The sequence below is a fragment of the Methylobacterium aquaticum genome (genome assembly GCF_016804325.1).
GTDB classification, from domain to species: Bacteria; Pseudomonadota; Alphaproteobacteria; order Rhizobiales; family Beijerinckiaceae; genus Methylobacterium; species Methylobacterium aquaticum_C.
Genome location: NZ_CP043627.1, coordinates 2,809,228 through 2,920,801, shown reverse-complemented (window position 1 = coordinate 2,920,801; position 111,574 = coordinate 2,809,228). Strand labels below are relative to the sequence as shown.

The following is a 111,574-nucleotide window of genomic DNA, read 5'->3' as shown; positions in this document are numbered from 1 at the left end:
TCTGTTTCAGCATATGTGGATATCAAGACGGTTTTTGAATCGGCATCTGTTGATCCAGCGCTTCTCGCGAAAGCGGCTGGCGAGAACGCAGCGCTCAGCCAAGACGCGATTAGGCAGCTATTGCTGTTTAAATCATTTATGCGCAGTGTTTTATCCGAGATAAAAGCAGAATTGAGGAAACAAATTGAACATTCTTTTTTAAACAAGTTGCGAGATAAAATGGGTCGAGGACCAGTTCAAATATTTGAGCGATTGGATGAACTAATTGATACATCTCTCAGTGTGCAGGTAACTGATATCACCGCATTGCAACATCACGGCCAAAAAGAAAAGCAAAATGCTAAGGCTTCAGGTGCGACAAAGCTTAGCTCTTCGGGAAAAGTCTCGGCCAGCGAAAGCGCTATCAGTGCAGAATTGACCGGGAGCTTTAATGTAGAGAATGCATCCAGCGCTGAGCAAGAGTCGGAAAACAGCTACTCGCGCCTGCTTATGCGCACGTTAAATATTACAGGCATAATCGAAGAATTGCAAGAAATTTTGCACGTAATCGAAGTGAGAAATCTGTTTATATTCATCGATGATTTTTCAGAGTTGCCTGAAGATGCAATGCGTGTTTTCGTTGATGCGATACTAAGTCCTCTAAATAACTGGTCGAACGAACTCATCAAATTTAAAATTGCGGCATATCCTGGAAGAATTTACTACGGCAAGATAGATCCGTTGAAGATGGATGAGATTTATCTCGATCTTTTTAAACTTTATGGATCAAATGATGTTATTACAATGGAAGAAAAAGGGGTGGATTTCACAGCCAGACTACTAGACAACAGAATCAAATATTTTTGCAAAATTCCGTTCGAAGATCTTTGTAGATCAAATTATGAGGAGATAATAAAAAATCTTTTTTTCGCAAGCATGGGAAATCCGAGGACGCTGGGACATATTTTATATAATTTACAGGAGTCACACATTGCATATACGAGATTGGTGACAAATCGGGCCGTGAGAGATGCGTCAGTCAAATATTACGATGAGAAAATTGAGCCGTTTTTCGGTATCCAGAAATTTCGTCAAGAAACCTTTTCCGAAAGATCCTCGGCGTTCAGCTTAAAAGAACTTCTAGAGGATATAGTGACACGATCACGCGAACTAAGAAATTATCGTGGGTCCGCTGTTACTAAGGATATCCACGGGCAACCCCCAACAAGTCATTTCCATGTCGTTAGCGAACTTGACGACCTCCTTTCGACGTTAGAACTTAATTTTTTTATGACGAAATATTTTGAGATGAAGGATAGGGACGGTCGAAAAGTCTCCGTATACGCACTCAATTTTGGAATGTGTAACAAATATAGCATCGAATTTGGGCGCCCTGTTGGACGTCGAGAGTTTCGCCTCTATTTTGTTGAGAGGTTTTTTGATTTTACCAATATACTCAGGCGATACTTGGAGCACAATCAGGAAATTAAGTGCGGCAACTGCGGTGAGGTTTATGGCGTAGATAAACTGTCGAGTTTGGCTCTTTTTGATATGCTTTGCCCAAAATGCAAAAGTGGAAAATGTGAAGTAACCAATCTGTCCCAACGCTACGGTGAGGTGATTAACAATATACGCCCCGAATTATTACTGCCTGAAATCGAATTAGGCATGCTTGAGACTTTGCACACAGAGAATCGGGATCTCTACGCTCGGGAAATCGCTGAAGAGTTAGATTGTTCTTACCAACTTATCGGGCGACGTGGCAAGATAATGGAAGAGAGAGGATTGCTTGACCGAATTAGGAAGGAAAATTCTCGGCGTGTGTATCGGCTTAGACCGGAAGCCGCGAAAGAATATTTTGATAGAAATCAGGACAGATATCTCAATATACGCGAAGATGATTGAATAAAATACTAAAATAAATGATTATACATTCGGACAATACAAGGGTTGGATAGCACAAATGTTTGGCCGATCAGCCGAAGATGACCAACGAAATAGAAACAATACTCATCTTGAGCAGATATCGGCACATATTATGGCGTCGCCTGTTTTGTTTTTCCTGAAAAACAGGCGACGATGACGTCTGAATAAATTTTCATCCTCGCATTAGCGGCAGTCAAAGCATGAACCAGTGCGGGCGTGCCGTGGCGCTGTCACGATCTCCGCCACCGGTTCGCCTCGGTCTTCCTGATGAAAACCGGCGACCTTGCCGCTCTTCAGGCGATCCTCGGCCATCGAACCGTGACCATGACGATGCGCTACTCGCATCTCGTGACCGATCACCTCCACCGCGCAATGGCAAAGCTCGGCACAAGCCTGGGCACAGACACGGCGGAGTCCGACGAAGTTCGCGTCGGTCAATCTCACCTAAGTCATTGAAATTTCTGGCGGAAGGGGTGGGATTCGAACCCACGGTGGAGTTGCCCCCACGGCGGTTTTCAAGGTCGATCTGCTCGGTGCCCGGAGGAGGTCTTGAAGGCAATTCGTTATTGTTCGTAGTGGCTTAATCCCAGAGCGTGCGCGGGCGGCTTGTGACGGCCGCGCACGCGGAGTCGGCACAGCGTTGGTGGATGGTCTCGGGGATCACCGCCCCGGCGGCGATCGCGCCCACCGTGCCCACCAACGTCCTGCCGAGCGCACTGCGCGCTACCTTCGACGTTCTCCGCGACGGTCCCGGCAGGCCCTATGGCGACCGAGCCAGGGTTCGGGGCACCTCCCGGGTGACGATGATGCCGACGATCTCGCAAGGCCCCCCCGATGATCGTCGCCCCGAGCGGTCGGCGCTAATCACTGGCTCCATAATCGGCGTGGCGCTCGACGTCTACGATCAGCCAGCTACGCGCGGACGGCTGGATCGGCGGCCACAGCGCGCATCGTAGGGCAGGACGATCCGAGGAGCCTCACCACGATCGTGGCCGAAGCGATCGAAGCGATCGAAGCAAGGCGCGTGAGATCGCCACCGCAACGATCTATGCGGATTACCCCTCCGCGATACGACCGGGATTGGTTCGATCAGGGATACGACGTAGCCGTCATTCCAGCAGGTAGTACCGTGGTTGACAACCGCTTGGCAGGACCGAACGATCCTGTTACGAGCCTGTCCGTGTTAATCGGTAGTACCAGGGAGTAGGACGTGGTGGAGATGAAGCGGAAGGGTCGGGCCAAGGCTGTTCCGAAGGACGACCGGCAGCGGCACATCTCGCTTCTGCTCAAAGGCAAAGACCACCTCTATGCCGCGTTGAAGGACGTGCGGTGCGAGAAGCGGGTCGACCGAGAGGGACTCTCCCGGGCCGAGCGCATCGACATGATCTGTGAGCGCTACCGGTTCATGGTCGAGGACGAGATGCCCCTCCTCACCGCCTCAGAATGGCTCGGGGTCATGGACGCGTGCAATCCGCGTATGGACTTCAGAAGGGTTTCACGCCTACCTGACGGCGTAGTCGACATGATGCAGGCCGCTCACGAGGAAGGTGTTGCTGCCCGCCATGGCTATGAGCCCGACGCATTACTTGCAAAGATCTCGAACAGAACTCCCTACATCGTCCCGATCGCGGAGGTCGCTGATCGATTTTGGGGTTCTGATTTCGAGGACGGACGCTCGCACGAAGACCGCCTGCGCGACGCCGGAGCGCGGATCGACCAGCGAGCGGGAAAGTAGGACCCAGTGTACTACCGCCTTGGCCTCGAACGGTTGGTGACGGGAAGAACGCTCATCACGGGATACACAGGTCGCCGACGCGGCCTTAATGATGATGTGCGGTGCCTCGGCATAAACAGTCGGCCACTACTTCTGGCTAACCGCCCCGAAACGTCTCCTTGAACGTTCAATGACGGACACGAAAAAGCTCTTCAACCAACTGTACCAACCGGACCAATTGAAGGAATTTTGGGGCGGCAGGCTATTGTAGGCGAAGACTTGTGCATGCCGCACCAAGAAGGACCAACCAACCGGAGGGTTCCGGTTGGTTGGTCCCATGATCGATCGGCCTACTGTACCGGGCGATCGTTTGGGCGCCGGTGTTACGCCGCCTTTGCTCGGTAAATCTCGTCCAGAAGGTCGACGACCCGTTCAAGCATCGCATCACCCCGCTTGTCGCGGTAGCCGCGAGATCGTCGAGCATGATGGTAGCCACCCTGGCCGACACCGCCACCGAGCTTCTTCTCACCGGCGAATACGACCTCGCCGGAGTCGTCCTCGTTGACGTGGAGCAAGATCAGGTCACCCCGCTGCTGAGAGCGACCACCGAGCTATCCGTCGAGCTTCAGCAGGTGATCGTCGCCCTTGCTGCGGCGGGCATTCATCGCGCTCAGCGCGTCCTGTCGGCCTACGTGGCGGTCAGATGCATCCTTGAGGATCCACCGCCGAGAGCGAAGATGAAGAGCATGGCCCGGGTCCTATCCCGCCTTATCCGGTTCGAAGAAGTGGCAGCGCGCGAGCCCGATCTTGACCGAGTCCTGGCGCAAGCGCGAGGGACGGCCAGAGGGGTTAAGGCCCGCAAGCTGGCTATCGACTGGAGCTTGTCGAAGCCTATCGCCCGATAGCTTCATGCCGTCGCGGGACCCAGACCGAGCGGGTGCTATGTAGTTTCTACGCGCTCGGAAATCGTTGCGGAAATTTGGAATTGTATCACGCTGGTTCAAGCGGAACATCCACGGAGCTACGCTTGAACCCGACAGGCGCACGTAAGTTTGGGCCTCGCCCCTTTGGCGAGACCTACCTTCAAATCGCCGTGGAACTTGACGCGGTGTATCCTGGACACCTTGGGCTGGCTCTTCACGGATCCGATCTGGCCCGCCAGACGAGGTTCCTGGCGTATGCGGAGATTGCGACCGGGGGTGCCGCGGCACTCGCAAACCGCCTTGGCAGTGCCGAGGTATCGTCCGCCATCAGGAACGCCGACTCCGATCAGGCGGTGATCGGCAGGGCCCTTGCGGTCTTCAAGCCTCGCGAGATCGTCGAGGCCATCTTCAAGGTCGTCCCGAACGCCTTCCTCGGCACTCTCAAGCGCCTCGGCCCCGGTCCGCTACCCAACCCCGCTCTGTATCGAGAGCTTTACCAACTCTTCGCGTCTCGCATTCCCGCCGACCGCGCCCGAGTTCGCGTTCTACGGCAGTTGCCGGGCACCATCTCGCCGATGCAGATCGCGATCGTGATGGTCATCGACCCCGTCCTCCTGCATCCCCGCTTCGTGATGAAGATCGAGACGGTCGAGGAGGCTCGCGACCTCAGCGACGCCTTTGCTTACATTCGCGCCCACTGCTCAGCCGCCACCAACGAGGCGATCTGGCAGTCAGTTTCGTCCTTCCCCGAGCAGAAGATCGTCGAAGCATTAGTGCGGCGGTGGGCGAAACGGTTTGACCAATTGCCATTTCTACTCGAACTTGCCGACCCGTCCCTGGTGGTGTTGAACACGGGGGCTGCGCTACTCGACGCCGGGCGCCGCTACGATAACTGCCTCTCGACTAAAATCCCTGACGTGCTGGTAGGGCGCAATCTGTATGTTGAGGTCAAAACTGGCCGCAGCCGCGGTCTGATTGCCGAACTGAGACGAACCTCTCGATGCTGGGTCCTTCACATGCTCCATCAACGCGGCAATGGGCGAGTTCCCCGAGATCTTGCTGCGGCTGCTCGTAGCAAACTCGCGGCCCACGGTATCGCAATCTACGACCGCCCCGCGAACGGCATCGCTGGCGTAAATGCGGCAGCCAAGCTGCTTGACATCTACGATTGGAATATCGCGGACGTCAATGAATTTGACACCCCGGAGCCACTCAGTCTCGCAGAGATCGAGGAAGAACTCGACAGCCTTGTTCGGGAATTTGGAGTGGCGGCATCGGCAGCCGAGTTTGCATGATGAAGGCATGGCCGCCGTTCGGCTTGAAGGTCTTTGAGAGAGCGGAAGTTGTTCGAACAAGGCTTCAGCGTCCAGAAGACCATACGACGGTCATGCGGCACAACCTCGAAGTTCTTCGGGGTCTGGTGGATGTTCTTCGAGCACGCGCCAGCACACAGATAGAACTGGAAGCGCTACGCGTCGAGGTCCTTGAAGCGGAGGCGACGATCGCCTCTCTTGTCACTGATCTGGAGCACGAACGTGCATACGCCTCCCACCTAGAAAAGCGGCTTGCCGAATTCGAGGACGCCGCCGAGGCTGCTCAAAGATCACGCCCGCCACTGAGGATCGTGACTTTCAAGAAGGAGCCGAAGGACACCTAAGTTTTCGACCAAGCCGCAAGTCGGATCAACGGTACGAGCGACGACCCAGGAGATTGGCCACACGCATATCCCTGACGATCGCCACGTCGATCTTCTCGATCTCGGAGGCGAGATCTGGGCGAAGGGAAGCCGCCTCGGCCAACCGTGATCTGACAGCCAGCATCGTTTGGGGTGAGACACGCGCCGTCGCACCGCCGCGCCGTTTGAAGTCGCGAAGGTAGCTGCGATCCCTCGCGCAGAAGTTCAGAGAGAACGACTGATGCGAGTGGGTCAGGCCGAGGGCGATCACGGCGTTGGCGGTCGCGATGATTTGGTGTCCGTAGAGCATAGCCGGGATTGAGCAAGTGGGATAAATATATCTGTCAAGTTATTTAGGTTGATCATGAAGCCAAATTTCAGCATGAACTCTGTTGCCGATACCGCCATCGGTAGTTTCACGTTTACGGGCCCAAGCGACCAGATACTCCTTGATCGGACGCGCGAGTGGTGTGTGCATTTCATCGACAACGACTGGCGATACAGGGTCTACATGGAGACTGGAACGATCGCGTTCGACTTCGCCGTCCAGGGTGACGCTGATCTTTTCAGGAAGATCACGAAGAGGGCGCCGACCTTGATCACCTGCGTTTGAGTGGGAGTAGTTGCTGTCACCCTCCGAACACACATGCCCTGTAAAGCGAATCGCGACATTGACGACGCGCCGGTTGATCGGCTTCCCTGGACAGGACGGTTCCTCCCCGGAGGATCAAAAGGGAACACGGTGAGGGCGGAGAGCCCGATGCCGCGGCTGTACCCGCAACTGTGAGCGGCGAGCCTTCCACCACCGAAGTCACTGGGTGCCTCACCCGGGAAGACGGTGGCAGGCGCTGACCCGCGAGCCAGGAGACCTGCCGTCAGCCGTGGTCACACGCGAAACACGTCGGGCGGGATTTCCTGATGGGTGTCGAAGCGGATGCGCCTGCCTCCGCCTGAGACCTCGTTCGCGGTGACGTGCCACTGCCGTCCACCGAGGCTCCGTGAACCCGCCCCGTCTCCATTCGTCGCTGCGGCGCTGCGCTGTCGCCGCCTGCGCGATCACGCCCGTGATCACCGTCATCCCGAGCTACGCCCAGCCCGCAAGTCCCGCCGCGGCGGCTGACGCCACCATCCCGCTCGACCCGATCTCGGTCGAAGGCACCTTCACGGCGACGCCCAGCTATCGCGTCGAGGAACTCTACAGCGGCACGAAGACCATCACGCCGCGGCGCGACCTGCCCCAGCAGGTCGACGTCGTGCCCCGGGAGGTGCTGCGCGACACCGCCGCTACCCGCGTGGAGCGCGCTCTCGACTACGTCCCGGGGGTCGGCAAGCAGAACGACTTCGGCGCCCAGAACCTTGCCCTCTACTCCGTGCGGGGCTTCGCCACCCAGGACATCTTCCAGAACGGCTTCAACATCGCCCGCGGCTACAACGGCGCGCCCGATACCCAGAACGTCCAGTCGATCGAGGTGCTGAAGGGTCCGAGCGGGGCGCTCTACGGGCGCAGCGACCCGGGCGGCACCGTCAATATCCTTACCAAGCAGCCCGTGGCGTTGCCCTTCGTCGAGATGGGCACCCTGTTCGGCAGCTTCGGCACGGCGCGCACCACCGTCGATGCGGGCGGACCCCTGAACGAGGACGGCACTGTCCTCTACCGCTTCAACGGCGCGCTCGCCCGCCAGGACAGCTTTCGCGATTACGTCGACGGTGACCGCGTGCTGGCGGCGCCCGTGGTGAGTTGGCAGATCAGCCCCGACACCAAGCTCACCGTCGAGACGCAGTACCTGCGTAACCGCCAGACCTTCGACCGCGGCACCGTCGCGGTGAACGACCGCCTCGGCCTCGTCCCGCGCTCGCGGTTCTTCGGCGAACCGGGTGACAACTCGGTGTCGGAGAGCGGGATCGTGCAGGTGCGGCTGGAGCACGCCTTCAGCCCCGACTGGAACCTGCGGGTCGCGGGCCACTTCAACACCGGCAGCCTGACTGGTCTCCAGACGGGCGCTACCGGGCTGCTCGATGATGGGCGAACCCTGCTCCGCGAGTTCCGCCGCCACGACTTCACCTGGGGTGTGGCCATCGGCCAAGCCGAACTCGTCGGGCGCTTCGACACCGGGCCGTTCGCCCACACCCTGCTGCTCGGCCTGGAGCACGAGCGCTACAACAGCACCGAGAACCTGCTGCGCTCAACGCCGCGCATCGACCCGTTCGCGCTCGACCTGTTCAACCCGGTGTACGGCCAGCCCAAGCCGCCCTTCACGCGCCGCTACAGCGCCAGCGAGAACGTCGGCAACACCGCCGTCTACGCGCAGGACCAGATCGCCCTGAGCCCGGAGTGGAAGCTCCTGCTCGGCAACCGCACCGATTTCTACAACCAGACCTTCCGCGACAAGGTCGGTGGGGAACGCACCGAGCAGGACCGCACTGGCTTCTCGCCACGTGCCGGGCTCGTCTATCAGCCGCTGTCCTTCCTCTCGCTCTACGGCAACGTGGCGGCCTCCTTCCGTCCGAACACCGGCTTCGACAGTGCGACACGCCCCTTCGCCCCGGAGACGGGCTTCGGTTACGAGGTCGGGGCCAAGCTCGACCTCTTCACGGGCCTGAGCGTGACGGCCGCGGCCTTCCACATTGAGAAGGAGAACGTCCTCACCACCGATCCCAAGGACTTCTTCTTCCAGATCGCCGCGGGGGCCGTGCGCAGCCAGGGCTTCGACCTGAGCTTCGTCGGGCAGGTGACGCCCGAGTTCCGGGTGATCGGCGGCTACGCCTTCATCGACGCGGCGGTGACGCACGACGAGGTTCTGCGGATCGGCTCGCCGCTCCTCAACATCCCGCGCCACTCGGGCAGTCTGCTCGGCGTGTATGAGGTCCAGGGCGGCGACTGGAAGGGCTTCGGGATCGGCGGCGGCGTCCGGGCAGTCGGCTCGCGCCTGGGCGACAGCGGCAACGAGCGGTTCCGGCTGCCGGGCTACGTGCTCGCCGACGCCCTGGTCTACTACCGGTACGAGAACCTGCGCTTCGGGCTGAACGTCGACAACATCTTCGACGCAACCTACTACGAGCGCTCCTACAACTCGTTCTGGGTCGGCGTCGGCGAGCCTCGGCGCGTGACCGTCAGCATGACGGCTCGCTTCTGATGGGCGTGCATCGAGGGACGCTTCCGGCGTCGACAGGTGCACCGCTCACCTCTGAACGCATCGGCTCCGTCGATGCGCTCCGCGGGCTGGTGATGGTGCTGATGCTCCTCGATCACCTGCGCGAGACGTGGTTCCTGCACGTGCCCGTCGCCGATCCGATCGACGCCAGGACTGCCCTGCCAGCCCTGTATCTGGCCCGCCTCGCGGTCAGCCTGTGCGCGCCCGTCTTCGTCGCGCTGACGGGCGTGGCCGCATTCCTCTTCAGCACCCGGCACACACGGGCAGAGACACGCGCCTATCTGGTGAAGCGCGGTCTCGTGCTGATGGCCCTGGAAATCCTCTACCTCTCCGAACTGTACTGGGGGGTGGCCAGCCCGACCCTCTGGCTTCAGGTGATCTGGTGCATCGGCGTGTGCATGATCGTCCTCGCGGCACTGATCGGCCTGCCGCGCTCGGTCCTCCTCGCGATCGGGCTCCTGATCGTCTGCGGTCACAACCTTCTCGACCCAATCCAACTCCAGCCCGATCAGGCGCTGTTCCCCGTCTGGGCCATGCTGCACCAGCGCGACACGATCGCGCTGCCGTTCGGACTGGTTGCGAAGACGACCTATCCGGTGCTGGCGTGGATCGGCGTCATCGTACTCGGCTTCGCAATCGGTCCGTGGTTCCTGCCCGGGGTCGGGACGCGCACGCGCGAGCGGCGTCTCGTGGGGCTCGGCTGCACGATGCTGGTCGCCTTCGGGCTGCTGCGCCTCGCGAACAGCTACGGCGACAAGCCCTGGTTCGTTGTCGACGGCAGCGCCCTGCGGACGGCGATGAGCTTCTTCGCGCTGACGAAGTACCCAACCTCGCTGCTGTTCCTGCTGCTGACGCTCGGGATCGGTGCGCTTCTCCTCGTTGCGCTGGAGCGGAGGCGCGATGCTCCAGTCGTCACGGCGTTGGCGGTGTTCGGCGGTGCCCCGATGTTCTTCTACCTGCTCCACCTGACGGTGCTGCGGGTGCTGTACCACGCCGCCTACGCGATCTGGGGCTCGACGCAGGGCTCTCTGTTCGTCGTCGCCAACTACGGCTGGGTGTTGGTGTGGTATGTCGGGTTGATCGTACCCCTCTACCTGCCGACAGCTTGGTTCTCGCGCTTCAAGGCGTCGCGGCGCGACATCGCTTGGCTGAAGTATCTCTAGGATCGAACTCAACCAGCTTGACCGTGTCGAGGATGCTCGCGACTGTCGTAACCCTCGCACGATCAAGATGGCTGCGATTGGCCAATGCTAGAATTTAAAATAGGCCAATCTCAAAGAAATTTAGACCAATTCAAAACTAGCTCATGCAAATTATTTGTTGCTTCGCAAACATCAAACCCTAGAAAGAGCAGATGGCCCGTCGTGTGAGCTGCCAGATCTTCGACATGCCGGACGGCCGATTTTCCGTCACGGTGACCATTGACCCGAACAAAACGATGGTCCGCACTGGCTTTGCGACCCAGGCCGATGCCAGTGCCTGGGTTGAGGGGCTGCGGGACATCATGACGGCCCTGGGTGCACCTGTAAGCCTCGCTTTCCCCGAATACCCAGGATCACTACCCCTGAACGAAGTGCTGGCCTTCATCCGCAAGGCACCCACCGAAGCCCACTGACGACGACCACGCAGCGCGTGTGCAGCATGCATGCTTTCAACCGTAAGCATACGGTTCATACCGGCAGCGAGGAAATTGTGCATTCCAAGCTTCGAAGTGCCGTTAGGTGATGCTACAGGTGGTTAATCCCGCCAGTTTAAGCCCTGCCAGCATTTGGCCTCAGCGAGGCTACGTGATGGTGAGACGGCGCATGTTGGACAATCAGCGCGAGGCGCTTCGCCAAGAAGCGTTGGCCGAGATCGCCCTCCTCGACACGCCGCCCGAGCGCGAGTTCGATGTGCTGGCGAAGCTCGCGCAACGTATGCTCGGCACCGGCATGTCCTCCATCACCCTGATCGCCCCGGAGCGCCAGTGGTTCAAGGCACGCTGCGGGCCCCTGGCACCGGAGACCGTGCGGGCTCAGGCGTTTTGCCCCGTCGTGGTCGAGACCGAAGCGCCGCTCACGGTGGCCGACGCCCGCCTCGACCCCCGCTTCGCCGAAAGCCCGTTCGTCACAGGAGCACCGCACATCCGCTACTACGCGGGTGTGCCGGTGCGGGCTCGGCGGCCTGCTGGTGATGTGGTGACGATCGGCACGCTCTGCGTGCTCGACGAACGGCCGCGCGAGCCGACGCCGACCGACCTGGAAGTTCTGGAGGAACTGGCCTGCCTCGCCGAGGCTCTGATCGAGGCGCGGGCCGTCGCCCTTCGCGCGGCCGAGACCGCCGAAGAGCATCGTCTTACTGCTGAGCGGCTTGAGCGCGAGCGCCGCCAGTTCAAGCAGGCCGAGCGTATGGCCGACATGGGATCGTACCGGTACGACATCGAGAAGCAGTCCACCACTTGGTCGGACGGCGTCTTCGCCATCCACGAGCGGCCCGTCAGCGGCGGCGTACCCGGCGACGAGATCATGAACCACTTTCCCGAGCCCGACCGCAGCACATTTGTCGCCTCGGTGATGCGCACGCTGGACACGGGCGAGCCATTCGAGATGGAAGCCGACTTCGTGACTGCCAAAGGCAACGTGCGGCGCGTGCGATGTTCCTGCGAGATCGAGTTGGCTAAAGGCAGATCTGTCGCTCTCATCGGCCTGATCCAGGACATCACCGAACGGCACAACCTGGAACAGCGTCTGCGCCACCAAGCCCGCACCGACGACCTGACCGAACTGGCCAACCGAGCCGAGTTTCACCGCGTTCTCGATGCGCGGCTGCGCGAGGCACGCAGCGTGGACGGTGACGTAGCGGTGCTTCTGATCGACCTCGACGGCTTCAAAGACGTCAACGACACCCTCGGCCATGCCGCGGGCGACGCAGTATTGCGAAAGGTCGCGGATCGGCTGCGCGCCTCATGCGACGGTCGATCCTTTCCAGCACGGCTAGGCGGCGACGAGTTCGCGGTCGTGTTATCGGCCGATCTCGATCGCGTAGGAGTCGACCGGAAGGTACGGCGGCTCCTGCACGACCTTGAGATCGTCATGGACGGACAGGGTCACATCGCCCGAGTGACGGGGACGATCGGCATCGCGTGGTCGAGTGTGGCTGGGCAGGACCGCGATATGCTCCTGCGTCAGGCCGATGCGGCGCTCTACGCCGCCAAACGCTCGCGGAAGGGAACGGCGCAGACCTACCGGGTTGATGCGAACCACCGGCAGGTAGGTTGAACGTGTCCGTAGATGAAAGCCTCGATGCCAGTCGTAGCTGGGACCACTACCCGCGATCCAGGCTGAACCAGCGAACCTACTGGCGTTCATAGGGGGCGCAGCCAAGGATCCGCTTCCTCCATTGCGGATGTCGGCCATCCAACACCATGCTCTCAACGAGCGGGTTCGAGCCGATCGTACCCCTTGGCGCGGTAGACGATGATCGAGGCGATCCACGCCACCACGAAGATGCCGACGACGGCGAAGCCTGCCTCGCCGAGGTTATCGTTGAGCGTGCCTACTACCCGCCACACGCCGCCCTCAAGCCCGAGCTTGTCGCCAATCAGGCCCAGAGCTTCCAGGCCGCCAATGAACAGCGCGATCGTCGCGGAGGCCGCTGTGATTGTCAGGTTGTACCAGAGCTTGCGGATCGGGTTGTCGAGCGCCCAGCCGTAGGCGCCGGTCATCAGTACGCTGTCGGTGGTGTCCATGAGCGTCATCCCCGCCGTGAATAACGCCGGGAAGATCAGGATTGACCAGAACGACAGGCCCTGCGTGGCCTGCGTCGCGGACATGCCGAGCAGGGCGACCTCGGTCGCGGTGTCGAAGCCCAGCCCGAAGAGGAAGCCGATCAGGTACATGTGCCACGAGCGCGAGACCACGCCGAAGATCCGGCGGAACACGCGTGCCAGCAGCCCGCGCCCGGCAAGAAGCGCATCCAGATCCTCGTCCACGATCTTGCCGCCCCGGCGCACGCGGCTGAACGCGGTCCAGACACCACGCAGGATAAACAGGTTGGCGATGCCGACGACGAGCAGGAAGGTCGCCGAGACCGCCGTGCCGATCAAGCCGCCAATGCCGTGGAACTGGTCGAGGCTGTCCTTCATCGCTCCAGCCGTGACGGCGATCAGGCCCGAGGCCAGGATGACGATCGTCGAGTGGCCGAGGGAGAAGAAGAAGCCGACCGCGTGGGGCTTCTTGCCCTCCTGCATGAGCTTGCGCACCACGTTGTCGATGGCCGCGATGTGGTCGGCGTCGAAGGCGTGGCGCAGGCCGAAGCTGTAGGCCAGGAAAGCGGTCGAGAGCAGGACGGGCTGGTGGGCGAAGGTCGTGAAGGCCGCGGCCCAGGCCGCGATGTTGGCGGCGATCAGGACGGCGTAGACGAGCCCGACCTTTACCCTCAGACGGGCAGGCTGATCGTCGAAGGGATTGGGCAGCAAGGGTCCGCTCCGGATGGTAGGGCTCGTCTCAGTCAGGGAATGCCCGTCAGAACCGCCCCGCGAGGGTCAGGCGTACCGCAGTCGGTTCGACGGGGTGAAAGTGCCGATCGGCGACGGCTGCGGCCTCTCCGGGCAGGCGGGACTCGTAGTAGTAGGTGATCTGGTCGGCCTTGGCGTTCGTCAGGTTGAGCACGTCGAGGGCGAGGCTCACGCCATTGTCGAAGGTGTAGCCGATCCTACCGTTGAGCAGCGCGGTCGGCTTCGAGCGCACCGAGTTGTCCTCGATCAACGGCCGGGGGCCGAAGTACCGGAAGCGCAAGCTGCCGAACCAGCCCTGGCCTTCGCCGAAGGTGACGCCCGCCGACGCGATGGTGGTCGGCGCCTCCGGCACGCGCTGGCCGACAGGATCGCGGTCGGAGAAGCGCGCGTTGGTGATCGTCAGATCGCCCTCCAGCCGCAGCCAGGGCGTGATCGCGTAGTGGTTGCTCCATTCGATGCCGAAGCGCCGCGTCGGGCGGCTCGGCTCGGTAGTGCCGGTGTCGCCCTGGAAGAGGTTCTCGGAGGCGAAGTCGAGTCGGAACAGGGCGAGGCTGGTCTCCAACCCGGCGATCGAGCGGTTGCGGATCCCGACCTCGTAGCCCGTCGAGGGCACCAGGAAGGGCGAGCGGCTGATGTTGAACAGAGGGCTCGCCGGATCGACCGTCGCGGTGATGCCGCGGGCGTCGTTCGAGTGGAAGCCGCCGCCGTAGTTCAGGTAGATCTCGGTATCCGCCCACGGCCCGAACACCGCCCCGAGCTTCGGGTTGACGATGCTGTCGCGGGCGCGGCCCGAGTTCGCGGGCGTGTCGGAGCGGACGTCGGCATAGTAGCCGTCCGCCCGGAAGCCGACGCTGGTGCGCAGCCAGTCGGTCCAGCGCACCCGGTTCTCGTAGTAGAAGGCCGCGCTCGCCTCTAACACCCGATCGTCGAGCACGGTCGAGCGGTACTGCCGCGCCGTCGTGTTGAACAGGCCGACCCGGATGTCGTCGGTGCGGGTCTGCACGCCGATCTCGTTCTCCATCGGCAACCCGAACAGGTCGCCCTGGAAGACGCGGCTGATCTCGCCGCCACCGAGCACCCGGGCGTCGCGCTGGCGGAACTGGTCGCCGTTGATGGGGTCGTTGAGGAAGTAGGTGAAGTTGTTCCAGAGGTTCATCTGGTAGCGGATCACGTAGGCCGAGGCCCGCGTGATGCCGCCCGCGTCCGACTGGCTCCAGCGTCCGGAGAGCGAGAAGCGCCCGGTGTCGCCGCCATCGGTCGGGTCGAGGGTGCCGTAGCGGCCGATGAACCCCTCCGCCACCGCCCGCTCCGGGATCTGGTTCGTGGCGTTCCACTTGGCCCAATACGCCATGCCGGTGACGGCGAAGCCGTCCGTCGCGGTGCCCTGGCTGTAGCGGGCGACGCCGTTGAGCTTGCGCAGGGCGTCGGGCACGACCCACGGCCCGTCGTAGGTCTGCGCCTCGCCCGCCACCAAGAGGTTGCCCGCGCCGAGCGGCACCGAGGCCGACGAGAGCCCGCGCTTGAAGCCGAAGCTGCCGAGGGTAGTGAGGGCGAGGTTCCGGTCGAGCTTGTCGAGGTAGTCGATCCGCACCGAGCCCGCGGAGGCGAAGTCGCCGTCGCGGACGAAGTACGGTCCCTTGTGGAATTCGACCGCGCCGACCAGTTCGGGGATCAGGAAGTTGAGGTCGGCGTAGCCCTGGCCGTGGGCGTGGGTGCGCATGTTCACCGGCATGCCGTCGACGTGGATGGCGATGTCGGTGCCGTGGTCGAGGTTGAAGCCGCGGAGGAAGAACTGGTTGGCTTTGCCCTCGCCGGAATGCTGGGTGACGATCAGGCCCGGCACTTCCTCCAGCACCTCGCCCGGGCGGGTGACGGGGCGGCTGTTGATCTGGGCGCCCGAGATGATCCCGGCGCTGGCAGCATCGACAGGGCGAAGGCCGCCGCCGATCCCACTGATGCCTCCGACGTACCCGGCGCTGGCGGCAGCGCTGGACGACGCGGGCCGCGGCGCAGCGACTTCGATCTCGTCGAGGCGGATCTCGCCTGCCGCCTCCTGAGCGACAGCGGGAGGAGCCAACAGGAGCGCCGCGGCGCACGTAAAAACCGATGGAGCTATCGACAGGCGGGAAGTAGGCACGGGCGGGACCTGGGTAACGGCAGTGGCACGTCACCGCGAACAAGGCCGCCCGGATCCCGATGACCCGTATCGACACCCGCCAGGACACCCCGCCCGACGCGCTTCGCGCGTGACCACGACTGACGGCAGGTCTCCTGGCTCACGGGTCGCTGCCTTCATGCCGTCTTCCCGGATGGGTTCCATCCAGTGACTTGGTGGCGGAAGACTCACCGTTCACAGTTGCGGGGGCAGCCGGGGTCTTGGCGCTCGCGCGCCTCACCGCGTTCCCTTTTGATCCCCGAGGGGAACCGTCAAAACAACCCTTGGCGAGGATTGTGTTCGGCGTCAACGCGATGGCCAACAATCCCGTTAGCCGTGCCCTGGCCGCGACACAGCGGTCGTGCTCGATAGCACCGGGGGAGATTGTACGGGCGCAGGTAATCATGAGCCGTGTGCGGCTCCGAACCCGAGCGCGAGTACGACTGAGGGGGTTGAGCGCTGCTGTTCCAGTTGCACGACCGCCGTTCCGGCACCCAAAAAGGCTTTGCCGGGCTACCAACTCGACGAGTTCTTCCCATGTGCCTTCATGGAAAGCCAGAAGTCCTGCTCACCTCCATGCACTCGTTGTACTTAGCAGAAAATCGGTGTTGTTTTCTACGGGTCCGATGTCGGAATAACTATCGCACGAGTTCGTCGAATTCAAGTTTTTGTTCCTAAAACTCGTTGCGGCGAGATCTACGCCTTCGGCTTCGACCTCACCGGGCGTCCTCGCCCTCGGCTACTGCGCTTACGCGCCTCCGCCGAGGACTTCAGGCGCGCATGGGAGGGGAACTACTTCGCCTCCAACCCGCTCTCGAAGAACTTCTGGATCGATCTCCTTCGTCTCGCACTAGATCCTACGCTTTTCTCCCCCTCCACAACGCTCAACGAATAAGCGCTGTGGAAGAGGAGATGTAATTTCGTTCGCACTGAGTCGGAAACGGTCAATCAGCTACTTACTCGGATCTCTCCGAGGCAGGCGGTCACCCTGTACCTGCATTGCAGCCCTATCTCTGGCGCACCCTCGTAAAGTGCTTGGTCGGGATGGTCCGGGTGAGTGCTCGACGACGAAGTGTCGGAGCCCTTTCTCAACCGGGTCTTGCCCAATGCTGGTGCTTGAATGCCATGACGGTCGCCCCTTTCGGGGCATTCGTGGGATCGAGCGAATTGACGAACTCGACCTCCACGTGATCCAGCCGAAATTCTACAACGGCCTGGATCATCATTTACGTGCCTTTCACCGATCGCTGTCGGTCCGGGAGCCGTGCCGTTGCCCTACTTCAAGGGACCGTCCGCCCGATCGGTTGCTCTCACCTCATCCGTCCCGTCTACGGCCGACGCCTTCACGCGTCCAAGCACCTCAATCTCCGGGATAGTGTTTTGGCCGGGTCAGCCATCAGGATCTTGCGATCACCCTGAGCAGTATCTTGAACGACAATAAACGAAAATATTCGTTGTGACAATTTATTTATTATTGCAGCCATGCACGCCATGAGCAACGCAATTTTTTCTTAATGTCAAATTAAAACAAACCTCCATCAAGCAATTTAAGTTTTCGATTCGCTGTAGCGGCCTGCTAAAAAGAGATGGTCACCTACACGGACCATTTTTCAGTATGTGTTACTACAATGATTGCGTGAATGCCTGTTCGACGTCGAGCGAATGGCTGAATCTTCCCGAGGCATCGCGATGATGGCTCCCCGCATCCCGAAGGGCTCGTCCCGCACTGAGAGGCAGTGCGCTGCTATCAAGGCCGCTGCCTTCAGGAAGAATTACCCGCGCTCCCAGCGGCTTAATGCCGAACATTATTGCTCGGTCAGTGCAAACTGGGTCATTCCCCCGTTCAAGATCATGCCATGCGCCAGAGACTGGCTTGATGAGCACTGTCCTGGGTGGGGCTTGCTTTATACCTCCGTGGGCGGGAGCTACATCGGCTTCGCCAAACCCCACCATACGGCGTGGTTTGAGGTGGCTGCGTCCATGATGCTCTACCGGGAACAATGGCGCTCGCGTCAGGACGCGACGGCGCGCGAAGATCGTGAGGATCGGACCAAGAAGCTGGCCCATTTCCGGGCGGAGTACCCGGTGACGCATCGACTGCGTCGCGCCGCCCAATATCGGATTTGGCAGATGTGCTACCATCCCATCCTTCTCGAAGACGTGCGTGAGTGGCTCGATGAGAACGCGCCTGGATGGTCGCAATTCCCGAAGACCCGCTTTATCGGTTTCGCGGACCCTGATCATGCGATTTGTTTTAAGATGGTCTGGGGAGGCGTCCAGTGATTGGCGAGGTGGTCACCGCTGTGGTCGACCACATCACCACGATCGAAGCCAATTTCGCCCACGCCCGTCATCACATCCGCGAGCTTGAGGGTGAATTGACTGACTGCCGAGCCCGATAGGGTATTCGCGAAGCGATGGTCCTAGCCCGGGTCGCGCGCCTTATAGAACATTAGCAGCGGCGTCGAGGCGAGGGAGAGCAGGTGCTGCGGAACGCCAGCGGCTGGTAGGCAGAGGGGCTCGCCGTTTAGAGATCGGCGGCGGGCCGCTCCTACCGTTCGGGCGAGTCAGCAGCCGCTTCCGACCTATTGCAGACGAGCGGTCCCTTTGCCGGTAGAACGTCCTGCATGACGGAACACACGAGCATCCATGTACAGCGCGCCGATCATGTCGGCTTCGCGGTCGGCTCCCTCGACGAGGCACTTCGGTTCTGGGTCGATGGGCTCGGCGCACGCCTCGTGCGGACGGGCGAGATGGGGGGCGAGTTCCTCGGTCAGGTAACCGGAGCGCATGGGGCGAAGGTGCGCCTAGCGATCGTTTCGCTGGCGGATCAGACGATCGAACTCCTGGAGTATCAGGGTCCGGACCGACCCAGCGTACCAGCCAAGCCGTTCGACCCAGGCTTCGCGCATCTGGCCCTTGTGGTCGATGACATCGACGCGCTCCTGATGCGGATTTCCGCCTACGGCTGGAAGGCGCAAGGCACGCCGCAGCCGATCGCGAGCGGTGCGCGGGCTGGAACGCGGGTGATCTACGCTGTTGGTCCTGACGGCGCGACGATCGAGTTCATGCAGCCGCCAGCTACCGCCAAGGATCACTAATTCCGCCGGGCAGGTGTCCGCTTCCGACCCGTAGGACGCGGACGATCGAATCCCAACAAAGGTTATGGTTGGTCGAGGCCCTGCTTGGCTTCCGCCGTCACCGGGGCAAACAGATTGACGAGCGTGCCGTCCGGGTCGCGCAGCAGCAGCGAGCGGTTGCCCCATGGCATCGTCGTCGGCGGCTGCACCAGCGCCGAACCAAGGTCGGGCACGAGCCGTGCGTATTCCGCGTCTACATCACCGACCCGGAACTCGATGATCGCGCTGCGGTTGGCCGCCGCCTGGGCAACGGCGTCACGGCCGAACAGGGCCAGGGTGCGCGTGCTGCCGACCGCCAGCGTCGCGCCCGTCGTGCGCAACTCGGCGAAGTCAGGCGTGTAGCGGGTAGCGGGGAGCCCCGTCACCGCCTCGTAGAACGCGACGAGACGATCAACGTCAGCGGTGATGATGCGGGTCGAGGCGAGATGCACGCTGTCCTCCGGAACGGCCGCGGCATTGACGCCGCGGAGCATGGGCGTAACCGAACCCTGCTGACACCGTCCTGTCAGCAGGGATGAGCCGATGCGTCGCGCCGATCGCCTGTTCCAGATCATCCAGATCCTGCGCCGCTCGGCGCGACCGATCACAGCCTCGATGCTGGCGGCCGAACTCGAAGTGACGGTCCGCACGGTCTACCGCGACGTGGCGGACCTGATCGCGCAGCGCGTGCCGATCCGGGGTGAAGCAGGGATCGGCTACATCCTCGACCGCGACTACGACATGCCGCCGTTGATGCTCAGCACTGACGAGTTGGAGGCGGCGGTGCTGGGCGCGCAGTGGGTCGCAGATCGCGGCGATTCAGGGCTGGCGAACGCGGCGCGCGATCTGCTTGCCAAGATCGCCACCGTCGTTCCCGACCATCTGCGCCCGTTTGTTGCCGACCCGGGCGTCGGCGCTGCTCCGGCCCGCGCCACGTCCGTCGATGGCCTCGACATGGCGCGGCTGCGTGCCGCGATCCGCGCGGGGTGTGTCAAACGGCATCGGAACGGGACCCCTGATCGGCGTCCAATCGGGCCCCCTTGTTGAGCATGCGCGACGCCCCTGCTCAGCCCGGCGAAGCGGGTCGGGGTGGCGCAGCCGGGCTGAGCAGGGGGCCAGGATGAGCCGCGCACAGGCCGCCCTCACGCCCGGTTCTTGAAGCGCCAGCTCTCGTTGCCGGTCTCGACGATCTCGCAGTGGTGGGTCAGCCGATCGAGCAGTGCCGTCGTCATCTTGGCGTCGCCGGCAAACACGCTCGGCCACTCCCCGAACGCCAGGTTGGTCGTCACCACGATCGAGGTGGTCTCGTAGAGCCGGCTGATCAGGTGGAACAGCAGCTGACCGCCCGACTGCGCGAACGGCAGGTAGCCGAGTTCGTCCAGCACCACCAGGTCGGGCCGGGCGAGGTGGTCGGCGATGCGGCCCTGCCGGCCGGCTCGCGCCTCGGCCTCGAGCCGGTTGACGAGGTCGACCACGTTGTAGAACCGGGCCCGCGCCCCGTCCCGGATGCACGACCGGGCGACCGCGATGGCCAGGTGCGTCTTGCCCGTGCCGGTGCCGCCCACCAGCACGACGTTGCGCTGGTGGGCCAGGAACTCGCCGCCGCAGAGGTCGCGCACCAGACCTTCGTTGATCGGCGTCCCGGCAAAGGCGAACTCGGCGAGGTCCTTGGCCAGGGGCAGCTTGGCAATCGTCATCTGGTAGCGGATCGAGCGCGCCTGCTTCTCGCTGATCTCGGCCTGCAACAGGTCGCCGACGATCTGCTGCGGTTCGTGGCTGCGCTTGAGGGCGACCTTGATGATCTCGTCGTAGGCCGCCTTCATCCCGAACAGCTTCAGCTCGCCCATGGTGGCGAGGATCTGCTGACGTTCCATCATGGGGCTCTCCTCAGGCTGTCGTAGCGGGCACAGTCGGCGACCGGCTCGTGGCGCAGCCGCAGGCTCTCGGGCGTCAGCAGCGAGACGGGCGCGGGCGGCTCCCGCTGGCGGGCCAGGATGTTGAGCACCACGTCGGCCGAGTGCACGCCCTCGCGCAGTGCCTCGGCGCTGGCCGCTTCGACCGCGGAGAGGCCGTCGCCGAGCACGGCGGTGAGGATCTCGACCATCTGGCGGTCGCCGTCGGCGCTGCCGGCGAGCTTGCGGCGGATCCGTTCGAGGGCGGCGGGCAGGACCCAGTCCTTGAACGGTGCGCCGTTGCGCAGCGCGCCGGGCTTGCGGGCGAGCACGGGGACGTAGTGCCAGGGGTCGAACACCGTCTGGCCGCGTCCGAAGGCCCGCGGGTGCTCGGCGACGACGCGTCCGTCCTGGCGGATCTCGATGCGCTCGGCATAGGCGCGCACCTCGACCGGGCGACCGATGGCCGAGGCCATGACCGAGTACTTGTTGTTGTCGAAGCGCACCAGGCAGGTCGAGGACACGGCCGCCGGGACGGCGTGGAAGCCGTCGAAGCGTCCGGCGTAGGGGACCAGGGCTCCCCGTTCGGCTTCGAAGGCCTGCCAGATCGTCAGTTCGCGCTGCTCGGGATGCGGGTGGGCCTTGGCGTAGGCGACGACCCCGTCGAGCAGCAGGGCGTTGAGCTCGTCGTAGCTTCTCACCCGGACGCGCGGGGTGAACAGGCGCTCGCGCACCAGCCCGACCTGGTTCTCGACCTGCCCCTTCTCCCAGCCTGACGCGGGCGTGCAGGCCACGGGCTCGACGAGGTAGTGCGAGCACATCTGCAGGAAGCGGCGGTTGTAGGCGCGCTCGCGCCCGACGAAGATCGTCTCGACCGCGGTCTTCATGTTGTCGTAGATGCCCCGCTGGCAGGTGCCGCGGAAGAAGGCGAACGCCCGGTCGTGGGCGTCGAAGACCATCTCCTGGCTCTCGCGCGGATAGGCCCGCACGAACAGCATGCGCGAGTGGCAGAGCCGGACGTGGGCGACCTTGACCGTCGTGGTGACGCCGGCGATCAGCACGATCTCGTGGCTCCAGTCGAACTGGTAGGCCTCACCCGGGGCGAAGGCGAGTGGCACGAAGGCGGGAGCCGTCACGCTGGCCTGCTGGCGCTTCCACGTCTTGGCGTAGCGGCGGACGGCATCATAGCCGCCCTCGTAGCCGAGCCCCCGCAGCGCCTCGAAGATACGGGTCAGCGTCAGCCGCTCCCGCGCCGGCTTCCCCGTATTGGCCGCCAGCATCCGGTCGAGCTCGTCGCGCCAGGGCCCGAGCTTGGGTGCAGGCTGGACGCTGCGGGTGTAGCGGAAGGCAGTTGCCTCCGAGCGGATCACCTTCCTGACGACCTTGCGGGAGAGCTTCAGCTCCCGGCAGATCTGCTTGATCGGCTTATGCTGCACGAAGTACGCGCGGCGGATCTTCGCGACCGTCTCCACGACCAACATCCTCCGCGAGCCTCCCGTTCCGAATGCGGGAGGCAGTCTGGATGAAGTATCCTGGGGGTCCCGTTTGGACGCCGATCACCCCGGAAACGGGGTCCTTATTCCACGCCTAATCACAATCGGCGATCACCAACAAGGTGATGCGCGCGGCAGGCCTGCTGCCCCTGCCCGGGCAATCGGCCTATTCGTTCAGGCACTGCTTCGAGGAACCTCGTCAGCTATGCGGCCGACTGGTCGGTCTGGACTGGGTACCAGCACCCGGGCGAGGCCGGCCAATGGCCGCACCTCGACCAGCTCTACGCCTCGCCCGCCATCGACCTCGTGGCGATCGACAACTACCTGCCGCTCTCCGACTGGACCACGGGCACCGGCGGCCTCGACGCGTCGAACTGGAGCGCCCCGGCACCGACCACCTGGCCGCCCACGGCCGCCACCATGAACGGGCTCGGGCTCTCCGGGCCGCCGATGCTCGCCTCGCTCGCCTACCTGAAGGCCAACATCGAGGGCGGCGAGAAATACAATTGGTTCTACGCCGATTCGACGAACCTCGGACCCGGCCCCGATCCGCTCGGTTCGGGGCTCACCGTCTCGCGCCCGAGCGGCGACCGGGCGAACCAGATCCGCACGCCCTACGCGGCCGGCCAGCAGCTCCTCGCGCCCAAGATGCTGCGCTGGTGGTGGAACAACGCCCACCAGGCCGTCTACGACGCTGGCGACGGCCAGGGCTGGGTGCCGCGCGGTGCATCTTCGAAGTGGGTGCCCCAGTCGCGGTCGATCACCTTCACCGAATACGGCTTCCCGACCTGCGACCGCTGCACCAACCAGCCCAACGTCTTCTACGACCCGAAATCCACCGAGAGCTTCACGCCCTACTGGTCGGCCTGGGATCCGGCGGCGGGCGGTCGCCTCGCGCCGCGCCGTGACGACACCCTGGCGGCGCTCGGGCTGCAGGCGGTCTACGAGTACTGGGTGGTCGACGGGAAGAACGCCGCCTCGCCGGCCGGCCTGAAGATGGTCGAGCCGGCCTTCATGGCGGCCTGGAACTGGGACGCCCGCCCGTTCCCGACCTTCCCGCTCCTCGGCTCGGTCTGGGGCGACGCGGCGAACTGGCGGGTCGGCAACTGGCTCGGCGGCAAGGGGCCGGCCCTGCCGCCGCCGGCCGCCGACGCACCACCTGCGCCGGGCGGGCCGTATCCGGGCTTCCCGACGCTCGCGGGCCGGGGCTGGTCGACCCGCTACCGGCCGGCCTTCGCCACAACGGTGGCGGGCCACGTCTCGGGCCGCGAGAGCCGCGCCACCCGCCGCAGCCAGCCCACCTGGGAGATCGAGATGACCTTCGACGTGCTGCGCATGGATGTCATCGCCGACCTCCAGGCGCTCGTCGGTTTCTTCGGCCGCATGCGCGGGCGGGCGACGCCGTTCACGGTGCCGGTGCCGACCTATCTCGGCCAGGGCTCGTCGCTGCTCTGCCGCTTTGCCGAGGATGCCATCGCGCCCGAGCAGTTCATGGCGCGGCTGTGGGAGCTGCGCTCGCTCAAGCTCGTCAGCGTGCCGGCCTGATGTCCGGTGCCGGCCTGATGCCCGCGACCTTCCCGAGCCTGCCGGGCGCCGCTTGGCCCGTCACCAAGCGCCCGGTCACGGCGACCCGGGTGGAGGCGCACGCCTCGGGGCGGGAGGTGCGCAGCCCGCTCTATCCGGCCGCGCTCTACGAGTTCACGCTGCCGGTGGAGGGTCTGACGCCGGACGGTTCGTTCCCGGGCCTTGGTACCGCAAGCCTGCAGGCGCTGCTCGGCCTCTACGTCCAATGCCGCGGGACCTGGGGGACGTTCCTGTTCACCGACCCGACCGACGGCGCCGTCGCCAACCAGGCCCTCGCGGCCGGCGATGGCGCGACGACCGTCTTCCCGTTCGTGCGCACCCTGGGCGAGCTCACCGAGACGGTGGGATGGGTGACGGCGGTGAGCCGGGTGACCGTGGCAGGTGTCGCGCAGGCGGGCGGCTGGAGCCTGACCGTCCCGAACCTCCTCACCTTCGTGACGGCGCCCGCCGCAGGCGCCGTGATCGCCGCCGATTTCACATACGCCTTCCTCTGCCGCTTCATGGACGACGGCGTGGACTTCGAGCACCTGATGCGGGGCCTATGGCAGGTGAAGAGCCTGCGCTTCCGGAGCACCACGCCGTGAGGGCCGCGCCTTCGGCGTTGGTCGCTTACCTGACAGGCCTGCGGGCGCAGCGGGATGTCGCCCTGCTCTACGCCGACTGCTTCACGATCACCCTGCGGTCGGGCACGGTGATCGCGGTCACCAATGCCGACGTCGCGGTGCCGCTCAATGGGTTCGTCTACCTCGCCAACTCGCTGATGGTCGACGGCCTGCGCTTCCGCTGCTCGGTCGGCCTCGAGGTCGACCAGCAGCAGGTCACCCTCTCGGCACGCCCGACGGATCTGGTCGGCGGCGTGCCCGCCATGGTGGCGATCCGCAACGGCGCCCTCGACGGGGCGAGGATCCGGCGGGAGCGCGCCTTCCTGACCGATTGGACCCTGCCGCCGGTCGGCGCCGTGCTGCTGTTCCAGGGCCGTGTCTCTACTGTGGACGCAGTCGGGCGCACCGCGGCGCGGATCACGGTCGCCTCGGATCTTGTGCTGCTCGACGTCGACATGCCGCGCAACGTCTGGCAGCCGACCTGCAACCACGTCCTGTTCGATTCCGGCTGCGGCCTGCCCAAGGAGGCGTTCGGAGGCGCCGGGGCGGTCGGTGTCGGCGCCACCCCGACGCGCATCCCGTGGACGGGCGCCTCGCCGGCCTACGCCCAGGGCACGCTCACGGTCACCGGCGGAGCCAATGCCGGTGCCACCGCCACCATCAAGATGGCGGACGCCACGGGCCTGACCCTGGCCTATCCGCTCCAGACCGCGCCGGCCGTCGGCGACACCTTCGTGGCCTATCAGGGCTGCGACCACACCCTGGCGACCTGCCGGGCGAAGTTCGCCAACGCGGCCCGGTTCCGCGGCTTCCCGTTCGTGCCGACGCCGGAGGCGGCGCTGTGAAGGTCAGGAGAGGGCAGAGTACCGAAACACGAGCGAACCCCTTCCGACCTTCAATAATCCACTGTGCCGCCCATCAGGCCATCCACATCGGCATTGCTCGTCAATGCAGTCACCAATATTTCATCATTTATTGATTGTTAGTTAAATATACATTCCCATATACTTTCATTTATATATTTGAAAATCAAAATATATTTCGCATATGTCATTCATTTCATTGCCCAACCTAAATATAAGACAAGAAAAAAATCCGTTGCCATTTTGATAAATGCGAATGATGATCCAATCTTGCCGAGCCGGCCGGGGAGCGGATCGATGAATCGATGGGTCGATTTGCATATAACGATGACGACATCACCAGCCATGACGCGTCTGTTGGTGTGCGTCGGAGCCATGCTCCTCCTGCTTGTCGTGGCCGCGACATCAGGCGTTGCGGCGGCCTGCCCCGATTCCGTACCGGGCGCGAAGGTCAAGGCCGTGTACCGGCTCGACCCCGGCATCAGCGTCGACACGCAGGCGCAGCGCGACAAGGTCGCCCAAGCGCAAGAACTCCCGCGCATCCGGATCGGCGACACGATCGCTCTGGCGATCGACAAACTTCCGGACCTTCTCGCCTACGCCAAATGCCACAAGGGGCTCGTCCTGGCGCTGGACCAACGGGCGATCGCGCAGCTCAAGGCTGCCCCGCCGCTGGACCCGGCGAACGAGATCCTGCGCTTCGACCTCGGACTGGGTGGCGACGCGTCGCGCAAGGATTGGGTCCAGCATCTTGGCCAGCCCAGCCTCGCGGGGAGGACCGTGGCCGTCAGCGTCGCGCCCGTCGACGAGCCGGCGATCCCGTCCGACGCTAAGGCGCGGCTCCTGCCGGTGCCGAAGCGTCTGTTACTGCTGTGGGCGGCCGTGCTGGCGGTGCTCGTGGTCCTATTCATCGTCACCGCGCGGAGGACGGACATGCTCCGCGCGCCATGGCCAACGTTCGAGGACGCAACGGCCAAGATCATCAAGACGGTACCAAAAGCGACGCTGAAACCGCAATATAGCCTCGCGCGAGTTCAAGCCGCGTGGTGGTTCTTCGTGGTGGCGAGCGCTTTCGCGCTCATCGTGGTCGTCACAGGGGACCACGCCAACGCGCTGAACGCGTCGGCTCTGGGCCTGCTGGGCATCGGCGCCGCGACGCTGGCCGGCTCGGCCACCATCGATGCGGCGCAGGCCGACAATGGGGCCAATCGCAAGCCGGTCAACAACAACGAGTTAGATGATGCCGCGAAGGCCGGAAATTACTGGGACATGAGGCGAATGCTCGGCCTCTCGCGCAACCTGCTCTCCGACGTGATGAGCGATGCCAACGGCGTGACGTTCCATCGTTTTCAGGTGATCGCCTGGACCCTCATTCTGACGGTGATCTTCATCTACGACGTCTACCGAAATCTCGAGATGCCGGACTTCAGCACGCTTCTCGGCGTGCAAACCTTGAGCGTTCTGACCTATCTCGGCCTGAAGATTCCCGAGGCCAAACCTCCGAAGTAGGGGCTGGGACCGGGATGCCGTGACGTGATTCCGGCCGAGCCGCTAGCCCATGGTCTGCGACGGCGGTGGAAGGCCGCCATCGTCGACGGGCCGCGCTTCGCAAGGCTCAGTCTGGTTCAGGCCTGAGCAGAGGGCGCAGGTCGGAACCCGCCGAGCCGTCCTGGATCGAGTCCCGGCGGGGCCGATATCCGCCGATCGAGGGCAACTGCGCGGCAATCGGCCGAAGCGACCGGCCGGATTCGGACCGGACCCTGCTCGACCCGGCCCTGCATAGAGTTGCGGTGACCGAAGGGTCGGCCGATCCGATTGGAGCTCGTTCGGTGTCATCGCGGCCCCTGTCTCACCGGCGCCCTTGGCCTGAGGCGGCCGGCGACCGGAAATCGCTGCACGCCGCGGCCTCGACGCAGCCTCCTGAGGTCTCCGTGCTCCCGGCGTTCACCACCGGTCCGGCCGAAGGCGCCAGATCGGCCCCGACATATCGGCCGCGGACACGGACGGGAGAGCATGCATGCGCTCGACGCCGTCGATGCATGGCAACCAGTTGCCAGGATGCTGCCATGAGCGAAACACTGGAGCGCACCCGCGTCGTCGCGGAGGCGCGGCGCTGGATCGGCACGCCCTATCACCCGGGTGCCGACATCCACGGCGTCGGCGTGGATTGCGGCATGCTCCTGGTGCGGGTGTTCGTCGATACCGGCCTCGTGCCGCCCTTCGACCCGCGGCCCTACCCGCAGGACTGGCACATCCACCGCGACGACGAGCGCTACCTTGGCTTCCTGTTCGGACGCACCCGCGAGGTGGCGGCGGCCAAGCCCGGCGACATCGTGATGTTCCGACAGGGCCGGGCCTATTCCCACGGCGGCATCGTCACCGCCGCCGAGCCGCTGACGCTCGTGCATGCCTTCTCGCCCGCGCAAGCCGTGATCGAGGAACCCCTGAGCCGCAACGGGCTGCTGGCGCAGCCGTCTCGCGCGCCCCGCTTATTCAGCCTCTGGGGCGCGCCGTGAGCCTGTTCGGAGCCAAGAAGAAGCGGGCGGTCACGCCGGATTACACCGGCCTCCAGATCCAGACCGCCTCGAGCGCACTGCCGGTCGCGATCGTCTACGGCACCAACCGCGCCGCGCCGAACCTGATCTGGCACGACGGCTTCCAGACCCACGCGCAGCGCAGCAAGACCTCCGGGGCAAGGGCGGCGGCCAGAAGGCCACCGTCACCGGCTACACCTACTCGACGTGGCTGATGCTCGGCGTCGGCGAAGGACCGATCCAGGGCATCGGCACGATCTGGAGCGGACAGGCCAGCGCATCCTACCCGGCCTACGGCCTGAGCCTGATCCCCGGCACCACCCCGCAGGACGCCTGGGCGCCGGCCACGGTCCGGTATCCCGAAGCGGCCCTGGCCTATCCGGCCACCGCCTATGCGGCCGCAACCGATTTCGACCTCGGCAGCTCGGCCAGCGTCCCGCAGATCGCCTTCGAGGTGAGAGGGCGGCTCGTCGGCAGCGCGTCGAGCGCCGACGACGCCGACCCGGCCGCCATGATGGTCGATTTCCTGACCAATGCGCAGTACGGCGTCGGCTTCCCGGCCGCCTCCCTCGATGCCCGCACGATCCTGGGGAGCTCCGGCGACGGGTCCTACCAGACCTCCTGCGCGGCACTCGGCATCGCCCTGAGCCCGGTGCTGGCCGACCAGGAGACCGCCAGCAGCATCCTGACCCGCTGGCTCCTCCTGACCAACGCCGCCCCGGTCTGGTCGGGCGGCCTGCTCAAGGTCATCCCCTACGGCGACCTGCCGGTCACGGGCGGGACGGTGGCCGGCGGCACTATCACCTTCCAGCCGACCATCGCGCCGGTCTACGACCTCACCGACGACGATTTCCTGCACGCCGAGGACGAGGATCCGGTCCGCCTCACCCGCAGCGACCCGCACGGCATCCCCAACCTCCAGCGGATCGAGTGCTCCGACCGCGGCCACGCCTACGCCGCCACCACCGTCGAGGCGCGGGACCAGGCGGCGATCGAGCGCTTCGGCCTCAAAGCGGGCGCGAGCGTCACGGCCCGGGAGATCTGTTCGCTGCCGGTCGCGGGCCTCGTGGCGCAGCTCCTGCTCCAGCGCGCGCTCTACATCCGCAACACCTACGCATTCCGGCTGTCCTGGGAGTACTGCCTCCTCGAGCCGATGGACATCGTCACCCTGACCGACCCGGGCCTGGGGCTCGCCCGCACGCCGGTGCGCATCCGCGAGATCGAGGAGGACGAGGAAGGCCTGCTGACGGTCGTGGCGGAGGAGTTCCCGGGCGGCTTCGCGACCGCGACCCTCTACCCGGTCGCCGGGTCCGCCGGCCGCAGCATCAACCGCAACGTCGCCGCCGCGCCGGTCAACCCGCCGGTGGTCTTCGAGCCGCCGCCGGGGCTGACCGGAGGCGAGGCACAGGTCTGGATCGCGGTCTCGGGCGGGAGCGGCGGGGTCGCCGATCCCAACTGGGGCGGGGCGAACGTCTGGATCTCGCGCGACGGCACGAGCTACGCCGAGATCGGCACGATCACGGCGCCGGCCCGGCACGGGGTTCTAACCGCGGCTCTGCCGGCCCCGACCGGGGCGAACCCGGACACCGCCAACACCCTCACGGTGGATCTCTCCAGATCCGGCGGGGTGCTGGCGGGCGGCTCGCAGGCCGACGCCCGGAACGCCGTCACGCTCGCGCTGGTCGACCGCGAACTCGTCGCCTACGCGGGTGCAACGCTTACCGGTCCGAATGCCTATGCGCTGACCTACCTGATGCGTGGGCTGTACGGCTCGGCCCCCGCGGCCCATGCCGCCGGAGCGCCGTTCGCCCGCCTCGACGACGCGGTGTTCCGCTATTCCCTGCCGGCCGCCTATATCGGCGTGCCGATCAGCCTCAAACTTCAGAGCTTCAACGTGTTCGGCGGGGCTGTGCAGGATCTCGCCACCTGCGTGGCCTACGCCTACACGCCCGTCGGCTCGGGCCGGATGGGGCCGGTGGCGGAGGCCCTGGCAGCGGGCAACCCGGTCGACCTCGGCATCGCCTCGCAGGTCGCAGCGCTGTCCGACGATTTTGGCCTCGCCTCCGATCCCTATCCGATCTTCATCGATCTCGGGCTTGCCTCGTCATGAGCATCCGTCTGCAGTATCTGCGCGAAGCGTGGTCGTTCCTCTCGACCTTCGTGGGCCGCCCCGGCGAGATCGTGGTCGACGCGACGAACAACCGTCTCGCCATCCATGACGGGACGACCCCGGGCGGATTCCCGACGGCAACCGCAGCGGACCTGAAGAACCTTCAGAACGTGACCCGCCTCGGCGTCGGCACCACCGCCGACGCCACGAACCCCTTCGCGGCCAAGCTGAACAAGGCGCTCTGGACCGCCTCGACCGCGGGCGAGGGCGGGACCGGGGATCTGCGCTACACCCTGAACAAGGAAACCGCCGGCAACACCCTGTCGCTGCTGTTCCAGTCGGGCTTTTCCGGCCGCGCCGAGATCGGCTTGACCGGCGACGACGACCTTCGGCTCAAGGTGTCGTCGGACGGCGGCACCTGGCGCGAGGCCCTGCGGGTCGACCGCTCGACCGGCGGCCTCGACCTCACGGCGGCGGAGGCCTCGACGCCGATCGCCGCGACGGTCGACCTCGGCGGGCTGGGCTGCCTGCGGGTCGCGCTGACCGGGTCCGGCACGGTCACGGGCTTCGGCACCAGCCCGAACCGGGTGCGCCTGCTGCGCTTCACCGGCGCGGCGACGCTGACGCACAACGCCACCAGCCTGGTCCTGCCGGGAGGCGCCAGCCTCGTCACCGCCGCCGGCGACACGGCTTTGGCGGTCTCGGATGCGTCGGGCAACTGGCGCGTGGTCGACTACGTCCGCGCCTCAGGCAAGCCGATCTCCGGCCCGACTGCTGCCGACATCACGGATGCCGGCGCGACCGGCCGGGCAGTACTGACGGCGGCCGATGCCGGCGCGGCGTCCGTCGCGCTCGGTCTCGGGCCGAGCTTCCGCAATCGCCTCCGGAATGCCGGCTTCACGATCAACCAGCGGGCCGTGTCCGGCACGGTGACCCTGGCGGCGGGCGCCTACGGCCATGACGGCTTCAAGGCGGGTGCAAACGGCTGCACCTACACCTTCGCGCGCTCTAGCGGCGTGACGACGCTGACCATCTCGGCCGGGACGCTCGTCCAGGTGATCGAAGGTGCCCTCTACATGACCGAGGGCGGCACCTACACCGCGTCGTGGCTCGGCACGGCTTTAGCGCGGCTCAACGGCGGCGCCTATGCGGCCTCGCCGATCGTGGCGAACGGGCTCACGGCCGACGCGAATCTGACCGTGGAATGGGGCACCGGCACGCTCGCCCTGCCGCAGGTCGAGCCCGGCACCCGCCGCACGGTGTTCGAACCGCGTGACGACGAATTGCGGCGCTGCCTACGGTACTACTTCAGTTCCTATGATGGAACGTCTCCCGGGACGACGAACGCATGGGTTTCTTTCTCGACTTTTCTTCTGACAAAGAGTGCGTACCAGACTGTATTTAGCGTGGTCCTTCCGACCGTTATGCGGGCCGTGCCGTCCGTGACGTTCTACAGCCCCAAGAGTGGGGCCACTGGAAATGCCTATGCCAACAACTCCGATACGGACGTGCGCGTCTATGCTTCGGCAAATTCAAGAATTAGCCTTACATGCACCCTATTGGATGAGGCTATATACGGAGTCCAAGTCAATATGACGGCGAGCGCCGAGCTATGACCTATCATCTGATCCGCACCCCGACCGGCGATATCGTGCGTCGCGACGACGGCGCCGAGATCCCCGACGATCCGGCCAACCTCGACCGGCAAGCCTTCGAGGCATGGCGGGCGAGCGGGAACGTGCCCGCGGTGACGACCGCTCCCGCCGCTCTGGCGCCGGCTGCCATCTCGGATCGGCAGTTCTTCCAGGCGCTCGCGCTCGCCGGCGCGATCACGCCCGACGCGGCGCTGGCGGCGGTGATGACCGGCCAGCTGCCGGCGCCGATCGCCGCGGCGGTGGAAGCGCTGCCGGAGGCCGAGCGCTTCGCCGCCCGGATGCTGCTGTCGGGTGCGACGGCGTTCGAGCGCGGACACCCGATGGTGGCGCAGCTCGGCGCCGTGCTCGGCTACGACGCGGCGGCCCTGGACGCGCTGTGGCGCCAGGCCGCCGCCCTGTGATCCTGGTCTGACGCCCGGGCCGCACGGCCGGCGCACCACGCAAGTCCTGCACAACCTGGAGAGACGGTCATGGCCGCGACGAGTTTCGAGCGGGCGCTTTCGCTCGTCCTGACACATGAGGGCGGATGGTCGGACGACCCGGCCGACCCGGGAGGGGCGACGAATCTCGGCGTCACGATCGGCACGCTCAGCCTGTGGCTCGGCCGGCCGGCGACACGCGCCGAGGTGCGGGCGCTGACACCGGAGACCGTCGCCCCGCTCTACCGGCGCCGGTTCTGGGACGCGATCCAGGGCGACGCGCTGCCGGCCGGACTCGATGTCGCGCTGTTCGACTTCGCGGTGAATAGCGGACCGCGCCGGGCGGTGATCGGGCTGCAACGGGTGCTCGGGATCGCCGACGACGGCCGGCTCGGGCCGGTCACGCTGGCGGCGCTCCGGGGCCGGGACGTGGCGGCGCTGGTCGACGCCGTGAGCGACGGGCGGCTGTCGTTCCTGCGGGCGCTCTCGACCTGGCCGCGCTTCGGCCGCGGCTGGGGCCGGCGGGTCGAGGAGGTGCGCGCTGCCGCCCTCGCGTTCCACGCCGCCCCGGACCGGCCCGCAGCGCCATCCACCTGTCCCGCCTGCGGCAAGCCCGTCGCAGCCTGACCGCACATTCCTGTCCCTCCGCCTTCAAAAGGAGATCGCCATGAACCAGGAACAGCTCACCGCGTTGCTGCGCACCCTGCTGCAGTTCGGTGGCGGGATCGCCGTCGGGCGCGGCTGGATCGATGCCGATACGGCCACCGCGTTGACCGGCGCCCTGGTCACGCTCCTCGTCACCGTGTGGGGCCTGTACGTGCGGCGCAACGCCGGCCTCGTCGCCTCCGCGGCCGCGCTGCCGACCGTGAAGACGATCCTGGCGGACCCGGTGACCGCGAACGCGATCCCGAGCGCCAAGGTCCAGCCGGCGGAGTAGGGCGGTGCCTCTTCCCGAAGACGCCGAGGGCGTCATCATCCTGCCGCGGCGGACCTCGTTCTGGGCCATGGCGACCCTGGTGGTGGGTCTTGCCGGGCAACTCCTCTGGATCGGCTCCTACGCCGCCCGGATCGACGCCCGGCTCGAGGATCTGGCCGCCTCCGATCAGCGGCAGGCCAAGCGGGACGACGAGCGCTACGGCCTCGTCATCGGCCGCCTCGAAAGCCTGGAACGTGACCGCGACCGGCTGGTGCGCCTGGAGGAGCAGGTGCGCATTGCGACCGACTTGTTGCGTGAGATCCGGCAGGAGATCCGCCCTCCGGCCCGGCGCTAGTCTGAAACTGCCTCTGCCCGGCCGCAGCTTCGATGTTCTGCTCGCTAAGCCTTGCGACCGGATGCGCCCCTGTCGCACGGATACGAGGATAGGGGTGCGAGCCCCGCTCTCACCTAGACCGTGGCCAGGACGTGGGTACGGAGCGTCTCGACACAGATGCCGCGGCAAAAGCGCCGCAGTCACGGTCCACAAATCGTAGGAAGGACTGATCGACCGTACCGATATCCGACGCTCGGACCGGTCGACCACGCGGCTGCGTTACGGGCTCCTTGGTATTACAATCGATGGATCAAATCAATACTGCAGATTGAGTTGGACTTTATACTCGTCTCTTTTGACAAAGGTGAGGCGGTTTGTACCATTGTTGTACACGGCGGAGATGCTTGCAACCAAAGGGATGTTGGGATCAATGGGTTGACCTTTTGAGATGAGGTAGCCGAACTCGATTTGCGAATCGTGGAATTCTTTTCCACGTGCAGCGATATTCCAAAACTGTGTCACCGAACCATTGAAGTAGAATCGACTGCTCAGCCAACCAGGGCCAATTCCATCAAAGAGAAGCGTCCTGAGTTGCACCGTACCTCCCAGAAAAGCATAGTCCCGGTTCGGCCGGAATGACGTTTGACCCTGGTCGCCAACATGGAAATAATTTAATTCCGGCAATATGCGCCAATACCATGACACGTATTGTGGTCCAGTCACTAGGGCAGCCGCTCGACCTCCGAGGTTGAGTTCATTCATGCGGTAGGGCTCGAAAGTCAGACTGAACCCACCGATCTGAGCGTAACCTCGAAAATCTGTCTGAAAATAAGGGCGCAAGCCGCCAACCAGCAAGCTTGAATAGTCTCCCCCGGAATAGGCTGCTTGGAGATCGACGCCGGCTTGGAGCGCATTGCGCTCGGTAGCTAGGCGCGGGGGATTGTTAAGCGTGCCATTCACGTAAGTGAAGGCACCGTATCCCAGCAGCAGGTCACCATTTTTGATAGGATTGCCTCTGAGCGCGAGAAAGGCATTCGCATTCAACGTCTGGGTATTGGTAATCTGATTGCCCGAAAATGAAATCGAAGCACCCTTACCGTCCATAAGGTAAGGATAATCGAATGGAAGCGCCAAACCGTCCAGTGGGTCACTTCTGATGAATAAATTCTGAGGCGGCCTGCGCTCGACGCTAGGCATGATCGGCGAGCTACCGATGGGCGCCGGAGCAGTGACGCTTTCATTTGCAGCAGCAGAGTTAACGTGGCGATGTCTAGCGGCTTTTCTCGACGTGATAATCTGATCAATCTTGGCCTTCATTTCAAGAAGGTACCGATCGGATTTATCGGCCAGGGAACTCGCGTGCGCCTCACAGGTAAACGCAGTCGCGACGAGCAGTAGAGCAAGACGCATCACCATGAGCCTGCCACCAAAGGTTCGCCGGCCGCGCTGGCCTTTTTCGCTATCGCGAAGGTTAGATGGCCGATGAGATATGCACTCGAAAGGTCGGCAAGATCCAAATATAAACCACGAATTACAAATGGCTGCCAAGACCTGATTTTCGGAGCGAAAAAATTGATGACAGCTCCCGGTCCGCCCCCTCCGATATATGTCGTGAGCGGCGTACCGGGCAGGGCGCCGGCATGCGGAATCAGGCTTCTAAATTCCTGAATGACGTTGAGTGGTGGCAATGCATTCGGCGCCTGGAGCGGCATTGCAGTCGCTCCGACACCAGCCACCCCAAAACTTTGCAGCTCTGCGAATGCATGAGCAAAAAGCGCGTTGCCGTCCGCTGATGAACCTTGCGCATTCCTGGCTGAAACGACCTCTGTCAGGCGGTTCAACGCCTCTGCGTGTGCGAGGAGCGCGGTGGTGAGAGATCCCGAACTGACCGGGCGCGATTCATCGGGAGGAGGCGGTGGTTCTCCCGCATCCTGTGGCGGCACGACCTCCTCGGATCGCTTGGTCCGTGTTCGCTTCTGCGGAGTCTGGGCCATATCGACAATCCCCTCAGGTTCGGAGGTGGAAGACCGTGGTAGTACATCAGAACGAGCCCATCTGTTGAGGCTAGCGTAACCATTCCGCCTTCGCAAGCTGCAAGGCGGATGTCTGAGGCGGAAACTTATTCCAGTGAGATATACACACATAGTTCCGAACTTACTCAGAGTATCAATAAGTAAATAAAAAACTAAACGATGCCTCGTAATTTGCAAAAAATTGGATCCTGATAATAGCAATGATTCCAGATTTACTGTTGATGTTTATTACTATAGAGATATTATGAGGAAGCGCTGACACCTGCGACAACCAAGCTGTATCTGCAGAGGGGCGTCACGAGTGGGGTGAGCGCCGATGTGATTGGGATGCGACGCCTTGAACTGACGAGCCTGTTGAGGAGGAGCACACGCTGTTCTCGTTCCTGACCACGGAAGCGAACGACGCGGTCAGGCCGGAGCATCCGAAGGCTATGCCGGTGCTGCTCACCACCGTTGAGGAGCGGCGCACTTGGCTCGATGCGCCGGCTGAGGAGGCCGTACAGCTGCAGCACCCGCTCTGGGACGAGATGAGGGCCGAGGTGGCGCGTGGCTCGCGTCAGGACGGGATCTGAGGATCAGGTCGCCACCCTTGGGCCACACCGGCCCTTGCTTTCTTGCGACCCGTCCGGACTGCAGAAAACCACAACGGGGACAGACCCGACAGTGTCCAACAAAACGTCCAACAGCGATCCGGAGCCAAGTCTTATTTCCTATTTATATCATATATTTATAATGTGCAGGGCGAACGCTTGAATCCCACCCCTTCCGCCAGTCCCTGCTCCGAGCGCTTGGAAAAGCACCACCACCGCGCCCCATCCACAGACCGGCCTCCTCCTGGCAGCGGGAATCCCGCGCTCATGGCAAGACGCGGGCGGGCAGGGGGCCGGTGGCCGCCGCCTGAGGGGGCGAGGCCCGGCCGGGGCGGCGGGCGCGGCCCGCCAGGACGGACAGGCCCTGCTGGAGCGCGATGAAGACGAACAGCAGCGCACCCGTGGCGATCTTCGCCCACCAGCTCGACAGCGTGCCGTCGAAGGTGATGTAGGTGCCGATCAAGGCCTGGATCATCACGCCGAGGAAGGTGCCGACCATCAGGCCCTGGCCGCCGGTGAGCAGCGTCCCGCCGATCACTACCGCGGCGATGGTGTCGAGCTCGACCCCGACCGCCGAGAGCGAATTGCCCGACGAGGTGTAGAGCGAGAACACGATGCCCGCGAGCCCCGTCAGCGCGCTCGACAGGGTGTAGATCGCCACCGTGCTCGCGCCGGTGCGCAGGCCCATCAGCCGGGCAGAGACGCGGTTGCCGCCGAGCGCGTAGGCGGCCGTGCCGAAGCGCGTCAGGTGCAGGGCGAGGCCGCCGACGAGGAAGACCGCCAGCATGATCGCCGCGATCACGGTGAGCCGGCCGCCGCCGGGCAGGCGCAGGCTCGCCTCGCTCACGGCGGTGTAGAACGGCGCGGTGATCGGGATCGATTCGGTGGAGAGGAGAAAGCTCGCGCCGCGCGCCAGGAACATGCCGGCGAGCGTCACGATGAAGGGCGGCAGGTCGAGGAAGGCGATGATCCCGCCCATCGCCGCCCCGAACGCGGCCGCGATCCCGAGCGCGAGGGCAAAGGCGGCGAGCGGCGGCAGGCCCCAGCGCTCGATGGCGATGGCCAGGAAGACGCCCGTGAAGGCGATCACCGAGCCGATCGACAGATCGATGCCGCCCGACACGATCACGACGGTCATGCCGACCGCGACGATGCCGAGGAAGGCGCTGTCGGTGAGGAGGTTGCCGACGACCCGGGTCGACAGGAAGGCCGGGAACTCCGCGGCGCAGAGTGCGTAGCCCGCCGCGAAGACCAGCGCCGTGACCAGGACGGGGAGATATCGGTTCACGACGGCCTCCGCCGGACCAGCAGGGACAGGCCGGCGAGCCGGGGCGACTGGACGAGAAGCACCGCGAGCACCACCACCGCCTTGACGAGAAGGTTCAATTCCGAGGGCAGGCCCGAGAGCAGGATGCCGGTATTCATCGCCTGGATGATGAAGGCGCCGAGCACCGCGAGCGGCACGCTGAACCGGCCGCCCAGGAGCGAGGTCCCGGCGATCACCACCGCCAGGATCGCGTCGAGCTCGAGCCACAGGCCGGCATTGTTGGCGTCCGCCCCGAGGATGTCGGCGGTGGTGACGAGGCCGGCGAGGCCGGCGCAGAACCCGCTCCAGACATAGACCGAGAGCGTGGTCGTGCGGGTGCTGACGCCGGCGAGCGCACTCGCCCGCGCGTTGGCGCCCGTGGCCTCGATGAGGAGGCCCAGCGCCGTGCCGCGCACGGCCAGCACGGTGACGGCGAGGACGCCGAAGGTGAGGACGATCGGGGCGGGCAGGCCGAACACCGCGCCGTTGCTGAAGGCGGCGAGCCCCGGGGCGCTGAAGGTGACGATGCGCCCCTCGGTGAGGAGCTGCGCGATGCCGCGCCCCGCCACCATCAGGATCAGCGTCGCGATGATCGGCTGGATGCCCAGCACCGCGACGAGGAGGCCGTTCCAGGCCCCGCACAGGATCCCGGCGCCGAGCGAGGCCGCGAGCACCACCGGCAGGGCGTGGCCGTCGGCCAGCGTCGCGGCGACCGCGCCCGCGATCGCCATGACGGCGCCGACCGACAGGTCGATGCCGCGGGTCGCGACGACGAGGACCATGCCGATCGACAGGAGCGCCACCGGCGCGCCCCGGTTGAACACGTCGATCAGGCTGCCGAACAGCCGGCCGCCCTGCATCCTGAGGTCGAAGAATTGCGGCGAGACGAGCCAGTCAACGAGCAGGATCGCCGCGAAGGCGAGGAGCTGCGGGGCGCCGCGGCGGGGGAGGCGGAGAGAGAGGGCATGCATCGGTCAGGCGGCCTCCGCGGCCTCGTCGCCGGCGATCGCCTTGAGGATCGCGGTGACGTCGACGGCCTCGCCCTCGAGCGTGGCGATCTGGGTCCGATCGCGCATCACCACGACCCGGTCGGCGTAGGTGACGATCTCCTCCAGCTCCGAGGAGATGACGACGAGGGCGAGCCCCGCGTCGCAGAGGCGCCGGATCAGCCGGATGATCTCCGCATGCGCCCCGACATCGATGCCGCGGGTCGGCTCGTCGAGGATCAGCACCCGCGGCTCGGTGGCGAGCCAGCGGGCGAGCAGCGCCTTCTGCTGGTTGCCGCCGGACAGCAGGCCGATCGGGCGCTCGGGATCGGGCGGGCGGATGTCGAGCATGGCGATGTAGCGGCGCGCCAGCGCCTCCTGCTCCCGCCGCGGGATCGGGCGGAACGGCCCGCGCCGGGCCTGGAGCGCCAGGACGATGTTCTCGCGGACGGACAGCTCGGCGATGATGCCTTCGGTCTTGCGCTCCTCCGGGCAGTAGCCGAAGCGGTGGCGGATGGCGTCGCGCGGCGTGCGCAGCCGGACCTCCGTGCCGTCGATGCGGGCCCGGCCCGTCTGCGCGATCTCGGCGCCGAAGAGCAGGCGGGCGGTCTCGGTGCGGCCCGACCCGAGGAGGCCGGCCAGGCCCACGACCTCGCCGCGCCGCAGCGTCAGGTCGAAGGGCGCGACGTAGCCGGGTTTCCCGAATTGTTCGAAGTGCGCGACCTCGCCCGCTTCGGTGGCGGCGGATCGGTGCCGGTCCGCAGGACCCGCCTCCTTGGTGGCCTCGCTGAGCTCGCGACCGAGCATCGCCTGGATCAGCCTCATCCGCGGGAGGTCCGCGGTCGCCCAGGAGCCGACGAGCCGGCCGTTGCGCAACACCGTGATCCGGTCGGTCACCGCATAGACCTGGTCGAGGAAATGGGTGACGAAGACGATGCCCAGCCCCTTAGCGGCAAGCCGGCGCATCACGCGGAACAGGACCTCGACCTCGTGCGCGTCGAGGCTCGCCGTCGGCTCGTCGAGGATCAGCACCCGGGCCGACAGGTCGACGGCGCGGGCGATGGCGACGAGGTGCTGGACCGCGACGGAGTAGTCGCCGAGCGGCGCGCTCGTGTCGATCGCGAGGTCGAACTCGGCGAGGATGGCGGCGGCGCGCCGGCGCATCTCGCCGTGGCGCAGGAGGCCGAACCGGGTCGGCTCGCGGTTCAGGAAGAGGTTCTGCGCCACCGAGAGGTTCGGCAGCAGGTTCACCTCCTGGTAGACGGTGGCGATGCCGGCCCCCTGCGCCGCCTCGCCGGAGCGCGGCGCGATGGCCGTGCCGTCGAGCGTCACCGTCCCGGCATCGCGCGTGACGATGCCCGTCACCGTCTTGATCAGCGTCGACTTGCCGGCACCGTTCTCCCCGAGCAGCGCGTGGATCTCGCCCGCCTGCAGCGTGAGATCGACGCCGGCGAGCGCTGGGAAGCCCGCGAAGCTCTTCGTGAGGCCGCGGATCGCGAGGAGAGGGGGGTCGTCAGCTTGGCCTGAAGACATGCTCTAGGTTCCGACAAGGATAGCTCGGGTTTCTCCCTCCCCCCTCTGCGGGGGAGGGTGGCGAGCGTCAGCGAGCCGGGAGAGGGGCAGCGCGACGTTGAAGGATGTGGCGCCCGTCATCACGGTCGCGACCTCTCCGGAAGCGTCGCCCCCTCTCCCGCCCGGCTCTGCCGGGCACCCTCCCCCGCAGAGGGGGGAGGGGGAAACCCGTGCCATCCTTTTCTCTGGACAGCTCTGCCCGAACGCGATGGAGGGATATATACTTAGCTTTTAATCGAGCTTACCAAGCAAATTCCGCCTCAATACCCCAGCCCCTTCTTCGAATCGTACACCGCCTGCGGGTTGTCGGCCGCGGTGAAGAGCTTCGATTCGGTCTGGATCCATTTCGGCGGGGCGGTGCCCTTGGTCTTGTAGGCGATGACGGCGTCGAAGGCCGGGCCGGCCATGTTCGGGGTCAGCTCGACGGTGGCGTTGGCGTCGCCGGCGATCATCGCCTTGAAGATGTCGGGAACGCCGTCGATCGAGACGGTGAGGATGTCCTTGCCGGGCTTCAGGCCGGCTTCCTTCATCGCCTGGATCGCGCCGACCATCATGTCGTCGTTGTGGGCGTAGACCGCGCAGATCGACCGGCCGCCGCCCTCGGCCTTGATGAAGCTCTCCATCACCTCCTTACCCTTGGAGCGGGTGAAGTCGCCGGTCTGGCTGCGTACGACCTTGATGGTGGGCGTGCCGGCGATGGCCTGCTCGAAGCCCTTCTTGCGGTTGGTCGCGACGCTGGCGCCCACCGTGCCCTGCAACTCGACGACGTTGCAGGGTTTCGACCCGACGGTCTTCGCCAGCCAGTCGCCCGCGACCTTGCCCTCATGGACGCTGTCGGAGGTGACGGCCGTGAGATACAGGTCCTTGCCGGAGGGATCGATGTCGCGGTCGAGGAGCACGACCGGGATCTTGGCTTCCCGCGCCTCCTTCAGCACCGCGTCCCAGCCCGTCGCCACCACGGGCGCCAGGAAGATCGCGTCGACGCCTTGCGCCACGAAGGACCGGATCGCCTTGATCTGGTTCTCCTGCTTCTGCTGGGCGTCGGCGATCTTCAGGGTGACGCCCCGCTTCTGCGCCTCGGACTTGGTGACCGAGGTCTCGGCGGCGCGCCAGCCGGATTCGGACCCGATCTGCGAGAAGCCCACCGTCAGCCCGGCCGCCGAAGCGGCGGAAGGGCCGAGGCCCGCGAGGAGCGTGGCGGCGAGAAGAAGGCGACGCGTTGTGGAACGATGCGTCTTGGAACCAAGCGACTTGGCACCGGGCATGGGCGGCTCCCTCGATCGTTGTCGTGGCGCATCTGCGTGCGTGAGCCGAGCATGAGACAGCCGCCCTGGCGAGGCAATAGTCATATTGTAAGATTTTTTGGCAGCGCTGCCCCCGGTCGCAGCCGGAGGGCCGGCGGAGCCCGGGTCACCGCCTGCAGCAGCGCCCGCGCTCCGCCGCCGCGGTCACGAGGCCGCCCGCAGCCGCGCGAAGCCCGCCTCCAGGTCCCGCGTCAGGTCGTCGAGATCCTCCAGCCCGACCTGGAACCGCAGGCCCGGCCCGCCAGGGGCCCAGGGGGCGGCGCTGCGGTAGGGCGCGCAGTCGAACGGGATCACCAGGCTCTCGAAGCCGCCCCAGGAAAACCCCATCCCGAACAGTTCCAGCCCGTCGAGCATCGCCGCGACCGCGGCCTCGGGGCAGGGCTTCAGGATGATCGAGAACAGGCCCGAGGATCCCAGGAAGTCGCGCGACCAGATCGCGTGGCCGGGATCCTCCGGCAGGGCCGGGTGGAGCACCCGGGCGACCTCGGGCCGGTCCTGGAACCAGCGGGCGAGTTTGAGCGCCTGCTCGCCGTGCTCGCGCAGGCGCAAGGGCAGGGTGCGCAGGCCCCGCAGGGCCAGGAAGACGTCCTCGGCCCCGGCGCACATCGAGAACAGGTCGAAGGTCCGCCGCAGGGCCGGCCAGTATTGCGCGTTGGCCGAGGTCAGGCCGAGCAGCAGGTCGGAGCCGCCCGACAGGTACTTGGTGCCCGCCTCGATGGCGATGTCGACCCCGCGCTCGTGGGGCGGGAACAGCAGCGGCGTCGCCCAGGTGTTGTCCATCAGGACGCAGGCGCTGCGGGCATGCGCGGCCTCGGCGATCGCCGGGATGTCCTGCATCTCGAAGCTCTGCGAGCCGGGCGCCTCGGTGAGCACGGCGGCCGTGTTGTCGCGCATCAGCTCGGCGATGCCGGCGCCGATCGTCGGCACGTAATAGGTAGTCTCGACCCCGAAGCGCTTGAGGAACCCGTCGCAGAAGGCCCGGGTCGGGCGGTAGGCGGAATCGGTCACCAGCAGGTGGTCGCCGGCCTTGAGGCAGGACAGGAGCCCGACCGTGACCGCGGCGAGGCCCGAAGGCGTCAGCACCGTGCCGGCGGCGCCGGCGAGCTCGGTCCAGGCGGTCTCGAGGGCGCGGATCGTCGGCGTGCCGGCGGTGCCGTAGGTGTATTCCGCCCGCCGGTTCTGGATCGCGTCGTAGCTCGGAAACAGCACGGTCGAGCCGCGATAGATCGGGGTGTTGACGAAGCCGTGCTGCTGCGACGGGTCGCGGCCGGCATGGACCAGGCGGGTGCGGGTGCCGAGGCGGCTCTTGTCGCGGGGCGGGGTGATGCTCATCGGGCCTCTGGCGTGGGATCGGGCGTCCGGGAAACGGGCAGGGAAACCTGAATGCAGCACATCCCGGGCCGCCCGCCGCCGTCAAGCCTCGACCTGTAGGACGCTAGTTCAGTTGGCAGAACCGGGATCGACCGGGATTGGCCGGTTTTTTGCGGGACAGGTAATTGGCCGGAAAAGGTATTTTGCCCTCCGGCTTATGAGGTGGGCGCCGAGGGGCGCGCAGGTTCAAATGACAGGCGTGGCGCTCGTCACGGCAGACGCGCAAGTTCAATTGTCCTCTGCTCCTGCTAGGGACGAGGCTTGTTGAGCCCCGAGGCTAGGAGGGCGAAACCGCCCTTGCTCAGGCGCGCCACAAACCGCCCATTCTTCCCGTCGAAAGTCGATGTCCCATCGAGGCTCCGACCAGCTGACACTAAGGTTTCCGCGACGCGCTGAATGTCGGAGTTAGACATAGCCTCCTCAGTAACGGCTATTATGAGAGATATAGCCAAAACCAAATCCGAGGGAGAGGCGTGAAAGAAGGGCCTTGCCGTTACAAACAAAACCGGATCGCTAGGCCCTGACGACCACGCACCAACCCGAACGCGAAACACTTCGTATTCGCAAAAATACATAAATCGAGTGTCGTTTCTAGCGGGGCCGCAGGGCATCGGCGTTTGAGCGCCTAATCTAAGCCTATTCTTTTCGGCCGCCGCGCGCATCGCGTTATAGAATTCGCCGTGAGAAGACGGGAATAGTGGCTCAAGCCCATCCGCACTACGCCCAGACGCGTAGCTTGAGGGGGCACCCCAAGCGGCTTGCAGAATAAGGGCGACTGCGAAAATCGCAGCGCGGACCTCTATCAATGATCTATTCTTGAATGATGGCGACATGATCGATGCTCTATACGTAACGTAGGAAACCGCCTACGCGACCAACGATGCGGACTTGGCCGCGCTCCGCAGCAGGCACGACGGCGTCTTCGTAGTGACCGCCCTTGTTGTCGCTGACGATCTTCAGACCACCATCGAGTTGGGGGCGAATGCGCTTGATCAGAACGGCATCTCCATAAGCCAAGGCATAGATCTCTTCGTCGCGAACACGGTTCTGCGATGTATCGACGATCACGAGGTCTTTATCCAGCAGCGTCGGCGCCATCGAATGACCGCTAAGGCGCAGGACGTGCGCGTAGTGAGGGTTGATGCCTACCTCTCGCAAGTAGCGTCTACTGACGGACAGATAGTCCTCGATTTCCTCCCGCGTTGGGATCAAGCCATGACCCGCTGAGCCGTCAATGGTGAGCCGCGGCAGGGCGATAGCATCCTCGCTGCCCTCGACCGGCACAGTGCCTTGCATTAGCTGCTGCCCCATATGTTCTCTTTCCGTTCTCATAACGGATAGAACATTGTCTGGTTTCACGTCAGGGTGGAGCACGCCTTTCGCGAGCCAATCCACAGTTTCCCCTGCGGCCTCGCACAAGCGGAGCAGCGCGAAAAAATCGGGCCTGCTTCGGCCCAACCTCCACGAGGTGAGCTGGTCAATCGAGCCACCCGTTAGGTCGGCAGCGGCCTGCCCGCCGCCAACCCGGTTAATCACGGCCTCCAACCGGTCTCTGAAGCCGCTCGTGAAACCGGGAACCGGCTTCCCGGTTTCCTTTATCGGCCTTGCCATACCTTAAGCCATTGAATTTAAAGCAAGAACTCCCGCAATTCCGCAAAAATACGGATATTGAAGTGGGAACGCGCTTTCCCGCTTTCAAAACCGTAAAATCACGGATACGATCGTTCTACCAACTGTTGCAACGCGACCCGAGAGGCCGGCCTGCCAGCCGGCGGTTCCCAGGAGCCAGAATGTGACCCAGCCTGCGAAAACGCAGCCCGATCGGTGGACCCCCGACCTCATCCGAGACGAGGTCAGGCGCCGTCACCTCTCGCTCCGGGGGATTGCGCTCGCCGCCGGCCTCCACGAGGCGGCCTGTCGCCAGGCCCTTCATGGGATCAACCGGAAGGGCGCCGATGCGCTTGCGGAAGCGCTCAACATCCCCTTCGACAAGCTCTTCCCCGATGGGTTCGTTCAGAGCCGGCGCCAAGCTAGCGTGAAGCAGCTGGCAGAGTCCCGGCAAAAGCGCGCCGCCCCCACTGACAAGATTGCAGCCCGGGCCTGAGCGCCTTGGCAGCCTTAACCACGATCGCTGACGGCCAAGCCTCGCGACGTTCACAGCTCCCCCACCACAGCAGGATCACCCTGTGATGAACGTGCGTACCGTCGACCTTGCATCGGTAGACGTCGGAGGACGCCTGCGCGCCCTCGACCCGGCCTGGGTCAACCTCCTGGCCGAGGAAATTCAGGCGGACGGGCAAGTCCAGCCCATCCGCGTCGTCGAGCGCGGTGCCCGCTTCCAGCTCATCGACGGCGCCCGGCGCGTGGCGGCGTGTCTTCAGCTCGGACGCACCGGCATCGAGGCCGCGATCGAGCCGGAAGCGGCCCTGGCCGACGACGCCTTCGTGCGGCTCGCCGAGATCAAGAGCAACTTCCTGCGCGCCGAGCTGACCATGCTCGAGCGGGCCTATTACGTAGCCGCATGGCGCGGGGTGTACGAGGGCGTCAACGGCACCATCAAGCGAGGCCCAAAGCCCAAGGGAATTCCATTCCAGCGGAATGGAATTCCCGAGGCCGGCAACGACGACGTCGCCGATGCCTTCGTTCTGAGCCTGTCGGAGGCCGCTCAGAAAGCGCTCCAGATCTCGCAGCCGACCATGTCTCGCTACCTGCGGATCGCCTCGATCCCGCCGGAGCAGGGGCACCGCCTGGTCGGCCATGCCTCGGCGAACAGCCGCGCCGAGCTGCTGGCGCTCGCCGACCAGACGGCCGCCCGTCAGGTTTCCGTCATCGACATGCTCACGGCCTCCGAGCCGCGGGCAGCCACGGTGGCGGAGGCGATCATCGCCCTCGACGGCACGCCGGCCGCACCGCGCCTCTCACCCACGGACAAGATCCACCAGACCTTCTCCCGGCTCCCGCCGAAGGATCAGGACCGCTTCTTCGACCTCAACGCCGAGGCGATCGAGCGATGGTCGGCGGCGCGTGGCACCGGTCGTCGAGCGGCCCCCGGGCGGGGAGCGGCGTGATGACGGACCGTCCCACTGAGGCGCGAGCCTGATGCCCCCGCCCCGCGACCCCAATGCCCACGATCTCGCGGCCTACGCGCCCGAGCCGGTCACCGTCGGCTACGGCGGCGACGTAGCGGGTCGCGGAGCGCTCGGGAACGCTCAGGGCTGCGAGCAACTGTTCGTCGCGAAGTACCAGGCCGGCACCTTCGCGATCGAGGCTTGGGTGCGCGAATTGGTGCCGTCCTTCTCCCGCCGGACACTCGCCCGCTGGCGCGCAGAGGCGGCCAAGGACCGCGACGGACTGGCCTTCGATCGCGGTGCCGCCCGCAAGGGCACTGGTGTCCTTGATACCGCCAATGACGGCAAGGTGCGTGCCTGGATCCTCGGACTGATCGCCCACCAGCCGCACCTCTCGGCAGCGCATGTCCGCACCCTCTGCCGGGACGAGTTCGGAGACAAGATCACGGTCCGGGGCAGCACGGTCGCCATGCCGCCCCTGCGCACCTTTCAGGCTGCTTTGAAGGCTCTGAAAGAGGCCGAGAAGGTGGTGCTCACGAAGCTCACCGACCCGGACCGCTTCCGCTCGCACATGCAGCTGTCGGGCTCCGGATCGCTGCGGCACATCGGCGAGCCGAACCAGCTCTGGCAGATTGACGCCTCGCCGGTCGACGCGCTCTGCACAGACGGGCGCCATTCCATCTACGTCTGTATCGACATCGCGACCCGCCGCGGCGTGTTCTACATGTCGCGCACGCCCAGGGCCGAGGCGGTGGGGTTGCTCCTGCGCAAGGCCATCATGGCCTGGGGCGCCCCATCCGAAATCAAGACCGACAACGGCAGCGATTTCGTTGCGAAGTCCACGCAACGCCTGCTGGCCTCGCTCGGCATTACTGCGGTCACCTCGGACGCCTTCTCGCCGGAGCAGAAGGGCCACGTCGAGCGTCTGATCAAGACTTTCCAGCATGACGCGACAACGCTACTCCCGGGCTTCGTCGGGCACAGCGTGGCCGACCGGAAGGCGATCGAGGGCCGGAAGTCCTTCGCCCAACGCTTAGGTGCCGACGACGCCGCGACCTTCGCGGTTCAGCTCACCGCCGCCGAGATGCAGGCCCACGTGGATGCCTGGGCCGAGCTGCATTACGAGCACCGCGCCCACAAGGGGCTCAAGGGTCAGACCCCGGCCGAGGCGGCGGCGCAGGCCTCGCACACGGTGCGCCGGGTCGACGTGCGCGCCCTCGACCTCCTGCTGGCGCCGGCCGCGCGGGGCGACGGCACTCGCGTGATGACGAAGACCGGCATCCACGTCGAGAACCACGCCTACCATTGCGGCGCGATCCTGCCCGGCACCCGCGTGTTCGTCCGGCGCGATCCCCTCGACCTGGGGCGCCTCTACCTGTTCGAGCCCGACGGCGAGACCTTCCTTGGCGAGGCGGTCAACGCCCAGCTCTCCGGCCTGCCGGCGGCGGCCCTGGTCGCAGCAGAGCGCGAGATCCGCGCCGAGGTGCTGGCCGAGCGCACGAAGCAGGTCGAGAAGATCCGCCGCGAGCTGCGCAAGGGGCCGAACCTCGCCCAGCGGGCCCGCAAAGTCTGGGAGCGCGACGCGGCCGGGCGTGCGGCGGAGAAGGCCGACGTGGTGCCGTTCCCGCGGCCCGAGGTTGAGCACACCACCCCGCACATCGCCGCAGCCCGCGACGCCGCGGTCCAGCGCGGGCGCGGGCCGGTGGCAAAGCCCCTCTCGGAGGCCGCCGCGGCGACCCATGCCCGCCTGCGGGAGCAGGCGCGCCAGGCGCCCAATGTCACGCCGCTGCGCCAGCAGGAGACCTCGCGCCAGCGCTTCGCCCGGATGCTCGCGGTGGAGTTGCGGCACGCGGCCGGCGAGGCCGTGGAGCCCGACGAGCTGATCAGCCTCGGGCGCTACCAGGGCACCCCCGAATACGTGGCTCTGCGCAAGATCCACGACCGCGAACAGAAGAAGACCCCGAACAGCGGGGCGTGAATAAAAAAAGGCCCCGGACTTGATCCAGGGCCATCGACAGGAAAATCAGTGAGGCATCAATGAACATGCACGCGACGCCGGTCAAGGGCGGCTCTACCGCTATCCTTAAGAATGTCAGCGCGATGATGACGCTGATCGAGACGGTTCGGCAGCGCCCGGAGCAGTCCGCAGGCTTCGGCCTGTTCTACGGCCGTTCGGGCTACGGCAAGACGGTCGCCAGCACCTACGCCCAGAACGAGGAGAACTGCCTCTACATCGAGGTCCGCGAGTTCTGGACGCGGAGGGATTTCTGCGTCGCCTTTCTGGAGGAGCTGGGCCAGCGCCCGCGCGGCACGATCTCGGCAATGATGCGCGAGATCATCGGGCTCCTCGGCATGGATTACGGCCGCGCCGTCATCATCGACGAGGCGGACAAGCTCATCGACAAGCGGATGATCGAGCTGGCCCGCGACCTCCAGGAAATGACCCGGGCGCCGGTCATCCTCGTCGGCGAAGAGCAGTTGAAGAACAAGCTCCAAGCCTATGAGCGCTGCGACGGCCGCGTGCTGGAGCGGGTCGAGGCGCTGCCCTGCGATGCCGAGGACGCCGGCGAGCTGGCCGGGATGATCGCGCCGGGTATCGACGTCGATTACGAGCTGCTGGACTACATCGTTGCGGAGGCGAAGGGCTCGACACGCCGCGTGGCGAACGCCCTCTACAAGGTCTCGAACCTCGCCCGGAGCCGTAACCTTAACCGAGTGCTGGTGGCGGATTACGCCCAGGGAGGCGTCTGATGCCGCGCAACCTCCGCTTCGAGGTGCCGCCGGGCGGCGTCGTCCTGCGCGGCCAGGACCACTACTGGTCGGTGATCCTCTCCCTGCACCAGCGCGGAGAGGCCTGGACCACCGGCGAGATCGCGGATCGATGCGCCGCGCCGGTCAACCGGGGCGACATCTGCGACTTCGTCGGTCGACTGGTCGCGGGCGGGTTCGCGGCGGCGGACGAGGGCGGGGAGGGACGCTACCGGCTGCTGCGCACCCAGCTCGCCACGCCGTGCCTGCGCCGGGACGGCAAGCCGGGAGAGCAGGGCCGGATCCGCACGGCGATGTGGAACGTCCTGCGCGGGCCGCTGGGGCGCCAGGGCGTGACCGCCCAGGATCTTGCCTTCTATGCCTCGACCGAGAGCCTGACGGTCAAGCACCTCACGGCGCGGACTTACATCACCCACCTGTCCCGCGCGGGCCTGCTGCGGTGTATCCGCCCGAGGAAGCCCGGTGTGCCTGCCCTGTGGCGCGCTCGGGCCGGGCTTGGCCCGCTGCCGCCGGTGATCCTGCGCGGCGAGATCGTGTTCGACCAGAACACGGGCCGGGCCGTCGGGCCCGTCGAGGCGAGCGAGGTGCAGTCGTGACCGGCCGCCCTCGCACCGACTTCCTCGCCCGGGTGCGCGAGAGCTGGCCCGATCCACCCGATTGGGTGGTCGCATTGGCGGAAGCCTGCACGAGCAAGACGCAGGGCGAGGTGGCCCGCCTGATCGGCTACTCCCCCTCCGCCGTCAGCGCCACGCTCGCCAACAAATACACCGGTGACGTCGCCGAGATCGCCGAGCGCACCCGCGGCGCCTTTCTCGGCCAGCACGTCGTCTGCCCGCGCAAGGGCCGGATGCGCCGCGACGTCTGCATGGCGTGGCAGGCCAAGCCCTTCGCTCAGACCTCATCCGACCGCGTGGCGATGTTCCACGCCTGCCGCTCCGGCTGCCCCCACTCCCGCCTGAAGGAGGGTTGAACCATGGACCTCGTCAACCCCATCCTGGGCCTCGAAAAGCTGCTGGAGCTGTTCGAGGACGGTGCCGAGAAGGGCGGCACCTTCGTCGACCAGGCACTGTGCCACGCCGCGGTCGACGGCTTGAGCGACGCGATCCTGGCGATCGCGCAGTTGTGCTCCCGCATGGAGGATGCCGGCCTCCTGGAGCACCACGTGCTCCCGCTGCCGGGCGCGCTGGACCAGAACGTGGTGCCGCTGTCCGGTCCGCGCACCCCGGTCGAGCGCCGCCAGCTCGCCCGCCTCGCCGTCGCGCTCGACCCGGAGGGCCGCGTGGTGCGCCTGCCGACCGCGCTCGCTCGTGAGGTGGCGCGATGAGCGATCATTCCCTCACCGCCCGGCACCTCACCATCCGGCACGTCGCCTTGATCGTCGCCGACGATTACGGCTCGTCGCTCGCGGAGATGCGAGGCTCGCGCCGCAGGAACGAGGACGTCAAGCCGCGCCAGGTCGCGATGTTCTTGGCGCACCGCCTGACCGGACAGTCTCTCCCGGCGATCGGGCGGTACTTCAACAAGGATCACACGACGGTACTGCACGCGGTCCGGGTCGTAGCCGAGGAGGCCGGACGGGATCACGTCCTGGCGGGCCGCCTGCTGGACCTCGAAGAGCGCATCAATACCGCCGAGGTGCGCTTCATGGCCGGCCTTCAAGAGGTGGTTGAGCCTGGGGCGTCGGTCCGTCTCTCGGTCACCCCGACGCGTGACAGCCCGGACACGATCCGCGTGATCGATGCCGTCCGCCATTACGTCGCGAGCCGGTCGGCGCTGGCGCTCGCCCGGCACACGCGGCTGGAGCCCAGTGCCCGCCGCCGGGCGGACGACGACTTCGACGCCCTCGTTAGCACCTACCGCGAATACGCCGACGCCCGGGGGTTGCGATGACCGCCCCAGTGCTTCTCGCCCCGCTCCCCCACCAGCCCCCGAGGCCCCTGATGTTGCCGGTCGACGCCATGACCCTGTCCGTCCTCGACCTGTCGGCCACCCGGCCGGTCCGGGTCGCCGTCGTCGACCCGAACGGCGGCGGCGACATCACCGGCATGGTCAGGAAGGAGCTGTCTGCGACGCACGTGCTCCTGGAGGCCGACGACGGCCTGTCGTTCATGGTGGAGAAGGCCTCGCTCCGCATCCTCCCGCGCGACGAGGTGGCGTGATGCCCGTCGTCTATTGTTCTCGCGACGGCGTCATCGGGATCGGCCGCCGCGCCCCGCGCGGCAGCCTGCCCCTCGTCTCGGCCCGGGGCCGCAATCTGCGCCGCATCGTCGAGGTGGTGGCGCGGCACGCCTACGACGGCCGGACCCTGCTCGTTCCGGGCATCCCGGAGGCGGCCTCCGACGTGGAGGCGCTGGAGGCGGCGCGGTCGTTCCAGGGGCAGGTCACCCGCCGCCTCGCCGATCGGACCGGCCCCGCCGCGACGGGAGGGCTGCCGCTGTGAAAGGCACCCTCACGCCTGTCGAGCAACGGGTCTACGCCCGCATCCGCCGGGACATCCTCACCATCGGCCGGGCGCCGAGCTACGACGAACTCGCCGAAGTCGGCGTCTCGAAGGGCAACGCCCACCGGGTGGTCTCGCAACTGGTCCGCAAGGGCGTGGTGCGGCGCGAGCCGGGGCGCGGCCGCGGCATCCGCCTCGCCCCGACGCCGGCACCCACACCGTCCACCTCGAGCCGGAGGCCGATGCGCAGCTCCTGGCCCTCGCCGCTGCCCGCGACGAGGTCCCGGAGGTCATCATCGCCCGGGCGCTCGCCGACTATCTCAGGAGAGCCGCATGACCGCCCGTCGCGCCACCACCACGGCCGAGCGGCCGATCCAGGCCGGCCAGCGCCGGGCCATCCACGCGATCCGCAGGGACGTCGGCCTCGACGACGCGAGCTACCGCGGGTTGCTCGCCGGTGTCGGCGTCGCCTCGTCGAGCGACCTGACCGAACCACAGGCCGATGCCGTGATCGCTCGTTTAAGGGCGCTTCAAAAGCCCAGGAAGGACCGGGCGGACGGCCCGTTCGCGAAGAAGCTCTGGGCGCTGTGGATCAGTGGCTGGAACCTCGGCGTCATCCGCAACAAGAGCGATGCCGCGCTCCACGCCTTCATCGAGGATCGGTTCGGGGTCTCGCATTCCCGGTTCCTGATCGACCAACACCAGGCGCAGGCCGTGATCGAGGGCGTGAAGGCGTGGCTGGAGCGGTCGGCCGGCGTCGACTGGCCGACCGGCCGGATGGCATCCGGCCCCGCGGCGACCCAGGCGGTGCTGGTGGCGCAGTGGCGGCGCGCGGTCGCCCTCGATGCGGTCGCGGAGTTCCCGCCGGGCGACGACGGCCTGCGGGAATACGCCGGCCAGGTGGTGCATGGGGACCGCAGCCGGTTCAGGTCGGTCTCCGACCCGGCCCTGACGCACGCGCTCTATCGCGTCTCGAACGATCTCGGCGTGCTGATCCGCGCCGCGCAGGCGGCGGGAGGCGACGATGAATAGGCCGCTCCACTGCCTCGACGACGGCGTCTCGCCCCACGTCGTGCGCGACATGCGCGACCGGATCGACCTCCTTGAGGAGCAGGTTCGGCAGTACCGCGAGGCGGCCGAGAGCACGCCGGCCTATCCCGCGGAATGGGGACTGACCCCGAAGGAGACGCGCCTGGTCGCCGCCTTGGTGCGGGCGCGCGGCAACGTGGTGTCCGTGCCCAACCTCATGGTCGCGCTCTACGGCCTGGAGCCGGATGCCGACGAGAAAATCATCGCCACGTTCGTCTGCAAGATCCGCGCGAAGCTTCGGGCGGCCGACGCTGGGATAACGATCCGGACGCAGTGGGGCGAGGGTTTCTTCGTTGAGGCCCCAGACGCCGACCGGTTGTACCGGACCGTGTCCGGGATGCGGGCGGACGGGCCCGACCTGACGGCGGAACTCTCCGATCGGGTCGCTGCGCTTCAGCGTGAGAATACCCGTCTTGCGACCGAACTGGGTGCCATCATCGCCCAGGCCGAGGCGGAGGTGGCCCGCCTCAAGGCCGAGCTGGACGCCGCCGGTCGGGCCGCTGCGCCGGCCGGTCCCGCGCCGGCCGAAGCATCGTCAGGCCAGCGGGTGCGCCGCACCTGGCGCGAACTGGCGGCCAGCCAGGCCGAGACCCGCAACCGCCCCGCTGCCGGTCTCCGGGGGGGCGGTCCACGCGCTGGTCAGGGCGAGGCTCCCATGAGCGCTGAGTTCGACTGCTGCGAATGCGGCCGGCACATCGTGGCGATCGTCGCCACGTCGGTGCCGACCCCGCCACTCTGCGCGCTCTGCCTCACCTGCCCGGGCTGGTTCCGGCATCCGGAGGTCAGGGCTGCGATCGACCCGGGACACGACGGCCTGGAGGTCTGGGAGCGGATCGAGCCCCTGGGAGGTGCCGATGGTCGCCTATAACTTCGATCCACAATTCGTCCCCTACATCCGCAAGGGCAACAAGCGCCAGACCATCCGGGCGGAGCGGGCGGGCCGCTCGCGTCACGCCCGCCCGGGCGAGGCGATGCAGCTCTACCAGGGCATGCGGACCGAGCACTGCCGCTTGATTGCCCAGCCGCTCTGCGAGGTGGTCTGGCCCGTCCAGCTCGACCTGGACGCCGGGGTGGTGATCCTGCCCCACGTCAAGCACACCGCGCTGGATGATCTTGACGCCTTCGCCTGGAGCGACGGGTTCTGCGACTGGGCGGCCATGACGATGTTCTGGCGCGGCCGGCACCCGGGCGTGCTGCTGTTCTCCGGAGTGCTGATCCGGTGGGAGCCGATCGCCGCGGAAGACCTCGCACCGGAAGGTGCTCGCCGGGGGGGCAGATGGATCTCTTCGGGTCTGAGGCTGCGCCATGAGCAAAGCTGGCCACGGCCTCCCCGGAGTGCTTGGCGAGATCGCCGATCTCGTCGGCGTCGGCGCAGCCCTCGCGGTTGCCGAGGCCGTCGGCGGCACGCGCGCCTACATCGCGCGCCGGCCGTCGGCGGACAACTGGCTCATCAAGGCAGTCGGGCCTGAGGCGGCAGCCACCATCATCGATCACTTCGCCGTCGGCAGCCAAGGCGTCGAGATCGAGTTTCCTATAGGACCGGCGGGGTCCTACATGCGCGAGCGCCGGCAGCGCGCGAGGCGCCTGGCCGATCTTGCGGCGCAGGGCTTGCGCACCACGGACATTGCCCGCCAAGCTGGCATGACGCGGCGCGGGGTGCAGATGCACCTGGCGCGCCGGCGGGAGCACGGCGACGACGACCAGGGCAACTTCGGCTTCTGAAGTCGATCAGGCGAAGCGCTTCGCCGTCACCCTGAGACGGGAATTCCGGGATTGTGAGCGGGCCAACTGCTTCGCTCGCCGGGACCCGGATCATGCAGACATCGGAATACGGCCGGCAGTTCCTCGCCGCCTTCGAGGGTGTGGTGCTCCGCGCCTACCCCGATCCCGCCACCGGCGGCGCGCCCTGGACCATCGGCATCGGACACACCTCGGCGGCGGGCCTCCCGAGGGTCGCGCCGGGAATGGCCATCACCCGGGCCAAGGCGTTCGAGATCCTGGCGGCCGACCTCCGTGTGTTCGAGGCCTGGGTTGAGAAGGCCGTGAAGCGGCCGTTGAAGCAGCATCAGTTCGACGCATGCGTGTCGCTCTGCTTCAACATCGGGTCGGAGAACTTCCGCAAAAGCTCCATCGTCAGCCACATCAACGGCAATCGCTGGCTCGACGCCGCCGCTGCCTTCCCCCGCTGGAACAAGGCGGCCGGCAAGGTGATGAGCGGCCTCGTGCGCCGCCGGGCGGCGGAGCGCACCCTGTTCGAGACCGGCCAGTACGGCCTCACCCTCGCGAGCGACGGGGACGAGACCGTCGGCGTCGTGCTCGCCCGCGGCTCGGCCTACCCGGAGGGCGTCCGCGCGCTCCAGGTCGACCTGATGCGGCTCGGCTACCTCCTGGCCGGGAACGATGACGGCGATTTCGGGCTGAAGACGGAGGCGGCGGTCGAGAGGTTCCAGGCCGCCACGCCCGGCCTCACCGCGGACGGCCGCGTCGGCCCCGCGACCCGCGCCGCCATCGCCGCGGCCCTCCTGCGTGCCGGCACCGCCCCGCAGGTCGCGATGTACCCGCTCGCCGGCCAGGCGCTCGACCTCCCCATGGCCGCCTGACGCGGCCCTCCCAGGAGCATCACCATGGACCAGACCGATTTGACGGAGGCGGCGGCCGTCGCCTCCGGGGCGAAGCCGTGGTGGCGGTCGCGCACGATCTGGGGCGCCGGCATCGCCGGGGCCTCGGTCCTCGGCGGGATGGCCGTCGGCTTCCAGCTCGACGCCGAGACGCAGCGGGTCGTGGCCGATCAGACCACCGCCTTCGTCACCGCGGGCGTCGCCCTCGGCGGCACGCTGCTGGCGATCTACGGGCGGTTCAAGGCCGCCAAGACCGTCACGCTGACGAAGAAGGGCGCCGAGTGATGGCGAACAAGGATCTTCCCCTCACGGTCGAGATCGTCGGCGGCGTGGTCACCATCAGCATCGGCGTCTCGGCCCTGTGCCAGGCCGTGATGCCGACGCTGACCGGCGCGGCCGACGGCGACGCACCGACAATCACCGACGAGTACGCCTTCGCCCGCGGCGTGCTGGCAGAGCTGCAACGGGCGCCGAACGAAGAGGGGCGCACGCCGGTCCATGTCCTGTTCGAGCGTGCGGCGCTGGAGGCGGCCAAGGCAGGCAGCGACGGCATCCGGTACCTGGGCGAAGAGTGACGACGATGGAGCAGGCGGTGCAGGGAGAGGGCTGGAGCATGCGGGGCGGCTGGACATCCCTGGCCGTGCGGCCGATCCGCTTCGCGGAGTGGCTGTTCGGGCCGCTCGCCCCCGGGCTCGACCTGGGTCTGATGCTCCTGCCGGCCGGCTGGGCGATCCTGGAGGTGACCCGGCCCCAGCTCTTCGACAGCGGCGCCTTCGTCGGCCTGTCATGGGTCTCCGACCCGGTGTGGTTCTCCCTGCACTGCCTGCTGACGGCGCTCCACGGCATCGGCCTGGTGCGGCCCTACTGGCGGGTGCTGCGGATCGGGGCGGCGTTCCTCTCGGCCTGGCACTGGCTCTTCGTCGCGTTGAGCCTCGTGCGGGTCGAGATGACCACGGGCGTCATCGCCTACGCGATCATCGGGGCCTGGGCCCTCGTCGGCGGCGTCTACCTGGCGGGGCTGCCCCGGAAGGCGGGGTGATGGAGAGCTGGGGCAAGGCGGCGGAGGCTGCCCTGCGCATCCTGGAGGGCATCGGCCCGCGGGGTGCGCTCATCGTCGCCGTCGTGGTCGGGCTCGGCCTCGCGGTCGTGCTCATCGGGCATTTCGGCGGGCTCTACACGACCCGCCGGGCGGACAAGCAAAGCCTCGACTTCGTCGATCGCCTGATCGCCGAGGTCGACAAGCTCGCCGCCCGCGAGCTGGCGCTACGGGCCGACCTGGAACGCCAGGAGCGCGATGCCGACAGCCACCGCCTGCGGGCGGTGGAGTTGCAGGCCGACGTCGAGCTGATGCGGATGCAGCTCCGGCGCACCATCGAGATCCTGCGGGCCGTGCGCGACGGCCGGCTCCTCCCGTCCGCGATCACGGACGCCGACATCGCCGAGGCCGTGCAATGACCGAAGCGACCCTGTCGGACCCCTGGCTCGCGCTCGCGGTGGCGGTGTTCGTGATCTGCGTGCTCGCCATCGCGCTGTTTGCCCAGCGCGAGCGCCGGCCGGCCGCCTCGACGGATGCCAAGCTCGACGACCTGGTGCGGCGGCTGGGCCAGCAGGAAGAGAAGCTGCGGCAGACCGATCACGATCTCCGCGCGGTCCGGATGATCGTCAACAACCTGCCGACGAAGGAAAGCATCCAGCAGATCGGCCTCTCGGTCGCCGAGAGCCGGGGCAAGATCGAGGGGATGCAGACCACGCTGGGCGTGCAGACGGCCACGCTGGGCCGGATCGAGGAATTCCTGTTGCGCGCCTCCGCCGAGGCGATCGTGGGCCTGAAGGCCGGCAAGGGAGAGTGACGTGAGCGGGACGGGCTACGGGCAGGCCATCGCCGAGGACATGCGGCTGATCATCCTGAAGGAACTGGCGGCGATGCCGGACGGGCGCTGCAACGAGAGCATCCTGGCCGACGCGGTCTATGCCTGCGGCCACAACCCGTCACGGGACGTCCTGCGGACCCAGATCAACAAGCTCGGCGAGCTGGGGGCGGCGCGGGTCACGACGATCGGTTCGATCCTGGTGGCACAGATCACGGAGGCCGGCGTCGACCACTGCCTGCGCCGGACGAAGATCGAAGGCATCCGCCAGCCGCGGCTGGGGGCGTGAGATGCGGGCCGAGATCCCCCAGCACCGCGTGCTCGACGCCGCCGACCGGGCCGAGGCCCGGGCCGACCGCGGCCCGGAGCGCCGGCCGGGGCGCGGCCGTCTCTCCAGCATGGACCTGGTGCCCGAAGAGGGCCAGGACGACATCGTGTGGGCGATCGCCGAGCTGAACAAGCGCGAGCGCACCGCCAACGAGATCCTGTTCGAGATGAACGACAGGCTCGCGGCGAAGGGCATCGACCCGATCTCGAAGAGCGCGTTCAACCGCAAGAGCCTGAGGCTCGCGGCGATGTCGCGTCGACTGGACGAGGCCCGCCACATCTTCTCGGGCATCGCGCCGCAATTCACCGCCGAGAAGGTCGATCAGGGCACCGTCGTGCTCGGCGAGTTCATCAAGCTCTTGATCCTCGACCTGGTGGAGCATGACGGCGGGACGATCGGCACCAAGGGCGCGATGGAGCTGGCCCGCGCCCACCTCGCGGTGATCCAGGCACAGAAGATCTCCGCCGAGCGTCGCAGGGCGCTTGAAGCCGACTTCAAGGCCGAGGCCGAGAAGGCGATCGACAAGGTGGCGAAAGCCCGCGGCGTGTCGGCCGAGGCGACAGAGGCCCTGCGCCGCGAGCTGTTCGGGATCAGCCCGGAGGCCGGCCGTGGGGCGTGAGATCGGCCGCGACGAATGGGCGGAGATCCGCCGGAAGGAAGGGCGGATCACCTCCGACGACTGGCGCACCACGCCGCCGCTCCTGTCCTACCAGGGCGAGATCAGCCGGACCTGCGCCGCGCACAGCGTGACCTTCGTCGAGAAGTCGAGGCGCACCGGCGCCACCTTCGGGGCGGCGGCCGACGCGGTCCTGCGCTCCGGGGCGCAACGCGCGGCCGGCGGCATGGACACCCTCTACATGGGCACGTCGGCCGACATGGCGCGCGAGTTCGTGGACGCCTCCGGCGGCTGGGCGCGCCGCCTCGAGCTGGCGATCACGGTGCAGGACGAGGTGCTGTTCGACGACGGGTCGGAGAAGGGCATCAAGGCGACCCGCATCGACTTCGCCTCCGGGTTCTCGGTCGTCGCGCTGCCCTCGCGCCCCGGGTGCTTCGCGGCCGGCAGGGCTTCGTCATCATCGACGAGGGCGCCTTCGTGGACGACCTGAAGGAGGTGCTGAAGGCGGCGATCGCGCTCACCATGTGGGGCGGGAGCGTCCTGGTGATCTCGACCCATAACGGCGCCGCCAACGTCTTCGCCGAAACGATCGCCAACATCCGCGCCGGCCGGCTGCCCTACGGCCTCGTGCGCTTCGACCTCGACCAGGCGCTCCGTGCCGGCCTCTACGAGCGGATCTGCCTCGTCTCGAACGGGCGCCAGGTGTGGTCGCCGGAAGGGGAGGCGGACTGGCGCGAGAACCTGATCCGCACCTACGGCGACGGCGCCGACGAGGAACTGTACTGCGTGCCCGCCCAAGGCGGCGGCGTGGTGCTGCCGCGCGTGCTGGTCGAGGCGCGGGCGCGGGCCGACATCCCGGTGCTGCGCCTGTCGATGCCGGCGGCGTTCAAGCTCCGGCCCGCGCCGGAGCGCGAGGCCGAGATCCTGGCTTGGTGCGAGCGCGAGTTGGCGCCGGTCCTGGCCGAGCTTGATCCGCGCGAGAGCCACGCCCTCGGCGTCGACTTCGGGCGCCTGGCCGACCTCAGCGTGATGTGGCCGCTGGCTGTCACCAAGAACCTCCTGCGCCGCACGCCCTTCCTCGTCGAGCTGCACAACGTGCCGTTCGAGCAGCAGCGCCAGGTTCTGTTCTTCCTCGCCGACCGGCTTCCGCGCCGGACCGGGATCAAGCTCGATGCCACCGGCAACGGCGCCTACCTCGCCGAGGTCGCGACCCAGCGCTACGGCGAGGCCTGGGTGGAGGAGGTGAAGCTATCGGTCGCCTGGTACCTGGCCGAGGTCGCACCGTTCAAGGCAGCGTTCGAGGACGGCGCCATCACGGTGCCGGCGGATGCCGACGTGGTGCGGGATCTCTCGACCCCGGTCTACAAGGCCGGCATCCCGACAATCCCGCCGGTGCGCCAGGCCGGCGAGAGCGGCTTGAAGCGCCACTGCGACAGCTTCGTTGCCGGCGTGCTGGCCTATGCGGCGAGCCGGGCCGACCCGGTCGTGATCGCCTACACCCCAGCCTACGGACCGGAGGCGGAAGGCGGGCTCGGGTTCGAGGCTCCGGGCGGAGGGCGGACGCTGTGGTAGGCAAGATCCTCGGTCCCGACGGCCGCCCTATCTCAACCGCCGACCTCGCCCGCGAGATCGCGATGCCGACCGAGATCGGCGTGCGCGCGGTGAGCCGGGAAGGCGTCGCCTCGGGCCTCTCGCCGGAAGGGTTGGCCGCGCTGCTGCGCGAGGCCGCCGGTGGCCAGGCCCGGCGCTACCTCACCCTCGCGGAGGAGATGGAGGAGCGCTACCTGCACTACGCCTCGCAGCTCCAGACCCGGCGCCTGGCGATCGAGGCGATCGCGCCGGCCGTGGTGGTGCCGGATGGCGTGCCGGCCGCGATCGGCGATGCCGTCCACGGCCTGGTCGACGGCGCCGGGTTCCGCGAGATGGTCGGCGAGCTGACCGACGGCATCGCCAAGGGATACTCGGCCGTCGAGCTGATCTGGGACTATACCGGCGGTCTGCTGCGGCCGATCTCCTACACGTGGCGCGATCCGCGCTTCTTCCAGTTCGACAGGGTGAAGCTGACCGAGCTGCGGCTTGCGGTGGACGGCAACCTCGACGGCGAGCCGCTGCCGCCGGGCAAGTTCATCGTGCATATGCCGCGCTCGAAGATGGGCATCCCGCTTCGCCGCGGCGTCGCCCGGCCGGCGGCATGGGCATTCATGCTCCAGTCGTTCTCGCTGAAGGACTGGGCGGCCTTCTCCGAGGTGTACGGCATGCCGCTCCGGATCGGGCGGTACCCGGTCAGCTCCTCGCCCGACGACATCCGCACGCTCCTGCGGGCCGTCCGCTCGATCGCCTCGGACGCGGCGGCCGTGATCCCGATGGGGATGGAGCTCGAATTCGCGAAGGTCGAGGGCCAGCACGGCACCTCGGTGTTCGGCGGCCTGCTCGACTACATCGACAAGCAGGTCTCCAAGCTCGTGCTCGGCCAGACCATGAGTTCGGACGATGGCGGCTCGCTCGCCCAGGCCAAGGTGCATAACGAGGTTCGCGGCGACATCCTGCGGGCCGATGGGCGCCAGGTCGGGAGCACGGTCCGCCGGGACCTGGTGGCGATGTTCGTTGCCGTGAACTTCGGGCCGCAGGAGATCTATCCCGATGTCGGCTTCCCGGTGGCCGAGCCGGAGGACGTGGCGGCGCTGACCGACGGCGTCTCGAAGCTCGTGCCGCTCGGGTTGCGGGTCGGCCAGCGCGAGGTCCGGAGCAAGCTCGGTCTCTCCGATCCGGAGGATAACGAGGAACTGCTGGTGGCACGGGCAGAGCCCGTGGCCGCTTCCCCTGGACCCAGGCCCGCGCTCCCGCCGGCCCCGGCGGCGACCCATGCCGGCCTGCGCGGGCATGTTGCCGGCTGCCGGTGCGGCGGCTGCCTGGCGCGCCTGGCGGCCGATCCGGTCGACCCCGATGCTGCCACCATGACGGACGCGCTTCTGTCGGAAGCCGCTCGCGATTGGCGCGAGATCACTGATCCGCTGCTTGCGCCGATCGCCGCCGCGATGGCTGGCGCCGGTTCGCTCGACGACGCGCTAGCGGCGATCGGACGTCGTGGTCCGGACGGTTCGCAGCTCCTGGAGCGGCTGGCGGTGGCGACGGCGACGGCGCGTGGGATCGGCAGTGTGGCGGACTAGATTGGCCTTCGGACACCATTCAGGAGGCCCACATGAGTGATGCACCTCGCGATACCCGATCATTCCGTCCGATCGAGGATGACGATCTTCGGCGGCTCGCGACCATCGGGCTTCAAGCGTTCGACACCCTCATGCGTCCCGGCAACAAGTCGCAGATCTATAGCGGGAAGCTGCTCCTCCTGTGTCTCTGCCAGGGCGGCGCCTTGCATCATCGGCAATGCCGCGAAGGCCGGCCCGAGGAAGAGCGAAGGGGCATTCACGACCTGGACGTCTGGGGGTTCTTCGAGCGGCAGCCGGCGTGTCGGTTCCCCCCACGCTGGCGCGGAGAGGAGGATTTCGGATTGTCGCACTTCGGGCGCCGGCCCGAGGACGCGCACTTCACGGGCCGGAAGGTCGATGTGATCGGCCGGTGCCTTGAGATCGAGCCCGGCGGGGATCCTGTCGAAGCGGTCGTTTCCTGGATCAGGAGCGCTTCTGGCTCCAGCCCCCGTCACATTCGCCAGAGGCCGGTCTTCGTGATCTCAGCAGGCCCAAGGTTCGGGGAGATGATCTGGCCGGGGCTGACGATGGCTGCGGATGGCTGATCCCCAACCCCGCCGCGGCTTCACGACCCCGCCCGAGGTCACGAGCTACTTCGCCGACAAGGGCCTGCGGCCGGCCTTCTCGTGGCAGGACGTGTGGGGCCAGGAGCACGCCTACGCCTTCACGGTGGCGAAGGCGACCGAGCTGGAGCTTCTAACGACCTTCAGGGCCTCGATCGGCCGGGCGCTCGCGACCGGCCAGGGCTTCGAGACCTGGCGCGCAGGAATGATCGACGAGCTGCGCAGGATCGGTTGGGCCGGGCCGCGCACGGTCACCGACCCGACCGGCGCCTGGTCGCCAGCCGAGGTGGACTTCACCGATCCGCGCCGCCTGCGCACCATCTTCTGGTCGAACGTGAACTCCGCCCGCTCGGCCGGGCAGTGGGAGCGGGCACAGCGCACCAAGGCGGCGCTCCCCTACGCCCTCTATGTCCGCACCGCATCGAGCGACCCGCGCCAGGAACATCTCGGCTGGGTCGGGACCATCCTTCCGATCGACCATCCATGGTGGACGACGCACTGGCCGCCGAACGGCTGGGGCTGCAAGTGCTCGGTCCGGATGATCACCGGCCGCGAGCGCGACCGGCTCCTGGCGACCGAGCCGAAGCCGGGCGGCATCCGCTACACGGAGGAGGTGCCCGACGACGGACCGCCGCGGGTCTTCACCAATGCCCGCACCGGCGAGGTCAGCGAGGTCCCGGCCGGGATCGATCCGGGCTGGCAGACCAATCCCGGGCTCTCGCGGGCCCGCACGCTGGTGACGCGGCTCAACGAGCGCCTGGCCGAGGCCGGCGAGGAGGACGCGCGCGCTGCCATCGCGGCGATCGGCGCTTCGCCGATGCCGCGGGTGATGGCGAGCCTGCCCGAGACGGTCTTCCTGCCGGTCGCGGTGGCGCCGCCATCGCTGGCCGCCGAACTGGGTGGCGTCGCGCGGATCGTCGAGGTGTCCAGCACGACGATGCGGGCGAAGACGGACAAGCATGGCGGCTCGCGCGCGGTGACGCCCGAGACCTGGAGCAAGGTGCAGGAGGTGATCGACACCGGCACCATCGTGGACGAGGGCCGGCCGGGCGCCGTGCGGCATCGCTCGGTCTTCGCGGATCTCGACGACGGTTTGTGGCAGCTTGTCGTGAAGGCGGCCGACCAGGGCCGGCACTTCATCGTCTCGACCTTCCACGCCGCGAAGCAGCGGGATTTCGACGACGCGCTGCGGCGCGAGCGGAAGGCGAGAGGAGAAGGGTAGGATGGCCCCGGGGACGCCACTTCCCCGCGCCGACATGCGACGGATGGCTGACTGGGCCGACCCTCAAGATATGGGCGCTTCCCCCGGCCTGCAATCGGCCTTGAACGGGCCTTTGCGAAAATCGGCCCGTGGGCGGCCTCGCCGGGCGGAACGGCCAACCGGGCCCGAAATCTTTTGAAGATGGAATTGAAGCTCCTGAGGCGATCCCAGGGGCATTCCGCCGCCGGGGTTGGCTGCTATGGTGCGCCATCGCCCGGGATCACCGCCTGATCGACCCCGCGAAGCGCTTCGCCGCACACCGATCCCGGTAATCGGGCGACGGTCCGGGGTGAGCAAGCGCCCCACCATATCGCCGACCATCGGCCTCGGCGTCGTCGCCGGCGAGATCGCCACCGCGGCGGCCGGCGACGGCCAGGCCACCCCGGAGTGGATCCGGGTCACGCCACGCGGGACCGCCGCGACCCGTGACGGCCGCTCCTATTCCTTCGATCCGGAGGCGCTGGTCGCGCGCTTCTCGGCCGACGCCGTGGACGTCGCGGTCGACACCGACCACGGCCTGGCGCTGCGGGCGGTGAAGGGCGAGCGGGTCGACGCCGTCGGCTACGCCGCCGAGCTGCAAGCGCGGCCGGACGGGACCTATGCCCGGGTGACCTGGAACGACGGCGGCCTGGCCGTGCTCGCTGCGCGCACCCACCGCTACGTCTCGCCCACCTTCCACCACGACGAGACCGGCCGGGCGACCTGGCTGCACTCGATCTCGCTCGTGGCTGCCCCCGCCCTGTCGATGCCGGCGCTGCTGCACGCGCTCGGCCACACCTCGGAGCCCAGCATGAAACGGATCGCCGCCGCCCTCGGCCTGCCCGAGACGGCCGACGAGGCCGCCTGCCTCGCCGCGCTCGGCCAGCGCACCGAGACCAAGCCGATCGCGAAGGCCCTCGGCCTGGCCGAGACGGCGACGTCGGCCGCGTGCCTCGCCGCGATCGGCACCATAGCCGGCGGGCTGAAGCCGGTCGCCAAGGCCCTCGGCCTGCCCGAGACGGCCGACGAGGCCGCCTGCCTCTCGGCGATCGGCACTCTCAAGGGCAGCGCCGGCGAGCTGGTGAACCAGCTCCAGTCCCAGCTCTCGGCCACCACCGGCCGGCTCGCCGCGGTCGAGAAGGCGGCGCGCGAGAAGGACGTCACGGAGCTGCTGGAAGGTGCCTTGAAGGCGCGCAAGATCGTGCCGGCCCAGCGCGAGCACCTGGCCGCGCTCTGCGCCACCGACGAGGGACTGGCGGGCGTGCGCGCCATGCTCGGCGCCACCGTGCCGGGGCTCCAGCCGTCGGGCCTCGATGGGCGCCGGGCCGAGACCGGCGAGGGCGAGCAGGACCCCGTCGCCCTCGCGGCGAAGGCCAGGGCGATCCAGGCCGAGCGCGAGACGGCCGGCGTGCCGATCGGCTGGGCCGAGGCCGTGACCCTCGCGGCGCAGGTCAAGGCCTGAGGAGGGCACCATGCAGGACGGCTTCTACAAGTCCCGGCCGATCGGTGCTGCCATCGGCGGCTTCCTCATCGCGGCCTTCACCGGCGCCGGGCAGACGGTTGCGGTCGCGGCCACCGCCGCGAGCCCATTTGCCGGCGTCACCGACAGTGTCGGCGGCTCGGGCGGCCTCGTCGACCTCCAGCTCACCCAGGAGGCGGACGTGCGCTACGGCGGCACCGTCAAGGCGGGCGATCCGCTGATGGCCGCCGCCGACGGTAGCGGTCGGGCCGTGAAGGCCACAAAGCCGGGGGCCGGGGCGACCGTGAACGTCATCGGCATCGCCCAAGCCGACGGCGTTGCCGACGACATCGGCAAGGTTCTCCTCGCCCCCTCCGTCCTGCTCGGCTGACGCCGGGCCCTCATCTCCTGACACACAGAGATCCCGATGGCCCGCCCGTTCCCCGTCAATTCGGTCATGACCGCGATCGCCATCGGCTTTCGCAACAACGCCCAGGACCTGATCGCCGACCTCGTGATGCCGCGCATCCCGGTCATGGGCGAGCAGTACAAGTGGACCTACTACCCGATCGCCGAGATGTTCACGGTGCCCAACACCCTCGTGGGCCGCCGCGGCCGGGTCGAGCGGGTCGAGTTCTCGGGCGCCGAGCGTTCCGGCAGCACCAAGGATTACGGCCTCGAAGACGGGATCCCAATCTCCGACATCAATGCGGCGGCGGCGCAGCGCGCGGCCAACCTCGGCAACTTCGACCCGAGAACCGGGCGACCGAGGGCCTGACCAACCTGATCCTGCTCGACCGTGAGGTCCGCGTCGCCGCCAAGGTCCAGGACCCGACGAACTACGCGGCGGCGCGGCGCCTGGCGCTCTCCGGGTCCGACCGGTTCAGCGATCCCGCCTCCGACATCATCGGGATCCTGAAGGCGGCCTTCGCCGCGACCCTGATCTACCGCCCCAACACCATGGTGATGGGGCGCGACGTCTGGACCGGCATCTCCTCCCACCCGCAGCTCGTGAACGCGATCCGCGGCAACGTCACCTCGAAGGGCATCATCACACCCGACGAGTTCGTGCGCCTGTTCGCCGGCGAAGGCCTGAAGCGGCTCCTGGTGGGCGAGAGCTTCGTCAACATCAGTCGTCCGGGCCAGGCGGCAGTGCTCAACCGGGTCTGGGGGAAGTCGATCGAACTTCTCTACATCGACCCGAACATCCGCCCCGAGCAGGGCGGTGCCACCTGGGGGTTCACCGCGCAGTACGGCACCCGTCTCGCCGGCTCCTGGGAGGACAAGAACGTCGGCCTCGAAGGCGGCAAGGTCGTGCGCGTCGGCGAGAAGGTCGAGGAGCAGGTGGTCGCTCCCGACGTCGGGTTCATCATCCAGAACGCCGTCGCCTGATCCCGCCTCATCCGGAAGACAGCAGGAGATCCGTCATGACCGATCCCGTCGAGGCCGGTGCGACCGGCCGCAGGCCCCGCGGCAGCACCCCGGCCGTTGCGCCGGTCGGTACCGCCGAGCAGGCGACGCAAGGAGCCACCGATCCGGTGGTGCTCGGCGCCGCCCCGGTGCCGGTGGAGCCGGGCGGGCCCGGCGCCGGAGCCGCCCGCACTGCCGAGGCGACCGAGGCGGTGGTGTCGCAGCCGCTCACTGGCGCGGCGGAGGCGGCGCTGGGCTTGCGCCCGGCCGGCGCTGCCGATGCCCTCACCGCGACGGAGCGCAGCGAGCTGGAGGGCTTGCGGCGCCTGCGTGACGGTGGCGGCCTCGTGGTCGACGCCGCCCGGATGCCGGGCCGGCGCACCGCCCAGGCCGCGACGCAGATCATGCGCGACGGCCGCGGCTACGCGGTCGGCGAGCCGATCGCGCTGGATTTCGGAAGCTACACCGAGCTGGTCGGCATCGGGGCGATCGTCAACGTCCCCTGGTCCGACCTCCCCATGGCCGGCGGCGAGTAACACCCGGCCCGCGGGGTAGCTCAGTCGGGTAGAGCGTGGGGCTCATAACCCTGTGGTCGCCGGTTCAAATCCGGCCCCCGCACCCATGAATACTGTGGGCCGGCAAAGGGCGCGTCGCGCCCGTTTCCCGGCCACTCGCGGACGGCGTAGTGCGTCCGCCCGCGGGCAGTGAGGGCCGCACCACGGCCCGGGCCGGCGGGCAGATGTCCCGCCGGTCTCCCCCATTCCCGTCGGACCCGTGATGCCCGAAACCTTCGCCACCCTCCAGGATCTCGAGACCCGCTACCCGGCCGAGCTGCTGACGCTCGCGGCCGACGAGGCGACGGGCATCCGCGACGACGCGCGGATCGAGGCGGTGCTTCGGGACGTCACGGTCGAGGCGCGCGCGATCCTGCTGGCGCGCTACGGCCGCCAGGACCTCGACCGCCTCGACGACGACGCCCGCGACGTCCTGCGGGTCTACGCGATGGCGATGGCGCTCTACCGCGTCGCCTTGTCGTTCAGCCGTTCCAGCGAGCGCCTCGAGAAGGGCTACGCGGACGCTGTCAAGGCGCTCCAGGCGATCGCTGCCGGCAAGGGTGCGCTCGGCCTCATCACCGACGACGCCAACGATCCGCCGCCCCCAGGCAGCGACGGCGCCAACAACGGCGTCGTGCTGGTCGAGAGCGCCGAGCGCCTGTTCACCCGCCAGCGCATGCGGGGCTTGTGATGGACGCGATCGGCGTCTCCATCACGATCGACGCCTCCGAGTTCGGCATGGCAGCCGACCGGCTGCGGCAGTTCGTGTCGTTCGACCCCGCCCCGCTGATGGAGGAGATCGCGGCGCTGGGCGAGAGCCAGACCCGCCGGCGGATCTCCGAGGAAAAGACGGCCCCCGACGGCACGCCGTGGGAGCCGAACCGGAACGGCACGCCGATCCTGACCGAGACCGGCCAGCACCTCCTGGCATCCGTCGCCTTCTACGCATCGTCGGAAGAGGCGGTCTGGGGCGCCGCGTGGGAGTTCGCTCACATCCACCAGGAGGGCGCGGTGATCGCGGCGAAGAACGCGCCGTACCTCGTGTTCTTCTCCGGCGGCGCCTGGCACAGCGCCAAGAGCGTCACGATCCCAGCCCGCCCCTTCGTCGGCCTGTCCGATGACAACCGGGCCGAGATCGAGGACCTGGTGAGCGATCACTTCGGGAGGCTGCGGTGACGGTCGCGCCGGCCACCCTCTCGCAGATGATCGCCGCGACCCGGCTCGACGAGCTGCGCGGCAACGTCATCACGACCCTTCAAGGCCTGTTAAAGGGCGTCAATGTCGTGGCCCACCCGGGCAAGCTCGACATGGAGGATTTCCTCAAGAAGACGATCGTCCAGGCGCCGGGCGTGGCGGTCGGCGTCAGCGGCCTGCGCCGGGCGCGCGAGATGGACGGGGCCTACGGGATCCCGGTCGCCCTCTCGGCCTTCATCATCACCGAGGACTTCGCCGACCGGTCGAGCACCCCACCGCGCGCGATCCCACGCGACGTCGTGGCGATGGCGATCGGCGCGCGTCTCCTCCTCATCCTCTCGGATGCCGACACGGCGAGCTGGGGGATGACCGGGGCCATGCCGCCCGCGGCCGATCCGGAGCCGGAGCTGCGGCCCGTCTTCACGATGAAGGCGGCCGAGAACCGCACCAACCTCTACGCCGTCACCTGGACCCAGGTACTCGTGCGAGAGGGCGTGCCCACCTTCGGCGGCCCGACGCCCCCGGTCGCGGGCGTCCCCGACGGCATGGAGTTCGAGTGGCCGGAGGACGGCGAGTTGCCGACCGAGCTGCTCGCCGCGTTCGGCAGCCAGGGGGAGCGGCCGTGAGGGACCTGGTCGCCCACGAGCTGCGGCGTCAGCACCGCAAGCGCACCCAGCTCGAGCGACGCCTCGCGCTGGTCGACGTTACCGGCAAGGTGAAGGCCGGCTCCCAGGACATGGAGAAGCGCACCCTGCGCCTCGTGCTCGGCAAAAGCGCGGACGGCAAGGAGATCCTGTCGGCCCCAGTACGCTGGGATCAGCAGGGGGCCGGCACCTTCAAGATGCACGCCGTGCCCAAGGACGGGGAGCAGATGACGCTCCACAGCCCGTCGGGCACGATCGGCCCGACGAGCCTCGCCCGCTGGGGTACCTACGACAAGGACACCGAGCCGCCCTCGAAGAAGAAGGACGAGGCGGTGCTGGAATTCGGCGGCAAGGGCCGGATCGCGTTCGGCAAGGACGATCTCGTCATCAGCCTAGGCGACGCCAAGGTGAAGATCACGAAGGACAAGATCGCGATAGGCGTCGGCGACGGCTTCGAGATCACCGCCGAGGAACTGAAGATGCTCGTCCGGCTGAGGGGCAAGGGCGGATCGCGCCCGGCCCACTACAAGGGCGGCAAGGACAGTGACGGCGATGTGGCCGTCGATGGCAACGACGACGTGCTGATCTGAGGAGGAGCGAGCGATGGACGTGAGGAAGTACACCGTGACGGATCTGGCCGGGCCCTACGTGGCCGGCCGTCAGGCGAGCCCCGGCGACGAAATTGAGCTGACCGAGCCCCAGGCACGGGCCGAGCTGCTCTCCGGCGCGATCGCCGAGAAGGGCAAGGAGGCGAAGGCCGAGGCCGCGCTCGCCGGCTCGCGCAAGCTGCCCGACACGCAGGCCCGCGCCCGCGGCGCCGACAGCGCCAAGTCCGAGGCCAAGTCCGAGACCAAGGCTGAGGCCAAGGCTGAGACCGGGACCGAGCCGTCGCCCGACCCCGCCGCGTCCGCGGCCGGCTGACCTGAGGACCCGAAATGCTCGCGCTGCGCTACAGGCAGGGGATCGACGCCCGCACCGGGCGACCGCTCGCCGGCGCGGCGCATCTCGCCCAGTCGATCGAGATGATCTGGGCGACCCGGCTCGGCGAGTTGGTGATGCTGCTGGAGTTCGGGGCGAACCTGCGCTCGCACCTTGCCGAGGACGTGACCGGCGCGCTGGCGCTCGAGATCTACGACGATCTCACCGGCGCGGTGGAGCGCTGGGAACCCGAGTATCGCCTGCGTGAGATGCAGCTCGTCTCGCTCACCCGTGACGGCGGGCTCGGGCTGCGCCACTCCGGCCTGTACTACCCGGAGGGCCGGCTCGGAAACTACGCGGTGAGCGTGCCCTTCGGCGCTACCTCGGGTCTGTCGCGATACGAGGCGGTCGCCCGCCGCGCCACGGCGAGGGACGCATGAGCCGCTTCCTCGACAAGGATCTGGCGCTGCTGCCGCCGCTCCCGCTCGATGCGACGACGTTCGAGGAGGTCCGCCAGGCTCGCGGGGCCGAAATCGCGGACCGGCTCATCGAGGAGGGGTTCGAGTTCAACGTCCAGAACCTCGAGACCGACCCGATGGTGCGCGCGAACGCCCGGGCCGGCGGCATGCGCGAGATGCTCCTGCGGGCGCGCTTCAACGACGCGCTCAAGGCCTCGCACCTCGCGACCAGCTACGGTGCCTTCCTCGATCACCTCGGGGCCGATCAGACCCCGGCCGTCTGGCGCAAGCCCCTCGTCGAGAGCCCGCGCGACTTCGCGCTCTTCCCGGAGGATTGGGAAGGAGACGAGCCGTTCCGGCGGCGCATCCAGCTTGCGCCCGAGACGCTGAGCGCGGCTGGGCCGGCCGGGGCCTATCTCGGCTTTGCCGAGGCCGTTCCGGGCGTGCGGGTCGCCGCGTGCTGGGCACCGATGTCGTTCGGCGGCACGCGCGCCCAGCCCTTCACGCCGCTCGGCGAAGAGCACGTCGTCATCGTCTCCACGGCCGATGATGGCGTAGCCTCGCCCGCCCTGTGCGCGGCCGTCGAGGCCGCGCTGCGACCGGACGACCGCCGCCCGGTCGGGGATTTCGTGCTCGTCTTCCCGGCCGAGATCGTTCCCTACCGGATCGAGGTCGTGCTCTACCTGCCGGAGGGCGCGGACTGGGGCGGGGTGAAGGTGCTGGCCGAGCGTCAGCTCGCGCTCCAGGCCGAGCGCCAGCTCCGCCCCTCCGCCGCGCAGCTGCGCGAGATGATCTACGCCGCAGCCGCCGTGCGGGACGCGAGGGGCACGGCCATCCCCGAGCGCATCGACGTCGTCGCGCCGGCCGGCGACATCAACCCCGGGCCGATCGCGCCCGGCGCGACGACGGCCGCCTACCGCGCGCCGCTCTGCACCGAGATCGTCGTGCGCGTGGAGCCGGCCGATGAGTAGGCGGCCCGAGCGCGACGCGCTCCTGCCCGATCGCGCCCTCCCGCTCGAGCGGGCGATCTCGAAGACGGAAGGCCGCCTCGAGGACATCGACGCGGACCGCATCCGCCGCAGCCGCTCGATCGACGATGCCGACGCCGCCGAGCTGGCCCACCTTGCCGCCTGGCACTCGGTGGACGTCTACGACCCGGCCTGGCCGATCGCGATCCGGCGCGAAGTCGTGCGGGCCGCGCCCCTCGTTCACGCCTACAAGGGCACGCCCTTCGCCATCAAGGCCGCGCTCGCGGCCCTGCGGGTCGAGGCGCGGCTGACCGAGTGGTGGCAGACCGAGCCGAAGGGGACCCCCTACACCTTCGAGGTGGAGGCGATCGCGCGCTCCCGGCTCTACCCGGACGGCCCGTTCCTGGGGCCGCGGACCATCCGCGTCGTCTACGATACCGTGATGCGGTCGAAGGCCGACACCCGGGCGTTCGACCTGCGTGTGGGCGTCGGGATGGAGGTCGATCTGGGCCTCGCGCCCGTCTCGACCGCGCAGACGCGCCTCACGGGTATCGCCGCGAGCCGGCTGCCCGTGCCGCCGGCCCGCAGCGTCCTCGGCCTCGCGCCGGCCGTCGTCGCCGGTCCGCGCCTGGCCTGCCCCGCCGTCGCCCGCCTTCCCGTCCCCGGCGCCCGCGCCGCCCTCGGCCTCGCGCCGGCGGCGACCGCGATGGTGCGGATCTCCCTCGCCGCCGTCACGGAGCTGCGCCCATGAGCATCGATCCGCTCGCGATCGTCCCGACCGTCACCAACGTCGGCCTCGCCGCCTGCTTCCGGGCCCAGGGCGACGGTCTCTACGCCGAGCTGAGCCACGTCGGGATCGGTCGCGGCCTGCCCGACGGCGGCGGCTGGAAGGGCTACGTGCCGTCGCGCACCCAGACCGCACTCGTGCGGGAGGATGTGCGGGTGCCGATCCTGTCGGGCACGGTGCTCGACGGCGAGGGCTTTCGCATCCTGGCGGAGTTTCCTGCGACCACGGACGGCAGCGAGACGCCGGTGCGCGAGCTCGCCTTCTACCTCAAGACCGGGCAGCCGCTGGCGATCTGGTCGGAGGTCGCGCCCTGGCCGTTCGCGGCGCGCAACCCTCGGGTCGGCATCCACCTCGCCATGGACCTCTACCTCGCGCAGGTGCCGCTCTCGGCGCTGACGCTGGTGGTCGAGCAGCCGGACATCCCCGACATGACCGCGGCGAACGCCATGCAGCTCGCCGCCTCGACCACGCTGTTCATCGCGCAGCTCAAGGACGAGTGGCGCTTCCCCCTCACCCCCCGCCAAGGCCGCGCAGCATGACCACCGCCACCGAAGCCCTCACCATCGCCGCCGGTCGTCTCGACGCGGCGGCGACCGCCATGCTGGCGATCCGTGACCAGGTCGCGGCGCAGCTCGCCCAGCAGACCGGCGCGACGCAGACGATCGTGAACAACTTCCTCGCCCGGCCCCTGAACTACGCGTTCTACATCGACCCGGCGACCGGCGCAGACACCAACGACGGCCTAAGCCTCGACACGCCGTTCAAGGGGCTCGACTACGCCGTGACGCAGATCCCGCGCGACGGCGTGACCACGATGCTGCTCCTCGGCGACGTCACGCTGTCTCGCTACACCACGCTCTACGCCCCGCTGGTGGTGTTCGGCATCCAGCGCGGGAACGGCGCCCTCGGTGCCCCCTACAGTGCCTATGCGCGCACGCTGACCTTTGCGTCGGAGGCCAGCAACTCGCCGGTGGCCGGCTTCGGCCGCGTCGTGGCCGGGTTCAATTGTGCCTCGAGCTACGTGCGCTACCAGTTCGTCCGGGCCGTGATGGGTGACCCGATAGCCGGCATCGATGTCAAGGCGCACCACAACCTCATCGGCACAAGCCTGCAGATGAGCGTGTGCACGCTCGATGCCCCGAAGAATACCTCCCTCTGCTCCTTCGCCGACATTGCGGACGGCAGCCAAGCACAATTCCTGTTCGCCTCAGGCAGCCTGGGTCCGAACGCGCCGGGGCGGCTCGTGCGCGGCAAGGCTGCGGGTGCGTCGGGCGCCGGCGATTACCGGCTCGTGACCAACCTCGCCACGCTCTGATCCCCGCCGCGCGGCCGACGCCGCAGGAGACGTCCATGATCCTGACCTTCAGCAAGAACGGCCACTCCCACATCGACGTCGATGTGGGGAAGCCGGAGATCCTCGCCGCCCTCGGCCTTGTCGAGGCCGACTGGCTCCCGGCGGCCCGCGAGGTGCTGTGCCTCCGGGTCGACGCCGACGCGGCGGCCCGGCGGGCGGCCGTGGCGACCGGAGATGCCGGGCAGATGGCGGAGTACCAGGAGGCCCGCACCGAAGCGCTGGCCCTGCTCGCCGTCGAGCGCAGCAAGAAGGCCATCGATCCCGCGGCCTACCCGATGCTCGCGGCCTCGCTCGGAACGGACATCGATCCCTTGACGGGCGAGCCGGCGACCGATCTCCTCGGCGTGGCCCGGTCGGTGTCGGCGGCGGCCGACGCCTACCAGGCCTACGGTGCCGCGGTGCGCAAGGCGCGACTGAGCGGCAAGGCTGCGATCCGCGCCGCCGGGTCGGCGCAGGCCGCGCAAGCGGCCTACGATGGGATCACCTGGCCGGGGATCCCCGCGGCCTGATCCTCGATCCGGTGCGGCGAACCCCTTCGCCGTACCCCCAATCCCGATATTCCGTAGCCTCTCTCCCGGCCCGACCAGGCCCGTGAGAGAGGCAAACCATGTCCGCCACCACGCCCTTCGTCGGCACCCGCGTCTTCTCGAACCTGCGCGATACGATCGCGGCGATCGACACCCGCGATAGCACCGCCATCGGCCTGTGCCTGCCGCTGCCGAACATCTCGGCGGCCGACAACGGCAAGATCCCGATGGACGAGCCGTTCCGCATCTCGATGGACGATGCGGCGACCATCGCGATGCTGGGGCCGGGGCTCGCCCAGGACACGATCAACCAGATCGCCTCCGAGGGCATCATCGCCGACATCGCGTTCAGCCGGGTCGCCGCAAAGACGGACCTCGAGCAGCAGATCGCCGCGATCGTCGGCTCGGCCAGCCAGAAGACGGGCATGTTCGCCCTGCTTGAGGCGAAGGACCAGCTCAAGCTCGAACCCGGCGCGCTGCTCGCGCCCGGCCACACCTCGCAGCGCATCGGAGGCGCGAAGAACCCCGTCGCCATGGCGATGGACACTGTCGCCACGCAGATCATCGACTGCATCGCCTACGTCGATGCGCCCTCGACCTCGCGCGAGGCCGCCGCCGCCTACGCCGCTGACTTCGCGACCTCGCTCAACGTGGTGGCGATGTACCCGGCGGCGCGGGTCTACCTCGAGGGCCAGGATGTCGTGCGTCCGCTCTCGCCCCACGTGGCCGCCGCGACGGTGCGGCGCGACAAGGAGGTGGGCAACCCGTTCAAGTCGGCCTGGAACCGGCCGCTGCTCGGTGTCCGCGGGCCCTCCCAGCGGGTGACCTACCGCGACGGCGACACCACGTCGGACGCGAACTACCTCTGCCAGAACGGGCTCGGCACGATCATCGAGGGCAACCTGCTCTGGGCGCCCTACACCACGGCGACCGATCCGACCGTGCGGGCCTACCGGCAGATCAAGCGCATCCGTACCCGGCGTTCGATCGAGAAGGCGATGCTGCGGGCGCTGCGCCAGTACCTCAGCGAGGACGTCGGCCCGCACCTGGTGCAGCTTCTCGCCCGCTCGCTCGCCGAGGCGTGCGAGGAGCGCAAGGCGCTCGGCGCCATCATCGACTTCCAGATCGTCTACTCGAAGTCGCTCAACCCCGGCACCTTCCTGCGCGACGGCGGCCTGCGGCTGAAGCTTCGGTTCGAGGAGACGCCCGGGCTCACCGATCTCCAGATCTACACCGAGCCGCAGCCCGAGGCGTTCGACGTGCTCTCGGCCGCGATCGCCGCGTCGCTCCAGACCCTCGGCGGGATCAACGTCGTCGCGACCGACTAGGGCCGCCCCGATCCGCAGACCCTTCAGGCTGCCCCGGCTCTGACCGGGCCATCGCAGGAGTATTCCCGTGACCGATCGTGTCATCATGGGCGCCAACTGGTACGTCGACCGCCTCAACTGCCGGCTCGGCCTCGTCCAGTGCCGCATGCCGCGGCTGACCAAGGCGAAGGACGCCTTCGTGGCGGGCGGCGGTTTCTTCCGGCTCGCCATCCCCTACGAGATCGAGGAGCTGGAGGCGCAGTTCTCGATGCGCGGCTCGCACGAGCAGGTCCGCAAGCTCTTCGGCTACGAGCCTGGCGAGTACACGACGTTCTACTACTACGAGCGCCTGCGCGACATCATGGCGGGCCGGAACGTCGGACGCGTCGTGATGCTCAAGGGCCTCGTCAACGAGGTCGAGCAGAGCCAGGTGCGCGGCAAGAAGGGTGAAGACGTGCAGTACACGATCGGGTCGATCGTGCTCTACCACGACATTCACGACGGCCAGACGGTGCACAAGTTCGACTTCCGCAACAACCAGCTGGTGATGGACGGGGTGGATTACTCCCTGGAGCACAACCAGCTCGTGGCGGCGTGAGGCGGGGATGGCCGACCAGACCCAGACCCTCGCCGAAGGGCTCGCCGCGATGGCGAGCGCCGGAGCGCCGGCCCGCGATCCGCTCGCGGTGCCGCTCACCGATATCCCGCTGCCGCCGCCCGAGCTGGCCGGGCAGCTCGACAACTCCGCTGTCGGACCGGGGGAGGCTGCGACCCGTCCGGTCGAGGTCGCCACCCTCGACTTCGTCGGCGACGAGCCACCGGTGGTGTCCTTCCCGCTGAAGTATCCCTTCCGGTGGCAGGGCGTCCGCATCGACGAGATCGGGGTGCGCCAGCTCCGGACCGGCGAGCTGGGCGACGTGTTCGCCCGCGTCGCCCGGGAGAACCGGACGGTCGAGCTCTATGACTTCTACGCCGCGATGACCGGCCTGCCGGCCAAGGTGCTGCGCGCCCTGCCGGCGATCGACGGCGAGCCGATCATCGACAAGGCCTGGGATTTTTTGCCCCCGTCGGTCCGTCCGGCGAGCGGCTAGAGGCCGTTCCCGCCCGCTGGCTCTCCTACGCCATGCGGGCGGCCCAGGGCTCCCACACTCCCCTCGACACGGTGATGCGCTGGCCTTGGCACAAGACCCTGGCGGTCCGTGCCGAGGCCCAGGAGATCCACGAGGAAACCTGGGGGCTGCTCCTCAACGTCTGGTACCGGCGCCGCGATGACTGAGCCCCTCGACGTCTCCCTGCGCGTTCGCATGCGCTACGAGGCCGCCGGTACCGCCCGGCAGGTCACGGGGGACCTCGACCAGGTCCGGACCAAGGCGCAAGCCCTCGGCGCGATCTCAGCCGGCGACCGGCTCGGCCGCGATTTGCGCGGCCTGGCGAGCCAGGCGCAAGGAGCCCAGCGCGAGCTGGCAAGCCTCAACGCCCTGGCGGCGAGGCTTGGCGTGGAGAGCGGTGCAGGACGGCTTGAAGCCGGCTTGAAGCGCCTCGAAGCTCCGGCGGCCGAGGCCACGCGGCGGATCGAAGCAACGCATCAGTCAGCGGTGAAGCTCGGCGCCGGGAACCCGACAGGGCGCCTCGCTTCCGGCCTCGACGCGGTGGGCGGTGCCGGCGAGCGGGCTGGGCGCGGGATCGAAGGCGCAGCCCGCGCCGCTGCTCGGCTCGACACTGCCGAGGCCGGCGGGCGCTTGGCGGCTGGTCTTGGCGCGGCCGAGGCGGCGGCGCAGCGGACCACTCGCGCGGTCGAGGCGGCCGCGCAGGCGGCGACGAAGTTCGGCGCGTCATCAGGTTCGCGCGAGCTAACGCGCGAGTTGGGTGCGACCACCCGCGCGGCCGACACGGCTCGCCGGGAGATGGCCGAGCTGACGCTGACCGTCGATCGGCTCGGCCAGGGCCGCAGCGTGCGGGTCCTGGAGCGGGATCTGTCCGAAGCCGCCCGAGCGGCAGATGGCCTCCAGCGACGGATGCAAGGCCTGCATCTACGCCAGGGAACAGCCTCTGCTGGCGGAGTGTTCAGGCCCGAACGGCTCGCATTCGTAAACGAGGCGCTGATGGCGTCAGGCTTCGGCGGCGCCGCCCGCTTGGGGATGGGAGGCGTGGCAGCCGGCGGGCTTGCGGCCGGCGGCGCGATCGCCGCGACGGCGATGGCTACGGCGCGAGCCACCCGCGAGGCCGTCACCTTCGAAACCGCAATGACGGAGGTCCGCAAGGCCACCTCCGGCACGGCCGAGGAGATGGCCGAGATCGAGCGCCGGATCCTGACCCTGAGCCGGCAGTCTGGTGTTGCCAAGACGGAGATCGCGGGGCTGGTGGCACAGGCCGGCTACTTCAACATCCCACGCGAGGATCTTCCGGACTTCGCCGACCTCGCGACCAAGGCCGCCGTCGCATTCCGGATGCCGGCACCGGAGGCGGGCGAGAAGCTGGGGCAGCTCAGCAACGCCTACAACTTCAACCCGGGCAGCAGACGCCTCGCCGCCGACGCCATCAACACGATCGGCGACACGGCAGGCACGAGCGAACGAAACGTCATCAACTTTGCCAGCCGGATCAGCGGCGTGGCTCAGATGTACAACCTACCTTTCGCCAAGGGCGCCGCCTTCGGCGGTGGCGTGATGGGTATGGGCGTCGAGCCGGAGGTCGCGGCCACCGGCTTCACCGCACTGCTGAGTAAGCTAGGAACGGCCGATCAAAACAAGGACAAGGAATTCCAGAGGGGTCTGCGGCGCATCGGCTTGAGTGGCCGTCGCGTCAAGAAAGCGGTCGATGCTGATCCCGAGCAGGCTTTGACGGATGTTCTCGATCGCATCAACAAGCTGCCGAAGGAGAAGAAGGCGGGAGCAGTCGCCGACATCGCGGGTGTGGAGCACGGCCCGGCGATCGCGCGCATGGCCGAGAGCCTACCCAAGATCGTGGCTGCCCTGGAACGGGTGCGCGACGCGTCCCGCTACAGCGGCAGCCTGGAACGCACTTTCAAGATCTTCAGCTCGGATACTCAGGCCGCGCTCAACCGGGCTGGAGCCGGCTTCGACGCTCTCACGGCCAAGATCGGACCCCGCCCAGCGCCGCCGCCGAGCACGCCGGTGCCGGTGCCGCCTGCTGCCGCCCGTCCGCTTGCGTCGAGTGCGCCTGTTGCCCCCGCGGTCCGCGCCCCGGACCGTGTGCCGGAGGAGCCCGCAGCTGCGCCGCCGGCAGTACCCCGCCCGGCGCCGCCGCCGAGCACGCCGGTGCCGGTGCCGCCTGCTGCCGCCCGTCCGCTCACTCCGATCGTTTCGCTACGCGATCGTGAACGGGTCGGCGACGGCTCGTCCGAGCCCCGTACGCAACCCCAGTTTGAGCGGCATTCGGACTTGGCCGATGGGGCACGCATCAGCCTTGCGAGCTACCACGACACGGTGGAGCGCAGCCTCACACGCACCGAGCGCTTCGTGCGCGACGCTGGCCGGCGAATGCGCGAGGACTTGGCGATCGGGGCGAAGGTCGACCTCGCCGCATTGCGCCTCGACCCCAGCCAGCAGATCCGGATCGAGCGGGCAGCCTATGGTGGGGCGCCCATCGGCGGTCGATCTGGCGCCGGGCTGGCTGGCTCGGTCTTTGGGGGCGGCTCCAGCGTCGGGGGCACGGGCTCCGGCGGCGCGGGCGGTGGTTCGCGTTCCGGCGCGGCCATGCCACGCATCGCACCCGGTCGGTTCGGGATCGACATGCCGGGAACTCGCCCAGGGGGCAGCGATGACGCGGAGCCCGGCGCTCCGCGGCCCGGTAGGGGTCAGCGGGCAAGCTTGCCAGCCCGGCCGGAGCGCTACGGCGGAGCGGCTGGCGCAGACGGGCGCGCGCCTGGCGCCACACCGGGTGCGCCGGGTGGGAGCACGGCAGGATCGCTGACCGAGCTGATCGACCAGGAGGCGACCCGGGCAGGTATCGACCCTCGCATCATGCACGGGATCCGGGCTGGCGAGAGCGGTAAGCGCAAGAATGGCAACAACCCTCGCGCCGCTTACGACCACAATCCAGGCACGGCAGCCGTCCCGGAGGACAGCTGGGGACCATTCCAGCTGAACCGCAGGCGGGGCCTGGGGCAGGAGTTCGAGCGCGAGACAGGTCTAGATCTGAGCGATCACCGCACGATCGCGGCTCAGGCGCGCTGGGTCGCCGGCCACATCGCGAAGCGCCAGCGCCGGAACCCGAACTACAACCCGGGCGGGAGTGGATGGGGTTCCGCGGCCTGCGCCAGTCCGATCCGAACTGGGGCGATGCGGGCTACGTGCCAGAGCGGAATGCCGCGCAGAGAGCGGCGCCGTCGGAGGCTGGCGAGAACGGGCAGGTTGATCCCCTCGGCGGTGCGGCCCGGCGGTACTCCAGCGGGTTCGGGATGCGCAATCACCCGGTCCACGGCGGCCAGCGCATGCACTACGGCCAGGACATGGCCGCGCCAGCCGGCACCCCCGTCAACTCCATGCAGGCCGGGCGCGTCAGTCGGATCGACCGCAGCGGCGACGTCACGGTCACGCACGCGGACGGCTCGACCAAGACGTACCGGCACATCGCTCCCGGCGGCATCCGGGAAGGTCAGAACGTCGAGGCCGGCGGGCCGCTCGGTAGGCTGCGGGCGCACGATCCGCGCTCGACCGGGCCACATCTCCACTTGGAGGCGACCGACCCGCAGGGCCGGCGCTACGACCCGCGGCCTGAGGTCGAGGCGGCACAGCGCCGGAATGCCGGGCCAGTGGAGGCACGGTCCGGGCGCGACGGCTCACGGCGCCCGACCGCGGAGGGGGGTGGCGACGGGCTGCGTCAGATCAAGCCGTGGACCCCGCAGGAGGTGCGGCCGGCGCGGCCGACCCCGGACACGCCGGTCGAGCGTCCGCAGCTCGAGCAGGCGGCTGAGCGCACGCGGGATCGCGCGGTCACCCGGCCGGACGACCTGCCGCAGGAGCGCCGGCTTCCCCGGCCGGACGATCCCAAGACGCTCGCCCCGCGCTTCGTCGAGCCCCGGCTCCTCGAAGCTCGAGCGCGGCCGGCGGGCGAAGAGGGCGGCGGAGGGCGCTCCGGTGGTGCGCCCAGAGGCGGCGGCCCGGCACTGGTCCAGCACTTCCACGGCGGGTTCGACGCGGCCGAGGCGGCGCGCCGCTCCGTGCTCGAGCGCAACCGGGAGGTTCGCCGCAGCTACGCCAACGCCCTCGGCGATGTGGGACGGCCCGGATGACCTATCGTATCCCATACCTGAAGGTCGTCGGATCCGGCGGCGAGGACATGCTGACCACCTGGGGCAGCAAGCTCATCGGGGTGAAGATCACCGATCGTCGCGACGGGGTCTCCGACGAGGCAATCTTCATGTTCACGCGCAAGCGTCCGTACATGGCGATCCCCGGCGAGGGCGCGCCCTACACGGTGCATGTGGGTTGGTCGGCACGAGCCGCTGCCATCACGGGGTTCTACACCTTCCAGCGTGCTCATATCTTCGGCGAGCCGCGCAAGGGTCAGCAGCTGCATCTGATCTGCCGGGGTGCGGACTTCATCGACCAGATGAAGCGCGTCGACAGCCAGCACTTCGACAAGGAGAATGGCAACAGCACCCTCGGCGAGGTGTTCGCGAACCTGTTCAAAGGCAACGGGCAGGTCCAGGTCCATCCCGACATCGCGAAGCGGGCGGTCCCGGGCGGATACCTGCTGCGCTGGAACCAGAGCGTCATCGACTTCGCGACCCAGCTCGCCGAGGAGAACGGCGGCGTGGTCAAGCCGCTCGACGGCCGTATCCTGATCCTCAAGCGCGGCTCGGGCGAGAGTGCGAGTGGTCAGGCGCTGCCCACGATCCAGATGCCCTTCGACGAGAATTACTCGTTCGACTTCGAGCTGGAGCCGCGGTTCGAGTACCAGAAGGTCTCGGCGAGCTACCTCGATACCGACAAGGGCACGCTCGAGCGCGAGGAAAAGAGCGGCGGCAGCGGCAAGGCGGGCGATGCGCTGCCGCATCCGGCGCAGTCGAAGGATGCCGCCAAGGCCCTGGCCGAAGCAGCGGCGCAGGAGTGGGGACAGTTCACCGGCCAGGGGCTGTTCACCAAGGCGGGCGACCCAGGCGCGGTGGCAGGGGCGCCCGTCCAGTGCACCGGGTTCGGCACGCCAATCGACGAGACGAAGTGGGAGGCCACGGTCGTCACTCACGACATCGTGCCGAACGTTGGCTGGACCACCTCCGTCGAGACGGAGACGATGGCATGAAGACCCTGTGCGCGATCGGCCGGGCGCAGCTCGTCGTCGTCGGCCTCAACCCGCAGCGGATCGGCACCGAGAGCGAGGCGCGCGTTCCCGGCACGCCGACCTGGGTCGATATGGACTACCAGGCGACCGGTCTGGGCGAGGCGCGGACCCGGCTCGAGGCCGTGACGTTCCCGCACGTGATCGGGGGGCTCGATGCCGTCGAGTGGCTCCAGCGCCATCACGAGAGCGAGGAGGCGGTGAACTATTACCGCCTGCGCGGCAACTACCTCGGCCGCATGCAGGGCCTCGTGCGCATCCGGCACCTCTACATCGACGAAACGCACCTCCACCCCTTCGATGGCGTCGGCCGCCGCGTCGGCGTCGAGATGGACCTGGTCTACGTGGGAGGCCGGCGGTGATGGTCTACGAGGTCCAGACCGATCGGGAGCGCATCGATCGGATTGCAGGCCGGCTCTACGGCACGGCCACCGGCGGCACGGTCGAGGCGCTGCTCGCTGCCAACCCAGGGCTCGCCGCGGAAGGGGCCTATCTCGTGCGCGGTCGCAAGATCCGCGTCCCTGCGAAGCCTGCCACCACGCCGGATCCGGCGCTGACCCGTCCCTGGGAGTAGTCATGGCCGACGCGCTGCAAACCTACATCGTGACGGCGCTCGCGGGCGATCGCGTCGCCGGCATCCTTCACGCCGGTGTCGGCTCGACGGTCGAACTCACGCCCTTCGCGGCTGCCTACGAGCTGATCCAGGGCAACTTGGTCCCTGACGGCACGGCCCTCCCGACGCCGCAGGTGCCTGCGCTCGTCAGCGCGACCGATCTCGTCAGCGCCTTGCGCGGCGGCGGGGCCTACGATTTCCAGGTCGCGGAACTCACGCAGTACCTGCTCGCCGTGATGGTCGCCCCGATCGTGGAGGCGGCGCGCCAGCAGATCCTCGGGACCGTCGCGGCAGGCACCGTCGGCGAACGCCTGGCGAGCCTGGATTACGGCCTCGGCGCGGCCGAGGAGACCTTGCGTGGCTTGGCGCAGGCCGTCGTGCGCCTGCGGACGCAGGACATTCCCGATCTCTCGGCCGATCTCACCGGTCTCGGCGACCGATTGGACCAGGTCGAGGCCAGTACGCTCGCCGCTGCCGCTCCGAGTTACGCGACCCAGGCGGCGGCGCTGGCCGCGCTGACCACCGCCCGTTGGGGGGTCGCCCGGATCGAGGGCCGCTTGTCGCTGTGGGCCAACGACGGCGGCGCGCTCGTCGACCTGCTCCAGCCTGGATCCTACTGAGGCCCGCCCATGCTTCGCTCCCGCACCTCTCTCGTTCTGGCTGCCCTGGTTGCTCCCGGTCCGGCCTGGGCTTTGGATGCGATCCAGTCCACGACTGTGTCGGGCCGCAACCCGCCGAGCGCGTTTTGCGCTGGAGCGTCGGCCGGCGGACTGTCGATCAACCGGGCTGACCGCACCATCACGCTGTGCAATCCCGATGGATCCCAGAATGTCACCACGCTCCTCAAGGCGCTGCCTTCCGGTCGGCGCGCGGTTGAGCAAGGTTACGGCGACGACCTGCTCGTGCGTGCGCGGGGCGGTTCCTCAACGCGGACGCTGGACGCGATCCTGCGCGATCAGCCTCTCTACCTGACCGCCTACGACGTGGTGTCGGGACAGCTCGCCGACGACGCGCTTCAGAGGGCGCTTGTCGACTGCGGTGCGACCGGGCGGCCCGTGCGTATCCCCGCCGGCGATTGGCGCTTCGTCAAGACGTCGGACTTTCCGACCGGCGCGGGCGCGAGGTGCCCCGGCATCGAGGGCGAGGGCGCGGCGACCGTCTTGTCGATCCTCGATTACAACGGGCCCATCATCCGCGCGACGATCCAAGCCGGCGCCCCGCAGAATAACAAGATTATTCGGGGCCTCAGCACGCAAGGCCAATGGTCGAGCGCGTCGCCCGTCTACGATCAGTCGGCCTTGATCGAGATCATAGGCGCGTCGGCCGGCTGGTCTTACGGGCTCTTTCAGGACCTCGGCGGGTTTGCGATCAAGAATATCATTCGGATCGGAACGGACGCCGCGGTTGCGTCAAACGACGGGCTGGAAAGCCATTCCGGCTGGAACAGCTTCACCGGACTTTACGGCGGCGTCGGGTCTCAGGGCATCCGGCCGACCGACCTCGTGCTTCACACCAAGGGGTCGAGCACCGGCAACACTTTCGCCGACCTGCGCGGCGGTGGATCGCGGTCGTTCTGGCGCTGTGAAGGTGTCGGCTACGTGTGCGGCGACATCGTCATGTCGGGTTATCAGTCGGGCGAGGGGCGCATTCTCTCGATCGGCCCGAACACGAACTATAATCGCAACATCAGCCTCGACGGCCAGGTCGACGCGGGCTCGATCGAGTTAATGCAATGGGACGGCGGCGCGACACCGCCGTCGCGTCTCAAGGTCAAGGGCTCGATCGGCGGCTCTGCCCCATGGGCGGGCCTGCCCCCGATCAAGCATAGCGAGGTCCAGGACCTCGGCGGGTCGAGCTGGACGGCCGGCGGGAAGGTTGTCGGCTACACCGGCGCCGGCTCGCACACGGTCGAGCTGTGGAAGGTCACACTCGCCCCGAGCACGATGGCGCGGTTCGAGGTCTCCCTGACCGGCCTGATCGGCGGGGTCGACGGCGGCGGCACCATCGCGACGATGGACGCCGCGTGCGCCTACAACGCCGTCGGACAGGTTGTCACGTCGTCCCCGGCAATCAAGATCTCTCCAAACAATTCTTCCGTCCCTGCGGGCTGGCCCGCCTTTTCGACAGTCGTCGCCGCAGTATCTGGGCGCTGCCAAGTCACCGTGTCGGCGACGTGGACTGACGGCAACACAGACACGACGCTCGATACAAACATCAACGCTCGCCATGGCGCCTTCAAAGTGGTCCGCGGCGCTAACGTCCCGCTCTGATCGATACTCGGAAAGGTTCAGTCATGGGCGTAGTTATACCCTTCGTCGTTGGCCCCAACGGCGAAATTCGTCCGCTCGGCCTTGGGGATCGGCTCCTCAGTGACATCTCGCTCGGTTACCTGGCCTCGCGGTTTGGCACCGGTCTCGACGGGCCGCTCGCGGCGTCTTCCGGCACGACCGTGATGTCCCGCGACATGCACTTCAGCGACGTGACCCTCACCGGGACAGCGAAGATTGAGACCCGCGGTTTCCGCCTCTTTACCTCGAACGCCCTCGACCTTCAGAACGCGGGGCCGGATGCGATTTCGTTCGGGCAGGTCTCTCCGGCCAATGCCGCGGCCACTGGCGCGACGCCATCAACCGGGATCGTGGGCGCGTCGGCGTATTACACCGCCCTTGCCGGCACCAACGGCGCCGCGGGGACAACGGGCATTGGTGCGCAGGCCGTTCGTGCGAGCCACAACGCCGTTGGTCAGCGTTACGGCGGCAACAGTGGCGCGGGCGGGTCCGGCGTCGCGGGGGCGGGCGGTGCGGCGCAAACCGCCACCATCTTCAACCCGAACTATACCCCCTACGACCTTCACCAGGCCGTCCTTCCGCTTGGCGTAGGCGCACCCGGCTCCGGCGGCGGTTCGGGGGCGGGCGATGGCACAAACATCGGCGGCGGCGGCGGCCCTGGCGCCTACAGTGCGGGCGGTGTCTGGATTGCGGCTCGCATACTGGCCCGCGGCCCCAACACTGCGGCCGGCGCTATTTCTTGCCGTGGACCACGGGGCGGAGACGGCTACTCGCCGACTGTGGGCAACTGCGGTGGCGGCGGTGGCGGCGGTGGCGGCGGTGGCGGCATCATCTGGCTGCTAACGGGCGAGCTGCGCGGTTCAGTCGCCGCAAATATCTTCGACGTAACTGCGGGGGGCGGTGGCGACGGCGGACTCGGAAGCGGCACTGGAAGCCCTGGCAGCGGGGCGACGACGGGCGGCCCGGGAAACGTGTTCGCACAGGACATTGCCACTGGTAGCCGCGTCCTATTCATCAACCAGATGGTTGCGACGACCGGGTCAATAGGTCGTCTGGGGGCTGTAGCGCCTTTGTACCGCACGGGGCTGTAAGATGCGTTTTGCTGTGATTGATCGCACGACGTTTCGCTTTGTTCGCGCATTTGAGGCGACCGTCATCGACTGGAATGATAGCGACGGCATTCTTGTCGCGGGCGCTCCCGACGAAGTCGGCCCGAAATGGCGTTACGTTGACGGCGAGTGGGTCGAGGATGGCGCCGCTTCAGTGGCCGCGATGCCGGACATCTCCGACCGACAGTTTGCCCGCGGGCTGTGGGGAGACGGGCTCATCGGCTACGGCGACTTCCTCGGGTTCGTCGGCCCCGGCGTGATCCCGGCCGCCATTCAGGCGGTCGTGAGCACCCTGCCGGACGACGACACCGGACGGCCGACCCCGCGCAAGGAAGCGGTCGGGTTCCTCACGGGGGCGAAGTCCTACAGCTTCACGCATCCCCTCGTGGAGGCGTTCCGCGCCGCCATGGCGGCCAGCGATCCGCGCTGGACGCCCGAGTACCTGCGGGCGCGGTGGCTGTCTTGGGCGGTTCTGTAGGCGAGTCGCTAGCCTGCGCGGCGGACTGCCGCGCCGAACGGCGGGGCTTCGCGACTTGCGGGTTCCCGGCCCGCAAACTGCTGACATTCGAACCTGCGCGCCGTGCCATCTGATTTTGCGCGCTACACGACCGTGAGACCTTGCCGCCGCCGCAACCCGCAAGGCGGCCCGTCTCATCTGTTCGTCGCACGAGCCAACCCCTTGACCGGGCAACCCGCTTCGCTTGGAATGCCTCTTGCTTAGGCAGGGTCCATGCTTGGGCAGACGGGCGGCGGCCGCGGGGCCGCAACCGGAACGGGAGACGCACACCGCATGAAGAAAATCGTCGCCGCCCTGGCCTTCGGGCTCGGCGCCACCCTGCTGGCGGGCGCCGCCCAGGCGCAAGGCACGCTGAACAGCATCAAGCAGAAGGGCTACATTTCCTGCGGCTCCAACCCGGGCCTGGCCGGCTTCGGCGTGCCGGATGCGCAGGGGCGCTGGAGCGGGCTCGACGTCGATTTCTGCCGGGCGCTCGCCGCGGCGATCTTCAACGACGTCACCAAGGTCCGCTTCATCCCGCTCTCGGCCAAGGACCGCTTCACGGCGCTCCAGTCGGGCGAGGTCGACATCCTGTCGCGCAACACCACCTGGTCGATGTCGCGCGATACGGCGCTCGGCCTCGACTTCCCGGCCGTCAACTTCTACGACGGCCAGGGCTTCATGGTGAAGAAGAAGCTCGGCGTCGCTTCCGCCAAGCAGCTCGACGGCGCCTCGGTCTGCACCCAGCAGGGTACCACCACCGAGCTGAACCTGGCCGACTACTTCCGGGCCAACAAGATGAAGTACGAGGTGGTGGCCTTCGCCAGCGCCGACGAGACCTTCAAGGCCTACGATTCCGGCCGCTGCGACGCCTTCACCACCGATGCCTCGGGCCTCTACGCCGAGCGCCTGCGCGCCGCGGCGCCCGACGACAACATCGTGCTGCCGGAGATCATCTCGAAGGAGCCGCTCGCGCCGGCGGTCCGCCAGGGCGACGCCCAGTGGTTCGACATCGTCCGCTGGACCCATTACGCGATGATCAATGCCGAGGAGGCCGGCATCACGCAAGGCAACGTCGACCAGATGGCGAAGACCTCCGACAATCCGGACGTCAAGCGCATCCTCGGCACCGAGGGCAAGTACGGCACTGATCTTGGCCTCACCAACGACTGGGCCTACCGGATCATCAAGCTCGTCGGCAATTACGGCGAGGTGTTCGAGCGCAACGTCGGCCAGGGTTCGCCGCTGAAGATCCAGCGCGGCCTCAACGCCCTGTGGTCGAAGGGCGGCCTGCAATACGGCCCGCCGATCCGCTGACACCCTGACCTACGGCGCCCGGGATCTCCGGGCGCCGTCCCTCCCGATAAGACGCGAGCACAACGCCCTTGCCGACGCAGCTTCCGGCCGATGCGCCGTCCGGTCCGCCCCGGGTCTCGCCCCTCTACGATCCGCGCTTTCGCGCGGCGGCCTACCAGATCCTGCTGCTGCTCGCGGTGGGGGGAGTGGCCTGGATCGCGATCGGCAACGCCGCCGAGAACCTGCGCAACGCCCGCGTCGCCTCGGGCTTCGGCTTCCTCAACAACACCGCCGGGTTCGACGTCAACCAGACGGTGATCCCGTTCGCCGCCGCCACCTCGACCTACGGCACCGCCTTCCTGGTCGGGCTCACCAACACCCTGATGGTGGCGGTGATCGGCATCGTGCTGGCGACGATCCTCGGCTTCGCGGTCGGCGTGGCGCGGCTGTCGCCGAACTGGATCGTGCGGACGCTCGCCACCGTCTATGTCGAGGTCCTGCGCAACATCCCGCTCCTGCTGCAATTGCTGTTCTGGTACGTCGCGGTGCTGGCGAGCCTGCCGGGGGCGCGCGATTCCTACGCGCTCGGCACCTCGGTCTTCCTCAACCAGCGCGGCCTGTACCTGCCCAAGCCCCTGCTCGCGGCCGATGCCTGGGCGCTGCCCATCGCGCTCGCGATCGGGATCGTCGGCACCCTGGTGTTCCGGGCCCGGGCGAAGCGGGAGCAGGCGCGGACCGGCCGGCGCCTGCCGGTGCTGGCGGTCGGTCTCGCCCTCATCATCGGCCTGCCGCTCCTGACCTACGGGGTGCTGGCGCTTCTCGGCGTCGCCCCGGTGGCGCTCGACTATCCGGTCAAGGGCACCTTCAACCTGCGCGGCGGGATGCAGCTCTATCCCGAATTCGTCGCGCTCGTCCTCGGGCTCACGGTCTACACCGCCGCCTTCATCGCCGAGGTGGTGCGGGCCGGCATCCAGGCGGTCAACAAGGGCCAGACCGAGGCGGCCCGCGCCTTGGGCCTGCAACCCGGCCCGACCATGCGGCTGGTGGTGATCCCGCAGGCGATGCGGGTGATCGTGCCGCCGCTGACCAGCCAGTACCTGAATCTCACCAAGAACTCGTCGCTGGCGGTGGCCATCGGCTATCCCGATCTCGTCCAGGTCTTCATGGGCACGGTGCTGAACCAGACCGGGCAGGCGGTGGAGGTCGTGGCGATCACCATGGCGGTCTACCTGACGATCAGCCTCGTCACGGCCTTCGTGATGAACCTCTACAACCGGCGCGTCGCGCTGATCGAGCGGTGAGCCCCCGATGAGCGCCGGATCCCCGACCCTCACCTTCGTCCGCCGCGAGGCGATTCCTCCTTCCGCCCCGCCCGTCCTGGTCGCCGGGCCGATCGCCTGGCTGCGCCGGAACCTGTTCTCCAGCCCGGCCAACGCCGTGATGACGCTGGCGGCGCTCGCCGTCATCGCCCTGGTGGTGCCGCCGCTCCTGCGCTTCCTGGTGATCGACGCGGTCTGGACCGGACAGAACCGCGACGCCTGCCGGGCGGAGGTCATCGGCCGCCCGGTCGGCGCCTGCTGGGCCTTCGTGGCGAACAAGATCAACTACTTCATCTACGGCTCCTACCCGATCGAGGAGCGCTGGCGGCCGAACGTGTTCTTCGCCCTGATGGCGTTCGGGGTCGCCTGGATGCTGTGGCTCGACGCGCCGAAGCGCGCACTCGGTGCGCTCTACTTCTTCGTGATCTTTCCGATCGTCTCCTACGGGCTGCTCGCCGGGGTGCCGAGCCTGGGGCTGCCCGCCGTGCCGACCGCGCTCTGGGGCGGCATGCTGGTGACGCTCATCGTGTCGCTCGTCGGCATCGTCGCCTCGCTGCCCCTCGGCATCCTGCTGGCCCTCGGGCGGCGCTCGCGGCTGCCGATCGTGCGGCTGTTCTGCGTCATCTTCATCGAGTTCTGGCGCGGCGTGCCGCTCATCACCGTGCTGTTCATGGCCAACGTGATGCTGCCGCTGTTCCTGCCCGGCGACGTGACGGTGGACCGGCTGGTGCGGCCGCTGGTCGGGATCGCGCTGTTCTCCGCCGCCTACATGGCCGAGACGGTGCGCGGCGGCCTCCAGGCGATCCCCCGCGGCCAGACCGAGGGGGCGATGTCGCTGGGCCTGAGCCCCTGGCACCGGATGCGCCTGATCATCCTGCCCCAGGCCCTGCGCATCGTGATCCCGGGCATCGTCAACAGCTTCATCGCGCTGTTCAAGGATACCAGCCTCGTCTCGATCGTCGGCATCTTCGACTTCATCCGCACGATCGAATCGGCCCGGGTCGATCCGGCCTGGGCGGCGCCGACGGTGGTGATGACCGGCTACGCCTTCGCGGCGCTGTTCTATTTCGTCTTCTGCTTCGGCATGTCGCGCTACGCCCGCTTCATGGAGCGGCGGCTCGCGGCCGGCCAGACACGGTGAGCTTCCCGATGGCTTCCTCCCCCGTCCAAAACCTTCCCGAGACCGATCCGGATCTCTCGCCCCGCAACACCTCGGCGACGCGGCTGGCCAGTGCGCCGACCGCCGTGTCGCTGGAGCGGGTCAACAAGTGGTACGGCGCCTTCCACGTCCTGCGCGACATCGACCTCAGCGTGCGCAAGGGCGAGCGGATCGTGATCTGCGGCCCCTCGGGCTCCGGCAAGTCGACGATGATCCGCTGCATCAACCGCCTGGAGGAGCACCAGTCCGGCCGCATCGTGGTCGACGGGATCGAGCTGACCAACGACCTCAAGAAAATCGACGAGATCCGCCGCGAGGTCGGCATGGTGTTCCAGCACTTCAACCTGTTCCCGCACCTGACCGTGCTGGAGAACTGCACGCTCGCGCCGATCTGGGTGAAGAAGATGCCGAAGGCCGAGGCCGAGGCGGTCGCGATGAAGTACCTGACCCGGGTGAAGATCCCGAACCAGGCGCACAAGTATCCGGGCCAGCTCTCCGGCGGCCAGCAGCAGCGGGTGGCGATCGCCCGTTCGCTGTGCATGGCGCCCAAGATCATGCTGTTCGACGAGCCGACCTCGGCGCTGGACCCCGAGATGGTCAAGGAGGTGCTCGACACGATGGTGGGCCTGGCCGACGAGGGCATGACCATGCTCTGCGTCACCCACGAGATGGGCTTCGCCCGCCAGGTCGCCGACCGGGTGATCTTCATGGACGAGGGCCAGATCGTCGAATCGAACACCCCCGAGGCGTTCTTCCGCGCGCCCGAGCACGAGCGGACCCGGCTGTTCCTGAGCCAGATCCTGCATTGAGGGCGGGGCGAAGAAGCGATCGCAGGCCCGCCTTTCCACCCCCTCCACGTCATCCTGGGGCTCGGCGCAGCCGAGAACCCGGGATCCATCACCGCTGACGGTTCCGGACAGGGCGGTCAGCGTCCCGCCCCATCCTGACACGTCGGCGTTTATGGATCCCGGGTTCCGCTGCGCGGCCCCGGGATGACGTGAGGATATCGAAATCGTCGCCGATCGTTCCCGGCCGGGCGAAGGCGTCCCTACCGCCCCGTCGCGACCGGCAGGTCCTCCCGCCCGCCCCATTCCGTCCACGAGCCGTCGTAGAGCGAGCGCGGCGGCCGGCCCAGGGTCTCGAGGGCGATCCCGACGATCGCCGCGGTGACACCGGAGCCGCAGGTGGTGACGACCGGCCTGTCGAGGTCGATGCCGGCCTGCGCCACCGCCTCGCGCAACCGCGCCTCGTCCTTCAGCCGGCCGTTCTCCTGGAGCGCGGCGTAATGCAGGTTGAGCGCGCCGGGCATGTGGCCGGGGCGCACGCCGGGGCGCGGCTCGGCCTCCTCGCCGGCAAAGCGCGCGGGCGAGCGGGCATCGACCACCTGGGCCTGGCCGGCGAGCGCCCGCTGCACGTCGCCGACATTCGCCACCGCCGAGTGATCGAGGCGGGCGGTGAAGTGGCGCCGGTCGCGGGGCTTGGCCTCGCCCTCCTCGACCGGATACCCGCCGGCGATCCAGGCCGGGAAGCCGCCGTCCAGGATCGCGACGTCGCGGGCGCCGAACGCCTTCAGGGTCCAGCGCACCCGCGGGGCCGAGAACAGGCCCATCCCGTCATAGACCACCACCGTCATGCCGTCGCCGATGCCCATCTGGCGCATCCGCGAGGCGAAGACCTCGGGCCGCGGCAGCATGTGGGGCAGGGGATTCGCCTCGTCGCTCACCGCGTCGATGTCGAAGCGCAGGGCACCGGGGATGTGGCCGGCACGGAACTCGGCCTCGGGATCCCGGCCCATCGCCGGCAGGTACCAGGACCCGTCGACCACGACGATGTCGGGCGCCGCGAGCCGCTCTGCGAGCCAGTCCGCCGTCACGAAGGGGCCGATCGACATGCCTGTCCGTCTCCGAGTAGGGGGCACGATGGCCCGTCGCGGGCATTGTGCCCGATTTCCGGGCGCCGCCGCCACCCGTCCGGCGGCGATTCTCATCGGGGCGCCCCCGAGCCTGGGATGCCGTTCCGCCGAGCGCGTCGTCTCGCGTCCACGTCTCCGCCGGACCATGCCCGCAAGCGGCGGACGGCTTTTAGCAAATGCTGTCGAGCGGGCGGCACGGCCTGCCTAGAACGAGGGCGTCCTGATCTTTGATCCGATGCTTGGGAAACGATTCTTGGGAGAAGCCGGTCTCCGATGCCCGCCCGCGCACCCTGCTCCTTGCGACGCTCCCGGCCGCGCCCTGGCACGGCGCTTGCCAGAGAGTTTTCACTGCACCCGCCGTGTTCACTCTCCCTTGCACGGCCGGGCGTGGTCGACGGGCCAGGCGGTGAGACTCCGAGGGCTGCCTGGCCCGCCCGTCCGCGGCGAGGGACCGACCGGATCCGTCCGGATGCCGTGGGGCGGCCGCCTCGGCTGCGAGCAGAAGCATGACAGGGAGGGTTCGCATGAATGCCACGGCCCGCTTCGAATGGCCGATCCGCCCCGACAGGATCGAGGTCTCCTCGCTGGGCTACCTCGCCGCGGCGATCCTGCTGGCCGACCGGCGCGACGCCCGCGCGGCGGCCTCGCGCCCCCTGCGATCCGCGACGGTGCATCGGCTGGTGCCGCGCCGGGCGCGGACGGCGCCGGCCGAGGGGCTGCTTCGCGCGGCCGAGGGCTGAGCACCGACGGCTTCGGAGGGCATTGCCAACAAAAAAGGCGGCCCCGCCGGGGCCGCCCTGGTCCGGGGAGGCGGGCCCTCAGGGCCCGCCCGCCGTCGCAACGTCAGATTCGGGGCGACCGGCCGCGCATCAGGCCGAAGATCGCCGAGACGGCGAACAGCACGATCGCCACGAAGAACACGATCTTGGCCGCCTCCATGGCGGTGCCGGCAATGCCGCCGAAGCCCAGCAGAGCCGCGACGAGGGCGACGACGAGGAAGGTGATAGCCCAGCCGATCATTGGAAACTCCCGTGTCGAAAGCTGCTGGAATGCTTCGCGGCGCCGTGCTGGGAAGCGTTGCAGCAAGTTGGACGAGAAACCACCGGACCGGGCCACAGGTTCCGTCGATTTTTTCGGATGAAACACGGCGGCCGGCCGTGAGACCCGACAACGCGAAATGGCGCCGGCCCGGGGCGGGCGGCGTGCGTGAGCTTCAACGCTGTGCGGAAGGGAGTGGCTCCCCGAGCAGGACTCGAACCTGCGACAAGGCGATTAACAGTCGCCTGCTCTACCAACTGAGCTATCGGGGATCGCGGCGGGAGCACTACCCAAGGCGGGGAGGGCGCGCAAGGGATTTGTCGGTGCCGGACGCGATTTTTGCGAGCCGGCTCATTTCACCCCCTCGAGCGCGGTTTTGCCGTCCGAACCCTGTTGCGGAGCCGGGGCGGGCTCTGCTAATGACCCCTCGTCCCCGGGTTGTCCGCCCGACGCCGGGGAGACGGCGCAGCCGGTGCTCTTCGGAAGCACGGCCCGCCCGATCGCCGGCTGCAGCCGGCCCGGATGGCCTCGTGGCGGAGTGGTTACGCAGAGGACTGCAAATCCTTGCACCCCGGTTCGATTCCGGGCGAGGCCTCCACCCTTCTCCTTCTGATTGCGATGCAGATCGGCCCGGCTCTCGCCTGCGAGACCGGGCTTTTTCGTATCCTTGCCTTTTGGCCGGCGATCCACCACAACCGCGTCGCCCGGCGGCTTGACCGTCGCGGCTTGGCCGTCGCTCAAGCTCTCCAGAGACGTTCATGCTCGACTACGCGCAAGCGCGCCGCCTCATGGTCGATTGCCAGCTCCGGACGTTCGACGTGACCGACATCGCGCTCCTCGACGCGTTCGACGCCGTCCCGCGCGAGCGGTTCATGCCGGCGGACCGGGAAGCCTTCGCCTATATCGACCAGCCCCAGGCGGTCGGCACGGAAGAGGGCGAGACCCGCTTCATGCCGGCCCCGATGGTCCTGGCGCGCCTGATCCAGGCGCTCGCCCTCAAGCCCGGCCAGCGCGTCCTCGATGTCGGCACGGGCCTCGGCTACGGCGCCGCCGTGCTGCGCCGCCTCGGCGTCGAGGTCGTCGCCCTCGAAGCGCTCCCCGGCCTCGCGGCGTCCGCGCGCGAGCGGCTCGGCGACGGCGTCACCGTCGAGGTCGGCCCGCTCGACAAGGGCGCATCCAGCCGCGCCCCCTACGACGCGATCCTGGTCGAGGGCCAGGTCGAGCAGCGCCCGAAAGCGCTGCTGGACCAGCTCGCCGACGGCGGGCGCCTCGCCTGCGTCCAGGGCCAGGGCCGTCCGGCCAAGGCGACCCTGTGGGTGCGCTCGGGCGACGCCTTCGGCTCGCGCCCGCTCTTCGACGCCACCCTGCCGCCCCTGCGCGCCTTCGCGGCCGAGGCCGGCTTCGCGTTCTGATCCGGATTCCGGAAGAGCCTGTCCGGGATTCCGATCGTCGGCCCGCGCGGGGAGCCGGAGGCTCCCCGCGCGACGCCGGCTTCCGCCTTGCGGAGCGAGCGATCGGAGGTCGTACGACCTCCGGGCGCGGGCCGGCCGCGCGCCCGACCCGGGACCATTCGCGAAGCACCACCGGAAGAGGGTGGTGCCTCCACCGATCGGATGAGCCCGTCGGCGGCTCCGTCCCGGGCCCCGGATACGGATTTCCCTTGGTGCCCCGTCCGGGCAGGCCGTCCCGGCCCCGGTCCGGCGTCCAGACGGGCGGCTTAAGCCGGCCGGTCGAGGCGCGGCGACCAGGTCGGACCGTGCGCGAAAACGTTTCGTTTACCAGGCTCTTGCAGGTTGCGCGCTGCCCGGCGCCCAGGACGCGGGAGAGCCCGCGAATCGCCGGCCCGACGCCCCGAATTTCCCTAGAGGCACCTGTCGCTTTTATGCGGCACCGCCGGCCAAACTCTGTGATCCACGGCGCGGGGGCGGTGCTCCCGGCGGAACCCTCGGCTAATGTCACGCTCGAGGTGGGCACAGCGATGCGACGAGCCGGCTCCGCCGCCCGCGGTGACGAACCGGTCGATCGTGAGCTGGCCGCACAGGGTAGACAGGCGTGACTGACACAGGAACTCGGGCGTTCCGCGGGCTTCGGCTCGGCGGGTTCGCCGTCATGGCGCTCGCCGTGGCGGGCCAGGGCGCTGCGGCGGAAACCCTGGATAGCGCGCTCGCGCGGGCCTATGCGGGCAACCCGACGCTCAACGCGCAGCGCGCCGGCCAGCGCGCCAACGACGAGAACGTGCCGCGGGCGCTGGCGGGCTACCGCCCGACCGTGAGCGCGCAGGCCAGCGTCGGCGTCAGCCACGTCTCCGGCAAGCTCGGTGCGGCGGCGCTGGGAGCCAACGGCAGGGTCGGAAGCGAGTCCGAGCAGACCCTGATCCCGGGCTCGGCCGGCCTTTCCGTCACCCAGACGCTGTTCAACGGCTTTCGCACCGACAACCAGACCCGGCAGGCCGAGTCGCAGGTGCTCGGCGGCCGCGAGACCCTGCGCAACACCGAGATGACGACGCTGTTCTCGGCGGCGCAGGCCTATATGAGCGTGCTGGCGGACACCGCCACGCTGGAGCTCAACCGCAACAACGTCGAGGTGCTCGAGGAGCAGCTCCGCCAGACCCGCGACCGCTTCAACGTCGGCGAGGTGACCCGCACCGACGTCGCCCAGGCCGAGGCGCGGCTCGCCGGCGCCCGGGCCCAGGTCAGCCTGGCCGAGGCGAACCTGCGCACCAGCATCGCGACCTACCGGCAGGTGATCGGCGTCGAGCCGCGCCAGCTCGCCCCCGGCCGCCCGATCGACCGCTTCGTGCCCTCGACCCTGACGGCGGCGGTCGAGATCGGCCTGATGGAGCACCCGGCGATCCTCTCCGCCCTCCACTCGGTCGACGCGGCCGAGGCGCAGGTGAAGATCGCCGAATCGTCGCTCTACCCGACGGTCTCGTTGAGCGGCAACGCCGCCCAGGTCTTCGACCAGCAGATCGCCAATACCCGCTTCTTCCAGGGCTCGATCGTCGGCCAGGTCTCGGTCCCGCTCTACCAGGGCGGCGCCGAATACGCGCAGATCCGCCAGGCCAAGGAGCAGGTCGGACAGGCCCGGCTCCAGGCCGAGCTGACCCGCGACCAGGTCCGCGCCGGCATCGTCACCGCCTGGGGGGCACTGGAGGCGGCCAAGGCCCGCGTCATCGCCTCGCAGGCCCAGGTCCAGGCCAACGAGGTGGCGCTGAACGGCGTGCGCGAGGAGGCCCGGGTCGGCCAGCGCACGACCCTCGACGTGCTGAACGCCCAGCAGGAGCTCCTGAGCGCCCGCGTCAGCCTGATCGCCGCCCAGCGCGACCGGGTGGTGGGTTCCTACCAGGTGGTGCAGACCGTCGGCCGCCTCACCACGCGCTTCATCAGCGTCCCGGTGGCACAATACAGCGCCAAGCAGCATTACGATCAGGTCAAGGATTTGTGGTACGGCGTAAGGACGCCGGACGGCCGCTGACCGGGGCGGGTGCGGGCAGCCCCCGCGCCTTCCTGTGAGTCCGGCGGGCCGCGTCGCTTGTGCGCGGCCGGCCCTGTGGAATACTGCGTACCTCACGACCCCCGATCCCCTGTAGTCGAGCGTTGAGCCGGATGAGCGCCGCGAGCCCCAAGACGCAGTCGCAGGAACCCTCGATGGAGGAGATCCTCGCCTCCATCCGCCGCATCATCGCCGACGACCAGAAGCCGGCGGAGCCGCCCGCCGCCGGGTCGCGGCCGATGGCGGTGCCGGACCTCGAGCCGGACGAGGACGACGTGCTCGACCTCGCGATGGTGGCCAAGCCCGCCCCCAAGCCGCCGGAGCCCAAGCCGCCGGAGGCCAAGCTGCCGGAACCCGAGCCCAGGCCGGCCCCGAAGCCGGTCGCCGAGGCGCCGCCGCCCAAGCCCCCGAGCCCGCGCCGAGCTTCGACGACATCGACGCGATGTCGGAGATCGCCTTCCGCGACGGGCCGATGGATTTCGACGCCATCGAGATCGAGCCGGAGCCCGCGCCGCCGCCGGCGCCCCCGAAGGCCGTCGCGCCGCCGCCGGCACCGGAGCCGGCCCCGCAGGCGATGGAGGACCGCCTCCTGTCGCAGGCGACCGACGCCACGGTCGGCCACGCCTTCGACCTCCTGGCCAACACGGTGCTGACCCGCAACGCCCGCACCCTCGAGGACCTGGTGCAGGACATGCTGCGCCCGATGCTGAAGGCCTGGCTCGACGACAACCTGCCGGTCATGGTCGAGCGCCTGGTGCGCGCCGAGATCGAGCGCGTCGCGCGCGGCCGCTGATCCGATCTCCGGACGATCCGTCCGGAAACCGGATCGGCAGGCCTGCGCGGCCCTTGAGCGAAGCCGGTTTCCGCATCGCGAAGCGATCGATCGGAAACCGCATGGGTTCGCGGGCGCGCTCCCATTGACGGAACGGTCCGGGTCCGCTTGAAAGCGGTCTCGGGGCCGGTCGCTCGCGCGGCCGGCCTTTTTCGTCTCAAGATCCGGCGCCCGTGCGGCCCGCGTCCCATCCGGCGGACGCGCCCCGGGAGGCCTGCGAGTGGCGCTTTCGCGATGATGGACAAGACCTTCGATCCCGCCGCCGTCGAGGCGCGCATCGCCGCCGAGTGGGAGGAGGCGCAGGCCTTCCGGGCCGGGCGCCCGGACCGGGCCGGCGCCGAGCCCTACAGCATCATGATCCCGCCGCCGAACGTGACGGGCTCGCTGCATATGGGCCACGCCCTCAACAACACGCTCCAGGACGTGCTCGCCCGCTTCGAGCGCCTGCGCGGCAAGGACGTGCTGTGGCAGCCCGGCACCGACCACGCCGGCATCGCCACCCAGATGGTGGTGGAGCGCCGCCTCGCCGAGCAGCAGCAGCCCGACCGGCGCTCGCTCGGCCGGCCGGAATTCGTCCGCCGGGTCTGGGAGTGGAAGGCGGAATCGGGCGGCACCATCGTCAACCAGCTCAAGCGGCTCGGCGCCTCCTGCGACTGGTCGCGCGAGCGCTTCACCATGGACGAGGGCCTGTCGAAGGCGGTCCTCAAAGTCTTCGTCGACCTGCACGCGCAGGGGCTGATCTACCGCGACAAGCGCCTGGTGAACTGGGACCCGAAGTTCCAGACCGCGATCTCCGACCTCGAGGTGCAGCAGGTCGAGGTGAAGGGCCATCTCTGGCACTTCGCCTATCCGGTGGTGGACGAGGAGGGCCGCGAGACCGGCGAGACCATCACGGTCGCCACCACCCGGCCCGAGACCATGCTGGGCGACACCGCGGTGGCGGTGCATCCGGAGGACGAGCGCTACCGGGCGCTGGTCGGCAAGCGCCTGCGCCTGCCGCTGGTCGGCCGCCTGATCAGAATCGTGGCCGACGAGTATTCGGATCCCGAGAAGGGCACCGGCGCGGTCAAGATCACCCCGGCGCACGACTTCAACGATTTCGAGGTCGGCCGCCGGCACGGGCTGGCGCAGATCAACATCCTGGATGAGGAAGCCCGCATAAGCCTCGAGGGTAACGCGGAATTCCTGGACGGCTCCAGCCCGGAGCCCGAGGCCCTGGCCCTGCACGGCCTCGACCGCTTCAAGGCCCGCGAGCAGGTCGTGGCGCTCATGGAGGCGCGCGGCCGGCTGGTGGCGATCGAGCCCAACACCCATGCGGTGCCGCACGGCGACCGCTCGGGCGTGGTGATCGAGCCGTATCTCACCGACCAGTGGTACGTGAACGTCAAGCCGCTGGCCGAGCGGGCCCTGCAGGCGGTGCGCGACGGCCGCACCCGCTTCGTGCCCGAGACCTACGAGAAGACCTACTTCCAGTGGCTCGAGAACATCGAGCCGTGGTGCATCTCGCGCCAGCTCTGGTGGGGCCACCAGATCCCGGCCTGGTACGACGCGGACGGCCACTGCTTCGTCGCGGGGAGCGAGGAGGAGGCCCTGGCCCAGGCCGCCGAAAAGCACGGCCGCCCGGTCGCCTTGCGCCGCGACGAGGACGTGCTCGACACCTGGTTCTCGTCCGGCCTGTGGCCGTTCTCGACGCTGGGCTGGCCGGAGCAGACCCCCGAGCTTGCCCGCTACTACCCGACCAGCGCGCTGGTGACGGGCTTCGACATCATTTTCTTCTGGGTTGCCAGGATGATGATGCTCGGCCTTCACGCGCTCGATGAAGTGCCGTTCCGCACGATCTACATCCACGCCCTCGTCCGCGACGAGAAGGGCGCCAAGATGTCGAAGTCGAAGGGCAACGTGGTCGATCCCCTCGACCTCGTCGACCGCTACGGCGCCGACGCGCTCCGCTTCACCCTGGCCGCCATGGCGGCGCAGGGACGCGACATCAAGCTCTCGGTGCAACGCGTTGAGGGCTATCGGAACTTCGCGACCAAGCTCTGGAACGCCGCGCGCTTCGCCGAGATGAACGGCTGCCGGCTCGATCCCGCCTTCGCGCCAACGGACGTGAGCCAGACGCTGAACGCCTGGGCGCTGGGCGAGGCCGCCCGCGCCGTGGCCGAGGTGACGGGGGCCATCGAGGCCTACCGCTTCAACGATGCCGCCAACGCCGCCTACCGCTTCGTCTGGAACGTGTTCTGCGACTGGTACCTGGAACTGGCCAAGCCCGTGCTCCAGGGCGAGGACGGGCCGGCGAAGGAGGAGACGCAGCGGACGATCGCCTACCTGATCGACCAGATCTGCGTGCTGCTGCACCCGTTCATGCCGTTCCTCACCGAGGAATTGTGGGCGACGAAGGCCCGCGAGGCGGGCATCGCGCGCGGGCTGCTGGCGCTCGCCGCCTGGCCGGATCTCGGCGCGCTCAGCAAGCCCGAGGCCGAGGCCGAGATCGGCTGGGTCGTCGACCTCGTCTCGGAGATCCGCTCGGCCCGCTCGGAGACGAGCGTGCCGGCCGGCGCCCAGATCCCCCTGGTGCTGGTGGCCCCGAGCGCGGCGGTGCGCGAGCGCGTGGCGCGCTGGGGCGACACCGTGCGCCGCCTCGGCCGCATCGCCTCGATCGACGTCGCTGACGCGAGCCCGCGCAACGCCGTGCAGCTGATCGTGCGCGGCGAGGTCGCGGCCCTGCCGCTCGAAGGCGTGGTCGACCTCGCCGCCGAGGTGACGCGGCTGAAGAAGGAGGATGCCAAGCTCGACGGCGAGATCGGGAAGATCGACGCCAAGCTCGGCAATGCCGACTTCCTCGCCCGCGCCCCCGAGGAGGTGGTCGAGGAGCAGCGCGAGCGCCGCGACGCCGCCATCGCGCGGCGCGAGAAGGTGCGGGACGCGCTGGGGCGGCTCCAGGGCTGACCGGCCCGGGACGGCGTGGCGGCCCGACCCTGATGGGCCGCCACGCGCTCGGCAGATTTCGCAAAAGTCGTGACCGGTTTTGCGACGAAACTCCGCAAGATCCTGTTCGATCCGGTCGACAGTCTTGACACCCTCCTCGTCATTCCGGGGCCGCGACAGCGGAGCCCGGAATCCAGAACCGCGGATGGTTCAGGACAGAGCGGACCACGTCCCGCATTATTCTCTGCCAACTGTGCGTCTGGATTCCGGGCTCCGCTTTCGCGGCCCCCGGAATGACGCGGTGGGTTCGATATCTGTAGAGATCCATCGAACGGGCTCCGGCAATGCGAAAACGCAAGCCGACGAAGCGTTGGCTTGCCACCGCAAGTCCGCTGACGCGGGCGGCCATCGTCTTCGTCGCCGTGGTCGTCACCCTCGTCCTGGCCGCCTGGCTCACCGCCCGGCCCCGCGACCCGACCCTCTACCCGCCGCCCCCCGGCGAGGCGGCGGTGACGGTGCGGCTCGTCGCCGGGGCCTGGCATTCCGGCCTGCTGCTGCCGCGCGAAGACCTCGCCCGGGCGGCGGAGGAAGCCGGGGACGGGGCGCTCCTGGAGGTGACCGAGCGCTTCCGCGCCTATCCGGCGCTGGAGATCGGCTGGGGTGATGCCGGCTTCTACCGCACCGTGCCGACGGTCGAGGCCCTCGACGGGCGCCTGGCGCTGCGGGCCCTGTTCACCCCGGGCGGCCGCCCGGCGGTCCTGCACGTGGTCGGGGTCGCGGCCGAGCCCGAGGCCGCGTTTCCGGGTGCCGAGATCGTGACCCTGCGGCTGTCGCAGGCCGGCTTCCGGCGCCTCGCCGCAGCGCTCGGTCGTGCCGTCACGATGCGCGATCGCCACCCGGTGGTGCTGGGCCCCGGCCTCTACGGTCCGAGCCTGTTCTACGCGGCGGAAGGGCGCTTCAGCCTGCTCGCCGTCTGCAACCACTGGAGCGCCGGGCTCCTCAATGCGGCGGGGGTCCCGGTGACGCCGCTCCTCGACACCCTGCCGCGGGGCCTCGTCCTCGATCTCGCCTGGCGCGCGGGCGCTCACGCGCCCTGAGGAGCGGTACTTGGGCGCTCACGCGCCTTGGGGACCGGCCGGCACGACGGACCGTCGGAAGACGCGCCGCAGGCGTTCCCGCCACGGCACCCGGCCGCTGCGGGCGAGGTCGCGGCCGCAGGCCCGGGCGGCGGCGCGGTCGAACTGGACGGCGATCTCGGTGCCCTCGGCGAGCCGCAGCGCGAGGGCCGGAACCCCGGGGCCGACCTCGCCGGCCATCCAGCCGAGGACCGGGAAGAAGCAGTTCTCCACCCGCGTGCCCGCCGGCACGTCCTGGGCGACATCCGCCGCCACCGAGGCGGTCGCGAGCAGCGCCACGCCGAGCTCGGCGGCTTCCGCAGGCGAGAGGCGCACCGCGTAGTCCCGGGGCCCGAACGCCACCACGAGCTCGACCTCGTCCGGCCCGGCGGTGACGACCGAGAAGCGCGGGGCGCCGGACGAGGGCGGGGGCGGAGAGCCCGCGGTTCCGGCAGGGGAACCCTCTTCCCGCGACACCTCTTCCCGCGAAACCTCGGGAGCCGACGTTTCGGGACTCGAGGTCTCGGGAGTTGAGGTCTCGGGACTTGCGGCAGCGGGAGACGCGGTCTCGGAAGAGGTCATGCGGGGCCGGTCGCTCGCGGGCCGTGGCGGGGTCGTCCCGCCAACCGTAGCGCCCGGTCTTTCGCGGGAGCAAGCTCTGACGCTGTGCGTCAGCGCACGGTGCGGCCGGGGCCCTCGGCGGGCTCGTTGGCGGCCTGCCGGGCCTGCTTGTCCTCCCGTTCGCTCTCCTGCCGCGCGATTCCGACCCGCTGGTCCTGGCGCAGGAGCTGGAGGTGGTCGGTCGCGATGCGCTCGCCGGCCTTGAGACCCTTCAGGATCGCCGTGCGGTCGCCGAATTCCGCGCCGGTGGTGACGGGGGTCATCGCCACCTTGCCGTCGTCCCCAACCCGCCAGACGATGCGCTGGTCGAGCTGGGAGGACAGGGCGATCGTCGGCACCATCAGGCGCTCCTGCGTACCGACCTGCACCTGCGTGCGCACGAATTCCCCCGGCAGGTAGCGCTCGTCGGCATTGGGCAGCCAGGCCCGGACCAGGCGGCGGGCGGTGCGGGGATCGAACCGGTTGTCGAGCTTGTAGAGGGTGGCCTTGCGCTCCGGCTTGCCCTGGCTGTCGAGGATCCGGATGAAGGCGCGGTTCTCCTTGAGCGCCGCGCGCACCGCCTCCGAATCCTCGGCCGAGAGCGCCACCTGCACCTCGATCGGGTCGACCTGGACGACGCTGACGAGCTGGGTCGCGTTCGCGTTGACGTTGTCGCCGACATTGACGTCGGAGAGGCTGGAGCGCCCGTCGAAGGGGGCGCGGATCACCGCGTAGTCGAGGTTGAGCTTCTCGCGGGCGATGGCGGCCTCGGCCTCCTGCACCCGGCTGCGGGCGACCTGGCGGTTGCTCTCGAGCTGCTGGAAGCGCTGCTCGGAGGCGTAGCCCTTGTCGGCGAGCGGCTGGGTGCGGTCGACCTCGGCATCCGCGAAGGCGAGTTGCGCCGCCGCCTGCGCACGCTGGGCCTCGGCCGTGCGCAACGCCACCTCGAACGGCCGCGGGTCGATGCGGAACAGCACCTGGCCCTGCTTGACGTGGCCGCCCGGCTCGAAGGGCCGCTCCACCACCACGCCGGTGACCCGGGGCTGGAGCGCGGCGTCCTTCGGCGAGATCACCGTGCCGGTATACGAGAAGGCGACCGGCACGGTCTCGGCGGCGGCCCGCGCCACCGCGACGTCGAATTCCGGCGCCTCGGACGCCTTGGCATCGGCCTTCGGAGTGGCCCGCGGCGCCAGGAGCTGCGCCACCGGGCCGGGCAGGGCGCCGGCGATGCCTGCGGGCAGCGGATGGCCGAGGCCCCACCACAGGCCGGCCCCGGCGCCGAATGCGGTCAGGGCGATGAGGCCGTTGCGAAAACCGGCTCGCACGATGCTGAACCCTTGAGTCGATGGACCAGCCGGCCCGGGAGGACGACGCAGGAGGACGACCGCCGACGACGAATGATGCGGCACGGTTGCCGGCTCGTCTCCGCACGGTCACCGCGAGGGGAACTCCGTCGAACGCGATCACGTTGCACGAGAGACAATCACCATACCGTCGCAGGCCCCGGGGCCGGCCCCGAGCCCGGCTCGCGGCGGGGGTCCTGGCGGCGTCCCGGCGGCTCACCGGGACGCGGGATGTTCGCCTACTTCGTCGACCGGCCCGTCCTGGCGGGCGTGATCTCGGTGCTCGTCACGCTGATCGGGGCGGTGGCGGGGTTCTCGCTGCCGATCGCCCAGTTCCCCGAGATCGCGCCGCCGATCATCAACATCCAGGCGACCTATCCGGGCGCCACGGCGCAGCAGGCCTACGAGGCGATCGCGATCCCGCTCGAGCAGGAGATCAACGGCGCGCAAGGCCTGATCTACATCAGCTCGACCAGCAACGCCGACGGCAGCGTCAACCTGGACGCCACCTTCGAGGTCGGCTCCGACCTCAACGCGGCCGCCGCCGACGTGCTGACCCGGGCCCAGCGCGCCGAATCGCGCCTGCCGCAGGCGGTGCGCGACCAGGGCCTCGAGATCGTGAAGTCGTCGCGCCAGCGCCTCGGCAACGTGGTGCTCTTCAGCGACGACAACCGCTACGACGAGCTGTTCCTGTCGAACTGGGCCGAGACCCAGGTGATCAAGCCCCTGCGCCGGGTCACCGGCATGGGCCGCATCGTCAACTTCTCCAACCAGCGCTACGCGATGCGGATCTGGCTCGATCCGGCCCGGATGGAGGCGCTGGGCATCGGCCCGAGCCAGATCGTCCAGGCGGTCGAGCAGCAGAACGCCCAGATCACCGTCGGCTCCCTCGGCAAGGAGCCGGTGCGCGACGCCCCCGCCTTCGAGCTTCAGATCGTCACCAAGGGGCGCCTGACGGAGGCGCGGGAATTCGCCGACATCGTGATCCGGGCCAATCCCGACGGCTCGGTGGTGCGCATCCGCGACGTCGGCCGGGTCGAGCTCGGCTCGGAGCAGTATGGCAGCCGCTCGACCTACGACAACAAGCCCGCCGCCTCGCTCGGGCTGTTCCAGAACCCGGAGGCCAACGCCGTCGAGGTGATGAAGGGCGTGCGCGCCACCATGGCTGACTTGGGCAAGCGCTTTCCGCCGGGCCTGCAATACCGGATCGCCCTCGACCGCACCGAGTTCGTCACCGCCTCGATCCACGAGGTGATCAAGACCCTGATCGAGGCGATCGTGCTGGTCGTCGTCATCACCTACCTGTTCCTCCAGAACTGGCGCGCGACCCTGATCCCGTCGATCGCCGTGCCGGTGGCGCTCATCGGCACCTTCGGGCCGATGGCGGCGCTCGGCTTCTCGTTCAACACCCTGAGCCTGCTCGGCCTCGTCCTGGCGGTGGGGCTGGTGGTCGACGACGCGATCATCGTGGTCGAGAACACCGAGCGGCTGATGGAGGAGGGCCAAGAGCCCCGCGAGGCCGCCCGTGAGGCGGTGAACGAGGTGGCGGGCCCGGTCATCGCCACCACCCTGGTGCTCGCCGCCCTGTTCGTGCCGGTGGCCTTCATCCCGGGGCTGACGGGCCAGCTCTACAACCAGTTCGCGCTCACCATCGCGATCTCGGTGCTGATCTCGGCGCTCGTGTCGCTCACGCTCACGCCGGCGCTCTGCGCCCTGCTGTTGAAGCCCCACGACAAGACCGCGCAGGCGAGCCGCTGGCGGGCGCCCTTGCGGTGGTTCAACGCCGTCCTCGACCGGGCGACCGGATTCGCGGTCGGCTCGGCCGGGCGCCTGTCGCGCCACCTCGTCGCGACGGGGCTGGTCTTCCTCGCCTTCGCCGGGCTCACCGCCTGGATGGTGACGAGCCGCCCGAGCGCCTTCGTGCCGCAGGAGGACCAGGGCTACTTCTTCGCCGACATCGCGATGCCGAAGGGCGCCTCCGTCGGCCGCACCGCCGCGATGGTGCAGGAGGTGGGGCGTGCCGTCCTCGACCAGCCCTCCGCCGCCGGCACCATTGGCGTTGCCGGCCGCGGCATCCTGGCCGACGTCACGGCGCCGTTCTACGGCTTCCAGATCCCGACCCTCAAAGCCTGGGACGAGCGCGAGGAGACGGTCTCCGAGGTGATCGGGAAGCTCCGCAAGCAGTTCAAGAACCACCCGGACGGGGTTTTGCGCATCGTCGACCCGTCGCCGCTGCCGGGGCTGGGCTCCCGCGGCGGCCTGACGCTGGAATTGCAGGACCGCAGCGGCGAGGGCGGGCTCACGCTCGCCAAGACCGCCGAGGGCTTCATCGCGCAACTGAAAAAACTGCCGGAGATCGGCGGCGCCACCGCCACCACCAGCTACGGCGTGCCGCAGCTGCGCCTCGACATCGACCGGGCCAAGGCCGAGCAGCTTGGTGTGAGCCTGCAATCCCTGTTCGACGCGCTCGGCACCTATGTCGGCTCGTCCTTCGTCAACCTCTTCAACAAGTTCGGCTTCGTCTACCAGGTCTACGTCCAGAGCGAGTCGCAAGGCAGGCGCACCTTCGAGGATCTGGCGCGGCTCACCGTGCCGAACAAGAACGGCGAGCCGGTGCAGATCGGCGCGCTCGTGACCCCGCACTTCGTCAGCGGGCCGACGGCGGTCCTGTCCTACAACACCTACCCGGCGATCGAGATCGCGCTGGACACCGCCGAGACCGCGAGTTCGGGCGCGGCCATCGCGGCGGTGGAGCGCCTGGCCGGCACGGCTTTGCCGACCGACTACGCGGTGGAATGGACCGAGGTCGCCTACCAGGAGAAGATCGCCGGCGGCTGGGCGCCGCTGATCTTCGGGCTCGGCGTGGTGATGATCGTGCTGCTGCTCGCCGGCCAGTACGAGAGCCTGCGTCTGCCCTTCGTGGTGATCCTGGTGACGCCGCTCGCCCTGTTCGGGGCCGTCGGGGCGCTCGCCTTGCGGGATCTCCCCCTCGACATCTTCGGGCAGATCGGCCTCCTGCTCCTCGTCGGGCTGGCGGCGAAGAACGCGATCCTGCTCGTCTCCTTCGCCCGCGACCTCAGGGCCAAGGGCGAGGACGCGGTCACGGCGGCGCAAGATGCCGTGCGCCTCAGGATGCGGCCGATCCTGATGACCTCCTTCGCCTTCATCCTCGGCTCGGTGCCGCTTGCCATCGCGAGCGGGGCCAGCGCCAATGCCCGGATCTCGATGGGCACGGTGGTGATCGGCGGGCTCCTGGTGGCGACCCTGCTCACCCTGTTCGTCACCCCGGTCTTCTACGTCGCGGCCGAGCGGCTGGCGGAGGGGCGGGGGCGCAAGGCGGCACCCGAGCCGGACCGCGCGGCCCAGCCGGCGGAATAGGGCGCCCGAACCCTGTGGACGGCGGTGGACGGGACTCGCACCGGAGCCACCGTTACGCTTTCATTTACGCAAGGCCGGCAGGGTCCTCGGTAAGTGCAGCGTAACCCTGTGCGGCCCCGCGGCCCGCCTTCCAGCCCTTCCGGGCTCGAAGGCGGCCCGGGCGGCACGGGATCCGAGGGATCGATGGCGGGATCTTCGAAGAGCGGTTCTCCGCGCCCGGTAACGGAGCGGGGGGCCCTCCGGCCTGTGCCGGTCGTCAAGTGGGCCGCGGTGGCGGGCATCGCGCTCGCGGCGGCCAATTGCGCCGGACCGACGCCCAAGAACCTGGCGGTGCGCAGTGGCGGCCGCGAGATCGATCCGAAATACGGCGTCGCCGCGAGCCCGCGGCTCTACGGCGAGAACGACAAGATCCCCAAGGGCGGCGGCCGGCAGATGACCGGCAAGCCCTACGTGGTGGCCGGCCGCACCTACGTGCCGCGCCAGGATGCCCGGGGCTACGTGCGCGAGGGCCTGGCCTCCTGGTACGGCACCGCCTTCCACGGCCGCCAGACCGCCAACGGCGAGATCTTCGACCGCTTCTCGGTCGCCGCAGCCCACCCGACCCTGCCGCTGCCGAGCTATGCCCGGGTCACCAACCTGCAGAACGGCCACTCGATGGTGGTGCGGGTCAACGACCGCGGGCCCTACCACGCCGACCGGCTGATGGACGTGTCGCAGGCGGTGGCCGAGGCCCTGGATTTCCGCCGCCGCGGCACCACGAAGGTCCGGGTCGAGTATGTCGGCAAGGCCTCGGTCGGCGGCAGCGACGACCGCAAGCTGATGGCGACCCTGCGCACCGACGGGACGCCGGCCGGCTCGCCGATGGGCGCCAACATCATGGTGGCGGATGCGGGCGAGGACGCGAAGCCCTTCGCGTTCCGCCAGCCTGAAGCGGAGCCGGTGCGGCCGATCGTCGAGAAGCCGCGGGTCGTCGCGCCGGTGCAGGTCGCCGAGGCCGAGCCGGAGATCCGCCGCCCGGTGCGCCAGCCTGCGCCGGTCCGGCTGGCCGAGGCACCGGCGAGGCCCGTCCCGGCGCCGGTCCGGGCCGTCGCTCCGGCGCCCGTCCGCATGGCCGCCATCGAGGGCCTGAATCCCGGCCTCGCCGCGCCCCGCGCTGCCAAGCCTGCCTCCATGCCTGCCTCGATGCCGGCGCACGCGCAGCAGGCGCCCGCCGCCCCGGCCCGCCGCCCGGCCCCGCCGAGCCAGGCCCTGGCCTATGCCGGCCACCCCGCGACCGACCGCGCCTCGCTCGCCCAGGCGATGCATGCCGCAGCCGGGCCGGCCAAGGGGAAGGCCGCGCAGACGACGATCATCGCGAAGACCGGCCCGCTGCCGATCGCGCCGCCGCTCCGCCTCGCCGGCGCCCAGAAGGGCGACCGGGAGGATGCCAAGCCGACCGGCCACAAGCCCGGTGCACCGCCGCGGTCGAAGGTGGCGGGGATGTATTGAGGGCCGGGGCGGCCTCCGGCCGTGGGATAGCGGAGGTCACCGGTATCCCACCCATAACCTCATCCTGAGGTGCGAACGCAGTGAGCCTCGAAGGAGGGCTCCAGAAATCTCCGAGATTCCTGGAGCCCTCCTTCGAGGTTAGTCGATTTTCAATCGACTAACACCTCAGGATGAGGTCGCGGGTGGGATGAATCGATGGATGTGGGCGGGCGGCGCGGTTCTGCCAGCCTCGGCAGCACCGTGACACCACATTGTCGTCTCGCCGCCTTCCACACCCGAAACGGTTCCCCATCCCGCACTGCGGCACAGGCGCGGTTGCGCGGGCCCGAGCGGAGCGGCAAAGTGCAGCAAACGTCCCGGCCGGCAGGTGTCCCGATCGGCCGGGGTTTCGAGCGGTAGCGGCAAGGCGGCAGGTTCATGCGTGTGACAGCGACCACCGGAGCGGGCAGGGCGCTTGCGCGCCGGGCCGCCGCCCTGGCCCTGGCGGCCTTCCTCGGGGCCCAGCTGGCGGCTTCCGACGCACGCGCGCAAGCCGCCCAGAATCCCGCCTTCCAGACGCTCGCGCCGCACGCGATCCTGATCGATGCCGATACCGGCGCGGTCCTGTTCGAGAAAGGCGCCGACGAGCCGTTCTCGCCGGCCAGCATGGCCAAGCTGATGACCGTCGAGGTGCTGTTCGACGAGATGCGCAAGGGCAAGCTCGGCCCCGACACCGAGTTCACCATCAGCGAGAATGCCTGGCGCCGCGGCGGGGCCGGGGGCGGCGGCTCGTCGATGTTCGCCCAGCTCAACAGCAAGGTGAAGCTGCCCGACCTGCTGCGCGGCATCGTCGTGCAATCCGGCAACGACGCGGCGATCGCCGCGGCCGAGGGCGTCGCCGGCACCGAGGACAACTTCGCCCAGATCATGAACCGGCACGCGAAGGAGATCGGGCTCGAGCGCTCGACCTTCCGCAACGCCACCGGCTACTCGGCTCCCGACCAGAAGGTGACGGCCCGCGACATGGCCCGGCTCGCCATCCACCTGATCGAGGCCTATCCGGAGAACTACAAGCTCTTCGCCGAGCGCGAATTCACCTGGAACAAGATCCGCCAGCAGAACCGCAACCCGCTGCTCGCCCTCGACATCGGCGCCGACGGGCTGAAGACCGGCTACCTCGAGGAATCCGGCTACGGCCTGACCGGCTCGGCGGTGCAGAACGGCCAGCGCCTGGTCCTGGTGGTGAGCGGCCTCAAGACCGCCCGCGACCGCGCCGCGGAGTCGCGCAAGCTGATCGAATGGGGCTTTCGCGCCTTCGAGGCGCGCCAGGTCTTCAATGCCGGCGAGACCGTGGCGGAGGCCGAGACCTTCGGGGGCGAGAAGGGCCGGGTGCCCCTCGTCACGAGGAAGCCGGTGCGCCTGATGCTGCCGCGGGGCAACAGCGACCGGCTGGTGGCGCGGGCGACCTACCAGGGCCCGCTGACCGCCCCGGTGGAGGAGGGCCGCGAGGTCGGCCGGCTCAAGGTCACCCGCGGCGAGCAGGTGGTGCTCGACATGCCGCTCTACACCGCCGAAGCGGTGCCCGCCGGCACCATGACCCAGCGCGCCCTCGACGCGGCCATGGAGGTCGGCACCGGCTGGTTCCGCCAGGCCCTCAGCCGGATCACCAGCAAGTCGTGAGCGAGGCTCCCACGACGGCAGGGTGCTTCATCACCTTCGAGGGCGGCGAGGGCGCCGGCAAGTCGACCCAGATCGCGCGCCTCGCGACCTGGCTGCGCACCGGCGCGGACGGCCCCCGCGAGGTGGTGACCACCCGCGAGCCCGGCGGCTCGCCCCGGGCCGAGCGGATCCGCGGCGCGGTGCTGTCGGGCATCGCCAAGCCCTACGGCCCCTTCGCCGAGGCGCTGCTGTTCGCCGCCGCCCGCCTCGACCACCTCGCGACCCTGATTCGCCCGGGCCTCGCCCGCGGCGCGATCGTGCTGTGCGACCGCTTCAGCGATTCGACCCGGGCCTATCAGGGCGCCGCCGGCGGGGTCGATGCCGAGACCCTGGCCGCCCTGGAGCGGGTGGTGGTGGGGGCGACCCGGCCCGACCTGACCCTGATCCTCGACCTTCCCCCCGAGATCGGGCTCGCCCGGGCGCGCCGGCGCGACCGCGCCCAGGGCCCCGACCGGTTCGAGGCCGAGGCGTTGAGCTTCCACCAGCGCCTGCGGGCGGCCTTCCTCGCCATCGCGGCGGCCGAGCCGGCGCGCTGCGTCGTCATCGATGCGCAAGACGCGCCCGACGCCGTCGCGCAGGCGATCCGCGCGGCGGTGGCGTCGCGCCTGCCGCACCTCGTCCGGGATCACTCCGATGCCGCCTGAGACGAGAGACGACGACCTCGAACCGGGCGAGATCCCGGGCGTGCCGCGCCCGCGCGAGCAGACCGACCTCCTCGGCCAGGAGGCGGCCGAGCGGGCGTTCCGCGAGGCGATCGGCGCCGGACGGCTGCACCATGCCTGGCTCATCGGCGGCCCGAAGGGCATCGGCAAGGCGACGCTCGCCTTCCGGGTCGCCCGCCATCTCCTCGCCCGCGGCGACGGGGCGGGAACGCCCGACAGCCTGGCGCTGCCGCCCGGCCACACGGTCGCGCGCCAGGTCGCCGGCCTGTCGCACCCCAACCTCGTGCTGCTGCGCCGCCAGAAGGCGCCGGGAGCCAAGACCGTGCCGACCCAGATCGGCGTCGACGCGGCGCGCCGCGCCCTCCATCTCTTCTCGGCCACCTCGGCCGATGCGGGCTACCGGATCTGCATCGTCGACTGCGCCGACGAACTGAACCTCGCCAGCGCCAACGCGCTCCTGAAGGTGATCGAGGAGCCGCCGCCGCGCTCGCTGTTCCTGATCGTCAGCCACGCCCCCGGGCGCCTGCTCCCCACCATCCGCTCGCGCTGCCGCCGCCTCGCCCTCAAGCCCCTGGCGACCGGGGAGGTGGCCCGGGTGCTGCGGAGCCTCGGACCGCAGCAGGCCGGCAGACCGCCGGAGCTGATCGAGCGGGCGGCGTCCTTGAGCGAGGGCTCGGTCGCCCGCGCCCTCGACCTCCTCGATCCCGACACGATCGGGGTGGTCGACGAGGTCGAGTCGCTGATGGACCAGGGCGACCGGCCGGATTGGCGCCGGGCCCTGAAGCTCGCCGAACGGCTTGCCGGCCGCGACGCCGACGGGCTCTACGTCACCGCCCTCGACACGGTGCAACGCCGCCTCGCCGCCGAGATCGAGCACCGCCAGGGCGAGCCACCCTCCCGCCTCGCGGCTTTGGCCGATGCCGCCGAGCGCGCCGCCAAGGCCGCCCGGGAGGCGCAGGTCTACAACCTCGACCGGCGGCCGGTGGTGCTGTCCCTGTTCGGCCTCTGAAGCCCCATGCGCCTCTTCCCGCTCTCCGACCTGCATCTCGAGCGCCGGCCGCTGGCCGCCGTGCCGCCCCCGAGCCAACCCTTCGACGTGATGGTCTGCGCCGGCGACGTCTGGGAGGGCGAGCCGGAACGGGGGCTCTCCGCGCTGCTGCATCTCGCCGGCGAGCGGCCGGTGGTGCTGGTGCCGGGCAACCACGAGCGCTACGCGCCGGCCGGCGATCCCCGCACCGCCCCGGACCTGCTGGCGGCGCTCCGGGCCGGGGTGGAGGCGATCAACCGGGAGGCCTCCCGCGAGCGCGTGGTGCTGCTCGAAGGCGGCGAGGCTCGCGTCATCGACGGCGTGCGCTTCGTCGGCGCCACCCTGTGGAGCGACTGGCGGCTCGCCGGGCGCTGGCTGTCGCCCGACACCCCCGACCGGCCCGACGACCCGGTGGCCTATGCCGCCGCCCACATGACCGATCCGGCGACCGGCTCGCGGGAATACCGGGCGATCCGCCGGGGCGACGGCACGCCCTGGACGCCGCAGGCCGCGATGGAGGCCCACGCCGCCGACCGGGCCGCCCTGATGGCGGCTTTCGCACGGCCGCATCCGGGCCCGACCGTCGCGGTCACCCACCACCCGCCGATCGCGGAGGCCGCCGACCGGTTTCGCGACGCCCCCGGCGTGCCCTGGTGGGTGCCGGCCTTCTACGCCACCACCCTGCTCGCCGACCTGCCCGATGCCCACCGGCCGGCCCTCTGGATCTCCGGCCACTTCCACGCCGCCCACGACCTCGCGCTGTACGGCACGCGCTGCCTGTCCAACCCGGTCGAGGGCCGCAGCTTCGATCCGGAGCAGGTGGCGGCGGTTCCGGCCTGAGACGGGAATCCGGGGGGCCCTAAGGCACAGGTTGGCGTCGCGCCGCCGCGCCCCATCATGACCCGTCTCGGCGGAGGATGCGGATCATGAACGGCTTCCTGGCGGTGGTGCTGATCTGCGCCAACACGGTCCCGGTGCAGGAGTGCGAGGAGGCCAATGCCACCGACGTGTTCAAGACCAAGGTCGCGAGCGAGATCGGCTGCGCGACGGGCTGGCAGGAGATCATCGCCCGCTCGGAGGTCCGCGAGGGGGTGGGGCGGACGGCCTACCTGAAGACGCTCTGCCGGCGAGTGAAGACGGGCGGGTGACGGGCCGCCGCTACCGGTCGTGCTTGATGTAGGCGAAGCGCGGGTCGCTCGGCGTGCCCTCCAGCGCCCCTCCCTCCAGCCCCGGCTGCCAGCCGACCACCTCCTCGATCTTCCTCGCCAACGCAAAATCCTTCTCGGTCAGGCCCTTGGCCGAGTGGGTGGTGAGCCGCACCTCGACCCAGGCGTAAGAAGCGGTGAGGTCCGGGTGGTGCCAGGCCGCCTCGGCGAGGTGGCCGACGGTGTTGA

Annotated in this window: 114 protein-coding genes, 3 tRNA genes, 4 pseudogenes and 2 riboswitches (2 of these 123 running past the window's edge); of the genes and pseudogenes, 100 read left to right on the top strand and 21 right to left on the bottom strand. The window is 68.4% G+C overall.

Annotated features, from left to right (window positions below; genetic code table 11):
• The 6 genes from F1D61_RS13335 to F1D61_RS13310 all read left to right on the top strand — a co-directional run.
• Positions 1-1,884, top strand: the 3' portion of a protein-coding gene (locus F1D61_RS13335) for a helix-turn-helix domain-containing protein (protein ID WP_203158429.1). Its footprint begins 252 nt before the window's first position; only the last 1,884 of its 2,136 coding nucleotides appear in the window; its start codon lies beyond the left edge, outside the window; the stop codon is at positions 1,882-1,884.
• A gap of 237 nt (positions 1,885-2,121) precedes the next feature.
• Complete coding sequence (locus F1D61_RS13330) at positions 2,122-2,361, top strand: tyrosine-type recombinase/integrase (RefSeq protein ID WP_203158428.1); 240 nt, start codon at positions 2,122-2,124, stop codon at positions 2,359-2,361.
• A gap of 754 nt (positions 2,362-3,115) precedes the next feature.
• Positions 3,116-3,640 (top strand): hypothetical protein, encoded by a 525-nt coding sequence (locus F1D61_RS13325; RefSeq protein WP_203158427.1) that lies wholly within the window; start codon positions 3,116-3,118, stop codon positions 3,638-3,640.
• A 461-nt stretch (positions 3,641-4,101) separates the two neighbouring features.
• Positions 4,102-4,524 carry a hypothetical protein gene (locus F1D61_RS13320; RefSeq protein WP_203158426.1) on the top strand — a complete coding sequence of 141 codons (423 nt, stop codon included), beginning with the start codon at positions 4,102-4,104 and terminating at the stop codon, positions 4,522-4,524.
• Between the two features lie 122 nt (positions 4,525-4,646).
• On the top strand, positions 4,647-5,837 hold the full coding sequence (locus F1D61_RS13315; RefSeq protein ID WP_203158425.1) for a hypothetical protein: 1,191 nt from the start codon (positions 4,647-4,649) through the stop codon (positions 5,835-5,837).
• On the top strand, positions 5,834-6,199 hold the full coding sequence (locus F1D61_RS13310; protein ID WP_203158424.1) for a hypothetical protein: 366 nt from the start codon (positions 5,834-5,836) through the stop codon (positions 6,197-6,199). The genes F1D61_RS13315 and F1D61_RS13310 overlap by 4 nt, the downstream gene beginning before the upstream one ends.
• A 25-nt stretch (positions 6,200-6,224) precedes the next feature.
• Here the strand turns inward: F1D61_RS13310 and F1D61_RS13305 are convergent, their stop codons facing one another.
• Positions 6,225-6,527 (bottom strand): hypothetical protein, encoded by a 303-nt coding sequence (locus F1D61_RS13305; RefSeq protein WP_203158423.1) that lies wholly within the window; start codon positions 6,525-6,527, stop codon positions 6,225-6,227.
• A gap of 384 nt (positions 6,528-6,911) precedes the next feature.
• Positions 6,912-7,108, top strand: a riboswitch (cobalamin riboswitch).
• Between the two features lie 107 nt (positions 7,109-7,215).
• Between F1D61_RS13305 and F1D61_RS13300 the strand changes: the two genes are divergently transcribed.
• The 4 genes from F1D61_RS13300 (at position 7,216) to F1D61_RS13285 (ending at position 12,626) form a co-directional block, all read left to right on the top strand.
• Positions 7,216-9,351 (top strand): TonB-dependent siderophore receptor, encoded by a 2,136-nt coding sequence (locus F1D61_RS13300; RefSeq protein ID WP_246775861.1) that lies wholly within the window; start codon positions 7,216-7,218, stop codon positions 9,349-9,351.
• Complete coding sequence (locus F1D61_RS13295; protein ID WP_203158422.1) at positions 9,351-10,532, top strand: DUF1624 domain-containing protein; 1,182 nt, start codon at positions 9,351-9,353, stop codon at positions 10,530-10,532. The genes F1D61_RS13300 and F1D61_RS13295 overlap by 1 nt, the downstream gene beginning before the upstream one ends.
• Positions 10,533-10,723: 191 nt before the next feature.
• The gene (locus tag F1D61_RS13290; RefSeq protein WP_203158421.1) at positions 10,724-10,984 is read left to right on the top strand and encodes a hypothetical protein; all 261 of its coding nucleotides are present in this window, start codon (positions 10,724-10,726) and stop codon (positions 10,982-10,984) included.
• A gap of 190 nt (positions 10,985-11,174) precedes the next feature.
• Complete coding sequence (locus F1D61_RS13285) at positions 11,175-12,626, top strand: diguanylate cyclase domain-containing protein (RefSeq protein WP_203158420.1); 1,452 nt, start codon at positions 11,175-11,177, stop codon at positions 12,624-12,626.
• A 152-nt stretch (positions 12,627-12,778) separates the two neighbouring features.
• Here F1D61_RS13285 and F1D61_RS13280 read toward each other — a convergent pair whose 3' ends face one another.
• Complete coding sequence (locus F1D61_RS13280) at positions 12,779-13,825, bottom strand: HoxN/HupN/NixA family nickel/cobalt transporter (RefSeq protein ID WP_203158419.1); 1,047 nt, start codon at positions 13,823-13,825, stop codon at positions 12,779-12,781.
• A gap of 46 nt (positions 13,826-13,871) precedes the next feature.
• The gene (locus F1D61_RS13275) at positions 13,872-15,902 is read right to left on the bottom strand and encodes a TonB-dependent receptor (RefSeq protein ID WP_246775961.1); all 2,031 of its coding nucleotides are present in this window, start codon (positions 15,900-15,902) and stop codon (positions 13,872-13,874) included.
• A gap of 206 nt (positions 15,903-16,108) precedes the next feature.
• Positions 16,109-16,308, bottom strand: a riboswitch (cobalamin riboswitch).
• Positions 16,309-17,708: 1,400 nt separating this feature from the next.
• On the opposite strand from F1D61_RS13275, the gene F1D61_RS13270 reads away from it, so the two are divergent.
• Together F1D61_RS13270 and F1D61_RS13265 are read left to right on the top strand one after the other, a co-directional pair.
• Positions 17,709-18,302, top strand: coding sequence for a hypothetical protein (locus F1D61_RS13270; RefSeq protein ID WP_203158417.1), 594 nt, complete (start codon positions 17,709-17,711; stop codon positions 18,300-18,302).
• Positions 18,303-18,646: 344 nt separating this feature from the next.
• Entirely contained in the window at positions 18,647-19,120 is a 474-nt protein-coding gene (locus F1D61_RS13265; RefSeq protein WP_203158416.1) for a VOC family protein, read from the top strand.
• A 62-nt stretch (positions 19,121-19,182) separates the two neighbouring features.
• Here the strand turns inward: F1D61_RS13265 and F1D61_RS13260 are convergent, their stop codons facing one another.
• A complete protein-coding gene (locus F1D61_RS13260) occupies positions 19,183-19,632 on the bottom strand; it encodes a VOC family protein (RefSeq protein ID WP_432443263.1) in 450 nt (149 codons plus the stop codon).
• 49 nt (positions 19,633-19,681) lie between these two features.
• Here F1D61_RS13260 and F1D61_RS13255 point away from each other — a divergent pair.
• A pseudogene (locus tag F1D61_RS13255) lies at positions 19,682-20,125 on the top strand (helix-turn-helix transcriptional regulator); the annotation flags it as partial.
• Between the two features lie 155 nt (positions 20,126-20,280).
• On the opposite strand, the gene istB reads toward F1D61_RS13255, so the two are convergent.
• On the bottom strand, positions 20,281-21,012 hold the full coding sequence (gene istB / locus F1D61_RS13250; RefSeq protein WP_203158950.1) for an IS21-like element helper ATPase IstB: 732 nt from the start codon (positions 21,010-21,012) through the stop codon (positions 20,281-20,283).
• Between the two features lie 5 nt (positions 21,013-21,017).
• A pseudogene (gene istA, locus F1D61_RS13245) lies at positions 21,018-22,511 on the bottom strand (IS21 family transposase); the annotation flags it as partial.
• 180 nt (positions 22,512-22,691) lie between these two features.
• On the opposite strand from istA, the gene F1D61_RS13240 reads away from it, so the two are divergent.
• From F1D61_RS13240 to F1D61_RS13190, 12 genes are all read left to right on the top strand, one after another.
• On the top strand, positions 22,692-24,068 hold the full coding sequence (locus F1D61_RS13240) for a baseplate megatron protein TIM-barrel domain-containing protein (protein WP_203159052.1): 1,377 nt from the start codon (positions 22,692-22,694) through the stop codon (positions 24,066-24,068).
• 17 nt (positions 24,069-24,085) lie between these two features.
• Positions 24,086-24,691 carry a DUF2460 domain-containing protein gene (locus F1D61_RS13235; RefSeq protein ID WP_203158414.1) on the top strand — a complete coding sequence of 202 codons (606 nt, stop codon included), beginning with the start codon at positions 24,086-24,088 and terminating at the stop codon, positions 24,689-24,691.
• Positions 24,688-25,554, top strand: coding sequence for a DUF2163 domain-containing protein (locus F1D61_RS13230; RefSeq protein ID WP_203158413.1), 867 nt, complete (start codon positions 24,688-24,690; stop codon positions 25,552-25,554). The genes F1D61_RS13235 and F1D61_RS13230 overlap by 4 nt, the downstream gene beginning before the upstream one ends.
• Positions 25,555-25,917: 363 nt before the next feature.
• Positions 25,918-27,081 (top strand): hypothetical protein, encoded by a 1,164-nt coding sequence (locus tag F1D61_RS13225; RefSeq protein WP_203158412.1) that lies wholly within the window; start codon positions 25,918-25,920, stop codon positions 27,079-27,081.
• Between the two features lie 557 nt (positions 27,082-27,638).
• The gene (locus tag F1D61_RS13220; protein ID WP_203158411.1) at positions 27,639-28,088 is read left to right on the top strand and encodes a hypothetical protein; all 450 of its coding nucleotides are present in this window, start codon (positions 27,639-27,641) and stop codon (positions 28,086-28,088) included.
• On the top strand, positions 28,085-28,321 hold the full coding sequence (locus F1D61_RS34180; protein WP_246775860.1) for a hypothetical protein: 237 nt from the start codon (positions 28,085-28,087) through the stop codon (positions 28,319-28,321). The genes F1D61_RS13220 and F1D61_RS34180 overlap by 4 nt, the downstream gene beginning before the upstream one ends.
• Positions 28,321-30,216 carry a phage tail protein gene (locus F1D61_RS13215; protein WP_246775859.1) on the top strand — a complete coding sequence of 632 codons (1,896 nt, stop codon included), beginning with the start codon at positions 28,321-28,323 and terminating at the stop codon, positions 30,214-30,216. Before F1D61_RS34180 ends, F1D61_RS13215 begins: the two co-directional genes overlap by 1 nt.
• Positions 30,213-31,832: a hypothetical protein gene (locus F1D61_RS34175; protein ID WP_432443262.1), complete on the top strand. Its 1,620-nt coding sequence runs from the start codon at positions 30,213-30,215 to the stop codon at positions 31,830-31,832. The genes F1D61_RS13215 and F1D61_RS34175 overlap by 4 nt, the downstream gene beginning before the upstream one ends.
• Positions 31,829-32,272 (top strand): hypothetical protein, encoded by a 444-nt coding sequence (locus F1D61_RS13205; protein ID WP_203158410.1) that lies wholly within the window; start codon positions 31,829-31,831, stop codon positions 32,270-32,272. The genes F1D61_RS34175 and F1D61_RS13205 overlap by 4 nt, the downstream gene beginning before the upstream one ends.
• Before the next feature lie 69 nt (positions 32,273-32,341).
• Positions 32,342-32,917, top strand: a complete 576-nt coding sequence (locus F1D61_RS13200; RefSeq protein WP_203158409.1) for a glycoside hydrolase family 108 protein — start codon at positions 32,342-32,344, stop codon at positions 32,915-32,917.
• Between the two features lie 40 nt (positions 32,918-32,957).
• Positions 32,958-33,227 (top strand): hypothetical protein, encoded by a 270-nt coding sequence (locus F1D61_RS13195; RefSeq protein ID WP_203158408.1) that lies wholly within the window; start codon positions 32,958-32,960, stop codon positions 33,225-33,227.
• 4 nt (positions 33,228-33,231) lie between these two features.
• Positions 33,232-33,561, top strand: coding sequence for a hypothetical protein (locus F1D61_RS13190; protein ID WP_203158407.1), 330 nt, complete (start codon positions 33,232-33,234; stop codon positions 33,559-33,561).
• Positions 33,562-33,855: 294 nt separating this feature from the next.
• Here F1D61_RS13190 and F1D61_RS13185 read toward each other — a convergent pair whose 3' ends face one another.
• A complete protein-coding gene (locus F1D61_RS13185) occupies positions 33,856-34,956 on the bottom strand; it encodes a hypothetical protein (protein ID WP_203158406.1) in 1,101 nt (366 codons plus the stop codon).
• Positions 34,950-35,534: a hypothetical protein gene (locus F1D61_RS13180; protein WP_203158405.1), complete on the bottom strand. Its 585-nt coding sequence runs from the start codon at positions 35,532-35,534 to the stop codon at positions 34,950-34,952. The genes F1D61_RS13185 and F1D61_RS13180 overlap by 7 nt, the downstream gene beginning before the upstream one ends.
• A 392-nt stretch (positions 35,535-35,926) precedes the next feature.
• Between F1D61_RS13180 and F1D61_RS34170 the strand changes: the two are divergent.
• Positions 35,927-36,145 (top strand): annotated as a pseudogene (locus F1D61_RS34170) (SOS response-associated peptidase); the annotation flags it as partial.
• Positions 36,146-36,428: 283 nt separating this feature from the next.
• Here the strand turns inward: F1D61_RS34170 and yjfF are convergent.
• From yjfF to F1D61_RS13145, 6 genes are all read right to left on the bottom strand, one after another.
• Positions 36,429-37,451: a galactofuranose ABC transporter, permease protein YjfF gene (gene yjfF / locus F1D61_RS13170; RefSeq protein ID WP_203158403.1), complete on the bottom strand. Its 1,023-nt coding sequence runs from the start codon at positions 37,449-37,451 to the stop codon at positions 36,429-36,431.
• Positions 37,448-38,440, bottom strand: coding sequence for an ABC transporter permease (locus F1D61_RS13165; protein WP_203158402.1), 993 nt, complete (start codon positions 38,438-38,440; stop codon positions 37,448-37,450). Before F1D61_RS13165 ends, yjfF begins: the two co-directional genes overlap by 4 nt.
• 3 nt (positions 38,441-38,443) lie before the next feature.
• Positions 38,444-39,988 (bottom strand): sugar ABC transporter ATP-binding protein, encoded by a 1,545-nt coding sequence (locus tag F1D61_RS13160; protein WP_203158401.1) that lies wholly within the window; start codon positions 39,986-39,988, stop codon positions 38,444-38,446.
• Positions 39,989-40,287: 299 nt separating this feature from the next.
• The gene (gene ytfQ, locus F1D61_RS13155) at positions 40,288-41,292 is read right to left on the bottom strand and encodes a galactofuranose ABC transporter, galactofuranose-binding protein YtfQ (RefSeq protein ID WP_203158400.1); all 1,005 of its coding nucleotides are present in this window, start codon (positions 41,290-41,292) and stop codon (positions 40,288-40,290) included.
• A gap of 183 nt (positions 41,293-41,475) precedes the next feature.
• Positions 41,476-42,663, bottom strand: a complete 1,188-nt coding sequence (metC, locus tag F1D61_RS13150) for a cystathionine beta-lyase (protein WP_203158399.1) — start codon at positions 42,661-42,663, stop codon at positions 41,476-41,478.
• A gap of 882 nt (positions 42,664-43,545) precedes the next feature.
• Positions 43,546-44,238, bottom strand: a complete 693-nt coding sequence (locus tag F1D61_RS13145; protein WP_246775960.1) for a S24 family peptidase — start codon at positions 44,236-44,238, stop codon at positions 43,546-43,548.
• A 256-nt stretch (positions 44,239-44,494) separates the two neighbouring features.
• Between F1D61_RS13145 and F1D61_RS13140 the strand changes: the two genes are divergently transcribed.
• From F1D61_RS13140 to F1D61_RS12915, 47 genes are all read left to right on the top strand, one after another.
• Positions 44,495-44,806 carry a helix-turn-helix domain-containing protein gene (locus tag F1D61_RS13140; RefSeq protein ID WP_203158397.1) on the top strand — a complete coding sequence of 104 codons (312 nt, stop codon included), beginning with the start codon at positions 44,495-44,497 and terminating at the stop codon, positions 44,804-44,806.
• An 85-nt stretch (positions 44,807-44,891) separates the two neighbouring features.
• Positions 44,892-45,770, top strand: coding sequence for a ParB/RepB/Spo0J family partition protein (locus tag F1D61_RS13135; RefSeq protein WP_203158396.1), 879 nt, complete (start codon positions 44,892-44,894; stop codon positions 45,768-45,770).
• A gap of 31 nt (positions 45,771-45,801) precedes the next feature.
• Complete coding sequence (locus tag F1D61_RS13130) at positions 45,802-47,748, top strand: DDE-type integrase/transposase/recombinase (protein WP_203158395.1); 1,947 nt, start codon at positions 45,802-45,804, stop codon at positions 47,746-47,748.
• A gap of 122 nt (positions 47,749-47,870) precedes the next feature.
• Entirely contained in the window at positions 47,871-48,521 is a 651-nt protein-coding gene (locus F1D61_RS13125) for an AAA family ATPase (RefSeq protein WP_203158394.1), read from the top strand.
• On the top strand, positions 48,521-49,135 hold the full coding sequence (locus F1D61_RS13120) for a hypothetical protein (protein ID WP_203158393.1): 615 nt from the start codon (positions 48,521-48,523) through the stop codon (positions 49,133-49,135). Before F1D61_RS13125 ends, F1D61_RS13120 begins: the two co-directional genes overlap by 1 nt.
• Positions 49,132-49,509 (top strand): transcriptional regulator, encoded by a 378-nt coding sequence (locus F1D61_RS13115; RefSeq protein WP_203158392.1) that lies wholly within the window; start codon positions 49,132-49,134, stop codon positions 49,507-49,509. The genes F1D61_RS13120 and F1D61_RS13115 overlap by 4 nt, the downstream gene beginning before the upstream one ends.
• 3 nt (positions 49,510-49,512) lie before the next feature.
• The gene (locus tag F1D61_RS13110) at positions 49,513-49,863 is read left to right on the top strand and encodes a hypothetical protein (protein WP_203158391.1); all 351 of its coding nucleotides are present in this window, start codon (positions 49,513-49,515) and stop codon (positions 49,861-49,863) included.
• On the top strand, positions 49,860-50,429 hold the full coding sequence (locus F1D61_RS35375) for a helix-turn-helix domain-containing protein (RefSeq protein ID WP_203158390.1): 570 nt from the start codon (positions 49,860-49,862) through the stop codon (positions 50,427-50,429). Before F1D61_RS13110 ends, F1D61_RS35375 begins: the two co-directional genes overlap by 4 nt.
• A 50-nt stretch (positions 50,430-50,479) precedes the next feature.
• Positions 50,480-50,698 (top strand): hypothetical protein, encoded by a 219-nt coding sequence (locus F1D61_RS13100; RefSeq protein WP_203158389.1) that lies wholly within the window; start codon positions 50,480-50,482, stop codon positions 50,696-50,698.
• On the top strand, positions 50,698-50,979 hold the full coding sequence (locus tag F1D61_RS13095) for a hypothetical protein (protein WP_203158388.1): 282 nt from the start codon (positions 50,698-50,700) through the stop codon (positions 50,977-50,979). The genes F1D61_RS13100 and F1D61_RS13095 overlap by 1 nt, the downstream gene beginning before the upstream one ends.
• Positions 50,980-51,312: 333 nt before the next feature.
• Entirely contained in the window at positions 51,313-52,011 is a 699-nt protein-coding gene (locus tag F1D61_RS13090) for a regulatory protein GemA (RefSeq protein ID WP_203158387.1), read from the top strand.
• 49 nt (positions 52,012-52,060) lie between these two features.
• Positions 52,061-52,936, top strand: a complete 876-nt coding sequence (locus F1D61_RS13085) for a helix-turn-helix domain-containing protein (RefSeq protein ID WP_203158386.1) — start codon at positions 52,061-52,063, stop codon at positions 52,934-52,936.
• A gap of 437 nt (positions 52,937-53,373) precedes the next feature.
• Positions 53,374-53,790 carry a hypothetical protein gene (locus F1D61_RS13080; RefSeq protein ID WP_203158385.1) on the top strand — a complete coding sequence of 139 codons (417 nt, stop codon included), beginning with the start codon at positions 53,374-53,376 and terminating at the stop codon, positions 53,788-53,790.
• 92 nt (positions 53,791-53,882) lie between these two features.
• Positions 53,883-54,668, top strand: coding sequence for a glycoside hydrolase family protein (locus tag F1D61_RS13075; protein ID WP_203158384.1), 786 nt, complete (start codon positions 53,883-53,885; stop codon positions 54,666-54,668).
• Between the two features lie 24 nt (positions 54,669-54,692).
• The gene (locus F1D61_RS13070; protein WP_203158383.1) at positions 54,693-54,971 is read left to right on the top strand and encodes a hypothetical protein; all 279 of its coding nucleotides are present in this window, start codon (positions 54,693-54,695) and stop codon (positions 54,969-54,971) included.
• Entirely contained in the window at positions 54,971-55,261 is a 291-nt protein-coding gene (locus tag F1D61_RS13065) for a hypothetical protein (RefSeq protein WP_203158382.1), read from the top strand. The genes F1D61_RS13070 and F1D61_RS13065 overlap by 1 nt, the downstream gene beginning before the upstream one ends.
• Positions 55,262-55,266: 5 nt before the next feature.
• On the top strand, positions 55,267-55,725 hold the full coding sequence (locus F1D61_RS13060) for a hypothetical protein (protein WP_203158381.1): 459 nt from the start codon (positions 55,267-55,269) through the stop codon (positions 55,723-55,725).
• The gene (locus F1D61_RS13055) at positions 55,725-56,141 is read left to right on the top strand and encodes a hypothetical protein (protein ID WP_203158380.1); all 417 of its coding nucleotides are present in this window, start codon (positions 55,725-55,727) and stop codon (positions 56,139-56,141) included. Before F1D61_RS13060 ends, F1D61_RS13055 begins: the two co-directional genes overlap by 1 nt.
• Entirely contained in the window at positions 56,138-56,536 is a 399-nt protein-coding gene (locus tag F1D61_RS13050; protein WP_203158379.1) for a hypothetical protein, read from the top strand. The genes F1D61_RS13055 and F1D61_RS13050 overlap by 4 nt, the downstream gene beginning before the upstream one ends.
• Position 56,537: 1 nt before the next feature.
• Complete coding sequence (locus F1D61_RS13045; RefSeq protein WP_246775857.1) at positions 56,538-56,843, top strand: VpaChn25_0724 family phage protein; 306 nt, start codon at positions 56,538-56,540, stop codon at positions 56,841-56,843.
• A 1-nt stretch (position 56,844) separates the two neighbouring features.
• Positions 56,845-57,501 (top strand): phage protein Gp27 family protein, encoded by a 657-nt coding sequence (locus F1D61_RS13040; protein WP_203158378.1) that lies wholly within the window; start codon positions 56,845-56,847, stop codon positions 57,499-57,501.
• Complete coding sequence (locus tag F1D61_RS13035) at positions 57,491-57,988, top strand: hypothetical protein (RefSeq protein WP_203158377.1); 498 nt, start codon at positions 57,491-57,493, stop codon at positions 57,986-57,988. The genes F1D61_RS13040 and F1D61_RS13035 overlap by 11 nt, the downstream gene beginning before the upstream one ends.
• Positions 57,976-59,070, top strand: a complete 1,095-nt coding sequence (locus F1D61_RS13030) for a hypothetical protein (protein WP_203158376.1) — start codon at positions 57,976-57,978, stop codon at positions 59,068-59,070. The genes F1D61_RS13035 and F1D61_RS13030 overlap by 13 nt, the downstream gene beginning before the upstream one ends.
• Before the next feature lie 62 nt (positions 59,071-59,132).
• Positions 59,133-60,665, top strand: a complete 1,533-nt coding sequence (locus F1D61_RS13025; RefSeq protein ID WP_246775856.1) for a DUF935 domain-containing protein — start codon at positions 59,133-59,135, stop codon at positions 60,663-60,665.
• A gap of 32 nt (positions 60,666-60,697) precedes the next feature.
• Positions 60,698-61,249 carry a hypothetical protein gene (locus F1D61_RS13020; RefSeq protein WP_203158374.1) on the top strand — a complete coding sequence of 184 codons (552 nt, stop codon included), beginning with the start codon at positions 60,698-60,700 and terminating at the stop codon, positions 61,247-61,249.
• Positions 61,242-62,489 (top strand): phage head morphogenesis protein, encoded by a 1,248-nt coding sequence (locus F1D61_RS13015; RefSeq protein WP_203158373.1) that lies wholly within the window; start codon positions 61,242-61,244, stop codon positions 62,487-62,489. Before F1D61_RS13020 ends, F1D61_RS13015 begins: the two co-directional genes overlap by 8 nt.
• A gap of 328 nt (positions 62,490-62,817) precedes the next feature.
• On the top strand, positions 62,818-63,969 hold the full coding sequence (locus tag F1D61_RS13010) for a phage protease (protein ID WP_246775855.1): 1,152 nt from the start codon (positions 62,818-62,820) through the stop codon (positions 63,967-63,969).
• Positions 63,970-63,979: 10 nt separating this feature from the next.
• On the top strand, positions 63,980-64,357 hold the full coding sequence (locus F1D61_RS13005) for a hypothetical protein (RefSeq protein WP_203158371.1): 378 nt from the start codon (positions 63,980-63,982) through the stop codon (positions 64,355-64,357).
• A gap of 36 nt (positions 64,358-64,393) precedes the next feature.
• Positions 64,394-64,744, top strand: coding sequence for a hypothetical protein (locus F1D61_RS35080; RefSeq protein ID WP_348649446.1), 351 nt, complete (start codon positions 64,394-64,396; stop codon positions 64,742-64,744).
• Positions 64,745-64,932: 188 nt separating this feature from the next.
• Complete coding sequence (locus F1D61_RS35075) at positions 64,933-65,358, top strand: hypothetical protein (protein WP_348649445.1); 426 nt, start codon at positions 64,933-64,935, stop codon at positions 65,356-65,358.
• Between the two features lie 35 nt (positions 65,359-65,393).
• Positions 65,394-65,912 carry a hypothetical protein gene (locus F1D61_RS12995; RefSeq protein ID WP_203158370.1) on the top strand — a complete coding sequence of 173 codons (519 nt, stop codon included), beginning with the start codon at positions 65,394-65,396 and terminating at the stop codon, positions 65,910-65,912.
• Positions 65,913-65,921: 9 nt separating this feature from the next.
• Positions 65,922-65,998, top strand: a tRNA-Met gene (locus tag F1D61_RS12990).
• Between the two features lie 155 nt (positions 65,999-66,153).
• A complete protein-coding gene (locus F1D61_RS12985) occupies positions 66,154-66,621 on the top strand; it encodes a phage protein Gp36 family protein (protein WP_203158369.1) in 468 nt (155 codons plus the stop codon).
• Positions 66,621-67,106, top strand: a complete 486-nt coding sequence (locus tag F1D61_RS12980; protein ID WP_203158368.1) for a phage virion morphogenesis protein — start codon at positions 66,621-66,623, stop codon at positions 67,104-67,106. The genes F1D61_RS12985 and F1D61_RS12980 overlap by 1 nt, the downstream gene beginning before the upstream one ends.
• Positions 67,103-67,750 (top strand): hypothetical protein, encoded by a 648-nt coding sequence (locus F1D61_RS12975; RefSeq protein WP_203158367.1) that lies wholly within the window; start codon positions 67,103-67,105, stop codon positions 67,748-67,750. Before F1D61_RS12980 ends, F1D61_RS12975 begins: the two co-directional genes overlap by 4 nt.
• Entirely contained in the window at positions 67,747-68,358 is a 612-nt protein-coding gene (locus tag F1D61_RS12970) for a phage baseplate assembly protein V (protein WP_203158366.1), read from the top strand. Before F1D61_RS12975 ends, F1D61_RS12970 begins: the two co-directional genes overlap by 4 nt.
• Positions 68,359-68,371: 13 nt before the next feature.
• The gene (locus F1D61_RS12965; protein ID WP_203158365.1) at positions 68,372-68,689 is read left to right on the top strand and encodes a hypothetical protein; all 318 of its coding nucleotides are present in this window, start codon (positions 68,372-68,374) and stop codon (positions 68,687-68,689) included.
• 14 nt (positions 68,690-68,703) lie between these two features.
• Positions 68,704-69,126 carry a GPW/gp25 family protein gene (locus tag F1D61_RS12960; RefSeq protein WP_203158364.1) on the top strand — a complete coding sequence of 141 codons (423 nt, stop codon included), beginning with the start codon at positions 68,704-68,706 and terminating at the stop codon, positions 69,124-69,126.
• Entirely contained in the window at positions 69,123-70,115 is a 993-nt protein-coding gene (locus F1D61_RS12955; RefSeq protein WP_203158363.1) for a baseplate J/gp47 family protein, read from the top strand. Before F1D61_RS12960 ends, F1D61_RS12955 begins: the two co-directional genes overlap by 4 nt.
• Positions 70,108-70,863, top strand: a complete 756-nt coding sequence (locus F1D61_RS12950; RefSeq protein WP_203158362.1) for a phage tail protein I — start codon at positions 70,108-70,110, stop codon at positions 70,861-70,863. The genes F1D61_RS12955 and F1D61_RS12950 overlap by 8 nt, the downstream gene beginning before the upstream one ends.
• Positions 70,860-71,438 carry a phage tail protein gene (locus tag F1D61_RS12945; protein ID WP_203158361.1) on the top strand — a complete coding sequence of 193 codons (579 nt, stop codon included), beginning with the start codon at positions 70,860-70,862 and terminating at the stop codon, positions 71,436-71,438. Before F1D61_RS12950 ends, F1D61_RS12945 begins: the two co-directional genes overlap by 4 nt.
• Complete coding sequence (locus F1D61_RS12940) at positions 71,435-72,214, top strand: hypothetical protein (protein ID WP_203158360.1); 780 nt, start codon at positions 71,435-71,437, stop codon at positions 72,212-72,214. Before F1D61_RS12945 ends, F1D61_RS12940 begins: the two co-directional genes overlap by 4 nt.
• Before the next feature lie 35 nt (positions 72,215-72,249).
• The gene (locus F1D61_RS12935; protein ID WP_203158359.1) at positions 72,250-72,762 is read left to right on the top strand and encodes a hypothetical protein; all 513 of its coding nucleotides are present in this window, start codon (positions 72,250-72,252) and stop codon (positions 72,760-72,762) included.
• A 98-nt stretch (positions 72,763-72,860) separates the two neighbouring features.
• On the top strand, positions 72,861-74,108 hold the full coding sequence (locus tag F1D61_RS12930) for a phage tail sheath family protein (RefSeq protein WP_203158358.1): 1,248 nt from the start codon (positions 72,861-72,863) through the stop codon (positions 74,106-74,108).
• A 67-nt stretch (positions 74,109-74,175) separates the two neighbouring features.
• Entirely contained in the window at positions 74,176-74,685 is a 510-nt protein-coding gene (locus F1D61_RS12925) for a phage major tail tube protein (RefSeq protein ID WP_246775854.1), read from the top strand.
• 7 nt (positions 74,686-74,692) lie between these two features.
• Entirely contained in the window at positions 74,693-75,178 is a 486-nt protein-coding gene (locus F1D61_RS12920) for a hypothetical protein (protein ID WP_203158357.1), read from the top strand.
• Between the two features lie 32 nt (positions 75,179-75,210).
• Entirely contained in the window at positions 75,211-75,363 is a 153-nt protein-coding gene (locus tag F1D61_RS12915) for a hypothetical protein (protein ID WP_203158356.1), read from the top strand.
• A gap of 115 nt (positions 75,364-75,478) precedes the next feature.
• Here F1D61_RS12915 and F1D61_RS34160 read toward each other — a convergent pair whose 3' ends face one another.
• The gene (locus F1D61_RS34160) at positions 75,479-75,673 is read right to left on the bottom strand and encodes a hypothetical protein (RefSeq protein ID WP_246775853.1); all 195 of its coding nucleotides are present in this window, start codon (positions 75,671-75,673) and stop codon (positions 75,479-75,481) included.
• 318 nt (positions 75,674-75,991) lie between these two features.
• Between F1D61_RS34160 and F1D61_RS35370 the strand changes: the two are divergent.
• The 13 genes and pseudogenes from F1D61_RS35370 to F1D61_RS12850 form a co-directional block, all read left to right on the top strand.
• Positions 75,992-77,134, top strand: a pseudogene (locus F1D61_RS35370) (phage tail tape measure protein); the annotation flags it as partial.
• Positions 77,135-78,507: 1,373 nt separating this feature from the next.
• Entirely contained in the window at positions 78,508-79,341 is an 834-nt protein-coding gene (locus tag F1D61_RS12905; RefSeq protein WP_203158355.1) for a M23 family metallopeptidase, read from the top strand.
• Complete coding sequence (locus F1D61_RS12900; RefSeq protein ID WP_203158354.1) at positions 79,338-80,354, top strand: phage late control D family protein; 1,017 nt, start codon at positions 79,338-79,340, stop codon at positions 80,352-80,354. The genes F1D61_RS12905 and F1D61_RS12900 overlap by 4 nt, the downstream gene beginning before the upstream one ends.
• Positions 80,351-80,752 (top strand): hypothetical protein, encoded by a 402-nt coding sequence (locus tag F1D61_RS12895; RefSeq protein WP_203159049.1) that lies wholly within the window; start codon positions 80,351-80,353, stop codon positions 80,750-80,752. Before F1D61_RS12900 ends, F1D61_RS12895 begins: the two co-directional genes overlap by 4 nt.
• The gene (locus F1D61_RS12890) at positions 80,752-80,964 is read left to right on the top strand and encodes a tail protein X (protein WP_203154518.1); all 213 of its coding nucleotides are present in this window, start codon (positions 80,752-80,754) and stop codon (positions 80,962-80,964) included. Before F1D61_RS12895 ends, F1D61_RS12890 begins: the two co-directional genes overlap by 1 nt.
• 2 nt (positions 80,965-80,966) lie before the next feature.
• Positions 80,967-81,623, top strand: coding sequence for a hypothetical protein (locus F1D61_RS12885; RefSeq protein WP_203158353.1), 657 nt, complete (start codon positions 80,967-80,969; stop codon positions 81,621-81,623).
• 9 nt (positions 81,624-81,632) lie between these two features.
• On the top strand, positions 81,633-83,273 hold the full coding sequence (locus F1D61_RS12880) for a hypothetical protein (RefSeq protein ID WP_203158352.1): 1,641 nt from the start codon (positions 81,633-81,635) through the stop codon (positions 83,271-83,273).
• 23 nt (positions 83,274-83,296) lie between these two features.
• Positions 83,297-84,382: a hypothetical protein gene (locus F1D61_RS12875; protein WP_203158351.1), complete on the top strand. Its 1,086-nt coding sequence runs from the start codon at positions 83,297-83,299 to the stop codon at positions 84,380-84,382.
• A gap of 1 nt (position 84,383) precedes the next feature.
• Positions 84,384-84,878 (top strand): hypothetical protein, encoded by a 495-nt coding sequence (locus F1D61_RS12870; protein ID WP_203158350.1) that lies wholly within the window; start codon positions 84,384-84,386, stop codon positions 84,876-84,878.
• A 312-nt stretch (positions 84,879-85,190) separates the two neighbouring features.
• Positions 85,191-86,213, top strand: coding sequence for an amino acid ABC transporter substrate-binding protein (locus F1D61_RS12865; protein WP_203158349.1), 1,023 nt, complete (start codon positions 85,191-85,193; stop codon positions 86,211-86,213).
• A 68-nt stretch (positions 86,214-86,281) separates the two neighbouring features.
• Entirely contained in the window at positions 86,282-87,493 is a 1,212-nt protein-coding gene (locus F1D61_RS12860) for an amino acid ABC transporter permease (protein WP_203158348.1), read from the top strand.
• A gap of 7 nt (positions 87,494-87,500) precedes the next feature.
• Positions 87,501-88,652, top strand: coding sequence for an amino acid ABC transporter permease (locus F1D61_RS12855; protein ID WP_203158347.1), 1,152 nt, complete (start codon positions 87,501-87,503; stop codon positions 88,650-88,652).
• Positions 88,653-88,660: 8 nt separating this feature from the next.
• Entirely contained in the window at positions 88,661-89,479 is an 819-nt protein-coding gene (locus F1D61_RS12850) for an amino acid ABC transporter ATP-binding protein (RefSeq protein WP_246775851.1), read from the top strand.
• Positions 89,480-89,718: 239 nt separating this feature from the next.
• On the opposite strand, the gene sseA is transcribed toward F1D61_RS12850, so the two are convergent.
• The gene (sseA, locus tag F1D61_RS12845; protein ID WP_203158346.1) at positions 89,719-90,561 is read right to left on the bottom strand and encodes a 3-mercaptopyruvate sulfurtransferase; all 843 of its coding nucleotides are present in this window, start codon (positions 90,559-90,561) and stop codon (positions 89,719-89,721) included.
• A 545-nt stretch (positions 90,562-91,106) separates the two neighbouring features.
• Between sseA and F1D61_RS12840 the strand changes: the two genes are divergently transcribed.
• The gene (locus F1D61_RS12840) at positions 91,107-91,322 is read left to right on the top strand and encodes a hypothetical protein (protein WP_203158345.1); all 216 of its coding nucleotides are present in this window, start codon (positions 91,107-91,109) and stop codon (positions 91,320-91,322) included.
• Positions 91,323-91,425: 103 nt separating this feature from the next.
• On the opposite strand, the gene F1D61_RS12835 is transcribed toward F1D61_RS12840, so the two are convergent.
• Both F1D61_RS12835 and F1D61_RS12830 read right to left on the bottom strand, forming a co-directional pair.
• The gene (locus tag F1D61_RS12835; RefSeq protein WP_048431004.1) at positions 91,426-91,602 is read right to left on the bottom strand and encodes a DUF1328 domain-containing protein; all 177 of its coding nucleotides are present in this window, start codon (positions 91,600-91,602) and stop codon (positions 91,426-91,428) included.
• 214 nt (positions 91,603-91,816) lie between these two features.
• A tRNA-Asn gene (locus F1D61_RS12830) sits at positions 91,817-91,892 on the bottom strand.
• Between the two features lie 252 nt (positions 91,893-92,144).
• On the opposite strand from F1D61_RS12830, the gene F1D61_RS12825 reads away from it, so the two are divergent.
• From F1D61_RS12825 to F1D61_RS12800, 6 genes are all read left to right on the top strand, one after another.
• Positions 92,145-92,218: transfer RNA gene (locus tag F1D61_RS12825), tRNA-Cys, on the top strand.
• Between the two features lie 160 nt (positions 92,219-92,378).
• Positions 92,379-93,032, top strand: coding sequence for a protein-L-isoaspartate O-methyltransferase family protein (locus F1D61_RS12820; protein WP_203158344.1), 654 nt, complete (start codon positions 92,379-92,381; stop codon positions 93,030-93,032).
• Between the two features lie 640 nt (positions 93,033-93,672).
• Complete coding sequence (locus F1D61_RS12815) at positions 93,673-95,094, top strand: TolC family outer membrane protein (RefSeq protein ID WP_432443261.1); 1,422 nt, start codon at positions 93,673-93,675, stop codon at positions 95,092-95,094.
• 460 nt (positions 95,095-95,554) lie between these two features.
• A complete protein-coding gene (locus tag F1D61_RS35070) occupies positions 95,555-95,905 on the top strand; it encodes a PopZ family protein (RefSeq protein ID WP_203158343.1) in 351 nt (116 codons plus the stop codon).
• Positions 95,906-96,178: 273 nt separating this feature from the next.
• Complete coding sequence (locus F1D61_RS12805) at positions 96,179-98,890, top strand: valine--tRNA ligase (protein WP_203158342.1); 2,712 nt, start codon at positions 96,179-96,181, stop codon at positions 98,888-98,890.
• Positions 98,891-99,213: 323 nt separating this feature from the next.
• Positions 99,214-99,966: a DUF2459 domain-containing protein gene (locus F1D61_RS12800; RefSeq protein ID WP_203158341.1), complete on the top strand. Its 753-nt coding sequence runs from the start codon at positions 99,214-99,216 to the stop codon at positions 99,964-99,966.
• A gap of 18 nt (positions 99,967-99,984) precedes the next feature.
• Here F1D61_RS12800 and F1D61_RS12795 read toward each other — a convergent pair whose 3' ends face one another.
• Together F1D61_RS12795 and F1D61_RS12790 are read right to left on the bottom strand one after the other, a co-directional pair.
• Positions 99,985-100,461, bottom strand: coding sequence for a hypothetical protein (locus F1D61_RS12795; protein ID WP_203158340.1), 477 nt, complete (start codon positions 100,459-100,461; stop codon positions 99,985-99,987).
• 194 nt (positions 100,462-100,655) lie between these two features.
• The gene (locus F1D61_RS12790; RefSeq protein WP_246775850.1) at positions 100,656-101,909 is read right to left on the bottom strand and encodes an efflux RND transporter periplasmic adaptor subunit; all 1,254 of its coding nucleotides are present in this window, start codon (positions 101,907-101,909) and stop codon (positions 100,656-100,658) included.
• A gap of 249 nt (positions 101,910-102,158) precedes the next feature.
• On the opposite strand from F1D61_RS12790, the gene F1D61_RS12785 reads away from it, so the two are divergent.
• The 7 genes from F1D61_RS12785 to F1D61_RS12760 all read left to right on the top strand — a co-directional run bounded on the left by F1D61_RS12785 (position 102,159) and on the right by F1D61_RS12760 (position 111,328).
• Positions 102,159-105,305 (top strand): efflux RND transporter permease subunit, encoded by a 3,147-nt coding sequence (locus F1D61_RS12785; RefSeq protein WP_203158338.1) that lies wholly within the window; start codon positions 102,159-102,161, stop codon positions 105,303-105,305.
• Between the two features lie 183 nt (positions 105,306-105,488).
• Positions 105,489-106,793 carry a septal ring lytic transglycosylase RlpA family protein gene (locus F1D61_RS12780; RefSeq protein WP_203158336.1) on the top strand — a complete coding sequence of 435 codons (1,305 nt, stop codon included), beginning with the start codon at positions 105,489-105,491 and terminating at the stop codon, positions 106,791-106,793.
• A gap of 417 nt (positions 106,794-107,210) precedes the next feature.
• Complete coding sequence (locus F1D61_RS34145) at positions 107,211-108,452, top strand: D-alanyl-D-alanine carboxypeptidase family protein (protein ID WP_246775849.1); 1,242 nt, start codon at positions 107,211-107,213, stop codon at positions 108,450-108,452.
• Positions 108,449-109,135, top strand: coding sequence for a dTMP kinase (gene tmk, locus F1D61_RS34140; protein ID WP_246775848.1), 687 nt, complete (start codon positions 108,449-108,451; stop codon positions 109,133-109,135). The genes F1D61_RS34145 and tmk overlap by 4 nt, the downstream gene beginning before the upstream one ends.
• Entirely contained in the window at positions 109,125-110,162 is a 1,038-nt protein-coding gene (locus F1D61_RS12770) for a DNA polymerase III subunit delta' (RefSeq protein ID WP_203158332.1), read from the top strand. The genes tmk and F1D61_RS12770 overlap by 11 nt, the downstream gene beginning before the upstream one ends.
• A 6-nt stretch (positions 110,163-110,168) precedes the next feature.
• Positions 110,169-111,020 carry a metallophosphoesterase gene (locus F1D61_RS12765; RefSeq protein ID WP_203158330.1) on the top strand — a complete coding sequence of 284 codons (852 nt, stop codon included), beginning with the start codon at positions 110,169-110,171 and terminating at the stop codon, positions 111,018-111,020.
• Positions 111,021-111,106: 86 nt separating this feature from the next.
• Entirely contained in the window at positions 111,107-111,328 is a 222-nt protein-coding gene (locus tag F1D61_RS12760; protein WP_203158328.1) for a hypothetical protein, read from the top strand.
• A gap of 10 nt (positions 111,329-111,338) precedes the next feature.
• Here F1D61_RS12760 and F1D61_RS12755 read toward each other — a convergent pair whose 3' ends face one another.
• Positions 111,339-111,574, bottom strand: partial view of a 4a-hydroxytetrahydrobiopterin dehydratase gene (locus F1D61_RS12755; protein ID WP_203158326.1) — the 3' portion only. Its footprint extends 133 nt past the window's final position; 236 of the gene's 369 nt are visible here — the last part of the coding sequence; its start codon lies off the right edge, out of view; its stop codon occupies positions 111,339-111,341.

Bases quoted from the DNA above. Each gene is read 5' to 3' on its own strand.
- ytfQ (WP_203158400.1), bottom strand. From the start codon at position 41,292: ATGCCCGGTGCCAAGTCGCTTGGTTCCAAGACGCATCGTTCCACAACG.
- F1D61_RS13080 (WP_203158385.1), top strand. From the start codon at position 53,374: ATGAGCAAAGCTGGCCACGGCCTCCCCGGAGTGCTTGGCGAGATCGCC.
- F1D61_RS35080 (WP_348649446.1), top strand. From the start codon at position 64,394: ATGGCCCGCCCGTTCCCCGTCAATTCGGTCATGACCGCGATCGCCATC.
- F1D61_RS35075 (WP_348649445.1), top strand. From the start codon at position 64,933: ATGGGGCGCGACGTCTGGACCGGCATCTCCTCCCACCCGCAGCTCGTG.
- F1D61_RS13060 (WP_203158381.1), top strand. From the start codon at position 55,267: ATGGAGCAGGCGGTGCAGGGAGAGGGCTGGAGCATGCGGGGCGGCTGG.
- F1D61_RS13220 (WP_203158411.1), top strand. From the start codon at position 27,639: ATGAGCGAAACACTGGAGCGCACCCGCGTCGTCGCGGAGGCGCGGCGC.
- F1D61_RS13180 (WP_203158405.1), bottom strand. From the start codon at position 35,534: ATGGCCCAGACTCCGCAGAAGCGAACACGGACCAAGCGATCCGAGGAG.
- F1D61_RS12805 (WP_203158342.1), top strand. From the start codon at position 96,179: ATGATGGACAAGACCTTCGATCCCGCCGCCGTCGAGGCGCGCATCGCC.
- F1D61_RS12985 (WP_203158369.1), top strand. From the start codon at position 66,154: ATGCCCGAAACCTTCGCCACCCTCCAGGATCTCGAGACCCGCTACCCG.
- F1D61_RS12765 (WP_203158330.1), top strand. From the start codon at position 110,169: ATGCGCCTCTTCCCGCTCTCCGACCTGCATCTCGAGCGCCGGCCGCTG.
- F1D61_RS12935 (WP_203158359.1), top strand. From the start codon at position 72,250: ATGATCCTGACCTTCAGCAAGAACGGCCACTCCCACATCGACGTCGAT.
- F1D61_RS13125 (WP_203158394.1), top strand. From the start codon at position 47,871: ATGATGACGCTGATCGAGACGGTTCGGCAGCGCCCGGAGCAGTCCGCA.
- F1D61_RS13040 (WP_203158378.1), top strand. From the start codon at position 56,845: ATGCGGGCCGAGATCCCCCAGCACCGCGTGCTCGACGCCGCCGACCGG.
- F1D61_RS12995 (WP_203158370.1), top strand. From the start codon at position 65,394: ATGACCGATCCCGTCGAGGCCGGTGCGACCGGCCGCAGGCCCCGCGGC.
- F1D61_RS13270 (WP_203158417.1), top strand. From the start codon at position 17,709: ATGATGGCTCCCCGCATCCCGAAGGGCTCGTCCCGCACTGAGAGGCAG.
- F1D61_RS12945 (WP_203158361.1), top strand. From the start codon at position 70,860: ATGAGCATCGATCCGCTCGCGATCGTCCCGACCGTCACCAACGTCGGC.
- F1D61_RS13285 (WP_203158420.1), top strand. From the start codon at position 11,175: ATGTTGGACAATCAGCGCGAGGCGCTTCGCCAAGAAGCGTTGGCCGAG.
- F1D61_RS12835 (WP_048431004.1), bottom strand. From the start codon at position 91,602: ATGATCGGCTGGGCTATCACCTTCCTCGTCGTCGCCCTCGTCGCGGCT.
- F1D61_RS34175 (WP_432443262.1), top strand. From the start codon at position 30,213: ATGAGCATCCGTCTGCAGTATCTGCGCGAAGCGTGGTCGTTCCTCTCG.
- F1D61_RS34160 (WP_246775853.1), bottom strand. From the start codon at position 75,673: ATGCGTTGCTTCGATCCGCCGCGTGGCCTCGGCCGCCGGAGCTTCGAG.
- F1D61_RS13160 (WP_203158401.1), bottom strand. From the start codon at position 39,988: ATGTCTTCAGGCCAAGCTGACGACCCCCCTCTCCTCGCGATCCGCGGC.
- F1D61_RS13065 (WP_203158382.1), top strand. From the start codon at position 54,971: ATGGCGAACAAGGATCTTCCCCTCACGGTCGAGATCGTCGGCGGCGTG.
- F1D61_RS12850 (WP_246775851.1), top strand. From the start codon at position 88,661: ATGGCTTCCTCCCCCGTCCAAAACCTTCCCGAGACCGATCCGGATCTC.
- F1D61_RS13075 (WP_203158384.1), top strand. From the start codon at position 53,883: ATGCAGACATCGGAATACGGCCGGCAGTTCCTCGCCGCCTTCGAGGGT.
- F1D61_RS12895 (WP_203159049.1), top strand. From the start codon at position 80,351: ATGAAGACCCTGTGCGCGATCGGCCGGGCGCAGCTCGTCGTCGTCGGC.
- F1D61_RS13070 (WP_203158383.1), top strand. From the start codon at position 54,693: ATGGACCAGACCGATTTGACGGAGGCGGCGGCCGTCGCCTCCGGGGCG.
- F1D61_RS13055 (WP_203158380.1), top strand. From the start codon at position 55,725: ATGGAGAGCTGGGGCAAGGCGGCGGAGGCTGCCCTGCGCATCCTGGAG.
- F1D61_RS13095 (WP_203158388.1), top strand. From the start codon at position 50,698: ATGCCCGTCGTCTATTGTTCTCGCGACGGCGTCATCGGGATCGGCCGC.
- F1D61_RS13120 (WP_203158393.1), top strand. From the start codon at position 48,521: ATGCCGCGCAACCTCCGCTTCGAGGTGCCGCCGGGCGGCGTCGTCCTG.
- F1D61_RS13135 (WP_203158396.1), top strand. From the start codon at position 44,892: ATGAACGTGCGTACCGTCGACCTTGCATCGGTAGACGTCGGAGGACGC.
- F1D61_RS13305 (WP_203158423.1), bottom strand. From the start codon at position 6,527: ATGCTCTACGGACACCAAATCATCGCGACCGCCAACGCCGTGATCGCC.
- F1D61_RS12890 (WP_203154518.1), top strand. From the start codon at position 80,752: ATGGTCTACGAGGTCCAGACCGATCGGGAGCGCATCGATCGGATTGCA.
- F1D61_RS13265 (WP_203158416.1), top strand. From the start codon at position 18,647: ATGACGGAACACACGAGCATCCATGTACAGCGCGCCGATCATGTCGGC.
- F1D61_RS13085 (WP_203158386.1), top strand. From the start codon at position 52,061: ATGCGCGACCGGATCGACCTCCTTGAGGAGCAGGTTCGGCAGTACCGC.
- F1D61_RS12855 (WP_203158347.1), top strand. From the start codon at position 87,501: ATGAGCGCCGGATCCCCGACCCTCACCTTCGTCCGCCGCGAGGCGATT.
- F1D61_RS12870 (WP_203158350.1), top strand. From the start codon at position 84,384: ATGCGTTTTGCTGTGATTGATCGCACGACGTTTCGCTTTGTTCGCGCA.
- F1D61_RS12800 (WP_203158341.1), top strand. From the start codon at position 99,214: ATGCGAAAACGCAAGCCGACGAAGCGTTGGCTTGCCACCGCAAGTCCG.
- F1D61_RS13225 (WP_203158412.1), top strand. From the start codon at position 25,918: ATGACGCGTCTGTTGGTGTGCGTCGGAGCCATGCTCCTCCTGCTTGTC.
- F1D61_RS13290 (WP_203158421.1), top strand. From the start codon at position 10,724: ATGGCCCGTCGTGTGAGCTGCCAGATCTTCGACATGCCGGACGGCCGA.
- F1D61_RS12840 (WP_203158345.1), top strand. From the start codon at position 91,107: ATGAATGCCACGGCCCGCTTCGAATGGCCGATCCGCCCCGACAGGATC.
- F1D61_RS13185 (WP_203158406.1), bottom strand. From the start codon at position 34,956: ATGGTGATGCGTCTTGCTCTACTGCTCGTCGCGACTGCGTTTACCTGT.
- metC (WP_203158399.1), bottom strand. From the start codon at position 42,663: ATGAGCATCACCCCGCCCCGCGACAAGAGCCGCCTCGGCACCCGCACC.
- sseA (WP_203158346.1), bottom strand. From the start codon at position 90,561: ATGTCGATCGGCCCCTTCGTGACGGCGGACTGGCTCGCAGAGCGGCTC.
- F1D61_RS12980 (WP_203158368.1), top strand. From the start codon at position 66,621: ATGGACGCGATCGGCGTCTCCATCACGATCGACGCCTCCGAGTTCGGC.
- F1D61_RS12905 (WP_203158355.1), top strand. From the start codon at position 78,508: ATGCGCAATCACCCGGTCCACGGCGGCCAGCGCATGCACTACGGCCAG.
- F1D61_RS12940 (WP_203158360.1), top strand. From the start codon at position 71,435: ATGACCACCGCCACCGAAGCCCTCACCATCGCCGCCGGTCGTCTCGAC.
- F1D61_RS13050 (WP_203158379.1), top strand. From the start codon at position 56,138: ATGACCGAAGCGACCCTGTCGGACCCCTGGCTCGCGCTCGCGGTGGCG.
- F1D61_RS12960 (WP_203158364.1), top strand. From the start codon at position 68,704: ATGCTCGCGCTGCGCTACAGGCAGGGGATCGACGCCCGCACCGGGCGA.
- F1D61_RS13090 (WP_203158387.1), top strand. From the start codon at position 51,313: ATGACCGCCCGTCGCGCCACCACCACGGCCGAGCGGCCGATCCAGGCC.
- F1D61_RS12785 (WP_203158338.1), top strand. From the start codon at position 102,159: ATGTTCGCCTACTTCGTCGACCGGCCCGTCCTGGCGGGCGTGATCTCG.
- F1D61_RS13130 (WP_203158395.1), top strand. From the start codon at position 45,802: ATGCCCCCGCCCCGCGACCCCAATGCCCACGATCTCGCGGCCTACGCG.
- F1D61_RS35375 (WP_203158390.1), top strand. From the start codon at position 49,860: ATGAGCGATCATTCCCTCACCGCCCGGCACCTCACCATCCGGCACGTC.
- F1D61_RS13110 (WP_203158391.1), top strand. From the start codon at position 49,513: ATGGACCTCGTCAACCCCATCCTGGGCCTCGAAAAGCTGCTGGAGCTG.
- F1D61_RS13200 (WP_203158409.1), top strand. From the start codon at position 32,342: ATGGCCGCGACGAGTTTCGAGCGGGCGCTTTCGCTCGTCCTGACACAT.
- istB (WP_203158950.1), bottom strand. From the start codon at position 21,012: ATGGAACGTCAGCAGATCCTCGCCACCATGGGCGAGCTGAAGCTGTTC.
- F1D61_RS13195 (WP_203158408.1), top strand. From the start codon at position 32,958: ATGAACCAGGAACAGCTCACCGCGTTGCTGCGCACCCTGCTGCAGTTC.
- F1D61_RS12865 (WP_203158349.1), top strand. From the start codon at position 85,191: ATGAAGAAAATCGTCGCCGCCCTGGCCTTCGGGCTCGGCGCCACCCTG.
- F1D61_RS13310 (WP_203158424.1), top strand. From the start codon at position 5,834: ATGATGAAGGCATGGCCGCCGTTCGGCTTGAAGGTCTTTGAGAGAGCG.
- F1D61_RS12965 (WP_203158365.1), top strand. From the start codon at position 68,372: ATGGACGTGAGGAAGTACACCGTGACGGATCTGGCCGGGCCCTACGTG.
- F1D61_RS13215 (WP_246775859.1), top strand. From the start codon at position 28,321: ATGCTCGGCGTCGGCGAAGGACCGATCCAGGGCATCGGCACGATCTGG.
- F1D61_RS12950 (WP_203158362.1), top strand. From the start codon at position 70,108: ATGAGTAGGCGGCCCGAGCGCGACGCGCTCCTGCCCGATCGCGCCCTC.
- F1D61_RS13165 (WP_203158402.1), bottom strand. From the start codon at position 38,440: ATGCATGCCCTCTCTCTCCGCCTCCCCCGCCGCGGCGCCCCGCAGCTC.
- F1D61_RS13260 (WP_432443263.1), bottom strand. From the start codon at position 19,632: ATGCTCCGCGGCGTCAATGCCGCGGCCGTTCCGGAGGACAGCGTGCAT.
- F1D61_RS12930 (WP_203158358.1), top strand. From the start codon at position 72,861: ATGTCCGCCACCACGCCCTTCGTCGGCACCCGCGTCTTCTCGAACCTG.
- F1D61_RS13320 (WP_203158426.1), top strand. From the start codon at position 4,102: ATGATGGTAGCCACCCTGGCCGACACCGCCACCGAGCTTCTTCTCACC.
- F1D61_RS12780 (WP_203158336.1), top strand. From the start codon at position 105,489: ATGGCGGGATCTTCGAAGAGCGGTTCTCCGCGCCCGGTAACGGAGCGG.
- F1D61_RS12915 (WP_203158356.1), top strand. From the start codon at position 75,211: ATGCGGGCGGCCCAGGGCTCCCACACTCCCCTCGACACGGTGATGCGC.
- F1D61_RS12770 (WP_203158332.1), top strand. From the start codon at position 109,125: ATGCCGCCTGAGACGAGAGACGACGACCTCGAACCGGGCGAGATCCCG.
- F1D61_RS12880 (WP_203158352.1), top strand. From the start codon at position 81,633: ATGCTTCGCTCCCGCACCTCTCTCGTTCTGGCTGCCCTGGTTGCTCCC.
- F1D61_RS13295 (WP_203158422.1), top strand. From the start codon at position 9,351: ATGGGCGTGCATCGAGGGACGCTTCCGGCGTCGACAGGTGCACCGCTC.
- F1D61_RS12760 (WP_203158328.1), top strand. From the start codon at position 111,107: ATGAACGGCTTCCTGGCGGTGGTGCTGATCTGCGCCAACACGGTCCCG.
- F1D61_RS12900 (WP_203158354.1), top strand. From the start codon at position 79,338: ATGACCTATCGTATCCCATACCTGAAGGTCGTCGGATCCGGCGGCGAG.
- F1D61_RS13020 (WP_203158374.1), top strand. From the start codon at position 60,698: ATGAGTGATGCACCTCGCGATACCCGATCATTCCGTCCGATCGAGGAT.
- F1D61_RS35070 (WP_203158343.1), top strand. From the start codon at position 95,555: ATGTCGGAGATCGCCTTCCGCGACGGGCCGATGGATTTCGACGCCATC.
- F1D61_RS12820 (WP_203158344.1), top strand. From the start codon at position 92,379: ATGCTCGACTACGCGCAAGCGCGCCGCCTCATGGTCGATTGCCAGCTC.
- F1D61_RS12885 (WP_203158353.1), top strand. From the start codon at position 80,967: ATGGCCGACGCGCTGCAAACCTACATCGTGACGGCGCTCGCGGGCGAT.
- F1D61_RS13205 (WP_203158410.1), top strand. From the start codon at position 31,829: ATGACCTATCATCTGATCCGCACCCCGACCGGCGATATCGTGCGTCGC.
- F1D61_RS13235 (WP_203158414.1), top strand. From the start codon at position 24,086: ATGCCCGCGACCTTCCCGAGCCTGCCGGGCGCCGCTTGGCCCGTCACC.
- F1D61_RS13015 (WP_203158373.1), top strand. From the start codon at position 61,242: ATGGCTGATCCCCAACCCCGCCGCGGCTTCACGACCCCGCCCGAGGTC.
- F1D61_RS13005 (WP_203158371.1), top strand. From the start codon at position 63,980: ATGCAGGACGGCTTCTACAAGTCCCGGCCGATCGGTGCTGCCATCGGC.
- F1D61_RS34145 (WP_246775849.1), top strand. From the start codon at position 107,211: ATGCGTGTGACAGCGACCACCGGAGCGGGCAGGGCGCTTGCGCGCCGG.
- F1D61_RS12920 (WP_203158357.1), top strand. From the start codon at position 74,693: ATGGCCGACCAGACCCAGACCCTCGCCGAAGGGCTCGCCGCGATGGCG.
- F1D61_RS13100 (WP_203158389.1), top strand. From the start codon at position 50,480: ATGTTGCCGGTCGACGCCATGACCCTGTCCGTCCTCGACCTGTCGGCC.
- F1D61_RS12955 (WP_203158363.1), top strand. From the start codon at position 69,123: ATGAGCCGCTTCCTCGACAAGGATCTGGCGCTGCTGCCGCCGCTCCCG.
- F1D61_RS12875 (WP_203158351.1), top strand. From the start codon at position 83,297: ATGGGCGTAGTTATACCCTTCGTCGTTGGCCCCAACGGCGAAATTCGT.
- F1D61_RS13025 (WP_246775856.1), top strand. From the start codon at position 59,133: ATGCCGACCGAGATCGGCGTGCGCGCGGTGAGCCGGGAAGGCGTCGCC.